The 114,279-nt window shown below is 71.2% G+C and carries 97 protein-coding genes and 6 pseudogenes (2 of these 103 only partly in view); 47 read left to right on the top strand and 56 right to left on the bottom strand.

Annotation, left to right across the window (positions count from 1 at the left end; all coding sequences use genetic code 11):
* Positions 1–621, top strand: the 3' end of a protein-coding gene (locus ACZ6TU_RS14995) for a cellulose binding domain-containing protein (protein WP_467669637.1). The gene continues 867 nt to the left of window position 1, outside the view; only the last 621 of its 1,488 coding nucleotides appear in the window; its start codon lies off the left edge, out of view; it ends in the stop codon at positions 619–621.
* Between the two features lie 161 nt (positions 622–782).
* Here ACZ6TU_RS14995 and ACZ6TU_RS15000 read toward each other — a convergent pair whose 3' ends face one another.
* The 11 genes from ACZ6TU_RS15000 to ACZ6TU_RS15050 form a co-directional block, all read right to left on the bottom strand.
* Positions 783–1,493: a phytanoyl-CoA dioxygenase family protein gene (locus ACZ6TU_RS15000; RefSeq protein ID WP_467669639.1), complete on the bottom strand. Its 711-nt coding sequence runs from the start codon at positions 1,491–1,493 to the stop codon at positions 783–785.
* Between the two features lie 11 nt (positions 1,494–1,504).
* On the bottom strand, positions 1,505–2,311 hold the full coding sequence (locus ACZ6TU_RS15005; RefSeq protein ID WP_467669641.1) for an ABC transporter permease: 807 nt from the start codon (positions 2,309–2,311) through the stop codon (positions 1,505–1,507).
* Positions 2,304–3,071: a hypothetical protein gene (locus ACZ6TU_RS15010; protein ID WP_467669643.1), complete on the bottom strand. Its 768-nt coding sequence runs from the start codon at positions 3,069–3,071 to the stop codon at positions 2,304–2,306. The genes ACZ6TU_RS15005 and ACZ6TU_RS15010 overlap by 8 nt, the downstream gene beginning before the upstream one ends.
* 47 nt (positions 3,072–3,118) lie before the next feature.
* On the bottom strand, positions 3,119–4,093 hold the full coding sequence (locus tag ACZ6TU_RS15015; RefSeq protein ID WP_467669645.1) for an ATP-binding cassette domain-containing protein: 975 nt from the start codon (positions 4,091–4,093) through the stop codon (positions 3,119–3,121).
* Positions 4,090–4,875, bottom strand: coding sequence for an aldo/keto reductase (locus tag ACZ6TU_RS15020; protein ID WP_467669647.1), 786 nt, complete (start codon positions 4,873–4,875; stop codon positions 4,090–4,092). The genes ACZ6TU_RS15015 and ACZ6TU_RS15020 overlap by 4 nt, the downstream gene beginning before the upstream one ends.
* On the bottom strand, positions 4,872–5,648 hold the full coding sequence (locus ACZ6TU_RS15025; protein ID WP_467669649.1) for a transcription factor jumonji: 777 nt from the start codon (positions 5,646–5,648) through the stop codon (positions 4,872–4,874). Before ACZ6TU_RS15025 ends, ACZ6TU_RS15020 begins: the two co-directional genes overlap by 4 nt.
* Positions 5,641–7,362 (bottom strand): radical SAM protein, encoded by a 1,722-nt coding sequence (locus tag ACZ6TU_RS15030; RefSeq protein WP_469548618.1) that lies wholly within the window; start codon positions 7,360–7,362, stop codon positions 5,641–5,643. Before ACZ6TU_RS15030 ends, ACZ6TU_RS15025 begins: the two co-directional genes overlap by 8 nt.
* Positions 7,359–8,312 carry an arginase family protein gene (locus ACZ6TU_RS15035; protein ID WP_467669653.1) on the bottom strand — a complete coding sequence of 318 codons (954 nt, stop codon included), beginning with the start codon at positions 8,310–8,312 and terminating at the stop codon, positions 7,359–7,361. Before ACZ6TU_RS15035 ends, ACZ6TU_RS15030 begins: the two co-directional genes overlap by 4 nt.
* Entirely contained in the window at positions 8,309–9,436 is a 1,128-nt protein-coding gene (locus tag ACZ6TU_RS15040) for a JmjC domain-containing protein (protein WP_467669655.1), read from the bottom strand. The genes ACZ6TU_RS15035 and ACZ6TU_RS15040 overlap by 4 nt, the downstream gene beginning before the upstream one ends.
* A 195-nt stretch (positions 9,437–9,631) precedes the next feature.
* Entirely contained in the window at positions 9,632–9,793 is a 162-nt protein-coding gene (locus ACZ6TU_RS15045; RefSeq protein ID WP_467669657.1) for a hypothetical protein, read from the bottom strand.
* 135 nt (positions 9,794–9,928) lie between these two features.
* Complete coding sequence (locus ACZ6TU_RS15050) at positions 9,929–10,462, bottom strand: GNAT family N-acetyltransferase (RefSeq protein ID WP_467669659.1); 534 nt, start codon at positions 10,460–10,462, stop codon at positions 9,929–9,931.
* Positions 10,463–11,010: 548 nt separating this feature from the next.
* Here ACZ6TU_RS15050 and rsgA point away from each other — a divergent pair.
* The 3 genes from rsgA to ACZ6TU_RS15065 all read left to right on the top strand — a co-directional run bounded on the left by rsgA (position 11,011) and on the right by ACZ6TU_RS15065 (position 14,087).
* Entirely contained in the window at positions 11,011–12,117 is a 1,107-nt protein-coding gene (gene rsgA, locus ACZ6TU_RS15055; protein WP_469548623.1) for a ribosome small subunit-dependent GTPase A, read from the top strand.
* Between the two features lie 72 nt (positions 12,118–12,189).
* Positions 12,190–13,602, top strand: a complete 1,413-nt coding sequence (locus tag ACZ6TU_RS15060; protein ID WP_467669663.1) for a DNA-3-methyladenine glycosylase 2 family protein — start codon at positions 12,190–12,192, stop codon at positions 13,600–13,602.
* On the top strand, positions 13,602–14,087 hold the full coding sequence (locus ACZ6TU_RS15065) for a methylated-DNA--[protein]-cysteine S-methyltransferase (protein WP_469548626.1): 486 nt from the start codon (positions 13,602–13,604) through the stop codon (positions 14,085–14,087). The genes ACZ6TU_RS15060 and ACZ6TU_RS15065 overlap by 1 nt, the downstream gene beginning before the upstream one ends.
* Positions 14,088–14,126: 39 nt before the next feature.
* On the opposite strand, the gene ACZ6TU_RS15070 is transcribed toward ACZ6TU_RS15065, so the two are convergent.
* Positions 14,127–14,609 carry a DUF456 domain-containing protein gene (locus ACZ6TU_RS15070; protein WP_467669667.1) on the bottom strand — a complete coding sequence of 161 codons (483 nt, stop codon included), beginning with the start codon at positions 14,607–14,609 and terminating at the stop codon, positions 14,127–14,129.
* A gap of 211 nt (positions 14,610–14,820) precedes the next feature.
* On the opposite strand from ACZ6TU_RS15070, the gene ACZ6TU_RS15075 reads away from it, so the two are divergent.
* On the top strand, positions 14,821–16,596 hold the full coding sequence (locus tag ACZ6TU_RS15075; RefSeq protein ID WP_469548630.1) for a protein phosphatase 2C domain-containing protein: 1,776 nt from the start codon (positions 14,821–14,823) through the stop codon (positions 16,594–16,596).
* 66 nt (positions 16,597–16,662) lie between these two features.
* Positions 16,663–18,405 carry a pyruvate dehydrogenase gene (locus ACZ6TU_RS15080; protein WP_467669671.1) on the top strand — a complete coding sequence of 581 codons (1,743 nt, stop codon included), beginning with the start codon at positions 16,663–16,665 and terminating at the stop codon, positions 18,403–18,405.
* Positions 18,406–18,705: 300 nt separating this feature from the next.
* Here ACZ6TU_RS15080 and ACZ6TU_RS15085 read toward each other — a convergent pair whose 3' ends face one another.
* The gene (locus tag ACZ6TU_RS15085) at positions 18,706–19,506 is read right to left on the bottom strand and encodes a thioesterase family protein (RefSeq protein WP_467669673.1); all 801 of its coding nucleotides are present in this window, start codon (positions 19,504–19,506) and stop codon (positions 18,706–18,708) included.
* A gap of 278 nt (positions 19,507–19,784) precedes the next feature.
* On the opposite strand from ACZ6TU_RS15085, the gene ACZ6TU_RS15090 reads away from it, so the two are divergent.
* Positions 19,785–20,501, top strand: coding sequence for a hypothetical protein (locus tag ACZ6TU_RS15090; RefSeq protein ID WP_467669675.1), 717 nt, complete (start codon positions 19,785–19,787; stop codon positions 20,499–20,501).
* A gap of 98 nt (positions 20,502–20,599) precedes the next feature.
* Here ACZ6TU_RS15090 and ACZ6TU_RS15095 read toward each other — a convergent pair.
* Positions 20,600–20,905: pseudogene (locus ACZ6TU_RS15095) on the bottom strand (transposase); the annotation flags it as partial.
* 61 nt (positions 20,906–20,966) lie between these two features.
* Complete coding sequence (locus ACZ6TU_RS15100; RefSeq protein ID WP_467669677.1) at positions 20,967–21,767, bottom strand: inositol monophosphatase family protein; 801 nt, start codon at positions 21,765–21,767, stop codon at positions 20,967–20,969.
* A 40-nt stretch (positions 21,768–21,807) separates the two neighbouring features.
* Between ACZ6TU_RS15100 and ACZ6TU_RS15105 the strand changes: the two are divergent.
* Positions 21,808–22,007: pseudogene (locus ACZ6TU_RS15105) on the top strand (hypothetical protein); the annotation flags it as partial.
* A 433-nt stretch (positions 22,008–22,440) separates the two neighbouring features.
* Positions 22,441–22,923: an ATP-binding protein gene (locus ACZ6TU_RS15110; protein ID WP_467669679.1), complete on the top strand. Its 483-nt coding sequence runs from the start codon at positions 22,441–22,443 to the stop codon at positions 22,921–22,923.
* Positions 22,924–22,996: 73 nt separating this feature from the next.
* On the opposite strand, the gene ACZ6TU_RS15115 is transcribed toward ACZ6TU_RS15110, so the two are convergent.
* Together ACZ6TU_RS15115 and ACZ6TU_RS15120 are read right to left on the bottom strand one after the other, a co-directional pair.
* Entirely contained in the window at positions 22,997–24,037 is a 1,041-nt protein-coding gene (locus ACZ6TU_RS15115; RefSeq protein WP_467669681.1) for a DUF2637 domain-containing protein, read from the bottom strand.
* Between the two features lie 321 nt (positions 24,038–24,358).
* Positions 24,359–25,210: a (2Fe-2S)-binding protein gene (locus ACZ6TU_RS15120; protein ID WP_467669683.1), complete on the bottom strand. Its 852-nt coding sequence runs from the start codon at positions 25,208–25,210 to the stop codon at positions 24,359–24,361.
* Positions 25,211–25,380: 170 nt separating this feature from the next.
* On the opposite strand from ACZ6TU_RS15120, the gene ACZ6TU_RS15125 reads away from it, so the two are divergent.
* The gene (locus tag ACZ6TU_RS15125; RefSeq protein WP_469548637.1) at positions 25,381–26,193 is read left to right on the top strand and encodes a GntR family transcriptional regulator; all 813 of its coding nucleotides are present in this window, start codon (positions 25,381–25,383) and stop codon (positions 26,191–26,193) included.
* A gap of 400 nt (positions 26,194–26,593) precedes the next feature.
* Here ACZ6TU_RS15125 and ACZ6TU_RS15130 read toward each other — a convergent pair whose 3' ends face one another.
* Both ACZ6TU_RS15130 and ACZ6TU_RS15135 read right to left on the bottom strand, forming a co-directional pair.
* Positions 26,594–27,361: a hypothetical protein gene (locus ACZ6TU_RS15130; RefSeq protein ID WP_467669687.1), complete on the bottom strand. Its 768-nt coding sequence runs from the start codon at positions 27,359–27,361 to the stop codon at positions 26,594–26,596.
* 163 nt (positions 27,362–27,524) lie between these two features.
* The gene (locus tag ACZ6TU_RS15135) at positions 27,525–29,198 is read right to left on the bottom strand and encodes a PucR family transcriptional regulator (protein ID WP_467669689.1); all 1,674 of its coding nucleotides are present in this window, start codon (positions 29,196–29,198) and stop codon (positions 27,525–27,527) included.
* Between the two features lie 316 nt (positions 29,199–29,514).
* Here ACZ6TU_RS15135 and ACZ6TU_RS15140 point away from each other — a divergent pair, with 316 nt between their 5' ends.
* The 5 genes from ACZ6TU_RS15140 (at position 29,515) to ACZ6TU_RS15160 (ending at position 36,224) form a co-directional block, all read left to right on the top strand.
* On the top strand, positions 29,515–30,405 hold the full coding sequence (locus ACZ6TU_RS15140; protein ID WP_467669691.1) for an FAD binding domain-containing protein: 891 nt from the start codon (positions 29,515–29,517) through the stop codon (positions 30,403–30,405).
* Positions 30,405–31,013: a (2Fe-2S)-binding protein gene (locus tag ACZ6TU_RS15145; RefSeq protein WP_469548640.1), complete on the top strand. Its 609-nt coding sequence runs from the start codon at positions 30,405–30,407 to the stop codon at positions 31,011–31,013. The genes ACZ6TU_RS15140 and ACZ6TU_RS15145 overlap by 1 nt, the downstream gene beginning before the upstream one ends.
* A 2-nt stretch (positions 31,014–31,015) precedes the next feature.
* Complete coding sequence (locus tag ACZ6TU_RS15150) at positions 31,016–33,457, top strand: xanthine dehydrogenase family protein molybdopterin-binding subunit (protein ID WP_469548642.1); 2,442 nt, start codon at positions 31,016–31,018, stop codon at positions 33,455–33,457.
* 111 nt (positions 33,458–33,568) lie between these two features.
* Entirely contained in the window at positions 33,569–35,026 is a 1,458-nt protein-coding gene (locus ACZ6TU_RS15155) for an NCS2 family permease (RefSeq protein WP_467669697.1), read from the top strand.
* Between the two features lie 46 nt (positions 35,027–35,072).
* Positions 35,073–36,224, top strand: coding sequence for an XdhC family protein (locus tag ACZ6TU_RS15160; protein ID WP_467669699.1), 1,152 nt, complete (start codon positions 35,073–35,075; stop codon positions 36,222–36,224).
* A gap of 7 nt (positions 36,225–36,231) precedes the next feature.
* Here the strand turns inward: ACZ6TU_RS15160 and ACZ6TU_RS15165 are convergent, their stop codons facing one another.
* The 4 genes and pseudogenes from ACZ6TU_RS15165 to ACZ6TU_RS15180 form a co-directional block, all read right to left on the bottom strand.
* Positions 36,232–37,251 (bottom strand): methyltransferase, encoded by a 1,020-nt coding sequence (locus ACZ6TU_RS15165; protein ID WP_469549198.1) that lies wholly within the window; start codon positions 37,249–37,251, stop codon positions 36,232–36,234.
* A gap of 61 nt (positions 37,252–37,312) precedes the next feature.
* Positions 37,313–38,119, bottom strand: a complete 807-nt coding sequence (locus ACZ6TU_RS15170) for a helix-turn-helix domain-containing protein (RefSeq protein WP_469548646.1) — start codon at positions 38,117–38,119, stop codon at positions 37,313–37,315.
* Positions 38,120–38,187: 68 nt separating this feature from the next.
* Positions 38,188–38,628, bottom strand: a complete 441-nt coding sequence (locus ACZ6TU_RS15175) for an SRPBCC family protein (RefSeq protein WP_467669703.1) — start codon at positions 38,626–38,628, stop codon at positions 38,188–38,190.
* A 28-nt stretch (positions 38,629–38,656) separates the two neighbouring features.
* Positions 38,657–38,979, bottom strand: a pseudogene (locus ACZ6TU_RS15180) (polysaccharide deacetylase family protein); the annotation flags it as partial.
* Positions 38,980–39,169: 190 nt separating this feature from the next.
* Between ACZ6TU_RS15180 and ACZ6TU_RS15185 the strand changes: the two are divergent.
* From ACZ6TU_RS15185 to ACZ6TU_RS15195, 3 genes are all read left to right on the top strand, one after another.
* Positions 39,170–40,171 carry a glycosyltransferase gene (locus ACZ6TU_RS15185; RefSeq protein ID WP_469548649.1) on the top strand — a complete coding sequence of 334 codons (1,002 nt, stop codon included), beginning with the start codon at positions 39,170–39,172 and terminating at the stop codon, positions 40,169–40,171.
* A complete protein-coding gene (locus ACZ6TU_RS15190; protein WP_469548651.1) occupies positions 40,168–40,794 on the top strand; it encodes a D-glycero-alpha-D-manno-heptose-1,7-bisphosphate 7-phosphatase in 627 nt (208 codons plus the stop codon). The genes ACZ6TU_RS15185 and ACZ6TU_RS15190 overlap by 4 nt, the downstream gene beginning before the upstream one ends.
* A 148-nt stretch (positions 40,795–40,942) precedes the next feature.
* Entirely contained in the window at positions 40,943–41,974 is a 1,032-nt protein-coding gene (locus tag ACZ6TU_RS15195; RefSeq protein WP_469548653.1) for a glycosyltransferase family 9 protein, read from the top strand.
* Positions 41,975–42,076: 102 nt separating this feature from the next.
* Here ACZ6TU_RS15195 and ACZ6TU_RS15200 read toward each other — a convergent pair whose 3' ends face one another.
* The 4 genes from ACZ6TU_RS15200 to ACZ6TU_RS15215 all read right to left on the bottom strand — a co-directional run bounded on the left by ACZ6TU_RS15200 (position 42,077) and on the right by ACZ6TU_RS15215 (position 46,481).
* Positions 42,077–42,397, bottom strand: coding sequence for a DUF3040 domain-containing protein (locus ACZ6TU_RS15200; RefSeq protein WP_467669711.1), 321 nt, complete (start codon positions 42,395–42,397; stop codon positions 42,077–42,079).
* A gap of 107 nt (positions 42,398–42,504) precedes the next feature.
* Positions 42,505–43,413 carry a polysaccharide pyruvyl transferase family protein gene (locus tag ACZ6TU_RS15205; RefSeq protein WP_467669713.1) on the bottom strand — a complete coding sequence of 303 codons (909 nt, stop codon included), beginning with the start codon at positions 43,411–43,413 and terminating at the stop codon, positions 42,505–42,507.
* Positions 43,414–43,492: 79 nt separating this feature from the next.
* The gene (locus ACZ6TU_RS15210) at positions 43,493–44,914 is read right to left on the bottom strand and encodes a family 43 glycosylhydrolase (RefSeq protein ID WP_467670304.1); all 1,422 of its coding nucleotides are present in this window, start codon (positions 44,912–44,914) and stop codon (positions 43,493–43,495) included.
* 64 nt (positions 44,915–44,978) lie between these two features.
* Complete coding sequence (locus tag ACZ6TU_RS15215) at positions 44,979–46,481, bottom strand: family 43 glycosylhydrolase (protein WP_469548657.1); 1,503 nt, start codon at positions 46,479–46,481, stop codon at positions 44,979–44,981.
* A gap of 203 nt (positions 46,482–46,684) precedes the next feature.
* Between ACZ6TU_RS15215 and ACZ6TU_RS15220 the strand changes: the two genes are divergently transcribed.
* On the top strand, positions 46,685–47,272 hold the full coding sequence (locus tag ACZ6TU_RS15220; protein WP_469548659.1) for a Fur family transcriptional regulator: 588 nt from the start codon (positions 46,685–46,687) through the stop codon (positions 47,270–47,272).
* On the opposite strand, the gene ACZ6TU_RS15225 is transcribed toward ACZ6TU_RS15220, so the two are convergent.
* Positions 47,159–47,971 (bottom strand): class I SAM-dependent methyltransferase, encoded by an 813-nt coding sequence (locus ACZ6TU_RS15225; protein ID WP_469548661.1) that lies wholly within the window; start codon positions 47,969–47,971, stop codon positions 47,159–47,161. The genes ACZ6TU_RS15220 and ACZ6TU_RS15225 overlap by 114 nt on opposite strands.
* A 67-nt stretch (positions 47,972–48,038) precedes the next feature.
* Positions 48,039–49,106 (bottom strand): LacI family DNA-binding transcriptional regulator, encoded by a 1,068-nt coding sequence (locus tag ACZ6TU_RS15230; RefSeq protein ID WP_467669720.1) that lies wholly within the window; start codon positions 49,104–49,106, stop codon positions 48,039–48,041.
* A gap of 286 nt (positions 49,107–49,392) precedes the next feature.
* Between ACZ6TU_RS15230 and ACZ6TU_RS15235 the strand changes: the two genes are divergently transcribed.
* The 5 genes from ACZ6TU_RS15235 to ACZ6TU_RS15255 all read left to right on the top strand — a co-directional run bounded on the left by ACZ6TU_RS15235 (position 49,393) and on the right by ACZ6TU_RS15255 (position 58,109).
* Complete coding sequence (locus ACZ6TU_RS15235) at positions 49,393–50,697, top strand: ABC transporter substrate-binding protein (RefSeq protein ID WP_469548664.1); 1,305 nt, start codon at positions 49,393–49,395, stop codon at positions 50,695–50,697.
* 11 nt (positions 50,698–50,708) lie between these two features.
* Positions 50,709–51,776, top strand: coding sequence for a carbohydrate ABC transporter permease (locus ACZ6TU_RS15240; RefSeq protein WP_469548666.1), 1,068 nt, complete (start codon positions 50,709–50,711; stop codon positions 51,774–51,776).
* Positions 51,773–52,606, top strand: a complete 834-nt coding sequence (locus ACZ6TU_RS15245; RefSeq protein ID WP_469548669.1) for a carbohydrate ABC transporter permease — start codon at positions 51,773–51,775, stop codon at positions 52,604–52,606. The genes ACZ6TU_RS15240 and ACZ6TU_RS15245 overlap by 4 nt, the downstream gene beginning before the upstream one ends.
* Before the next feature lie 25 nt (positions 52,607–52,631).
* Complete coding sequence (locus ACZ6TU_RS15250) at positions 52,632–54,293, top strand: glycoside hydrolase family 13 protein (protein ID WP_467669728.1); 1,662 nt, start codon at positions 52,632–52,634, stop codon at positions 54,291–54,293.
* Positions 54,294–54,629: 336 nt separating this feature from the next.
* Positions 54,630–58,109: a SpoIIE family protein phosphatase gene (locus tag ACZ6TU_RS15255; RefSeq protein ID WP_469548671.1), complete on the top strand. Its 3,480-nt coding sequence runs from the start codon at positions 54,630–54,632 to the stop codon at positions 58,107–58,109.
* Positions 58,110–58,259: 150 nt separating this feature from the next.
* Here the strand turns inward: ACZ6TU_RS15255 and ACZ6TU_RS15260 are convergent, their stop codons facing one another.
* Positions 58,260–59,789 (bottom strand): MFS transporter, encoded by a 1,530-nt coding sequence (locus ACZ6TU_RS15260; RefSeq protein WP_469549201.1) that lies wholly within the window; start codon positions 59,787–59,789, stop codon positions 58,260–58,262.
* Between the two features lie 318 nt (positions 59,790–60,107).
* Between ACZ6TU_RS15260 and ACZ6TU_RS15265 the strand changes: the two genes are divergently transcribed.
* On the top strand, positions 60,108–61,667 hold the full coding sequence (locus ACZ6TU_RS15265) for a Re/Si-specific NAD(P)(+) transhydrogenase subunit alpha (RefSeq protein ID WP_467669732.1): 1,560 nt from the start codon (positions 60,108–60,110) through the stop codon (positions 61,665–61,667).
* 6 nt (positions 61,668–61,673) lie between these two features.
* Positions 61,674–63,125, top strand: a complete 1,452-nt coding sequence (gene pntB / locus ACZ6TU_RS15270) for a Re/Si-specific NAD(P)(+) transhydrogenase subunit beta (protein ID WP_467669734.1) — start codon at positions 61,674–61,676, stop codon at positions 63,123–63,125.
* A gap of 120 nt (positions 63,126–63,245) precedes the next feature.
* Here pntB and ACZ6TU_RS15275 read toward each other — a convergent pair whose 3' ends face one another.
* From ACZ6TU_RS15275 to ACZ6TU_RS15310, 8 genes and pseudogenes are all read right to left on the bottom strand, one after another.
* Positions 63,246–65,258 carry an FtsX-like permease family protein gene (locus ACZ6TU_RS15275; RefSeq protein WP_469548674.1) on the bottom strand — a complete coding sequence of 671 codons (2,013 nt, stop codon included), beginning with the start codon at positions 65,256–65,258 and terminating at the stop codon, positions 63,246–63,248.
* A 28-nt stretch (positions 65,259–65,286) separates the two neighbouring features.
* Positions 65,287–65,970, bottom strand: coding sequence for an ABC transporter ATP-binding protein (locus ACZ6TU_RS15280; RefSeq protein WP_467669738.1), 684 nt, complete (start codon positions 65,968–65,970; stop codon positions 65,287–65,289).
* A 25-nt stretch (positions 65,971–65,995) separates the two neighbouring features.
* Positions 65,996–66,409 carry a DUF4333 domain-containing protein gene (locus ACZ6TU_RS15285; RefSeq protein WP_467669740.1) on the bottom strand — a complete coding sequence of 138 codons (414 nt, stop codon included), beginning with the start codon at positions 66,407–66,409 and terminating at the stop codon, positions 65,996–65,998.
* A 256-nt stretch (positions 66,410–66,665) separates the two neighbouring features.
* The gene (gene argG / locus ACZ6TU_RS15290; protein ID WP_467669742.1) at positions 66,666–68,120 is read right to left on the bottom strand and encodes an argininosuccinate synthase; all 1,455 of its coding nucleotides are present in this window, start codon (positions 68,118–68,120) and stop codon (positions 66,666–66,668) included.
* Positions 68,121–68,200: 80 nt separating this feature from the next.
* A complete protein-coding gene (gene meaB / locus ACZ6TU_RS15295; protein ID WP_469548678.1) occupies positions 68,201–69,193 on the bottom strand; it encodes a methylmalonyl Co-A mutase-associated GTPase MeaB in 993 nt (330 codons plus the stop codon).
* Positions 69,190–71,391 (bottom strand): methylmalonyl-CoA mutase, encoded by a 2,202-nt coding sequence (gene scpA, locus ACZ6TU_RS15300; RefSeq protein WP_467669746.1) that lies wholly within the window; start codon positions 71,389–71,391, stop codon positions 69,190–69,192. The genes meaB and scpA overlap by 4 nt, the downstream gene beginning before the upstream one ends.
* Positions 71,391–73,199, bottom strand: a complete 1,809-nt coding sequence (locus tag ACZ6TU_RS15305; protein ID WP_467669748.1) for a methylmalonyl-CoA mutase family protein — start codon at positions 73,197–73,199, stop codon at positions 71,391–71,393. The genes scpA and ACZ6TU_RS15305 overlap by 1 nt, the downstream gene beginning before the upstream one ends.
* Positions 73,200–73,347: 148 nt before the next feature.
* Positions 73,348–74,092, bottom strand: a pseudogene (locus tag ACZ6TU_RS15310) (AI-2E family transporter).
* A gap of 145 nt (positions 74,093–74,237) precedes the next feature.
* Here ACZ6TU_RS15310 and ACZ6TU_RS15315 point away from each other — a divergent pair.
* Complete coding sequence (locus tag ACZ6TU_RS15315; protein ID WP_467669750.1) at positions 74,238–75,203, top strand: YihY/virulence factor BrkB family protein; 966 nt, start codon at positions 74,238–74,240, stop codon at positions 75,201–75,203.
* A gap of 34 nt (positions 75,204–75,237) precedes the next feature.
* On the opposite strand, the gene ACZ6TU_RS15320 is transcribed toward ACZ6TU_RS15315, so the two are convergent.
* On the bottom strand, positions 75,238–76,146 hold the full coding sequence (locus tag ACZ6TU_RS15320; RefSeq protein ID WP_469548683.1) for a helix-turn-helix transcriptional regulator: 909 nt from the start codon (positions 76,144–76,146) through the stop codon (positions 75,238–75,240).
* Positions 76,147–76,320: 174 nt separating this feature from the next.
* Between ACZ6TU_RS15320 and ACZ6TU_RS15325 the strand changes: the two genes are divergently transcribed.
* Positions 76,321–77,340 carry a zinc-binding dehydrogenase gene (locus ACZ6TU_RS15325; protein ID WP_469549204.1) on the top strand — a complete coding sequence of 340 codons (1,020 nt, stop codon included), beginning with the start codon at positions 76,321–76,323 and terminating at the stop codon, positions 77,338–77,340.
* Positions 77,341–77,393: 53 nt separating this feature from the next.
* On the top strand, positions 77,394–78,509 hold the full coding sequence (locus ACZ6TU_RS15330; RefSeq protein ID WP_469548685.1) for a winged helix DNA-binding domain-containing protein: 1,116 nt from the start codon (positions 77,394–77,396) through the stop codon (positions 78,507–78,509).
* A gap of 13 nt (positions 78,510–78,522) precedes the next feature.
* On the opposite strand, the pseudogene ACZ6TU_RS15335 reads toward ACZ6TU_RS15330, so the two are convergent.
* The 4 genes and pseudogenes from ACZ6TU_RS15335 to ACZ6TU_RS15350 form a co-directional block, all read right to left on the bottom strand.
* A pseudogene (locus ACZ6TU_RS15335) lies at positions 78,523–79,095 on the bottom strand (LysE family translocator); the annotation flags it as partial.
* 81 nt (positions 79,096–79,176) lie between these two features.
* Positions 79,177–79,968 carry a S1 family peptidase gene (locus ACZ6TU_RS15340; protein ID WP_467669756.1) on the bottom strand — a complete coding sequence of 264 codons (792 nt, stop codon included), beginning with the start codon at positions 79,966–79,968 and terminating at the stop codon, positions 79,177–79,179.
* 213 nt (positions 79,969–80,181) lie between these two features.
* Positions 80,182–83,034, bottom strand: coding sequence for a helix-turn-helix transcriptional regulator (locus ACZ6TU_RS15345; protein ID WP_469548688.1), 2,853 nt, complete (start codon positions 83,032–83,034; stop codon positions 80,182–80,184).
* A 204-nt stretch (positions 83,035–83,238) separates the two neighbouring features.
* Positions 83,239–84,048, bottom strand: a complete 810-nt coding sequence (locus ACZ6TU_RS15350) for a LuxR C-terminal-related transcriptional regulator (protein ID WP_469548691.1) — start codon at positions 84,046–84,048, stop codon at positions 83,239–83,241.
* Between the two features lie 127 nt (positions 84,049–84,175).
* Here ACZ6TU_RS15350 and ACZ6TU_RS15355 point away from each other — a divergent pair, with 127 nt between their 5' ends.
* Both ACZ6TU_RS15355 and ACZ6TU_RS15360 read left to right on the top strand, forming a co-directional pair.
* Positions 84,176–85,846 (top strand): AMP-binding protein, encoded by a 1,671-nt coding sequence (locus tag ACZ6TU_RS15355; RefSeq protein ID WP_467669762.1) that lies wholly within the window; start codon positions 84,176–84,178, stop codon positions 85,844–85,846.
* On the top strand, positions 85,843–87,441 hold the full coding sequence (locus ACZ6TU_RS15360; RefSeq protein WP_467669764.1) for an AMP-binding protein: 1,599 nt from the start codon (positions 85,843–85,845) through the stop codon (positions 87,439–87,441). Before ACZ6TU_RS15355 ends, ACZ6TU_RS15360 begins: the two co-directional genes overlap by 4 nt.
* On the opposite strand, the gene ACZ6TU_RS15365 is transcribed toward ACZ6TU_RS15360, so the two are convergent.
* Positions 87,354–87,866, bottom strand: coding sequence for a GNAT family N-acetyltransferase (locus tag ACZ6TU_RS15365; protein WP_467669766.1), 513 nt, complete (start codon positions 87,864–87,866; stop codon positions 87,354–87,356). The genes ACZ6TU_RS15360 and ACZ6TU_RS15365 overlap by 88 nt on opposite strands.
* A gap of 56 nt (positions 87,867–87,922) precedes the next feature.
* On the bottom strand, positions 87,923–88,429 hold the full coding sequence (locus tag ACZ6TU_RS15370; protein ID WP_469548695.1) for a GNAT family N-acetyltransferase: 507 nt from the start codon (positions 88,427–88,429) through the stop codon (positions 87,923–87,925).
* Between the two features lie 88 nt (positions 88,430–88,517).
* On the opposite strand from ACZ6TU_RS15370, the gene ACZ6TU_RS15375 reads away from it, so the two are divergent.
* Positions 88,518–89,306 (top strand): alpha/beta fold hydrolase, encoded by a 789-nt coding sequence (locus ACZ6TU_RS15375; protein WP_469548698.1) that lies wholly within the window; start codon positions 88,518–88,520, stop codon positions 89,304–89,306.
* A 285-nt stretch (positions 89,307–89,591) separates the two neighbouring features.
* On the opposite strand, the gene ACZ6TU_RS15380 is transcribed toward ACZ6TU_RS15375, so the two are convergent.
* Complete coding sequence (locus tag ACZ6TU_RS15380) at positions 89,592–89,999, bottom strand: MerR family transcriptional regulator (protein WP_467669772.1); 408 nt, start codon at positions 89,997–89,999, stop codon at positions 89,592–89,594.
* A gap of 49 nt (positions 90,000–90,048) precedes the next feature.
* Between ACZ6TU_RS15380 and ACZ6TU_RS15385 the strand changes: the two genes are divergently transcribed.
* Positions 90,049–90,936 (top strand): NAD(P)-dependent oxidoreductase, encoded by an 888-nt coding sequence (locus ACZ6TU_RS15385; RefSeq protein WP_469548702.1) that lies wholly within the window; start codon positions 90,049–90,051, stop codon positions 90,934–90,936.
* Between the two features lie 14 nt (positions 90,937–90,950).
* Here the strand turns inward: ACZ6TU_RS15385 and ACZ6TU_RS15390 are convergent, their stop codons facing one another.
* On the bottom strand, positions 90,951–91,820 hold the full coding sequence (locus ACZ6TU_RS15390) for a hypothetical protein (protein WP_469548706.1): 870 nt from the start codon (positions 91,818–91,820) through the stop codon (positions 90,951–90,953).
* A 210-nt stretch (positions 91,821–92,030) separates the two neighbouring features.
* On the opposite strand from ACZ6TU_RS15390, the gene gcl reads away from it, so the two are divergent.
* Positions 92,031–93,815, top strand: a complete 1,785-nt coding sequence (gcl, locus tag ACZ6TU_RS15395) for a glyoxylate carboligase (RefSeq protein WP_469548709.1) — start codon at positions 92,031–92,033, stop codon at positions 93,813–93,815.
* A gap of 77 nt (positions 93,816–93,892) precedes the next feature.
* On the opposite strand, the gene ACZ6TU_RS15400 is transcribed toward gcl, so the two are convergent.
* From ACZ6TU_RS15400 to ACZ6TU_RS15420, 5 genes are all read right to left on the bottom strand, one after another.
* The gene (locus ACZ6TU_RS15400; RefSeq protein ID WP_469548712.1) at positions 93,893–94,504 is read right to left on the bottom strand and encodes a DUF2207 domain-containing protein; all 612 of its coding nucleotides are present in this window, start codon (positions 94,502–94,504) and stop codon (positions 93,893–93,895) included.
* Between the two features lie 158 nt (positions 94,505–94,662).
* Positions 94,663–94,899 carry a hypothetical protein gene (locus ACZ6TU_RS15405; RefSeq protein WP_467669782.1) on the bottom strand — a complete coding sequence of 79 codons (237 nt, stop codon included), beginning with the start codon at positions 94,897–94,899 and terminating at the stop codon, positions 94,663–94,665.
* Between the two features lie 314 nt (positions 94,900–95,213).
* A complete protein-coding gene (locus ACZ6TU_RS15410) occupies positions 95,214–96,701 on the bottom strand; it encodes a catalase (RefSeq protein WP_469548716.1) in 1,488 nt (495 codons plus the stop codon).
* A gap of 207 nt (positions 96,702–96,908) precedes the next feature.
* Complete coding sequence (locus ACZ6TU_RS15415; RefSeq protein WP_467669783.1) at positions 96,909–97,802, bottom strand: 2-hydroxy-3-oxopropionate reductase; 894 nt, start codon at positions 97,800–97,802, stop codon at positions 96,909–96,911.
* Between the two features lie 25 nt (positions 97,803–97,827).
* Positions 97,828–98,649: a TIM barrel protein gene (locus ACZ6TU_RS15420; protein WP_469548720.1), complete on the bottom strand. Its 822-nt coding sequence runs from the start codon at positions 98,647–98,649 to the stop codon at positions 97,828–97,830.
* A 526-nt stretch (positions 98,650–99,175) separates the two neighbouring features.
* On the opposite strand from ACZ6TU_RS15420, the gene ACZ6TU_RS15425 reads away from it, so the two are divergent.
* From ACZ6TU_RS15425 to ACZ6TU_RS15480, 12 genes and pseudogenes are all read left to right on the top strand, one after another.
* On the top strand, positions 99,176–99,934 hold the full coding sequence (locus tag ACZ6TU_RS15425) for a LysE/ArgO family amino acid transporter (protein WP_467669787.1): 759 nt from the start codon (positions 99,176–99,178) through the stop codon (positions 99,932–99,934).
* A 345-nt stretch (positions 99,935–100,279) separates the two neighbouring features.
* A pseudogene (locus tag ACZ6TU_RS15430) lies at positions 100,280–101,056 on the top strand (transposase family protein).
* Positions 101,057–101,343: 287 nt separating this feature from the next.
* Positions 101,344–101,646, top strand: a complete 303-nt coding sequence (locus ACZ6TU_RS15435; protein ID WP_467669789.1) for a hypothetical protein — start codon at positions 101,344–101,346, stop codon at positions 101,644–101,646.
* A 69-nt stretch (positions 101,647–101,715) separates the two neighbouring features.
* On the top strand, positions 101,716–102,531 hold the full coding sequence (locus ACZ6TU_RS15440; protein WP_467669791.1) for an alpha/beta fold hydrolase: 816 nt from the start codon (positions 101,716–101,718) through the stop codon (positions 102,529–102,531).
* A gap of 512 nt (positions 102,532–103,043) precedes the next feature.
* Positions 103,044–103,295: a YkoF family thiamine-binding protein gene (locus ACZ6TU_RS15445; protein ID WP_467669793.1), complete on the top strand. Its 252-nt coding sequence runs from the start codon at positions 103,044–103,046 to the stop codon at positions 103,293–103,295.
* Positions 103,292–103,660: a helix-turn-helix domain-containing protein gene (locus ACZ6TU_RS15450; RefSeq protein ID WP_467669795.1), complete on the top strand. Its 369-nt coding sequence runs from the start codon at positions 103,292–103,294 to the stop codon at positions 103,658–103,660. Before ACZ6TU_RS15445 ends, ACZ6TU_RS15450 begins: the two co-directional genes overlap by 4 nt.
* 160 nt (positions 103,661–103,820) lie before the next feature.
* Entirely contained in the window at positions 103,821–104,330 is a 510-nt protein-coding gene (gene uraD / locus ACZ6TU_RS15455) for a 2-oxo-4-hydroxy-4-carboxy-5-ureidoimidazoline decarboxylase (RefSeq protein WP_469548727.1), read from the top strand.
* A 7-nt stretch (positions 104,331–104,337) separates the two neighbouring features.
* Positions 104,338–104,751 (top strand): hydroxyisourate hydrolase, encoded by a 414-nt coding sequence (gene uraH, locus ACZ6TU_RS15460; RefSeq protein ID WP_467669799.1) that lies wholly within the window; start codon positions 104,338–104,340, stop codon positions 104,749–104,751.
* 6 nt (positions 104,752–104,757) lie between these two features.
* On the top strand, positions 104,758–105,681 hold the full coding sequence (pucL, locus tag ACZ6TU_RS15465; protein ID WP_467669801.1) for a factor-independent urate hydroxylase: 924 nt from the start codon (positions 104,758–104,760) through the stop codon (positions 105,679–105,681).
* A 123-nt stretch (positions 105,682–105,804) separates the two neighbouring features.
* Positions 105,805–107,184, top strand: coding sequence for an 8-oxoguanine deaminase (locus ACZ6TU_RS15470; RefSeq protein ID WP_467669803.1), 1,380 nt, complete (start codon positions 105,805–105,807; stop codon positions 107,182–107,184).
* 221 nt (positions 107,185–107,405) lie between these two features.
* Positions 107,406–108,797, top strand: coding sequence for a nucleobase:cation symporter-2 family protein (locus ACZ6TU_RS15475; RefSeq protein ID WP_467669805.1), 1,392 nt, complete (start codon positions 107,406–107,408; stop codon positions 108,795–108,797).
* A 59-nt stretch (positions 108,798–108,856) separates the two neighbouring features.
* A complete protein-coding gene (locus ACZ6TU_RS15480; protein ID WP_469548734.1) occupies positions 108,857–110,527 on the top strand; it encodes a serine/threonine-protein kinase in 1,671 nt (556 codons plus the stop codon).
* Here the strand turns inward: ACZ6TU_RS15480 and ACZ6TU_RS15485 are convergent.
* The 3 genes from ACZ6TU_RS15485 to ACZ6TU_RS15495 form a co-directional block, all read right to left on the bottom strand.
* Positions 110,524–110,946 (bottom strand): acyl-CoA thioesterase, encoded by a 423-nt coding sequence (locus ACZ6TU_RS15485; RefSeq protein WP_279544917.1) that lies wholly within the window; start codon positions 110,944–110,946, stop codon positions 110,524–110,526. The two genes, ACZ6TU_RS15480 and ACZ6TU_RS15485, sit on opposite strands and share 4 nt — an antisense overlap.
* 65 nt (positions 110,947–111,011) lie before the next feature.
* Complete coding sequence (locus ACZ6TU_RS15490) at positions 111,012–111,641, bottom strand: hypothetical protein (RefSeq protein WP_467669809.1); 630 nt, start codon at positions 111,639–111,641, stop codon at positions 111,012–111,014.
* 80 nt (positions 111,642–111,721) lie between these two features.
* On the bottom strand, positions 111,722–112,930 hold the full coding sequence (locus ACZ6TU_RS15495) for a pyridoxal phosphate-dependent aminotransferase (protein WP_467669811.1): 1,209 nt from the start codon (positions 112,928–112,930) through the stop codon (positions 111,722–111,724).
* An 86-nt stretch (positions 112,931–113,016) separates the two neighbouring features.
* On the opposite strand from ACZ6TU_RS15495, the gene ACZ6TU_RS15500 reads away from it, so the two are divergent.
* Positions 113,017–113,643 (top strand): winged helix-turn-helix transcriptional regulator, encoded by a 627-nt coding sequence (locus ACZ6TU_RS15500; RefSeq protein ID WP_467669813.1) that lies wholly within the window; start codon positions 113,017–113,019, stop codon positions 113,641–113,643.
* A gap of 93 nt (positions 113,644–113,736) precedes the next feature.
* Here ACZ6TU_RS15500 and ACZ6TU_RS15505 read toward each other — a convergent pair whose 3' ends face one another.
* Positions 113,737–114,279 carry the 3' portion of a hypothetical protein gene (locus ACZ6TU_RS15505; RefSeq protein ID WP_469548738.1) on the bottom strand. The gene runs 249 nt beyond the window's last position, so only the last 543 of its 792 coding nucleotides appear in the window; its start codon lies beyond the right edge, outside the window; it ends in the stop codon at positions 113,737–113,739.

A 114,279-nucleotide genomic window follows, 5' to 3' on the forward strand; every position in this document is an offset into this window, starting at 1 on the left:
AACGGCCTCCTCGTCGCCGCCGTCCTGGTCTCCGTCCTGGCGCTCGGCGTCTCGATGATGCCGTTCGGCGGCTCCGGCGACGACCTCGGGGCACGCGGCGACGTCGGCCGCCAGCCGGTGGCCGACCCCAACCCCGAGCCGCCCCTGCCGTCCGCCCCCGACCTGCCTCCCGCGACCTCGAGGCCGGCCGACAACGCCACCGAGAACACGGGCAAGTCGGAGAAGCCCGCCAAACCGGAAGGCAGAAACGGCCACACCGAACCGCAGGGCACCTCCTCTCCCACGGAAGACGGCGAGAGCGAGAGCCCCACCTGCCGGGTCGAGTACGACCTGGTCAACCAGTGGCCCGACGGCTTCCAAGCCACCGTCACCGTCACCAGCAGCAAGTCCCTCGACTCCTGGCGCGTGTCCTGGTCCTTCCGCGACGGCCAGCAGGTCGGCCAGATGTGGGACGCCTCCGTCTCCCAGGACGGCTCCCGCGTCACCGCCACCGCCGCCGACTACAACAAGTCGGTCCCCGCGGGCGGCGACCTGGCCTTCGGCTTCCTCGCCTCCTGGCACGGCAAGAACTCCCCGCCGTACGACTTCACGCTGAACGGCCAGGACTGCGCGAAGGCCTGACTCCCGGGCGGGGCACGTCCTCGAACCGCGGGGCTCGCCGGAACGTACGGACGCTCGTGGCCAGAGACCCGAAAGGGGCGGGGAGGGGCGGACGGACGGGCCGAGCCGCCACGCAGGGCGATCGCCGGGATGGGTGGTGCACAGCGAGGACCGGAAAGCCATCAGAAGGTGGACAGGGTTCGTCCTCCTCTGCGCAGCGGAAGATCGCCGAATGCGGCGTCGTTGGGGGTGAGCTCAGTCGTCCCCGCGCTCTTGTATTCGTGGATGAGGATGGAGCGGTGGCGCTCCGTCATATTGGTGCTGGCGCGATGAGCGGTGAGGGAGTGCAGGAAGAGAACCGTCCCGGGACGTGCCTGGACCGGTACGACCTCGTGCTCCTCGGGGTCGTGCTCGCGGTGTAGGTGGCTGCCCGGCCAGACGAGCGTCGCCCCGGAATCGGCGGCCATGTCGTCGAGGTAGGTCAGTGCCGTGACCAGCTCGGGGCGGGTGTGCTGATCGGTGTCGAAGTCGCGGTGCCAGCCCTCTTCGGCCTTCAGTCCGGTAGGGCGCAGACGGGCGAAACCCATGTGGAAGTTGATGTCGGGGCCCAGCAGCTCACCGACGACGTCGAGGATCCGCTCGTCGTGGAGCAGCGCGTACCAGTTGTCTCCGGCGAGCGGAGTGTTCACGATCTTCCAGACCGCGTACGGGTTGTAGGGGTCGAGGCGCGCCATCGGTCTGTCGAAGGCGGCGTGGATGTGCAGGCGGGGATGCTCGGCGACCGGGGGGTCGATGAGGCCGGAGAGCATCTTCTTCATCTCCGCCACTTCTTCCTCGGAGAAGATGTCCTCTACGAGATATCCGTCGCGTTCGAAGGCGGTGAGTCTGTTCACTGCGAGGCTCCTCACGAACCGGTGCTGGCGTAGCGGTTGACCCCTCGTCGCCACAGGAAGACAGCCAGGAGGAACACCAGGGGCCCTGCCAGGGGAAGTCCCCAGACGAAGGGCGAGTCGGTCTTGCCGAGGATGTAGAGGCAGGGGTAGTAGCCGACGAAAGCGAACGGGATGACGCTCGAGAACAGCGTCATCAGCCACTTCGGATAAAAACTCATCGGTAGCTGAGCGAAGCTGTCCAGGCGCCAGATGAGCATGCTCAGCATCGCGTCCTGCCGCAGCCAGAAGGACAGCGCCGTCACGGCCAGGTGCATGGCTGCGAAGACGAGCGCCGCGCTCATCAGAGCAAGCGGTATGAAGACCAGGACCGGCCCGGAAACGTCTGTTCCGCTGACGTGGAGGGCAGTCCCCAGCATGCCGGCGCCGATGACGATTTCGATCCACACGTCCGTGTCGACCTTCGAGAAGAGGATCAGTACCAGCGGGCTGACCGGACGCACCAGATAGTGGTCGAGTTCGCCGCTGCGCACCATGTCCGGGATGTCGAGCGTGCCGTAGAAAACGGTGTTCCACAGGGCGCGGGCCATCACCGTGAATCCGGTCAGGACCGCCCACTGGCTGAGGGTCCAGCCGTGGATTCCTCCCGACGCGGAGAGGGCGAGCATGAACACCGCAGTGCCGGAGACGGCCTGGACCAGTGCTCCGAAGTTCGCGAGCAGGACTTCACCGGGGTGTACCAGATGACTGCGGAAATTCATGCGGGTGGCGAGTAGCGCGATTCCCGCGGACTTCCTCATCTCCATCAGACGATCAGCCACCGGCGATCACCAGCTTCCGCAGCGCGGTGCGTGTGGCGAGCACACTCGCCAGAGTCAGCAGGGCGGCCCAGACGACCCCGGCGACCAGGAGGCGGCCGTCCACGAAGGGGTCGCGCACGAGTGTGCCGAGTGGGGTGTAGAAGCCGTGCACGAACGGCGCCCACAACACGGCGTCGCGCAGCGCGTCGGGGTAGAGGGAGATGGGCATCATCGAGCCGCCGAGCAGGAGCAGGAGTGCCTCCTGTACCTCGTTCAGGCCGTCGACACGGCGGATGAAGAACGCGGACAAACCGATCAGGTAGCTGAAATTGAAGAGGACGACGAAGGCCACGGCGGTGGTCAGCACCAGCCGCCCGGCGTAGGCGAGGTCGAGGGAGAAGGGATACAGCAGCACTCCGCCGGCGAGAACAGCGGGCATTCCGACCAGAACGGTGATGCCGAGCGATCGTCCGAGAGCGGTGGAGAACCACTGGGGCAGGAACCCGGTCGGCAGCAGCAGTTCGGTGACGATGCGTCCGTCCCTGATTTTCCTCTCGAGTTGTCGCGCCAGCGTGAGGCCCGGAAGGCAGAGCACCCAGATGGTTCCGGCTGCCGCGTATACCAAGGTCTGCTGGAGAGTGAGCCAGCCGGCCCGGGCGGAAGTGTCGTCGTTCGCGTAGACGGCGATCCACAGGGCCGCCTGGAGGCCGATCAGGAGGAGGGCGCCGACGCCCTGTGCGAACGCTCTGGTCCGGTAGTGGAAGGCCAGCTTGATCTGCATCGTGACGATGGCCAGGTGGGTTTGCCGAAGTCGGCGCAGGCTCGGCCTCAAGCGTCTCTCCGATAGAGGTCCTTGATGAGGTCTTCCAGGCTCGGGGCCTCGATCTGCACGTCGTCGATCTGCGGGTCGGAAAAGAGCGTCCCGAGCAGTTCCCCCGGCAGATCTCCCTGTGTGAACTCGAATGTGGTGGCCGTCAGGGTCCGGGCCTCGGTCCGTGTCAGGCCGGGAACGGTGGGCAACTGATGGCCCGGAGCATGCTGGATCACGAGTCTGCGCCGGCCTGCGCCGAGCGTGCGCAGTTCGTCGATCTTGCCGTCGTGTATCAGCCGACCGTTGTCGATCAGGACGATCCTGTCGCAGATGGCCTCCACGTCGCGCAGGTCGTGACTGGCCATGATGATGGTCGGCGCGAGTTCCTGCCGGGTGTCGCGCAGGATGTCGCAGATGGCCTCCCGGGCGAAGACGTCGAGACCGATGGTCGGCTCGTCGAGCAGGAGCAGGCGCGGTGCGTGCAGCAGGGTGCCCACGAGTTCCGCGCGGGTGCGGTTGCCGAGCGAGAGTTCGCGTACGGGTGTGTCGAGGTGCCGTCCGATGTCGAGGCGCGAGACGAGGTGGTCCTGCCGGCGGCGGAAGACAGCAGGCTCGATGTCGTAGACTCGCCCGATCAGTTCATAGGAGTCCTTGACCGGAAGGTCCCACCAGAGGCTGGCGCGCTGCGCCGCGAGATAGCCGAGTTCGGTGGCGAGGCGTCGGCGGTCGCGGTGCGGATCCCGGCCGTCGACCGTGACCCGGCCTGCCGTCGGTGTGAGGATTCCGGAGATGAGCTTCATGGTGGTGGACTTGCCGGCCCCGTTGAGCCCGATGTAGCCGACCGTCTCGCCGGCGTCGATCCGGAGGTCGATCCCGTGCAGTGCCGGCACCTCGCTGCTGACTCTGCGTACGAGCCGGGTGAGGCGTCCGCCCTCGGCCGGTGGCCGCCGCACACGGTAGGAGCGGTGTACGGATTCCAGCTGGACTTTCACGGGGCTGTCCTTCCCCACGTCCCGGAGCCGATGCGGTCGATCGCCGCGACCGTGTCGGAGGCAAGAGAGAAGTCAGTCGCCGCCAGGTTCGCTGTGAGATGTGCGGGTGAGGCCGACTTGGCCACTACGGGAATGCCGTGTTCGAGATGCCAGCGCAGCAGGATCTGGTGGACGCTGCGACCGTGGCGTTGGGCCGTGGCTCGCAGAACGGGGTGCTCCAGGTCGTTCTCACTGAACGGGCTGTGGCCCTGCGTCACGATCCCGAGACCGGCGTGGTGTGCGGCGAGGGCCGGGGTGAAGAGGCGTGGCCCGAAGGCGATCTGGTTCACCGCGGGAACGATGCCGGAGCGCGCGACGAGGTCGTCCACCTGGTGCGGCAGAAAGTTGCTCACACCGATGGCCCGGACAAGACCCTCCTCCCGGGCCTCGGCGAACCGCTTCCATATGGCCAGGGACCCTTCGGCATCGAGCGGCGCATGGACAAGCCAGAGGTCCAGGTACTCCACGCCGAGCAGGTCCAGGCTGCGCAGCAGGGTCTCTCGCTCGCGCCCGGCGTCTTCTTCGGGGAATTTCGTGACGACCAGGACATCACTGCGGTCGATACCGCTGGCGCGGATTCCGGCGCCCACCGCTGCTTCGTTGTCGTATCCGGTTGCCGTGTCGATGCAGCGGTACCCGGCTTCGATGGCTCCCTGGACACCGCGGCTCGCCGCCGGGCCCCGCATCTGCCAGGTGCCCAGGCTCACCGGAGGGAGCGTGAACGGCAGTGGGTCCCGGCTCACCGGCCTCCGCCCCCTGCCGACACGCTCGCGGTCCCGTTGCCCAGCCGCTCGAACGACGTGCCGACCACCTTGAGTACTTCGTGACTGGCGGTGTCCCCGAGCACCTCGAAATATCTCTTGGCGAAGTCCAGGTTCGTGTCATTGATGAAGTTGGCGGTGAAGGAGACGGTGCCGGTGATGTTGTGCACCTCATGGGCCCACCCGCTGGGCGTCACCACAATGTCCCCCGGTTCTTGCACCAGCTCGATGCTGTCCTCTCCGTACGTCCCGGCGACGCAGCAGCCCGGAGGCAGCAGCTGCCACTCCTCGGCGCGTTCGGGCGAGTGGAAGATCCACTTCTTGCGTCCTGAGCAGAGCAGGTTCCACGCCGCGCTCGCCATCGTGTCGACGTGCAGGGGGGAGCTCGTACCGGGCCCGCCGATCAGCAGCCACACCCAGTCCGGGCGGACGTCGGCAGGGAGCGCCAGCAGCCAGTTCAGCCGGCGTACCTCGCGTGGGACGAGGTTCCAGAGATCTGGTTCGAACTGCGAGACGAGCTGGTGACGCAGGTACAGTCCCCGCGGACGCTCGGCCCGCAGCTCGTCGAGGACCTCTGCGAACCGTACGGTCACCGGTCGGCGGTCGGGGGACTCCGCTTCCACGGGGCGGTCGCGGAGCTCCCGCAGTCGTGTCTCCTGCAGTGCCGCGTACACCGGCCATTCCAGGCCGGTACCGCGCAGGACGGCAGGACGGTCGCCGCGCAACCGCTCGATTGCGTCGGACACGTCAGGCATGGAAGTAGTCAACACGCCCGCCCTCCTGCGACTGCTGGGCCCAGGCCTCGCGGTGGCCCCGCAACGCGTCCGGACCGAAGGCGTGCGTGATGTCGGCCCGCGCCCGCAGCCCCTGTTCCAGGTTCTCCCGCTCGGACATGCACCGCGCCCGCTTCGCTGTCGCCTTGTCCCGGACGGCCTCGGCCGAGTCCGCGCTGCGGAAGGGCGCCTCCGGCACGGTCACCGTGCACAGGGGAGCCGCCCAACAGGTCCGGCAGGAGCTCGCCTGCACGGCGTCGCGGAACATGCCGAGCTGCTCGACCCCGGCCCGCGGGTCCACACCCCGGTCCGTGTGGCCGACGGTGAAGTCCGGGGACTGGTATTCGTACGAGGAGTACAGCGTGCCGTCGGAGCCGAGAACCAGGTACTCGTTTCCCGGGATGACCTGGACACCCAGCAGGTGCCCCAGCCGGGAACTGCCGTCCCGTTCCGGTTGGTTGAGAGCCCGGTGGAAGGAGCGGTGGAGGAAACCGTGGCTGAAGGCGAAGCGATAGCGGCCGGACTGTTCGCGTTCGCCCTCGGGCAGTCCGTGGGCGGCCACGAAGAGGTCCCAGACCCGGAGTTGCTGGTCGAAAAGCTGCCGGAAGTCGTCGTACGACTTCTCACCACCCGGCAACAGCAGGTCGAAGTCCCAGGCCAGGGCCCGGAGTGCGGTGGGCCAGCCGGCAAAGTACCGGTACAGGGCGGCCTCGTCGAGCGGCGCCGACAGGACACAGATGATGGCAACACGTGAGGCGAAGTAGTCCGGCCAGCCCTCGGCCAACCAGTCGGCGCGTTCCCGCACCCGGTCGTGCGTACCCTTGCCGCGCCGGTCGATCCGGTAGCGGTCGTGGTTGGGACCGTCGACGGAGATGTTGAGGTAGATGTCGTGCTCGACCAGGAAGTCGACGATCTTCGGGGTCAGCAGCATGCCGTTGGAGTTGACCTGGATGATCAGGTTCTCCAGCCGTGAGCCGACCTCCTTCTTCCGTTCCTCCAGAGCGAGCACGGCCTCCTTCAGCTGGTCGAACGCCAGCAGCGGCTCGCCACCGAAGAAGTAGACGGCTCGTTGCGCGGACTCCAGCTTTTCCTCGCCCGTGACGAAGAGGTCGATCGCCGCCTTCACCATGTGCGCCTGCGGGGATGCCGTCTGGTGCGGGCGGGTGCCCGGGTAAGCGCCGCCGTAGTAGCAGTAAGTGCAGCGGATGTTGCACTGTTCCGTGGGGTTGAGCATCAGGACCCGCACCCGTGGCTTGTCGATGTGCGCGTCCACGGGCAACCGGGGGAACTCCCAGCCGGGCTCGTCGAAGGGCCGGATCAACTCGGTGAGTGCGGAGAGCTCGGCGGCGGTGGGCAGCGCCGGTGCATCGTCCCCTTCGCCCTCCACCGGGCCGGACGCCTCCCAGGACGCAGCCCTGAGCAACTCCGCCTGCCGCGCACTGATCGTGTGGACTTTCCCGGTAGTGGGCGCGTAGAGGTGGAATCGGCCCTCGTGCCGGTTGCTCTCCCACATCTTGTAGATCCAGGTGAGGCCCTGGTGCCTGCGTATCGTGACGTCCTGTTCCCCGACGTTGACTCCGGTGGCGGACGACCCGTTCACGTGGTATGCGGGCTGGTCCGTCTGTCCGATCAAGTCGGTCTGCCACGCGTGCAGGCCGAGGAGATCTGTCTGTTGTGCGCCCGCGTGGATGCTCACTTCTCCCTCACCTGTCCCTGGTGATCGTCCAGCAGCGTTCGCAAGCAGCTCATGACGAGTGCCGAGATCGTCGCGCTGGTCGCACGGTTCTCCCGGTCGTCCTGAAGCGCCTCCACGATGTCCACGGCGACGACGCGCCGTGTGCGGCAGACGTGCTCCACGGCGGCGAGCAGTTCCCGCAGCCGGTACCCACCTGCCTCCGGGTGCCCGGTCGCCGGGAACTCCGTGGGATCGAGCACGTCGAGATCGATGGAGAGATACGTCGGGTTGTCGTCCACCGGTTCTGTGAAGCCGTACTCGTAGGCGCACCGCAGGGTCTCGGGCAACGGGCCGCAGGAAGCCGGCAGGTACGTCCGTACGCCGTACAGCTCGCACGCCGTGGCCGCCCCGGTCTGCAGCAGGTGCCCGAGGAAGTCGGCGTGGGTGATGTCGGCGAGGTCGGGCATCGGCCGGCTGCTGAAGTCGCAGTGGGCGTCGAAGCAGACGATGCTCACCGGTCCGTGCTCCGCTGCCAGCCCCACTCCGACCGGGGCGGAGAGGCTGTGGTCCCCTCCGATGAACACGGTGATCGCTCCGGTCCTGGTGAGCCGGCGCGTCAGGCCGGTCAGCGTCCGGTAGTACGCGCTTCTGTCCACGCGCGGGTCGATCGGCACCCCTCCGAGGTCGCCGAGGTCGAACACCCGGCGGCCGGCCAGCACGGGGCCGTTGGTCAGGGGGTCGAGCAGCCCACCCAGAGCACCGTCGTCGTCCACCTCCCAGTCATGTCCCGGAGAGAGTTTGCGGAAGATCTCCGGGCCATGACGCTGACCAGGCACCCCCGGCACTCCGGCGTCGAAGGGCAGCCCCAGGATCACAGCGTCGGCGGCCAGCGCTTCCGAGGCCACGACGTCGACGTCGACAGCAGGCAGCCCCAGGGCTCCTGCGCCGGACCGGATGACGACGTCCGTCATGAGGTCCGCCACCCGTCGGCCTGCTGTGCCGGGCGGTCGGTGACAGTGACCAGGCGAGCTCTCAGCAGTGCGGAGACGAGAGCCGACACAGCCGCCACGGGAGTGCTCGAGCGATCGGCCAGTTCTCCGACGCTGATCCGGCGTTCCCGCACGAGCACTTCGCACGCCGCGTGGTGAGCGACGGGGAGCGCAAACTCCTGGTTGCGGGCAGTGAGCACCGTCTGTTCCTCATGGATGTCGAGCAAAGGGGGCAGAACCGTGGCGAGTTCGACGATCGAGTCGGTGGACGGCCGCGCGTTCAGCACGTCCCAGGGCAAGCCGGCGCCGTCGCGGCCGCCGGCCCGTCGCCGCTCGGCGTCGAAGAAGTCCTGCACGGTGAGGTTCTTCGCCTCGCTCACGAACGCCGCGACGAGCTGCTCGGCCTGAGCCCGCTGCTCCTCTGCCGTTCCTGCCCTGGCCAGGTTCTCCCGTACCTCGACGCGGTGCAGGGTTCGGTGGGCCACCCACCTCAGCCAGTCGTAGCCGGTGGGTCGGGCGAGCGCGAAGGTCAGGTGGAGGCTCGACGCGCCGCCGCCGCGCACGGTGTGCCACCAGCCGCGTGGCACATGGATCACATCCCCCGGCTCCAGCGTCTTCTCGAACAGCACGGCTTTCGGGCAATGGCGCGGATCGCTGTCACCGTACTCCGGCAGCGGATGTTCCTCCGACGGCCCGTGCACCTGCCAGCTCTTGGTGCCGATGACCTGGACGATGAAGGTGTCCACCTCGTCGTAGTGGCTGTCGAATGCCCGGGAGTCGTCGAAGGTGACGAACATGTTGCAGGAGGTGCTCTCGCCGACGATGCGCATGACGTCGTCGGTTACGGACCGGACAGCGGGGTGGATCCGGTCCAGTGAGTCGATGATGAGGCTGGCACCGGACCGCATGAGAGCGAAGACCTGCGTCAGATCCACCACCCGGTGGCCCGCCCGGGTCACCATGTACTCGTGCTCGGGGAGATGCTTGCCCTCGGCGTACAAGGTCATTTCCGCCGGCTCCACACGGCCGCGGGTGAGGATCTCGTTCAGTTCCGCCCAGGAGAAGTGCCGCTGCACCAGCTCCGGGTCCAGGTGCTTGAATACCACCTCGGTTCCGAGCTGTTTCGCCGAAAAGTCAGGGCCGAGTTCATCTGCCAGCGCTCGACCGAGTTCCGAAGCATGTCGCGCCACTTCCTCCAAGACCCCCTACTTTCGGCGAGCGAGAAACTCACGGGCAGAGAAGCGCACACCACATCTGCGCGCATCGAAGCAGTCGGCCCCGATGCGCGCAGAATGCGGAAGTTACTTCTCGGAGTCGGCGAACATCTGGCTGAAGTCCGGCACCGACGGGCGGTGATGCGTCTTGGCGAAGGTCGCGCGAGCCCTGTCGGTCACCGAGGAAACCCGTACCTCAATCTCGGGAAATTCCTGCTCCGAAGCGCTCTCTGTGAGTTTTTCGGCCATGCCAACCTCCAGAGTGATGGCGTGAGTGGTCGCGGAGACGGTAGAACAGGATTTATGGAAGCAGCAAGGGTGTCCGTTCCCCGGAATTGGTAATTCCGAATTCCGGGCACCCTCTTCACGCCAAATCCAAGTGAACTACTCGTCGTTCCAGTGGACAGGGGTTACACTCCCGGTCTGCCAGTCGCGACGCAGGATCGCGTATCCGACGGCGTCATGGGACGCCCCGTCCTGGGTCGGCCAGGCGTCCCGGTAGTGCGCTTCCTTGGCATAGCCGCACCGTAGGAAGACCCGCTGCATCGGCTGGTTGTCATGCCGGGTGGTGCCTTCGATGCGGCGCGCCTCCGGGAATTCCTCGAACAGGTAGCGCGTCAGCCAGGTCACCGCGTGGGATCCGATGCCGTGCCCCCGATCTTCGGCTCGGAGCCGCAGATCGAACATGGGAGTGTCGTCCCCCAGGTCCATGAGTCGGAGCAGACCAGTAGTTTTCTCGTCGGCGACGATCCAGAAGCTCCTGTTCTCGTCGCTGTCGAAACGCCTCTCGGCGATCCACTGGCGTGCCGTTTCGTGGTCCACGTGGCTGATGCCGTGGAACGGCCAGATCTCGCCGGTGAGAAAACCGACCAAAGACTCGTTATCGGTGGCATGGAGGCGCCGGAAGGTGATGTCCATGCCGGTCACCTTACGGAGAACGCCCACCGTGAACCGGCCCGATCGAGCGATTGGTTGAGGGAGTTGGTGTCATCGGGTGCGAAGTGATCGAAGTGATCGAGGTGATCGCTTTCCCTGGCCCAAGTGCTCTGACGTGATCACATTCCACGACCACTGGGCGCCTTTGTGATCGCGGCAGAACGAGCGGCCTGCTCGGCGGTGCGGCTCTCCACGTTCCATGACGGTCCTCTCCTCGCCACCCGCGATCGGCAGGCCGGCGTCGCGTCGTGCAGTCGGCGCAGCACACCACTCCAGCGGACGTGCCCCGCGGTGTGGGCGAGGGCCTCCATATTCCGTGGCGCCCGAGGGCGTACGCCTCTAAGGTGGGTGCGAATCGAGCGGTGGCCGGTGGCTGCCGCCGTCGGCCGAGTGAAGAGCAGGAGGTGTGACCGATGGCTGTCGTTGAGATGGGCGCTGCCCGCATCCGGAAGTTCATCAAGTCCACCTCCGTGGCCGCCGGCTGATCCGACCGACTGTCGGGCCGGGGCCGACCTTGGAAAGGGTCACCCTTGACTTTCAGCTCTGCCGCATCCGCTTCCTCTGCGCTCGCTCCCTACGGCTGGGACGACGCGTGGGCGGATGCATTCGCCCCCTACGACACCGAAGGACTGCTGCCCGGACGCGTGATCCGGGTCGACCGCGGGCAGTGCGACGTCGTCACCGCCGACGGGGTGCTGCGGGCCGACACCGCGTTCGTCACGCCGCACGACCCGCTGCGGGTTGTCTGCACCGGCGACTGGGTCGCCGTCGAACCCGGCGGAAACCCGCGCTACGTCCGCGCGTACCTGCCGCGTCGCACCGCGTTCGTCCGCTCCACCTCCTCCAAGAGGTCCGAGGGGCAGATCCTCGCGGCCAACGTCGACCACGCCATCGTCGCCGTGCCCCTCTCCGTCGAGCTCGACCTCGGCCGTATCGAACGGTTCCTCGCGCTCGCCTGGGAGTCCGGGGCACAGCCCGTCGTCGTCCTCACCAAGGCCGACCTCGTGCCGGACGCCGGCACCGTCGCCCACCTCGTCCAGGACGTGGAGACCAGCGCGCCCGGCGTGCCGGTGGTGCCGGTCAGCGCCGTCGACGGGGACAGGCTGGACGTGGTCGCGGCCATCGTCGGCGGTGGTACGTCCGTGCTCCTCGGGCAGTCCGGCGCGGGCAAGTCGACCCTCGCCAACGCGTTGCTCGGCGAGGACGTCATGACCGTCCAGGCCACCCGTGACGTCGACGGCAAGGGCCGGCACACCACGACCACCCGCAATCTGCTCGCGCTGCCCGGCGGGGGCGTCCTGATCGACACGCCCGGACTGCGGGGCGTCGGGCTGTGGGACGCCGAGAGCGGCGTCGGGCAGGTGTTCTCCGAGATCGAGGAACTGGCCGAGCGGTGCCGTTTCCACGACTGTGCCCACGAGGCCGAGCCGGGGTGTGCCGTGCTGGCCGCCGTCGAGGACGGTGACCTGCCGGAACGGCGGCTGCACAGCTACCGCAAGCTCCTGCGGGAGAACCAGCGCATCGTCGCCAAGACGGACGCCCGGCTCCGGGCGGAGATCCGCAAGGACTGGAAGCGGAAGGGCGCGATCGGAAGGGCCGCGATGGAGGCGAAGCGCGGACCGCACTGGCGTTCGTAACCGCCCGGCGTCCGAAGCGCCGTGTCCGATTTCCGCCAGCGGCATCCCCGCCCACGGCGGAGACTGGACAGCGTGAGGGACGAAGACACGAGGGAAGACCCCAGGTACGAAGCCGTACGCAGTCGTGACGGGCGCTTCGACGGCGCCTTCTTCTTCGCCGTCGAGACGACCGGCATCTACTGTCGGCCGAGCTGCCCCGCGGTCACCCCGAAGCGGGCCAATGTGCGGTTCTTCGCCACGGCCGCCGCCGCGCAGGGCTCGGGCTTCCGGGCCTGCCGGCGGTGCCGCCCGGACGCCGTGCCCGGCTCCGCCGAGTGGAACGTCCGCGCGGACGTGGTGGGCCGGGCCATGCGGCTGATCGCCGACGGCGTGGTCGACCGGGAGGGCGTCGCCGGTCTGGCCGGACGGCTCGGCTACAGCGCGCGGCAGGTGCAGCGGCAGCTCACCGCGGAGCTCGGCGCCGGACCCGTCGCCCTCGCCCGGGCCCAGCGGGCCCACACCGCGCGCGTCCTGGTGCAGACCACCGGCCTGCCGATCACCGAGATCGCGTTCGCGTCGGGCTTCGCCAGCGTGCGGCAGTTCAACGACACCATCCGGGCCGTGTACGCGTCGACCCCGAGCGAGCTGCGCGCCGCCGCACCGAAGAACGGCCGGTCCCGTCGTGCGGCCACCCCGAACGCCGGGATCCCGCTACGGCTCGCCCACCGCGGCCCGTACCAGGCCGGCCCCGTCTTCGACCTGCTGGAACGCGAGGCCGTGCCCGGCATCGAAGAGGTCGGCGGCCCGCCCGGCGCGCGCACCTACCGGCGCACGCTCCGCCTCCCGTACGGCACCGGCATCGTCGCCGTCGATGAACGCCCCGGCACCGCACGGACCGGGTCCGGCGCCCACCCGGGCGGCTGGCTCGACGCCCGGCTGCACCTCACCGACCCCCGCGACCTCACCACCGCCGTGCAGCGGCTGCGGCGGCACTTCGACCTCGACGCCGACCCCTACGCCGTCGACGAACGCCTCGGCGCCGACCCGGCACTCGCCCCCCTGGTCGCCGCCCGGCCAGGCATGCGCTCGCCGGGCACCACCGACCCGGAGGAGCTCGCGGTACGCGCGCTGGTCGGCAGGGCGGAGGCGGAACGGCTCGTACGGCGGTACGGCAAGGCCCTCGACGCGCCCTGCGGCAGCCTCACCCACCTCTTCCCCGAGCCTGCCGTCCTCGCCGGCGCCGAACCCGGCGGCACCCTCGGCGCGCTCACCGCCGCCCTCGCCGACCACGCCGTACGCCTGGACCCCGGCGCCGACCGGGACGACGCACAGGACGCCCTGCGTGCCGTGCCCGGCCTGGACACTCGCACGATCGCCGAGATCCGCACCCGCGCCCTCGGCGACCCGGACGTGGCCCCACCCGGCGCCCACGTCCCCGACGGCTGGCGCCCCTGGCGCTCGTACGCCCTGAATCACCTGCGCGCGGCAGGGAAATGGGAGTTGTGATGACCTCGACATACTGGATGAACGTGGCCTCCCCGCTCGGGCCGCTGCTCCTCACCGCCGCCCCGGACGGTGCGCTGACCTCGCTGTCCGTGCCCGGGCAGAAGGGCGGACGTGTGGTGCGGGACGACTGGCGGCAGGACCGGGGGCCCTTTCACGAGGCCGAGGAGCAGCTCGCCGCCTACTTCGCCGGGGAACTGAAGGAGTTCCGGCTGACGTGGCGCACCGACGGCTCCGTCTTCCGGGAGAAGGTGTGGGCCGCGCTGGACGACATCCCGTACGGCTCGACCGTGACCTACGGCGAGATCGCGGCGCGCATCGGAGCGTCCAGGGCGGCCGTACGGGCCGTCGGTGGGGCGATCGGCGCCAATCCGCTGCTGGTCGTCCGTCCGTGCCACCGGGTGATCGGGGCCGACGGGACCCTGACCGGCTATGCGGGCGGCCTGGAGAGCAAGGTACGGCTGCTGACGCACGAACGGGTGCTGTAGGCCCCGAGATGCGCTGGGGCCGTTTGTCAGGGTGTGTTCTCACGACCCGAAAACGGCCCCCACCCATGCCGCCGCGATCAGCTGGCAGGTGAACAGTTCCGCCAGCACGCTGGAGCCGCCCGAGCGCATCGCCGTGCGCAGGGCGGCGACGGCGTCGGCGTGGCGGCCGAGGCGCAGGCGTTCGGCGAGGTAGATACCGGCCAGGAAGCCGGGGATCGCGCCGAGTACAGGGAGCAGGACGAAGCCGAGGGTGGATCCCGCTCCGGCGTAGGCCAGCATGCGGTGGTTGGCGCCGCTGGCACGCAGCCGCCGGGGTGGCAGTGCCCAGCGCACGCCCTGGGAGACGAACATCAGGACCGTGGCTCCCACCAGGACCCACCATGCGACGGGCTGCGGATCCTTCAGGGCCCACCACATGACCGCGGCCCACACCAGCAACGACCCGGGCACCGCGGGCAGCAGCACTCCGTACAGACCGAGCAGGATGACCAGCCCGACCAGCAGGAGGTCCCACACTCCCATCTGACCAGCCTGCCGGAACATGGGAGAAGGCGCAGGTCAGAAGCGTGGTCGTGGTCCAGACCCGCAGGTCAGCCGGTCGCGGCGGCCGCTGCGCCCCCATATCGCATGACCGTTCCACGGCTCACTCGACGTGCCGTTCGCGGGGCCGCGGAAGGCCGGTTTTTCCACAAGTCCCGTTTTCATCCGGCCCGGGCGGTGGACAATCAGGGGCATGAGCCAGCAGGGGGGAAGGCCCACCGGTCCCGAGGACGACTGGTGGGGACGGTTGTACGACGACTCCACCGGCGACACGGGCCCCGCACCCGCACCCGATTCCCTCGACGACCGCTTCGCCTCTGCGGCGGGGGCGGTGGGTGACCGGGGCGTTTCCGTCTCCGAGCCAGTGGTTCCGGCGCCTCGGGCCGGGGCCGACGACGTCATGGACAGCCCACGCGCCTCCAGCCCGGCACCGCGGCGCGCCCCCTGGGAACCACCGCCCGCGCGACCCACGGGCCCGGTGACCTTCCCGGCCGCGGCGAAACGGCAGGGACGGGAGCGGACACCCGGGGACGACGAGCGGACATCCGGGGACGACGAGCGGGCACAGACGGGCGAGCTGACGCCCGCGGGCGGTGCTGCCGGGTCGTCCGGGTCGTCCGGGTCGTCCGGGTCGTCCGGGTCCCGCAGTTCCTCGGACGGCCCGGGGGAGTCCCCCGCGACGACGATCCCCGCCTCGGGGACGCCCCCCGCCCCACCGACGGTCCCCCCGCCACCCCCGGCCCCTCCCTTCTGGCCGAGCCCCGAGACGACCCGTTCCACCGCGGCGGGCGCCCCGCCCAGGGGTCCCACAGCCCCGACAGCCGAGCCCCAGACCGACGGGACCGCACCCCCCGCCCCAGCCGATCCGCCGCCCCCACCCCCACGCCCCGCCGCCCCTCCGCCCACGCCACCACCGCCCGCCGGCCCGCCCACCCCACCACCGCCCGCCGGCCCCCGGCTCGACCAACCCGAACCCGGGTTCGAGCGCCCCGCGTCCTCGCCCCGGCCCAGTGGCTACGTCGGCTCGCGGCCTCCCACCTACGACGCCGAACCCACCGCCCTTCCGCTCGCCGACCCCGATGATCTGGACGACCTCGTCGCGGACACCGTGCTCGACGGGGCCCGCTACGGGGCCTGCACGTTGCGGGCCGTGTCCGTGCGGGGGGACTCCGCGCGGTATCGGGGGGAGCCGCGGCGGGACTCGCTGCTGACCGCGCGGTTCGGCACCGGCGAGCAGGCGTTGCTGCTGGTGGCGATGGCGACCGGGGCCCGGGCCACGCGAGGGGCGCACCGGGCCGCCGCCGAGGCCTGTCACTGGATCGGGCGGGCCGTCGGACGCAGTCACACGCGGCTCGTGGAGGACATAAGGGCGGGGCGGCGCGGCGACCTGAAGTCCGGACTGCACCGCCTCACCGACCGCAGCCTCGGCAAGCTCCGCGCCAGCGCCGCCGAACAGGGCGTCGATCCGGAGGAGTACGCGGCCGGCCTGCGCTGTCTGCTGCTGCCCGCCGACCCCGAGTGCCGCACGCGCGTCTTCTTCGGCGTCGGGCCCGGCGGGCTGTTCCGGTTGCGGGACGGCGAGTGGCAGGACATCGAACCGCAGGTCGCCGAGATCAAGGGCGAACCGGTCGTGGGGTTCGGATCGCCGCCCTCCGAGACGCCCCAGGGCGACCGGCTCACCATGGACCTCGGCATCCCGACCCCGCCCAGCCCCTACGAACCGGCCCCGGAACCACCCCGCGAGCCCTTCCGCTTCCGTACCTCCGTCGCCCGCCCGGGTGACACGCTCCTCGTGTGCAGCGGCGGCCTCGCCGACCCGTTGCGCGGCGAACCCGAACTGGGCGACTACCTCGCAGAGCGGTGGTCCCGCACCGAGCCGCCCGGCCTCGCCGCGTTCCTCGCGGACTCCCAAGTACGGGTCAAGGGTTACGCGGACGACCGTACGGCCGCGGCCGTTTGGGAGGCGTGACGGCGTCTCGTGTGACTTGATGGAACCCGGAGGGATCTCAGGAGACCGAAGGGGCAGACGAGAACCATGGCCAAACAGAACGTCGCGGAACAGTTCGTCGACATCCTGACCCGCGCCGGAGTCAAACGCCTCTACGGTGTCGTCGGCGACAGCCTCAACCCGGTCGTCGACGCCGTCCGCCGCAACTCCGCCATCGACTGGATCCACGTCCGGCACGAGGAGACCGCCGCCTTCGCCGCCGGGGCGGAAGCCCAGATCACCGGCAAGCTCGCCGCCTGCGCCGGCTCCTGCGGGCCCGGCAACCTCCACCTCATCAACGGCCTCTACGACGCCCACCGCTCCATGGCTCCGGTCCTCGCCCTCGCCTCGCACATCCCGTCCAGCGAGATCGGCCTCGGCTACTTCCAGGAGACCCACCCCGACCGGCTGTTCACCGAGTGCAGCCACTACAGCGAGCTGATCTCCAGCCCGAAGCAGATGCCCCGGCTGCTCCAGACCGCCATCCAGAACGCCGTCGGCCGCAGCGGCGTCAGCGTGGTCTCCCTGCCCGGCGACATCGCCGCCGAGCCCGCCCCGGAGCAGGCCGCCGAGACCGCCCTCGTCACATCCCGGCCGACGGTCCGCCCCGGCGACGCCGAGATCGACCGGCTCGTCGAGATGATCGACGACGCCGACAAGGTCACCCTGTTCTGCGGCAGCGGCACGGCGGGCGCGCACGCCGAGGTCATGGAGTTCGCAGGAAAGATCAAGTCACCGGTGGGGCACGCGCTGCGCGGCAAGGAGTGGATCCAGTACGACAATCCCTTCGACGTCGGCATGAGCGGACTCCTCGGGTACGGCGCCGCCTACGAGGCCACCCACGAGTGCGACCTGCTGATCCTGCTCGGCACCGACTTCCCGTACAACGCCTTCCTCCCCGACGACGTGAAGATCGCCCAGGTCGACGTCCGGCCCGAACACCTCGGCCGCCGCTCGAAACTGGACCTCGCGGTGTGGGGCGACGTACGGGAGACGCTGCGCTGCCTCATCCCGCGGGTGCAGGAGAAGAAGAACCGCCGCTTCCTCGAACGGATGCTGAAGAAGCACGCGGACGCGCTGGAGGGGGTGGTGAAGGCGTACACCCGCAAGGTCGAGAAGCACACGCCGATCCACCCCGAGTACGTGGCGTCCGTACTCGACGAAGTCGCCTCCGACGACGCCGTGTTCACCGTCGACACCGGCATGTGCAACGTCTGGGCCGCCCGCTACATCTCACCCAACGGCCGCCGCCGCGTCATCGGTTCCTTCTCGCACGGCTCGATGGCCAACGCGCTGCCCATGGCGATCGGCGCGCAGTTCACCGACCGCAAGCGGCAGGTCGTGTCGATGTCCGGCGACGGTGGGTTCTCCATGCTGATGGGCGACTTCCTGACGCTGGTGCAGTACGACCTCCCGGTCAAGGTCGTCCTCTTCAACAACTCCTCCCTCGGCATGGTCGAGTTGGAGATGCTGGTCGCCGGACTCCCGTCCTACGGCACCACCAACAAGAACCCCGACTTCGCCGCCGTCGCCCAGGCCTGCGGTGCCTACGGCGTACGCGTCGAGAAGCCGAAGGACCTCACCGGGGCCCTGAAGGACGCCTTCAAATACAAGGGCCCGGCCCTCGTCGACGTCGTCACCGACCCCAACGCCCTGTCCATCCCGCCGAAGATCAAGGCGGAGATGGTGACCGGGTTCGCCCTGTCCGCCTCCAAGATGGTGCTGGACGGCGGGGTCGGCCGGATGCTCCAGATGGCCCGCTCCAACCTGCGCAACGTGCCCCGGCTCTAGGCCGTGTTTCGAAAGTGCTGGTCACAGCTCCTCATTGATGGCCGTGACCAGCACGGTCGCTCAGTAGCGGACGGCATGCTTGTCGCATTTCGTGGCGACCGCGCGGTGGCGTTTGAGGCGATTGATCCCGCACTCCACCGCGTGGCGCTCTTCGTGGTCGGCTGGGTCGAGCTTCGGCGGACGGCCACCGGGAGAGCCGCGTTTGTTGCATCCGCCGTTGATCAGACGGTTCCGCACGGCGGCAGCCCTAGTCATCTGGCTCCGCACCTGATCGGCCGAACAAGTCCACCCCACACAGACTCAAGGAAGGAGAGCGAGTTGGCGTGATTGGGCGACAAGGACGCCTCGCGAGTCCCAGATGTCGCAATCCTCTTCATGAAAGCCGCCAGCGACGTGACGGGTGTTGACCTGGCAGGCGAGCCAGCCCGGGGCGGGCCGATCCCGCATGTGGATGGTCAGCTCAAGAGTGGCCGAGGGCATCTCTCCTAGCTCCATGATCGCGGGATATGCCGCGTCGGCCAGGAACGGCAGACTTACAAGGTCGGGCTGGCGGCCGTCGGCGAACCGCATCCAGAATGTCATGCTGGGGTCACCGCTGGGCTGTCCATGCAGCCAACCGGGCGGTTGAGCAGTCCGGTATTCGACCCGGTCTGCGACGGTGATGCCGGGCAGTTCGATCCCGGCAAGTGGATCGGAGAGGTCGTCCGGCGATGGCAGGTCCGGCATCTCCGCCAGCGACAGACTGCGACCGTCCGCCTGGTCGAAGTCGGTGAACGTCGCCACGATCCGCAGGATCTCCCGGCCGCCCTGGCACATCCGTGCCTCGCGAGTGGAGGTTCGGCGCCCTTCCCTGGCTGACTCCACCTGGATTTCGGCCGATCCCGATGAGCCCGGACGGAGGAAGAACGCCGAAGCCACCAGCGGATCCGGATGGGCAGAACGCTCTTGCAGGGCGCGAACCCCAGCGGCCATGAGATAGCCACCGTTGGGGTTACCGCTGACGGTGTTCCAGCGATCGGTGAGCTGAGCCGTGCAGCTCGTCTCACCGGCCCAGTTGAGCCGGGTGTCCTGGTCGAAATCGTGCTCGATGGTTTGCCGCATGGGACAGAAGCTACTCAACAAGCGAAACGGCTCACCAGGCAGCCAGTCTCAGGCCAAGCACATGGTGACGGTCTTGTCCTGTCGCGTGGCCAGGCCGCGCCACTGCTTGTCGCCCGGCGGAAATGCAGGAACGCCCGCAACGGCCGGCGCTCCGTGCCGAAAGGTGGCAGGTCAATACGTTCGACGGTCATGGTTGGCTCCGCTCGGGGGCGGCTGGGGCGTCGGACCTGCCCCGCCTCTCCGGCCGCCGGGAACGGGGGTGTGGTGGAGTGGGCGCCATGACCGACATCGAGATGATCACGGTGCCCCACCATCTGCGGGGGTATCCCGGTGTGGCGTTCGGCGGATACGTAGCGGGGGTGCTCGCCGGGCGGGCGGCGGCCGAGACCGTACGGGTGGACTTCCGGCGGCCGACTCCGGTGGAGGTCCCGGTGGGGCTCACGGGGGCCGCCGACGGCGGGGCCGTGCTGACCGGTGCGGACGGGGTGCTCGCGGTGGCCACGCCCGACGAGCTGGATCTCGACGTCCCCGAACCGCCCTCTTGGGACGAGGCATCGGCGGCGGCCGAGGCGTACCGTGCGGCTCCGCCGGAGGGGACTGTGGACTGCTTCGGGTGTGGACTTGACCGCACGCCCGACACCGGGCTGCGCCAGCACTGCGGAGTCGTGCCGGGACGGGATCTGGTGGCCGCGGCGTGGACGGCCGGGCCCGCGCTCGCCGACACGGAGGGGAAGCTGCGGGCGGAGCTGGTGTGGGGGGCACTCGACTGCCCCGGGAACGCGGCGGGCCGGCTGCGGGGGAGTTTGCGGGAGGGGGCGGTGACAGCCTCGCTCGCGGCACGGCTGCTCCGGCCAGTGCCGGTTTCCTCGCGGCTGGTGTCTTATGCGTGGGTCCTCTCGGAGGAAGGACGGAAGCACCGGATGGGTGTTGCCCTGGCCACGGCGGGGGGCGACCTTTGCGCGGTCGCCTCGGCGCTGTGGGTGGACCTTCGATAACACCCACGGCGTTGGCTGGGGGGTCGCGAACTGGCAGCTCAGCCACACGGGTCCGGCGGACTCGGCCGGACGCCGTGCGTGAACAGCAGACCCTCATGCCTGGGCCGGCCAGGCCCGGGCCGGGGCACGCGGATGCGGCCGAGGACAACCTGGAAATGCGGGGATTCTCCGCGCTGCTCCGCGTGATCACCAGCGACAGCGGCTTCTGGGCCTGTTCGGCCGCCAAGTGCAGCTTGGTGGTCAGCCCGCCCAGGGAGCGTCCGAGCCCGTGGTCGTCGGGCTCGGCGCCAGGTGCCGTCACGCTGCCAGCGGCGGAACAGTCCGTACACCGTCTCCCACGGCCCGTACCGTTCGGGCAGGTCCCGCCACGGTATGCCGGTCCGGGCGCGGAACCCTATCCCGTGGTTCTCCTCGAGCCGCGAGACGTGATCATCGCACGGCCTTGATCCACTTCTGCAACACGCCCTAGCTTCGGCTGCGGATCATCGACATCAGCAGCCCGTGGGTCTCGTCGTCGGCGGCGACCACAAGCCCGCGGCCTGTCTCACCGATCGGGGCGCCGTCGATCCCGGTGACAATGCAGCCGGCAGCCCGGCACAAAGCGATGCCAGCGGCGAAGTGCACACTCCTGGAGAGGTCGCGGCCATCGGTGACATACGCGGCGCGCTTGCCGGCAGCGACCCAGGCCAGCGCCAGGGTCGTGGACACGACCCGCGGCCGGAAACGCTCGACGAACTCAGGGTGGGCCAGCAGATCCACGGCCCGGAATCCCGGCGCACTCGGGAACGGCGGATCCAGGTTGACGTCCACCAGTCGGGTGGCCGGCGTGGGCGACAGCAGTGCGTCGTCGGCCCCGTCAGGCCGCACCCAGGCGGTCTCCCCGTCGGTGAAGAAGACCTCGCCGTTGAACGGATCGGCCACCGCTGCCGCCCCATCGCTCAGCGCCACGTTGACGGCCACCAGCATGTTGCCGACGGCGTAGTTCAGCGTGCCGCACAGGGGGTCCACCAGCCACTGGCGCACAGCGTCGGCGGCGCCCTGTTGCCCGCCTTCCTCGCCGAGCACCGCGTCATCGGGCCGTGCGGCACGGATGACGTCGAGGATCGTCTGCTCGGCCTCCACATCGGCGGCGGTGGCGAAGTCCCCGGCAGCTTTGTCGATGCGGGTGAGCCACTGGCCGTACATGTTGCGGACCACGTCCGCGCCGGCACGCGCCCCGGCTATCGCGACTTCAGCATCGTCGGACCTCATGTATGAGTTGATCACGTCGTGCAGACTATCGAGGCGTAGCTACCGCCCCGGCGAATCGCTGCCGATCGAGGAGAGCGCCCGCGTCCGCGGACTGCACACCGAGACGTACTGGGGGCCACGGACATCACGCTGCTGTCCGTCGGGCGGGACGGCAGGACCGTCACCGTCGTGGAGTGGGGACAGATGGGTGACTTCGGTGACGCGCCCGTGGCCGCCTTCAAGAAGACGACGACCACCGCCGTCAACAAGCTGTACCGACCGGGCGGCCACCGGAGAAGGACCGGGGCCGTCCTCCCGCCACGGGGGTCGGGAGGACGGCCCCGTACCGGCCGGGAACCCGGGGGAGACCGTCGCTCTTCGGCCAACTTCGCGGGACCGCCGCGCACCGGGGCCGACCGCCCCACCCCTTCGCCGCGTACGGAAGGATCGGCAGCCGGCCATCGGCAGTTCGTCCGATCTCCGGCGGTCAGGATCGGCCGCGGGACGTCTTCCGGCTACCCTCTTGTCCCCCTGCTCTCCGCCGCCGTACTGCTCAGGGCCCCTCTGCCCGGCCCGCCGGGCCCGGCCATGTGGCCGAACAACCGGTCGTTGACGATTCGACATGACTGCCGCGTGCCCGACGGGGCATGGATCCCCGTGAACGTGTTCGAGCAGGAGGGGAACCGACATCGGCGCGCGGGCGGGGGTCATGGAGAGGCAGGTACGAGGAGGCGGTCCCATAACGATCGGGGCCTTCTCGGCGAAAACGGTGGAGGACAAGGCCGAAGACGTCACGGAGCAGGCGCCGGCGCCTCAGTTGAGGCGCAGACTCGGGCGGGCGGACCTGCGGGCCGTGCCGGAGGCCCGCAGGGCCCTGCGGGAGCTGCTCGGGCAGTGGGGGAGGACCGCACGATCGGACGTGGCGGAACTGCTCACCAGCGAACTCGTCACCAACGCGATCGTCCACACCGACCACGACGCGGTCCTGACGGCCACCGTCGGACCCCGTGGACTACGGGTGGAGGTACGGGACTTCGTGGCCCGCAGGCCCCGGCTGCGCGTACCGGTCGCCGACGACGGTACGAACGGCAGGGGCCTGTTCCTGGTGCAGTCCCTCTCGGACGCCTGGGGAATCAGGGCGCACGGAGTGGGCAAGGCCGTCTGGTTCGAGCTGGAGGCCGAGGCGGCCTGAGCGGAGAAGAACGGAGAAAGGGGCGCGGCCCGCAGGCCACGCCCCTTCCCGGCTCTGTCTCTGTGCGGCTCGGTCAGCCGAACTGCTGCTCCAGGTCCTTGAGCTTGCGCTCCAGGGAATCGAGGCGCGGCAGCGCCATGGTGTCGTCCTCCGCGGTGAGGTCGACGGTCACCGGGTCAGCCCCTTTGCGGACCGGCTGAAGGGAGGGACGCGAGCGGACGGGCAGTTGCTCCGGTCCGGATATGGCAGGCTCCGCGGAGACCTGCGAGGAGCCGCGCTCCACCTGCACCTCCAGCTGCCGGCCGCCACCGCGGCCGAAGTGGCCTCGGTGACCGCGGCTGATCGCCTTGAGCTGGGCGCGCTCCACGCGCTGCTGGTCGCGCCGGCGCTGGCGCGCCTCGTCCTTCTTGCGCTTGTCGTCGCGCACCTCGTCGACCGCCTCGTCGAGGCTGCGCACGCCCTCCAGCAGCATCAGCGACCAGGCCCGGTACGTCTCCCGCGGGGCGCGCAGCCAGCGCACGATACGGATCTGCGGCAGCGGGCGCGGCACCAGGCCCTGCTCGCGCAGGGCGGCCCGGCGGGTCTGCTTCAGCGCGCGGTCGAAGAGGACCGCCGCCGAGAGGGACATGCCGGCGAAGAAGTGGGGGGCGCCGTCGTGGCCGACGCCCCTGGGCGCGTGCACCCAGTTGAACCAGGCCGCGGCGAGGGCGAACGTCCAGACCAGTATCCGGGAGCCGAGCGCCGCGTCACCGTGGCTGGCCTCGCGCACCGCGAGGACGGAGCAGAACATCGCCGCGCCGTCCAGGCCGAACGGGACGAGGTACTGCCAGCCGTCGGAGAGCCCGAGGTTCTGCTCGCCGAAGCCGACCAGGCCGTGGAAGGAAAGCGCGGCGGCGACGGCCGCGCAGCAGAACAGGAGGACGTAGGAGACGGTGCCGTAGAGGGCCTCCTTGCGTCTGCGACGTTCCTCGCTGCGCTCCCAGGAATCGTCCGCGCTCGTGTCCTTGACCGAGGAGCGCTTGCCGCGCGCGAGCACCGCCACCGCCGCCAGCATGCCCAGGAGAAGCACGGCGCCCGGAAGCAGCCAGTTCAGCGATATGTCGGTCAGTCTCATCTGGGTGGTCCTTGCATTGGGATAGGGCGTAACGCCCGCCATAGTGGCCCAATCCCACCGGCCCTCAGAGGGTTTCGGGGCAAGAGGCCGCCAAGGAAGTGCAAGGGAATTACCCAGGGCGGCATTCTGCTCGAACTGCCGCTTGAGGGGCGAGAGTTGAGTTCGACGAAGACTACCCGTACGGGTGGTTCACCGGAAACTTCCCGTGACCCGTGCGGAAGCTGTGAATCGGCTGCGGGCATGTGGATGCCCGGTTCTGTGATGATCTTACCGGGGAGGGGGAGGCCGGCGTCTGCTCTGCCCGTGCCCGCCCGTGGTGCCTCAACTGGCCGTGGCCAGCAGCTTGGTGACCCGGTCGGCGTCGCAGGTGCGCGGGCAGGTGGCGCAGGTGTCCTCGGGGCGCAGGGTGTAGAACATGCAGCAGCTCGCGCGGTCCCGGGTGCGCAGCGGCTCGCCGCCGGGGCCGGTCAGCTCGCGGAAGGCCGCCGTGCCCACGTACGGCTTGGTCGCGCCCGGCAGGAGCAGTTCCAGCTCGCGCATCGCGCGCCGCTCCTCGATCTCGCCGAGCGACTGGGCGACGTACCAGAGCCCCTCGACGATCTCGTCCGTCGCCATGCCCCACAGGGCCCGGCCGCGGCGCCGCATCCTGGGGCCGAAACCGGCCAGGACCGGCTCCATGTGCTCCGCGACCGCCGACCGCACCTCGGCCCGCAGCGCCTCCTCGTCCGGGACGACCCGGGCGCCGGGCAGCCCGGCGGCCTCGTCGCCGGGCAGGCAGGCGAAGCCGGCCGGACGGACGGCCATGTGGCCGACGGGGTGGCCGGGGGCGGTGCGGTCGTACGAGACGTGCGTCACGGGGTAGTGGGGCACGCGGCGGTGCAGGAACCAGGGGACGGTGATCAGGAGGCAGGCGGGCCAGGCGTATCGGTGCAGGCCGAAGCTGGCGATCACGTCGGGGCGTGCCTGCCGGCCGTAGTCCCGGCGGATCTGGGTGTCGTCCCAGGACAGGAAGGTGTCGAGCCCGGGGCCGGCTTTCGCCAGCGCGGCGGCTGTGGTCCAGTTGCCGCCCTGGGGGGCCTCGTCCTCGGCGGTCAGTTCGGTGATGGCCAGCCCCGGGAGGACCTCGGTCAGACGGGCGTACGCGCCGGAGAGGGCCGAAGGGGGCAGGGGCATGTGATCACCGGTCCGCGTCTGTTGAACGGGTCGCTTGAAGGTAAGCCTAACCTTACCCAAGATCGCTGGGATTTGAACTGGCGGCCGGTGCGCTTATGGTGCTTGACGGACGAGTAACAACCCGCCGTAATGACCCCAAGTACCGATACGTCCGGAGGAGGAGCCGAGCCGTGAAGGAGGGCGCGCAGGGCTCCGCCGGGGCGGGGGTGCCGGGTGGGCAGGTCCGGGTGCCGCAGCAGGCTGGGGTGGCGGATGCGGGTCGGGTGAGGCCTGGGACTGGTGGGGCTGCCGAGGTGGTGCGGGGGGAGCACACGCACAGCGAGCCGGACCTGCCGTCCGCTCCGCGGGGTCGGTCCGTCGTTCAGCGTTCCTCGGTGCGCGGGCAGATCGTGGACGCGCTGCGGGCCGCGCTCGTGGCCGGGGACCTCAGGCCCGGTGAGGTGTATTCGGCGCCGGTGCTGGGCGAGCGGTTCGGCGTCTCCGCGACGCCGGTGCGGGAAGCCATGCAACAGCTGGCCATCGAGGGTGCCGTCGAGGTCGTGCCGAACCGTGGGTTCCGGGTGGTCGAGCGGGGGGCTCGGGAGCTGGCTGAGCTGGCCGAGGTGCGAGCGCTGATCGAGGTGCCGGTGATGCTGCGGCTGGCCCGGACGGTGCCGGCGGAGCGCTGGGCCGAGCTGCGTCCCCTCGCCGAGGCGACGGTTCGCGCGGCGTCCTCCGGCTGCCGCGCGACCTACGCGGAGTCCGACCGGGGGTTCCACCGGGCCGTGCTGTCCCTCTCCGGGAACGAGCAGCTGGTCCAGATCGCGGAGGACCTGCACCGGCGGGCGCAGTGGCCGCTGGTGGGGAGCGGGCCGGGGATGCGGGGCCGGGCTGACCTGGTGGCGGACGCGCATGAACACACGGCGTTGCTGGACGCGCTGATCGCCGGGGATCTGGACGTGGTGCGGGCGCTGGTGGGGGAGCACTTCGCGGGTGCGGCCTGAGTGGGGGTGCGGGTCGCTTGCGCCTACGCGGTGGTGGTGGGTCGGGGCCGCGCCGGGGGGTGTCCGTCCTCGGAACGGCGCGATGGGGCCGGACGCCGACTGACGGTCCGTTGACGCGCCAACCGCTGCGGGCGGGCCCCCGACACGTCCCCTTCCCGCCGTAGGCGGGTGCGGGCACGTCGTGGCTCAGCTGCCGCAGGCCGCCGCTGCCGGCCATCGTGCCGCTAAGGGCGGCACGGGTGGGCGCTGGGGGTACCCCCTGCTCGAAGAGCTTGGGGGAGGCACCCCATGCCGTCGGGTCGCGGACCCACCCCGCCCCAGCAGCCACCGGCGGCACCTCGTCACGCCGAGCTGCGCACCCACCCGGCCCCGGCAACAACGCCGGGCACCTTCAGCGCCGTCAAGCCGTGGCCGCCCCCGCCGCCGGCGGAGCCAACTGCCGTGCCAGCCACGTCGGCACACCCCCGAGCAACCGGAACAACCGCCGGGCCTCCTCCCGCAGCCGGGACGCCTCCGGCTCGGTCTCCGTGTCGGCGAGCGACACCAGCGCCGGTGCCGTACCGACGAGATAGCCCAGCTCCTCACGGATCCGCAGCGACTCCGCGAACCCGTGCCGGGCCTCCGCCAACTCCCCCTCCCGCAACGCGAGTCCGGCCAGATGCCGCCAGGTGAAGGACAGCAGCAACGGGTCCGACTGCGCCGTCGCCCCCGCGTGCGCACGGCGATACGCGGCACGCGCCGCCTGCGGGGAACGCGTCAGGTTCTCCGCGAGCAACCCGCGACGGAAGTCCAGCAGGGCCCGCTGCGGAGCCCCCGGAGGGATCAGGGCCGCCGCACGCCCCAGCGCCGCCCGCGCCTCGTCGGCCCGGTCGCGCACCGCGAGCAGCGTCGCGGCGTAGGCCAAGTACCCGCGTTCACAAGCGGCCGCGCCCCGCTCGTCGTCGCTGTGGGCCAGGGCCTCGGCGGTGCGCAGGGCGTCCTCGGCCTCCTCCCAGCCCTGCTCCGTGTACAGACACCGTTCCACCAGCAGCGATGCGCGTTGCAGCGCCGCCGCGGGGGTGGCCGGTAGCAGCAGGGCGGCCGCGTCGGCCCAGCATGCGCGTGAGCGCAGCCGCCATACCGCGGTCTGGAGGGGATCGTCGCCGGCGGTCGTTCCGTTACCAGACATGGCGGTATGCGCCACGTTGCCCTCCCCGAGCACGCCATCGAGCTGTTGAGTGGTGGCGGCATCTCAGCACGAATCGCGGCGCCGGGCCAAGAGGGTGGGTGAAGGATTTCACAAAGTCGTGGGACTCCGGGGCGCCCCGTGTTCGGCCGGGACACCCCGCGCCTCAGCTCATCCGCAGCGCCAGGAAGAAGTCGAGCTTGTCCTCCAGGCGCGACAGATCACGGCTCGTCAACTGCTCGATGCGGCCCACCCGGTAGCGCAGCGTGTTGACGTGGAGGTGGAGTCGGGTGGCGCAGCGGGTCCAGGAGCCGTCGCAGTCCAGGAAGGCCTCCAGGGTGGGGATCAGTTCGGCTCTGTGGCGGCGGTCGTAGTCCCGGAGGGGGTCCAGGAGGCGGGCCGTGAAGGCGCGGCGGACGTCGTCCGGGACGAAGGGCAGGAGGAGGACGTGGGAGGCCAGTTCCTGGTGGCCCGCCGCGCAGACCCGGCCCGGGCGGGCCGCCGCCACCCGGCGGGCGTGGCGGGCCTCCTCCAGGGCGCCGCGCAGGCCCTCCGCCGAGTGCACGGCCGCGCTGACGCCCAGCGTGAGGCGGCCGTCGTCGTTCAGGCCGGCCGTCAGGGGGTCCCGTACGGACTCCAGGAGCGCGTCGGCGAGGACGCCGGTCTCGGAGCCGTCGTGCTCCGTCGAGACGGCGGGGAGCGGGACGAGGGCGATGGCCTCGTCGCCCGTGTGGGCCACGGCGATGCGGTCGGAGGGCTCCGGGCCCGCCGACAGGGGGTCGACGAGGATCTCCTCCAGCAGCGCCTGGGCGGCCGGGCCGCCCTCGATCTCGGCGCCGTCCCAGTCGACGCGGGCCACGACCACCTGCCAGTGCGGCGCGGCGCCGAGGCCGGGCAGCAGGACCGGGGCGGCCACCCGGAGGCGGGCGGCGATCTCGGCGGGGGCCGCGCCCGTCTGGACGAGCTCCAGGACCTCCTGGGCGAGGCGGCGGCGGACCGTACGGGCGGCGTCGCGGCGGTCCCGCTCGACCGCGATCAGCTGCGTGACGCCGTACAGCAGGTCGAGGCGCTCCTCCGCCCAGTCCCCGGCGTCCGCCTCGACGGCCAGCAGCCAGTCGGACAGTACGGTCTCGCGGGCGTCCCGGGCGGTCTGCGGGGAGCGGCCCGTCGAGCGGATCGGGAAGAGGGAGTAGGTGGTGCCGCCCAGGAGGACGCGGTGCGGGGCGCGGCGGCCCGTGCGGGTGGCGGTCAGGTGTTCCGCCGCCAGCCGGCCGCAGGCCTCGGCGGGGAGGGCGGGGCCCGACGTCTTCGGGCCCGCGATCAGGCGGCCGGTGGGGGAGAGGACCCAGGCGCGCAGGTCCAGGTCCGAGCCCAGGAGGTCCAGGACCACGTCGGGGCCGCCGCCCGCCGGGCCCGAGGTCATCATCCGGCGGTGCCGGTCGACCACGGCCGCGAGGTCTCCGGCGCGCTCACCGGAGACCTGCCGTACGACGTGCTCGGTGATCGTCGCGAACGCCACCGACTCGTGCACCGCGAAGAGCGGGAGACGGTGACGGGCGCAGGCCGCGACCAGGTCGTCCGGTACGTCTCCGAGTTCGGCCTCGCCCGCGGCGAGGGCCGTGACTCCCTCCTGCACCAGGATCCGGACGAACGGCTCCGAGTCCGTGGCGTCCCGGCGCCACGCCAGGCCGGTGAGCACCAGCTCGCCGCCCGAGAGGTAGCGGCTGGGGTCGCGCAGATCGGTGGTCATCACACCGCGCACGGTGCGGTCCAGCTCGTCCTCACCGCCGAGCAGCTTGAGGCCCAGCGCGTCGGTGTCCAGCAGTGCGCGCAGCCGCATTCTCGTCGCCGCCGTTCTTTGTCTCGAAATCCATGGTGGATCTTGCCGGTCCTGGCTGTGTCCCAGGTCACGCGGCTGTGTCGCGCGTTTCCACAGGAAAACGAGGAGGTTTCTGATGGCCTCCGTTCATACGAATCTACAAGATGCCTGTCCTGGCCAGCCAACTCCTTCATGGTTTCCGTGACTGACCCCGCCGGAGCACCGGCCTGTGTACTGACTCCACTACACGTTGACAGCACATGAACGAGCCGGGACCGCCGCACACGGATTGGCTCAATCTGAACGCCCCACAAGAAGACGAAGAAGAGAGCCGGTCATGGACTTCCTTCGCCCCGCCAGCTGGGAGGAGGCGCTCGCCGCGAAAGCCGAGCACCCCACCGCTGTGCCGATCGCGGGTGGCACCGACGTGATGGTCGAGATCAACTTCGACCACCGCCGGCCCGAGTACCTCATGGACCTGAACCGCGTCGGCGACCTCTCCGAGTGGGAGGTCGGCGAGGAGAGCGTGCGGCTGGGTGCCTCCGTGCCGTACACGACGATCATGGAGAACCTGCGCGCCGAGCTGCCGGGGCTCGCCCTGGCCTCGCACACGGTCGCCTCCCCGCAGATCCGCAACCGCGGCGGCGTCGGCGGCAACCTCGGCACCGCCTCCCCGGCCGGCGACGCCCACCCCGCCCTGCTCGCCGCGGGTGCCGAGGTCGAGGTCGAGTCGGTGCGCGGATCGCGTCGTATCCCCATCGACGAGTTCTACACGGGCGTCAAGCGCAACGCGCTGGCCCCCGACGAGCTGATCCGGGCCGTGCACGTGAAGAAGGCCGACGGGCCGCAGCAGTTCTCCAAGGTGGGGACCAGGAACGCGATGGTCATCGCCGTGTGCGCCTTCGGGCTCGCGCTGCACCCCGAGACGCGAACCGTGCGGACCGGCATCGGTTCGGCGGCTCCGACCCCCGTTCGGGCCAAGGCCGCCGAGGAGTTCCTGAACGCCGCTCTCGAGGAGGGCGGCTTCTGGGACAACGGGAAGATCATCGCCCCGTCCGTCGCCAAGCAGTTCGCGGACCTGTGCTCCGCCGCATGCAACCCGATCGACGACGTCCGGGGCACCGCGAGCTACCGCCGCCACGCGGTCGGCGTCATGGCCCGCCGCACGCTGACCTGGACCTGGGAGTCCTACCGCGGCGCCCGCCGCACCACCGAGGGAGCTGCGTAATGCGCGTCAACTTCACGGTCAACGGCCGTCCGCAGGAAGCCGACGACGTGTGGGAGGGCGAGTCCCTGCTGTACGTGCTGAGGGAACGGCTCGGCCTGCCGGGTTCGAAGAATGCCTGTGAGCAGGGCGAGTGCGGGTCGTGCACGGTCCGGCTGGACGGTGTGCCGGTGTGCTCGTGCCTGGTCGCCGCCGGGCAGGTGGAGGGCCGTGAGGTCGTCACCGTCGAGGGGCTCGCGGACTACGCCAAGCAGCGCGCCGAGGGCGGCTGCGCGACCGGCGCTTGCGGTACACCGCTCCAGAACGCCCAGCTGGGGGTCCCCCCGGGCGAAGCCTGGGGGAGAGAGGCGAAGGGCACCGACTCGCAGACCGGCGAGGGCACCGAGCTCTCCCCGATCCAGCAGGCGTTCATCGACGCCGGCGCCGTCCAGTGCGGCTTCTGCACGCCCGGTCTCCTGGTCGCAGCAGACGAGATGCTGGAGCGCAACCCGACCCCGACCGACGCGGACATCCGCGAGGCCCTGTCGGGCAACCTGTGCCGCTGCACCGGCTACGAGAAGATCATGGACGCGGTCCGCCTGGCGGCCGCCCGGCAGGGAGAGGCGGTCTGATCATGTCTTCCCCCAACGGAACGCCCACCAAGATCACCCAGGGGTCGCACACCAAGGGCGGCATCGGCGAGTCCACGCTCCGCCCGGACGGCACCCTCAAGGTCACCGGAGAGTTCGCGTACTCGTCCGACATGTGGCACGAGGACATGCTCTGGGGCCAGATCCTCCGGTCGACCGTCGCCCACGCCGAGATCGTGTCCATCGACACGAGCGAGGCCCTGGCCCTGCCGGGCGTCTACGCGGTGCTGACGTACGACGACCTGCCCACGGACGTGAAGAACTACGGGCTGGAGATCCAGGACACCCCGGTCCTCGCCCACGGCAAGGTCCGCCACCACGGCGAGCCGGTCGCGATCGTCGCCGCCGACCACCCGGAGACCGCGCGCCGCGCCGCCGCGAAGATCAGGGTCGACTACCGCGAACTGCCCGTCATCACCGACGAGGCCTCCGCGACCGCGCCGGACGCGATCCTCGTCCACGAGGGCCGCGACGACCTCCCCCAAGGACCTCCGGCAGGCTCCGGTCCAGGGGGGACCCCCATCGCCGGCCACGTCCCGCACCCCAACATCGTCCACCGCCAGCCGATCGTCCGCGGGGACGTGGAGGCGGCCCGCAAGCGGGCGGACGTGATCGTCGAGGGCGAGTACACCTTCGGCATGCAGGACCAGGCCTTCCTCGGCCCCGAGTCCGGCCTCGCCGTGCCCGAGGAGGACGGCGGCGTCCACCTCTACATCGCCACCCAGTGGCTGCACAGCGACCTGCGCCAGATCGCGCCCGTGCTCGGCCTGCCCGAGGACAAGGTGCGGATGACGCTGTCCGGCGTCGGCGGCGCGTTCGGCGGTCGCGAGGACCTGTCGATGCAGATCCACGCCTGCCTGCTGGCCCTGCGCACGGGCAAGCCGGTCAAGATCGTCTACAACCGGTTCGAGTCCTTCTTCGGGCACGTCCACCGCCACCCCGCGAAGCTCTACTACGAGCACGGCGCCACCAAGGACGGCAAGCTCACGCACATGAAGTGCCGGATCGTCCTGGACGGCGGCGCCTACGCCTCCGCCTCCCCGGCCGTCGTCGGCAACGCCTCCTCCCTGTCCGTCGGCCCGTACGTGATCGACGACGTGGACATCGAGGCCATCGCCCTCTACACCAACAACCCGCCCTGCGGCGCCATGCGCGGCTTCGGCGCGGTCCAGGCGTGCTTCGCCTACGAGGCGCAGATGGACAAGCTGGCGAAGAAGCTCGGCATGGACCCGGTGGAGTTCCGGCAGCTCAACGCCATGGAGCAGGGCACGCTCATGCCGACCGGGCAGCCGGTCGACTCGCCGGCCCCGGTCGCCGAACTCCTGCGCCGCGTCAAGGCGATGCCGATGCCGCCGGAGCGCCAGTGGGAGAGCAGCGAGGGCGCCGACCTACGGGAGCTGCCGGGCGGCCTGTCCAACACCACGCACGGCGAAGGCGTCGTCCGCGGTGTCGGCTACGCGGTCGGCATCAAGAACGTGGGCTTCTCCGAGGGGTTCGACGACTACTCGACCGCGAAGGTCCGGATGGAGGTCGTGGGCGGAGAGCCCGTCGTCACCGTCCACACGGCCATGGCCGAGGTCGGGCAGGGCGGTGTGACGGTCCACGCGCAGATCGCCCGCACCGAGCTGGGCGTCACGCAGGTGACCATCAACCCGGCCGACACGCAGGTGGGCAGCGCCGGTTCGACGTCGGCCTCCCGGCAGACGTACGTCACCGGTGGCGCCGTGAAGAACGCCTGTGAGCTGGTCCGCGAGAAGGTGCTGGAGATCGGCCGCCGCAAGTTCGGGTCGTACCACCCGGCCTGGGCCACGGCCGAACTGCTCCTGGAGGGCGGCAAGGTCGTCACCGACGGTGGCGAGGTGCTGGCCGACCTGGCGGACGTCCTCGGCGAGGACGCCGTCGAGGTCGAGGAGGAGTGGCGGCACCGCCCGACCGAGCCCTTCGACCTGCGCACCGGCCAGGGCAACGGGCACGTCCAGTACTCCTTCGCCGCGCACCGCGCCGTCGTCGAGGTCGACACCGAGCTCGGCCTGGTGAAGGTCATCGAGCTGGCCTGCGCCCAGGACGTCGGCAAGGCGCTCAACCCGCTGTCCGTGCTCGGCCAGATCCAGGGCGGCACCACGCAGGGCCTGGGCATGGCGGTCATGGAGGAGATCATCGTCGACCCCAAGACGGCGAAGGTGAAGAACCCCTCCTTCACGGACTACCTGATCCCGACCATCCTCGACACGCCGACCATCCCGGTCGACGTCCTCGAACTCGCCGACGAGCACGCCCCGTACGGGCTGCGCGGCATCGGCGAGGCACCCACCCTGTCGTCGACCCCGGCCGTCCTCGCGGCCATCCGGAACGCGACCGGGCTCGAGCTGAACCGGACTCCGGTACGGCCCGAGCACCTGACGGGTACGTCACTCTCCGAGGCCTGAGCAGGAGAGCTCCGTCCGGGGGACCGCGTCCCCCGGACCCCCTTCGTTCGTCTCGGGCCGTCCCCCGGGTCGTGCATCCCAACCCCCTATGAAACTTGGGAGTAGGCCCACATGACCCAGCAGTCACTGGAGCCGAGGACCACAGCCGAAGACGCGGGCGAAGGCACCCGCGTCCCGGCCGGACGGTCCTGGCTCGACCGGTACTTCCACATATCCCACAGAGGGTCCACGGTCGCGCGCGAAGTGCGCGGCGGCGTCACCACCTTCATGGCGATGGCGTACATCCTCCTGCTCAACCCCCTGATCCTGTCCGGCAAGGACGCGGCGGGGAACACCCTCGCGCAGCAGGGCCTGATCACCGCGACCGCGTTCGCGGCGGCCCTCACCACCCTGCTGATGGGTCTCGTCGGCAAGGTGCCGCTCGCCCTCGCCGCGGGTCTGTCCGTCTCCGGAGTCCTCGCCTCCCAGGTCGCGCCCGAGATGACCTGGCCGCAGGCGATGGGCATGTGCGTGATGTACGGCGTGATCATCATGCTGCTGGTCGTCACCGGCCTGCGCGAGATGATCATGAACGCGATCCCGCTCGCGCTCAAGCACGGCATCACCATGGGCATCGGCCTGTTCATCGCCCTCATCGGCTTCTACAAGTCCGGCTTCGTGCACCAGGGGAAGGCCACTCCCGTCACGCTCGGCCCGGCGGGCGAACTGGCCGGCTGGCCGGTGCTGCTCTTCGCCGGCACCCTGCTGCTGATCTTCATGCTCCAGGCCCGGAACATCCCCGGCGCCATCCTCATCGGCATCGTCAGCGGCACGGTCGTCGCCGCGATCCTGAACGCCGCCGGCGTCATCGCCCCCAAGCAGTGGGCCGCCGGGGCCCCCGAGCTGCACGGCGGCGCGGTGTCCATGCCCGACTTCTCGCTCTTCGGGGACGTGGAGTTCGGCGGCTGGGGCGAGGTCGGCGCGATGACCGTCGGCATGATCGTCTTCACTCTGGTGCTGGCCGGGTTCTTCGACGCGATGGCGACCATCATCGGCGTCGGCACCGAGGCGAAGCTCGCCGACGACAAGGGCCGGATGCCGGGCCTGTCGAAGGCGCTGTTCATCGACGGGGCCGGCGGCGCGATCGGCGGTGTGTCCGGCGGCTCGGGCCAGACGGTGTTCATCGAGTCGGCCACAGGCGTCGGCGAGGGCGCGCGCACCGGCCTCGCCTCGGTCGTCACCGGCCTGTTCTTCGCGGCCTGCCTGTTCTTCACGCCGCTCACGGCGATCGTGCCGCAGGAGGTCGCGTCCGCCGCCCTCGTCGTCATCGGCGCGATGATGCTGATGAACGCCCGGCACGTGGACTGGGCCGACCGGGCCACCGCCGTCCCGGTGTTCCTGACGGTCGTCCTGATGCCGTTCACGTACACCATCACCACCGGTGTCGCCGCGGGCGTCATCTCCTACGTCGCCATCAAGACCGCCCAGGGCAAGGTGCGCGAGATCGGCGCCTTCATGTGGATCCTGACGGCGGTGTTCCTCGTCTACTTCGCCCTCAACCCGATCGAGAGCTGGCTGGACGTCCACTGACGCCCCTCGCAGCCTTTTCGCCGCAACCCCAAGGAGACCGAGACAGATGCTGGACATCGCCGAGGAGCTGAACCGGTGGGTCGAGCAGGGCCGTGACTTCGCCGTGGCCACCGTGGTGGCCGTCGGCGGCAGCGCGCCCAGGCAGCCCGGTGCCGCGCTCGCGGTGGACGCCGAGGGCACGGCGATCGGCTCGGTCTCCGGCGGCTGCGTGGAGGGCGCGGTCTACGAACTGTGCGAGCAGGCGCTGCGGGACGGCGAAACCGTCCTGGAGCGCTTCGGCTACAGCGACGACGACGCCTTCGCCGTGGGCCTGACCTGCGGCGGCGTCATCGACATCCTGGTCGCCCCGGTCCGGGCCGGCGATCCGGTCCGCCCGGTGGTCGCGTCCGCGCTCACCGCCGCCGCGCATGGGGAGGCGGCGGCGGTGGCGCGGATCGTGTCGGGCCCGCGCGAACTGACGGGCCGGGCCCTGCTGGTCCGTCCCGACGGCTCCTGCGACGGCGGCTTCGGCGGCCACCCGGAACTGGACCGCACGGTCGCCGCCGAGGCGGGCGCCTTCCTGGACGCCGGCCGCACCGGCACCCTGGAGATCGGAGAGCAGGGCTCACGCTGCGGAGCACCGCTCACGCTCCTGGTCGAGTCATCCGTCCCCCCTCCCCGGATGATCGTCTTCGGCGCGATCGACTTCGCCTCGGCCCTGGTCCGCGTCGGCAAGTTCCTCGGCTACCACGTCACGGTGTGCGACGCGCGCCCCGTCTTCGCGACCCGGGCGCGCTTCCCGGAGGCCGACGAGATCGTCGTCGACTGGCCCCACCGCTACCTGGAGCGCACGGACGTCGACGCCCGCACGGTCCTGTGCGTGCTGACCCACGACGCCAAGTTCGACGTGCCCCTGCTGCAGCTGGCGCTGCGCCTGCCGGTGGCGTACGTCGGTGCCATGGGCTCCCGGCGCACCCACCTGGACCGCAACGCCCGCCTGCGTGAAGTCGGCGTCACGGAGCTGGAACTGAGCCGGCTGCGCTCCCCGATCGGCCTGGACCTCGGGGCCCGTACGCCCGAGGAGACGGCCCTGTCGATCGCGTCGGAGATCGTCGCCGCCCGGCGCGGCGGCAGCGGGGTCTCGCTGACCGGGGCCCACACGCCGATCCACCACGAGCCGGAGTCGAAGGCGGTGGGGCGGATCGGGTCGGTTGCCTGACACTGCGTCAGCCAGCCGCCGCGGCCTCCAGGAGGGAGAACGGCTCGGCCTCCGGGAGCGGGGTGACGGAGGTGAGGGAGAGGCCGGCGGCCTCGCACAGGTCCTCGAAGTCCTTGCGGGTGCGCTCCCTGCCGCCCACGTTCACCAGCATGTTGAGGTCGCTGAGATACGTGCTCCCGTCACCGTCGGCCCCGGCGACCTCGGGCAGCACCGGTTCCAGGATCAGGACTCGTCCGCCGGGCGGCAGTACGGCGCGGCAGTGGCGCAGGATCGTGACCGCCCGGTCGTCCGGCCAGTCGTGCAGGATGCTCTTCATCAGGTAGAGGTCCGAACCCTCGGGCACCGACCGGAAGAAGTCCCCGGCGACCAGGGAGCAGCGGTCCGTGAGCCCGTGCCGCCGCAGGTTCTCCGGCGCCTGGGCGAGCCCCTCGCTCGTGTCGTGGACGACGCCGGTGAGGCCGGGGAAGGCGGCGAGTACGGCGGCCAGGAGCGTGCCGTCTCCGCCGCCGACGTCCGTGACCGTGCCGAACCGGCCGAAGTCGAAGGAGTGCGGCAGCGCGGCGGCAGTCTCCGCGGTGGCCTGGCTCATCGCCGCGTTGAACTCCGCGGAGAGCTCCGGTTGCCGGGCGAGGTGGCTGAAGAAGTCCGTGTCGAAGAAGGTGTCGAACGCGATGTCGCCGGTGCGGACGCTGTCGTCCAGGTGCTCCCAGGCGCGGATGATCGCCGGGTCGGTGAACATCCGCACGAAGGAGGTGAGTGAGCCGGGGCGGCCCGGGTCGAGAAGTAAGCCCGCGGGGGCCACCGAGAAGGTGCCGAAGCTGTGTTCCCGCAGCAGGCCGAGGCCCGCCAGGGCGCGCAGCAGCCGGGTCATGGGCTGGGGTTCGGCCCCGGCGTCGACGGCGACGTCGGCTGCCGGGCGTGGTGTGTCGCCGATCAGCTCGACGATCCTCAGCCGGACGGCCGCGCGCACGGTCTGCGCGGCCATGCCGCCGAAGACGAGCCGTACGAGCAGGTCGCGGTCGGCCATGTCCGGTGCCAGGGCATGGGTGTTCGCCACAGGTCTTCCTCTCCTACGTGGTTTCGTCCGGTCAGCCGGCGGAAGTAGCCCTGCCGGCCAGGGCGGTGGGCGTGCAGCCCGCGAACGCCAGTACGTCGCGATGGAGATGGGGCTGGTCGACGTAGCCGCAGGCAAGTGCGACGTCGGCGGCGTTCCCGCCCGCGGTGAGTGCGCGGGCGGCGTGGTCGAAGCGGACCAGCATGGCGGCGCGTTTCGGGGTGAGGCCGATCTGGTCGCTGAACCGGGACCACAGCCGCTTGCGGCTCCAGCCGCAGGCGTCGGCCAGTTCGCCGACCCGTACCCGGCCCCGGCGGGCCACGATGGTGTCCCAGACGGCGGCGACCTCGGGCGTCATCGCCGGTGCCCGCGCGGCCCGTTCCGCGAGGAACTCGTCGACCAGCGTGAGCCGTTCCTGCCAGGTCGGGGCGTCGGTCAGCCGCTCCCGCAGCTGTCGCTCGTCCCGACCCCAGAGGCCCTCCAGGCCGGTGACGGACCCGTCCAGCTCACGCGGGGAGACGCCCAGCAGCGCATAGGCGGCCCGGGGCGACAGGCGCATCTCGACGCACTCGACGCCCTCGGCGCGGACCCGGGCCGGGCCGGGCGACAGCGCGGCGGCGAAGCTCGACAAGTCATGGCGCCCGTGGGCACTTTCCACCGAGAACGGGCTCTCCCCGAGCCCGATGACGACGACCACCGCCGGCTGCGGGAGCACTCGCAAGTCCAGCCCGGCGGCGGCCCGTTCACGGAAACCGGCCATCCGGACACCGTCGAGTGACATGCCGTCGCGGGGGAGGACGACGTCCCAGCCGGGCTCGCGCTCCGCTTCGTAACTGCGCATGCCTCCACGGTCGCCGACTCGGCCGCTCCTGTCTTGGACAAAAGTTCCACCCGGCGGCCGCCGGGGTGTCACGGACGTCTGAGCAAACGGTTCAGCGCGCGGCCGAACACGTACCGCGCCGAGGGCCGCAGTACGCCGTCGAAGAGCGACGGCAGCAGCCGGACCCGGATCTCCTCCCGCCAGACCACACGGGTACGCCCCCCGGGCCCCGGCCGCACTTCCAGCTCCGCCCAGCCCAGCACCACCCGGCCCCGCTTCTCCAGACGGCACATCCCCGGCGCCCCGTCCTGAGGCGGCTGCCACACCGTGACCTCCATCGGGTCGTCGAAGGACAGCGGCCCGACACCCGAGCGGGCCATGATCACCGTGCCCACGCGGGTCGGCCCGGGCGGATCCACCCTGACCGCCGTCAGCGGCACAACCTCACCGTGCCGCGGCCACAGCGTGATCCGCCGCCACGCCTCGTCGAGGGGAAGCGGGACCGTGCGTTCGAGCAGGATGTTCACCACGACACGATCGTAGGGAACCGACGGCGAGTTATCGGTACACCTTCCCCGGCTCCGCCTTCCCGGGTGCCAGTGACTGCGGCACCGTCACGAACACATAGCCCCTTCGTTCAGCGCGTCGGTGATCCCCGGCACGGCCGGCACCGTGCCGTCGTGGATGTCGTGCAGCAGGATGATCCCGTCCCGGGAGGCCTGGGCCAGGACGCGGCGGGTGATCAGGGCCGAGTCGGTCGTCTTGTAGTCCTTCGCCGTCACGGTCCACAGCACCTCGGCGAGGCCCAGCTCGCGGCAGATCTCGTGGACGGTGTCGTCGGTGCGGCCCTGCGGCGGGCGCATCAGCGGTTTTCGGACTCCTTACCCGGGACCCGCTGGGCAGTGAGTCGTCTCCAAGTGTTTGAGACAGCCGCACCACGGCACCCGCGAGAAGCCGGAGGTACGCCACACAGCTCGGGACGGAGGACATGCGCTTCCCTGGTATCGACGCCCTGTTCCACGACCCGGCCGCAGCACTCGCCGCACAGGCGCTGCCAGAAAGGGCAGCAGCATGACCTCGTACGCAGTCGTCATCCCCACCCTCGTACGGGACACCCTCGCCGACTGTCTCGCCGCGCTCGCCGCCGCGACCGGGCCGCGCCCCGAGGAGATCGTCCTCGTCGACGACCGGCCCGACCCCGAACCGGGAAAGCTGGAGCACCCGTTGAGCGTCCTCGGCGACCTGCGGGAGCGCACCACCGTGCTCACCGGGGGCGGACGCGGGCCCGCCGCCGCCCGCAACACCGGGCTGCGGGCCGTGACCGCGCCATGGACCGTGTTCCTCGACGACGACGTCCAGATCGGGCCACACTGGTGCGACCAACTGACCCAGGACCTCGCCGAGGCGTCCCCCGACATCGCGGGCGTCCAGGGCGTCATCGCCGTCCCGCTGCCCGGCGAACGCCGCCCCACCGACTGGGAACGCGGCACCGCGGGACTCGCCCGCGCCCACTGGATCACCGCCGACATGGCCTACCGCACCGAGGCGCTCAAGCAGGTCGGCGGCTTCGACGAACGCTTCCAACGCGCCTTCCGCGAGGATGCCGACCTCGCGCTGCGCGTTCTCGACTCGGGCTGGCGCATCCGGCAGGGCCGCCGCACCACCCGCCACCCCGTGCGCCCCGCCTCCCGCTGGGTGTCCGTGCGCCAGCAGCGCGGCAACGCCGACGACGCCCTCATGCGGCATCTGCACGGGCCCGACTGGTGGGACAAGGCGGTCGCGCCGCGCGGCCGGATCCGCAAGCACGCGGCGATCACCACCGCGGGCGTCGCCGCGTGCGCCCTCGCCGCCGCCGGACACGGCCGGGCCGCCGCGGCCTGCGCGCTCGGCTGGGCGGCCGGCACGGCGGAGTTCGCCCGGGCCCGCATCGCGCCCGGCCCGCGCACCCGCGACGAGGTGACGACGATGCTGGCGACCAGCGTGCTCATCCCGCCCGCCGCGACCTGGCACCGGCTGACCGGCGCCTTGCGCTACCGCCATGCCCGCGCCTGGCAGGAGGAGGTGGCCCAGTGAACCCCACGAGTCCCCCGGACCCGGCGAACCCGGTGAAGGCCGTGCTGTCCGACCGCGACGGCATCCTCGTCGAGGACGTCCCCTACAACGCCGACCCCGACCGCGTACGCCCCGTCGAGGGCGCCCGTGAGGCGCTCGACCTGCTGCGCGCACGCGGCATCCGCACCGGCGTCGTCACCGACCAGTCCGGTGTCGCGCGTGGACTGCTCACCGACGCCGACGTCCGCCGCGTCAACCACCGCGTCGACGAACTCCTCGGCCCCTTCGAGGTGTTCGCCGTCTGCCCGCACGGCCCCGACGACGGCTGCCACTGCCGCAAGCCCCAGCCCGGCATGGTGCTGTGGGCGGCAGGCCGGATCTGCACCCACCCCGCCGACCTCGTCGTCATCGGCGACACCGGCGCCGACGTGGAGGCCGCCCGCCGCGCCGGCGCCCACGGCATCCTCGTCCCCACCGCGCAGACCCGCCCCGAGGAGACCGCGGACGCCGACCACGTCGCCCCGGACCTGCTGACCGCCGTCCGGGCCGTACTGGACGGACCGCCCAAGGGCCGCGTCCTCGCCGACGAACGCCCCATCCAGGAGGCCTACACGGCCGGTCCGGGGCAGGGGAGGGGCGCGTGACCTCCTCACGCGTCTCGACAGCTTCGGCGACGTGCGAGGCCGCCGACCTCCCGGCACGACGACCGTCCGTACGAGGTAGGTGCCGGCACGGCACCCGATGAGCGCGGCTGCGGGGGCGGAGGCAGGGGGAACGCGGCAGTCTGCTGGCATGGCACAGGACCGGACAGCGAAGACAGGGACGGATGCGGGCAGGACGGCGAAGGCAGCGGACAGGGCGCCCGGGGCACCGACGACACCCCGCCTCCTCGTCCTCCGCGCCCTGGGCCTGGGCGACCTCCTCGCCTGCGTCCCCGCCTTGCGCGCCCTGCGGCGGGCCTACCCCCGGCACGAGCTCGTACTGGCCGCGCCCGCCGAGCTGGAGCCCGTCGCGGAGGCGACGGGGGCGGTGGACCGGCTGCTGCCCGCCTCCGCGCCGGGGCGGGGCGTGCCGCGTGCGCTCGACTGGAGCGGTCCGCCGCCGGACGTCGCCGTCGACCTGCACGGCAACGGACCGCCCAGCCACCGGCTCCTCATGGGGCTGCGCCCGCTGAAGCTGCTCGCCTTCGCCCACCCGGACATGCCCGAGATCGACGGTCCGCCCTGGTGCTCGGAGGAACACGAACGAGACCGGTGGTGTCGGCTGCTCCAGGCGTACGGCATCGACGCCGACCCCGGCGACCTGTGCCTGCCCCGCCCGCGCACCGCCTCCCCGGCACCCGGCGCGGTCGTACTGCATCCCGGCGCCGGGTCACCCGCCCGCTGCTGGCCCGTCGAGCGGTACGCGGCCGTCGCCAACGGGCTGCGCGCCCGGGGCCTGCGGGTCGTCGTGACCGGCGGCGCGGGCGAGAGCGACCTCGTGGCCCGGCTCGCCAAGCAGGCAGGCCTGCCCGACACCGACGTGTTCGGCGGGGGCCTCCCGTTCGGCCGGCTGTCCGCCCTCGTCGCCGACGCGTACGCCGTGATCAGCGGTGACACCGGCATCGCCCACCTCGCGGCCGCCCACGCCACGCGCTCCGTCACCCTCTGCGGCCCGGTCGCACCGAGCCGCTGGGGCCCGCCGCCCCTCCCGCGCCACCGTGCCCTGTGGTACGGCCGGGAGGGCGACCCGCACGGCCGCCGCCCGGACCCCGCGCTGCTGCGCATCACCCCCGACGACGTCCTGCGCGCCGTCGACGAACTGCCCGGCACCCGACAGCTGTGAGGAGGGGTCCCGCACGATGACCATCCGAGCCCGGACGCCACGCCCGCCGGCATCGTCAGGCCCGGCAGATGCGGATCCGGTCGTCGGGTCAGCGGCGGACGCTCAGCCCCCGCACCACCGGCACATCAGCCGGAACACGGCGAACAGCGTCGGCGGCCATATGACGGCGAACGCCCAGATCACACCCGGCTCGGAGGTGGCGATCCCGGCCACCATCAGCCCGACCGACACCGCGAGCAGGACCGCCACGGTCCAGACGCGGGGGCGGTAGGAGCCGAGGCGGGCCAGCATCCGGCCCGGGTCGGGACGGCGGCTCAGTCGCAGGGTGCGCAGTCGGCGGTCGAGGCGGCGGTCGCGGCGCAGCGCGCGTTCCATCTCGTCGAGGATGCGCTGCTCGTTCTCGGGAAGTCGGCCGATGGACACGCGCTTTCTCCTTCCGGGCGGCCGGACCGTCTTGCGTCCCGAGGGGGACGTGCGGCGGAGGACTTACAGCGGGGATGTGGAAGCGGGTGCCCCGTGAGGTCCCGGAGTTAACCGGGGACCGGCCGCGCCAGCGCCTCGACGAGCCGGTCCGCGCTGTCCGGCACGGTGCCCTCACGGAACCCGTCCCGGATCTGCCGGGCGCTCACCCGGCCGCCGGTCAGACACCAGTCCCACCAGCGGTCCAACTGCTGCACGTCCAGCCGCTCGGCGGGCACCAGCGCGGGCCAGCCGCAGGCCCGGGCCTGTGCGGTCACCTTCGCGCCGCCGGTGACGGGGTCGACGGCCAGCACCGGGGTGCCGACCCGCAGCGCGATGACCAGCCCGTGCAGCCGGTCGGTGACGACGAGGTCCAGCCGGGCCAGCACGGACTGGAGCTGCGCGGGCGTGGCACTGAGATGCCAGTCGTGCGTGTCGAGCCGCGTCTCCAGCTCCAGCCGGCCGCAGTCCTTCCCGGCCAGCCAGCGCGTCACCTCCTCGGCGACCTGCCCGTGCCGCCGCAGCTCTCCGTACTCGTGCTGCCCGTGCGTGAGGATCACCCCCACGACCGGCCGGGCGGGCGCGTCCGGGGCGCGGGCCGCGAGGTCCTCCACCGGCTCGCTGTCCGGCCCGTCCCGGGGCAGCACCCGGTGGAAGCCGGTCACGGCCGCGCTGGCGGGGTCGATCACGGAGGTGCCGACGGCGATCCGCACACAGTGCGCGAACCGCCGGTGCAGCTCCTCGATCTGCGGTCCGTGCAGCGGGCCGCACACGAACACCAGGTGGGAGTAGTCCTCCGGCCACAGCCGGTCCAGATGCAGTGCCTCCGGACGGAAGCCGGGACTCCAGGCGACGTCGTAGGGGATGCCCGTGCCCAGCAGTACGTCCTCGACCCGGCGCAGGGCCAGCACGTCCCCGGCGGTGGCCTCCCCGTCCCGGAAGCTGAACCACCCGGTCAGCAGAACCCTGCGCGGTCGCATGCCGTCTTGTGTGTGCACATGCCCTGAGTGCCCGCCCACCGGGAAGGCAATCAGGGCATTACGGGCAAACGCGACATGGTCACTGGGCGTAGAAGGTGGCGTCCGCACGGTCGGCCGCCGTGCTCACCGCCTGCACGTTCAGCAGGTACTCCCAGTGGCGGACGTATCGCCCGGGGTAGTTGTACGACTCGTACGAGACGCCCGCCGGGTCGGCCAGCCCGGCGCGCCGGTGGAAGGCGGCGTCGGACGCGAACTGCGCGCTGCCGTCGTTCTTCTCCAGCCACACCTCGAAGTTCTTGTGCCGCAGGTAGTAACCGGGGAAGTTCGCCGACTCCAGCGAGACGGTGCCGCTGCCGGCGAGGCCGGGCACGACCCGGAACTGCGAGTCGGCGAGCTTGGTGACGTTCGCCTCGATCCGGGCCCGGTAGTCGTAGTGGCGTATGAACCGGTCCGGGAAGTTGTACGAGGAGAAGCGCTGCGGGGTGACGCCGTCGGCCACGGGGATGCCGAAGTTCGGGGTGCCGTCGGCGTTCCAGTAGACCTTCTGCACACGGGTGCGGCGGTTGGGATCGTTGAGCGGGTCGCCGCTGATGTCCTTGTAGCCGCGGTCGTGGTAGACGAGGATGTCGCTCTTGCCGTCCTCTGACACGGTGAAGGAGTTGTGACCCGGACCGTACTGGCTGGTCGCGGCGCTGCTGGCGAACACCGGCGTGGGGCTCTTGCTCCAGGACGCCTGGCTGAGCAGGTTCGCGCTCGCGGAGGCGGTGAGCATGCCCAGGCAGTAGTTGCTGTCGGTGGCGCTGGCGGAGTACGTCATGAACACCTTGCCGCCGCGCTGGATGACCGCCGGACCCTCGTTGACCTTGAAGCCGACGGTCTCCCAGGAGTAGGTGGGCCGCGACAGCATCACCGGAGTGCCGGTGATCGTCCAGGGGTTCGCCATCCTCGCGAGGTAGATGTCCGTGTTGTTGTTCACGGACGGGTCGCGCTGCGCCCAGGCCAGGTAGCGCACGCCGTTCACGACGAAGGTGGTGGCGTCCAGGGAGAAGCTCTCCCACTGGGTCTTGATCTGCCCCTTCTCGGTCCAGGCGGCGGTGAGCGGGTTGGCGCCCGTGCCCTCCAGGACGTACATGCGGATCGCCCAGATGTCGTTCGTGGCGCCCGCCGCGAAGTACACGTACCACTTGCCGTCGATGAAGTGGATCTCCGGCGCCCAGATGTGGGCCCCCATCACGCCACTGGCGTGCTTGGTCCAGATGGTCGTCTCGGGGGCCGACTTGAGCCCCTGGATGGTGGTCGCCCGGCGCAGCACGATGCGGTCGTACTCGGGGACGGTAGCGGTGAAGTAGTAGTAGCCGTCGGTGTGCTTGAAGATGTGCGGGTCGGCCCGCTTCTCGGCGATCGGGTTGGTGTACGTGACACCGGGGGAGTCGGGCACGGCGGCCTGCGCGGGCGCGCCGGTTCCGACGAGGCAGGCGGCGAGGGCGACGAGGAGGGCCAGGAGCAGCCGCGGTGCATTGCGTCTCTTGCGTCTCAAGGGAGTTCTCCGGATGAGGGGGGAGCGATCAGGTGGTGGGGACGAGCTTCCACTGCTGGCAGTTGTTGTTCAGCCAGGTCCACTGCCGTACGTCGGCCCCGTTGGCCGTGCCGCAGTCGGTCACGTTGGCGACCTTGCCGGTGGACTCGTTGACGATCCGGACGTAGTCGTCGCTCGCCGTGTACACCAGCCGGTAGCGCTGGCACTTGTTGTTCAGCCAGGACCACTGCCGCAGGTCGGCGCCGTCCGCGGCGGAGCATTCGGCGGTGTCCAGCACCTTGCCGGTGGCCGCGTTGACCAGCCGGCTGGTGTCGTCGCCGAGGTCCTCGACCTTCCACCTCTGGTTGGCGCCGCCGTTGCAGCTCCACTGGTGGACGTTGGTGCCGTCGGCGCTGCTGCCGCCCGCCACGTCCAGGCACTTGCCGCTGTTGCGGTTGACGAGGGTGTACGCCGTCGGCGTCGCCGCCGTCTCGCCGGACGGACCGGGGAGCGTGCGGCCGAGGGGGACCGGGGCGCCGAAGTTCGGAGTGCCGTCGGCGTTCCAGGTGAACTTCTGGGCGCGGGTGGTGCGGGCGTTGCCGCAGCCGCCGTTCGCCGAGGAGTTGGCGTGGTAGACGATCCAGTTCTCGGTGCCGTCGGGCGAGGTGAAGAAGCCGTTGTGTCCGGGGCCGTACACGCCGGCCGCGTTGTCGCGCTGGAAGACCGGGGTCTGCTTCTTCGTCCAGGACGCCGGGTTCAGCGGGTCGGCGCCGGTGAGCTCCAGCAGCCCGAGCTTGTAGTCGGCCGTCTGGCACGAACTCGCGCTGTACGTCAGGAAGGTGCGGCCGTTCCGGTAGAGCGGCTCGGGCGCCTCGTTGACGGGGGACCCCGACCGCTCCCAGCTCAGCGTCGGGCTGGAGATGACGGTGAAGGTACTGCTCGCCAGGGTGTACGGATTGCTCATCGGCGCGATGACCAGGCTCTGTGTACCGCCGTTCACGAAACCGCTGCCGACGAGGTACAGCCGCCCGTTCGCCTGGAGCACGCTCGCGTCGATCAGCCAGCCGCCCGGCGTGAGGTTCGACCCGGTCAGCGACCCCTTGTAGGTGTAGGGACCCATCGGGTCGGAACCGGTGCTCTCCAGGACATGGGTGCGCTGCGAGTCGCAGCAGGCCACGCCGCTCCGGCCGGCGGAGTAGTAGAGGTACCAGCGGCCGTTCAGGAAGTGGATCTCCGGCGCCCAGATGTTGGTGTTGCGGGTCGCGGTGGTGTCCGACCACACCTGGACGCTGGGCGCGGTGGCGAGCCCGGCCAGGGTCGGCGACTTCCGCATCGCGAGGACGCCGGTGAACGTGGTGGTGATCAGGTAGTAGTCGCCGTCGTGGTACGTCAGCCAGGGGTCGGCGCCCTTGGCCGACTTGAGCGGGTTGGTGTAGGGGCGCCCGTCCGCCGCGGACGCCGGCTGCGTCGCCCCCGCGAGGGCGAGGAGCAGGGCGAGCACGCAGACGAGCAGGGGACCGCGGCGCCTGGCCGCAGGGGTGGTCCGGAGCATACGAGCCGCCTCTGTCCGAGTCTATGTCCGTTATTTCGAACGCAGTTCGTGAATTCGATCAGAAGATAAGTGGGCCTCTTACCTCCGTCAACGGTTTGCGCAGGCATGACGCCGGAGCCGGTCGGGTCGGTCATCGACGTGAAAACCATGTTCATCTAGCATGGGGGGCCGACGAACGCGCCGGTCGAGCAAGGAGTCCAGTGGTGGGCGAAGCGGAGGAGAGCCCGGCCGTGGAGCGCATCCGCACCCCGGGCCTGCGCAGTACGTGGCAGCGCCGGGCCGTGCTCGGCACGCTGGGCCGCTGCCGCGAGTTCGTCTCCGCGCAGGAACTGCACGCGCTGCTGGCCGACGCGGGCAGCACCGTCGGGCTCACCACCGTCTACCGCACCCTGCGCGAGCTGGACCGCGCAGGGTTGGTCGACGTCGTGCGCGACGAGGGCGGCGAGCGGCTCTACCTGGGGCGGCCGGCCGGCGAGCACCGCCACTACCTCATCTGCCGCCGCTGCGGCCGCAGCCGGCCCGTGGACGCGGAGGCCGTCGAGGAGTGGGCCGCCCGGCTCGCCGAGACCACGGGCTTCACGGAGCTGGAGCACACCCTCGAACTGAGCGGCGTCTGCGGCCCGTGCGGGCGCGGGCCGGGCACGGCGTCCTGCCCGCCGCCCCGCCCGGCCGGCCGGTCAGCCGGAGAAGCGGGCCGTACCCGTCAGGACGCGTACGTCGAGGTCGGTGACCACGTCCGCGGTGAGCCGGGCGGTGAACTCGGCGCGCACCCGCTCGACGGCGGCCGGTGACAGCCCGTCCAGCATCCGGCGCGCCCCGCTGCCGGTGGCCAGCTCCCAGCCCGTCTCCGGGGACAGCGGGGCGTCGAACCGCCGCTGTACGACCCGGGGTTCGCTCCCGCCCAGGTCCGTCAGCCAGGCCGCGAGGGTGCCGGCGGTGTCGATCCTGGCCAGCTGCTCCATCTGCGGCGGGCGGGGCAGATCGCGCTCCGTCAGGACCGCGCCCCGGAGTGCCGCTTGCCAGCCGCCGAGCGCGCCCTTCTCCCAGACCGTCACGACGAACCGGCCACCGGGACGCAGCAACCGCGTCAGCGCGGCGGAGTCCCGGTCCATGTCCGGGAAGAAGAACACCCCGAGACCGCACTGCACGACGTCGTATCCCGGGCTGGTCACGGGCCACGAGGTGACCTCGTGGTGGTGGAAGCGAATGTTCGCCAGGCCCTCCTCGCGTGCCCGGCGCTCCCCGATCGCCAGCAGTCCGTCCGCGAGGTCCACGGCGTCCACGCGGCCTGCCGCCCCTACGGCCCGCGCGGCCGGCAGCGCCGACGCCCCGGCTCCGCAGCAGGCGTCCAGCACCGACTCGCCGCCGGTCGGGGCGGCCACGTCCGCCGTCGCCTCGCCGACCGGATCCCACAGCACCCGGGACCAGCTGTGGAACTCCGCCGCTCCCGCGCTGAAGACGTCTCCGACGGTGTTCCGTCCGGTGGTCATACGCAACCGCCCCTCGTTTTCGGCCGAGTCTAGGCTCGGGGCGTCCGGGGCCGCGCGGCGATTTCCGTCAGTCCGAGGGCAGTTGGGGCAACTCCTCAGGTGCGCTCCGTGGGGCGGGAGGCGGGGCCGTGGTGGCCCGGGGGATCACATGGGTGGGCAGCACGACGTGCCGTTCGCGGTCGCCGCCGGGGTCGTTGACGAGCGCCAGCGCGAGCGCGCCGGCCTCCCGGCCGATGGCCGAAGGCGACTGGGCCACGCTGGTCAGATCGAACCACTGGGCCACCGGCTGGTCGTCGAAGCCGACGACGGACACCTGCCCGGGCACCTCGATGCGCGTCGCGCGCAGCGTCCAGATCACGGCGACGGCCACCTCGTCCTGCTCGGCGAAGACCGCCGTGGGCGGCTCCCGCAGCCCCAGCAGTCTGCCGACCGCCTCGGCGGCGCCCCGCTTGTCGCCCGGTGGGGTGGCGACCACGAGATCGTCGTCCAGGGGCAGGCCGGCCTCGGCCAGCGCCTGCCGGTAACCGACCAGCCGCTCCTGCGAGCTGAAGGCGAAGCCACCGGTGCCCACCGTCCGTACGTAGGCGATCCGGCGGTGGCCGAGGTTGAGCAGATGCCGGGTGCCGCGCAGGGCGCCGGCCACGTCGTCGACGTAGACGCTGGGCCGTCCCTCGACGTGCTGGCTGACGTACACGACCGGCATGCCGAGGCTGTCCAGCCGGGCGGTCTCCTCCTCGGTGAGGTCGAAGGAGAACACCAGCAGCGCGTCCGCGTTGCGCCGCGCGGGGAGATGCTCGAAGAACGCCGTGCGCTCGGCCATGCCGGGGATCGCATAGACCGTCAGTTCCATGCCGGCTGCCCGCAGGACGAGAGCGAGTCCCGACAGGGCCGCGCCCACGAACCACGAACTGAGCGTGGGCACGAGCACCGCGACGCTGCACGTCCTGCCCGTCACGAGGCTGGCGGCATGGCGCGAGACGGCGAAGTTCAGTTCCCGGGCGGCCTGTTCGACACGGGCGCGGACCTCCGGCGAGACCGTGGACAGGCCGCGCAGGGTGCGCGAGACCGTGGAGATGGAGACCCCGGCCCGTTCGGCGACGTCAGCCATCGTGGGGTGCCGCTGACCTGGTGGCATGCGCCGGACGCTAGCACGGGAACACTGCCGTGCACGGCACTCGGTGACAGCGCTGTCTCACCTGATTCTTGCCTTCTTACCACGGCGCGACGCATTGACTTCCCGGCTGGGCACTCCTAACGTGCAAACGTTGTCTCGACAGGTTCGAAGTCGCCCCGGAGGGACGCCTCTCATCCGCTGTGAACTGCGGTTTTTATCAGCGGAATGCCGTGGCAACGCAATCTCATGACCAAAGCCATTCCGGGGGAACAGACACGACTTCGGTATGTCACGACCAGGAGAGACAGTGAAGACCAGTACCGCCAGAGCGATTCAGTGTTCCGCAGCGCTCGCCGCCGCCGGACTCCTCCTCACCGCCTGCGGCTCGTCCGGCGGCAGCGGCTCCGGACAGTCCGCGCAGGCCGCACCGGCGTCGTTCAAGGGCCGCGGCCCCATCACATACGTCGCCGGCAAGGACACCACCGGCACCGTCCAGACGATCATCGCCCGCTGGAACAAGGCACACCCCAAGGAGAAGGTCACCTTCATCCAGCTGCCCACGGACGCCGACTCGCAGCGCCAGCAGATGATCCAGAACGCGGAGACGAAGTCCGACGCCTACACGGTGCTCGCCACCGACGTCGTGTGGACGTCGGAGTTCGCCGCCCACCAGTGGATCGAGCCGCTGCCCGCGAACCAGTTCCCGCTCGGCAAGATGCTCAAGCCGGTGGTGGAAACGGGCAAGTACCGCGGCAAGCTCTACGCCGTCCCCGGCAGCTCCAACGGCGGCCTGCTGTTCTACCGCACCGACCTGCTGAAGAAGGCCGGCGTCAGCCAACCCCCCACCACCTGGGCCCAGATGACCGCCGACTGCGCCAAGGTGAAGAAGCTCCCCGAGGCGAAGAACATGTCCTGTTACGCCGGGCAGTTCCAGAAGTACGAGGGCCTCACGGTGAACTTCGCCGAGGCCGTGAACTCCGCCGGCGGCCAGATCGTCGACGCAGGCGGCAAGCCGGACGTCGACACCCCGCAGGCGAAGAAGGGCCTGGACTTCCTCGTCCACTCCTTCAAGGACAAGACCATCCCCAAGGAGGCCATCACCTACCAGGAGGAGGACGGCCGCCAGGCGTTCCAGGCAGGCAAGCTGATCTTCCTGAACAACTGGCCGTACGTGTACTCCCTGGCCCAGAAGAGCGCCATCAAGGGCAAGTTCGCCGTCGCGCCCCTGCCTGGCCTGAACGGCCCCGGCGCCTCCAGCCTCGGCGGCTCCAACCTGGCCCTGTCGTCCTTCGCCAAGAACAAGGCCACGGCGCTGGACTTCATGAAGTTCTTCACCAGCGAGGAGAGCGCGACCTACTTCCTCAAGAACGCCTCTCTCGCCCCGCCCTACGCCGACCTCTACGACAACGCGTCCCTGGACAAGCAGTATCCGTACCTGCCCGACCTCAAGCAGTCGATCACGAAGGCCGTGCCGCGCCCGCGGGTCGTGCAGTACGGCGACGTGACCGCCGCGATCCAGAACGAGGTCTACGCCGCGCTCACCGGTAAGAAGAGCAGCGCACAGGCGCTGAAGGACCTCCAGGGGGACCTCCAGAAGCTGACGGCACAGTGAGGCCGCGGGTCATGGCCGACACCGCGATCCCGCCCGACACCGCCCCGCAGGAGCCCGGGACGGCGGCCACCCGCCGCCCCGGGCGGCCCCCGGCACCCGACGGCCCCCGGCGTCGTCCACGCTCCCGGGCCACCGCGGGCACCGGCCGCCTGGCCGCGCTCCTGGTCTCCCCGACGCTCCTGGTGCTGACGGTCGTCGTGCTCTACCCGACGCTCATGGCCCTCGACGAGTCCCTGTACGGGCCGAAGGGCCTGGACCCGAAGACCGGGTTCATCAGCAACACCGAGCCGTTCGTCGGGCTGAAGAACTACACCGACATCTTCACCCAGGCCGGCGACCGCTTCTGGAACGCCTTCTGGAACACCACCTTCTTCACCGTCGTCACGGTGTCGCTGGAGACCGTGATCGGCGTCGCCATGGCGCTGATCATGCACCGGGCCTTCCGCGGCCGGTCCCTGGTGCGGGCCGGCATCCTCGTCCCCTGGGCGATCCCCACGGCCATCTCCGGACTGCTCTGGAAGTGGATCTTCAACGCCGACGGGATCGCCAACGTCCTCCTCGGCCACCAGGTCCTGTGGACCGCCGACGGCTTCTCCGCCAAGATCGCGGTCGTCATCGCCGACGTGTGGAAGACCGCCCCCTTCATCGGGCTGCTCGTCCTGGCCGGCCTCCAGGTGATCCCGAAGGAGATCTACGAGGCGGCCCGGCTCGACGGGGCGAGCGCCCTCCAGCAGTTCTGGCGCATCACCCTCCCCTTGGTGAAGCCCGCGCTGATGGTGGCGGTGCTGTTCCGCTGCCTGGACGCGCTGCGGATGTTCGACCTGCCCTACATCCTCATCGGCGCCCAGAAGGGCTCCGTCGAGACGCTGTCGATGCTCGCGCAGAACGAGGCGTCCAACGTCCGCTTCGGACCGGCCTCCGCGTACGCGGTCCTCCTCTTCCTCTACGTCTTCCTCATCGCGCTCGCCTTCGTCCGGCTGCTCGGCGCCGACCTCATCGGGGGCGCCGGCGGGACGAAGAAGCGCAGGAGCCACGCGGTCAGGGTGCCGCGCCGCCGCGTCCGGGAGGTGACGGCATGACCCTCACGGCCAAGTGGCGGCAGTGGCTGCCCTATCTGGGCGTCGCCGTGGTGGTGGCCTACTGCCTGGCCCCGTTCTACTGGATGCTGGTCTCCAGCCTCCGCAGCACCGGCGACATCTTCAGCACCTCGCTGTTCCCCTCCACGCTGTCGTTCGAGAACTACCGGTCGGTGTTCAGCCCGGCCCAGGGCTTCACCAGGGCGCTGCTCAACAGCCTGATCGTCGCCGGCATCACGACCGCGATGTCGCTCCTGCTGGCCACGTTCACCGCGTACGCGATGGCCCGGCTGGAGTTCCGCTTCAAGCGGCTGATCCTCACGCTGATCATCGCCACCTCGATGTTCCCGGTGGTCTCGATCGTCGTCCCGCTGCTGAAGCTGTTCACCGACATCGGCTGGATCAACACCTACCAGTCCATGATCGTGCCCAGCATGTCCTTCACGCTGCCGCTGGCGGTGTGGAACCTGACCACCTTCTTCCGGCAGATGCCGGACGAGCTGGAACACGCCGCCATGGTCGACGGCTGCACCCGCGGCCAGGCCTTCCGCAAGGTCATCGTTCCGCTCGCCGCGCCGGGCATCTTCACCACCGCGATCATCACCTTCATCGCCGCCTGGAACGAGTTCCTCATCGCCCTGTCGATGACCAACAAGCCCGGCATGCAGACCGCGACCGTCGCCATCTCCAAGTTCTCGGGAGCGACGACGTACCAGACGCCGTTCGGCAGCCAGATGGCCGCGGGCGTCGTGGTGACCATTCCGCTGGTCGTGATGGTGCTGCTGTTCCAGCGCCGTATCGTCGCCGGGCTCACGGCCGGCGCGGCGAAGTAACCACCCGTCTTCCACAAGGAGCCACGTGTCCCCCACCGCACCCTGGTGGCGCAGTGCCGTCATCTACCAGGTCTACATCCGCAGCTTCGCCGACGGAAACGGCGACGGCATCGGCGACATCGCCGGCATCCGCTCCCGACTGCCGTATCTGAAGTCCCTCGGCGTGGACGCCATCTGGATCAACCCCTGGTACAAGTCGCCCATGGCCGACCACGGCTACGACGTCGCCGACTTCCGCGCCATCGATCCGCGCTTCGGCACCCTGGCCGACGCCGAGCAGCTCATCATCGAAGCCCACGAGCACGGGATCCGCGTCATCCCCGACATCGTGCCCAACCACACCTCCGACCAGCACGCCTGGTTCCAGGCGGCGTTGGCCGCCGGGCCCGGCAGCCCGGAACGCGAGCGCTACGTCTTCCGCCCCGGCCGCGGACCCGACGGCACGGAACCACCGAACGACTGGGTCTCCTGCTTCGGCGGCCCGGCCTGGACCCGGCTGCCCGACGGCGACTGGTACCTCCACCTGTTCGCACCCCAGCAGCCCGACCTCAACTGGCAACACCCCGAGGTCCGGGCCGAGTTCGAGTCGATCCTGCGGTTCTGGTTCAGCCGGGGCGTCGACGGCTTCCGCATCGACGTCGCCCACGGCCTGATCAAGCACCCGGAGCTGCCCGACCTGCCGCCCCGCGCCGAACCCGCGGTGACGGGCCCGCTCACCCGCCGCGACGAGATCCGGCAGCACCTCGACCACCCGCACTGGGACCGGGACGAGGTGCACGAGATATACCGGGCCTGGCGCAAGGTCGCCGACGAGTTCCCCGGCGACCGTTCCTTCGTCGCCGAGGCATGGGCCGACACACCGGAACGGCTCGCCGCCTACGTCCGCCGGGACGGCCTCCACACCGCCTTCAACTTCGACTTCCTCATGTGCGGTTGGGACGCCAAGGACCTGCGCGCCGTCATCGACGACTCCCTCACCATGCTCGGCGCGGTCGGCGCACCCGCCACCTGGGTCCTGTCCAACCACGACGTGATGCGCCACCCCAGCCGCTACGGCCGTACCGCCGCGCGGAGCTGGATGGCCAACGCGCGGTACGAACCCGACGGCGCCCTGGACCTCGATCTGGGCACCCGGCGTGCCCGGGCCGCCGCCCTGCTGATGCTGGCCCTGCCCGGCGGCGCCTACGTCTACCAGGGCGAGGAACTCGGCCTCCCCGAGGTCGAGGACCTGCCCGAGTCCGCCCTCCAGGACCCGATCTGGGAGCGCTCGGGCCACACCGACCGCGGCCGCGACGGCTGCCGTGTGCCCATCCCCTGGTCGGGCCAGGCAGCCCCCTACGGCTTCAGCCCCGACGGTGCGACCGCTGACCCCTGGCTGCCGCAGTCGGCCGACTGGGCAGGACTGAGCGTCGAGGCCCAGACCGGCGACCCGGCCTCCATGCTGGAGCTCTACCGCACAGCACTACGCATCCGCCGCGACCACCCCGCCCTCGGCGACGGCACCATGACGTGGCTGGACGCTCCGGAGGGCGTGTTGTCCTTCAGCCGCGAGCCCGGCTTCGTGTGCGTGGTCAACCTCTCCACCGAGCCGTACGAACTGCCCGCACACTCCGAGCTCCTCCTGGCCGGCGGCCCGCTCGAGGGGGGCGTGCTGGGGCCCGACCAGGCGGTGTGGCTGGCGGTGTAGCGGGGATCCTGGTGCCGGGTCAGGCAACGTTTGCCCTGTTGGCGACGGCGCGTAGGCGCCGGTCGTCGGCACCGGCATTGTCGGCCGCCCGCAGGGACCGCGAGTCGGCGATCGCGGCCGTCGGCGTGCGGCGGCGGGCGTACACTGCTGAGCAAATCACCATTTAATCGGTTTAACCTTGTAATCCGGGCAGGAGCGTAGCCAGAGCCGTCGGATCCGGATGTTCGGTGTGCCGGGAGGCCGGCGGCACGCTTCGCAGCGTGGTGACCCGTCACCCGTCGGCGCTCTGGGGCGACGCGGGCGGATCACACAGGCGCCAGGAGGAAGATTTTCTCGATGACCCGGCCCGATGACCCGCGCACCGCGGCGGCCCGAATGTTCGCCGAGGCCGGCGCGTTCGGCGAGCTTCTGGCCGGGATCGACTGGGCGGCGACGCCGCTCGGGCCCCCCGAGTTCTGGCCGGGGCCCCTGGTGGACACCCTGCGCCTCATGCTCACCTCCGAGCAGGGGATGGCGCTGTACTGGGGCGCTGAATTCACCACGCTGTACAACCGGGGCGCCGCACCCATTCCCGGCGCCAAACACCCCTGGGCGCTCGGCAAGCCCTATAAGGAGGTGTTCCCCGAGGTCTGGGCCCACCCCGTGAGCTCCCACTTCCACTACGTGACCGACAGCCGCAAGCCCCTGCTGATCCCGGATGAGCCGCTCATCATGGAGCGCCACGGTTTTTTGGAGCAGTGCTACTTCGACTCCGCCTTTCAGCCCGTGCTGCTGGACGACGGCACCGCCGGCGGCGTGCTGCAGATCCTCACCGAGACCACAGGCCGGGTGCTGGGCGAGCGCCGGCTGCGGCTGCTGAGCGAGACCGGCGCGCGCACCGCCGGGCTGCCCACCCCGGGCGAGGTCGCCCGCGTGGTCGCCGAGGTGGCGGGCGGCTACCCGGAGGAGATCCCGTTCCTGGGCCTGTACCTGGCCGCCGAGCCGGGGATGCTGCGGCCGGCGCCCGGGACCGACTTGCTGAGCGAGGCCGGCGGGCCGGATGTGGCGGCCTGGCTGGCGCGGGTGGCCGCCGACGGGGCCGCGGCCACGCTGCCGGCCGCGGCGTTCGGCAGCGGCAGCACGGCCGGGCAGCACGCCGCGGCTTCCCGGCTTCCGGTCGAGGAGGTGCTGGCCCTGCCACTGAACTGCGCGGGCCGAGTGGAGGGCGTGCTGGTGGTGGGCGTCAACCCCTGCTTCCCGCCGGCCGGGGCCTACCGGGACTTCCTGGAGGTGCTCGCCTCCGCCGTGGCCGGGGCGCTGTCGGCCGCGCTCGCCCACGACGAGCAGCGCCGACGGGCGGAGGCGCTGGTGGAGCTCGACCGGGCCAAGACCGCGTTCTTCGCCAACGTCAGCCATGAGTTCCGCACCCCGCTCACGCTGCTGCTGGGTCCGCTCCAGCAAGCCCTCGCCGACGAGGACCGGCCCCAGCGGCGCGAGCAGCTGGAGCTGGCCGAGCGGGGCGCCCTGCGGCTGCTGAAACAGGTCAACACCCTCCTGGACGTGGCCAGGGCCGAGGCCGGGCAGGTGCGGGGGATCTTCGAGCCGGTCGACCTGGCCGGTGCCACGGCCGAGCTGGCCGGGGTGTTCCGCTCCGCCTTCGAGGTGGCCGGGTTGAAGCTGGAGGTGGACTGCCCGCCGCTGCCCAAGCCGGTCTCCCTGGACCTGGAAATGTGGGAGAAGATCATCCTCAACCTGCTGAGCAACGCCCTGAAGTTCACCTTCACCGGCGGCGCCCGGGTGCGGGTGGCCGCGGCCGGCGACCGGGCCCGGCTGACCGTGACCGACACCGGCACCGGCATCCCCGAAGATGAGCTGCCGCGCCTGTTCGAGCGGTTCCACCAGGTCCGCGGCGCCCGCTCCCGCTCCCACGAGGGCAGCGGCCTCGGCTTGGTGCTGGTGAAAGACCTGGTGGAAGCGCACAGCGGCACCGTCACCGTGGACAGCCGGCTCGGCCAGGGCACCACCGTCACCGTGGACCTCCCCTTCACCTCCGCTTACCGGCCCCGCCGAGACCAGCCCGTCCCCAGCGCGGCGCCCCCCGGGGAAAGCGGAGGCGGCGGGCCCGGCCGCGCCGGGGCCTATGTCAACGAAGCGCTGGGCTGGCTGGAGGCCGACACCGTCCCCGCCGCGGCCACCCCCGCGGCACGCACCCCGCACGCCACCGCGACCCACGATGTCCCCCACGGCCCCGGCCCGCACGCAACCGGCCGGGCCCGCCTGCTCGTCGTCGACGACAACGCCGACATGCGCGCCTACCTCACCCGGCTGCTGCAGCCCGACTACGACCTCCTGCTCGCCGCCGACGGCCGGGCCGCCCTGGAGATGGCCCTGGCGCAGCCGGTGGAGCTGGTGCTCAGCGACGTGATGATGCCCCGCATGGACGGCTTCGAGCTGGTCCGGGCGCTGCGCGCGGACCCGCGCACCGCCCGCCTGCCCATCGTCCTGCTCACCGCCCGCGCCGGCGAGGAGGAATCCGTGCAGGGCCGGCACGCCGGCGCCGACGACTACCTGGCCAAGCCCTTCTCCGCGCGCCAGCTGCTGGCGCGGGTCCGCACCGGGTTGGAACAGTCCCGGCTGCGCGAACAGGTCCTGACCGAGACCCGCAACCAGCTGGCCATGCTGGCCTCCCTCGCCGACGCGGGCCTGCGGCTGTCCGCCACCCTCGAGCCCGGCCAGGTGCTGCAGAACGCCGGGGAGGTGCTGGTGCCCGACCTGGCCGACCAGATCAGCATCCACCTCACCGACACCGACCCCGCCGCGGCACTCGCCCCGGCGCAGTCGCCCCCGGCATACACCGCTGGTGCCCCCCTTCTTGCCCGCGAGGTACTCGCCACCGCAGCCGCCCACGCGATGCGCGGCACGCCTGCCCCCCAAGACCCGGCGCCCGCCACCGTGCTGGCCCTGCCGCTGCACTCCCACGACCAGGTCCTGGGGGCCCTCGTCCTCGCCCGGCACACCGGCGGCTACTCCGCGGTCGAACGCAAATATCTGGAAAACCTCGCCCACCGCCTGGCCCTGGCCTACGACAACGCCACCCGCTACCACACCGAGCGCCGCCTCGCCCTGACCCTGCAGCGCGCCCTGCTGCCCCACCGCCTGCCCCAGGTCCCCGGGATACGGCTGGCCACCCACTACCGGGCCAGCAACCGCGGCGCCGAGATCGGCGGCGACTGGTACGACGTGCTCGCCCTGCCCGACGGCACCATCGGCCTGGCCATCGGCGACGTCATGGGCCACGACGTGGACGCCGCCACCGTGATGGGCCAACTCCGCTCCGCCCTGCACATCCTCGCACTGGAGGGCGCCGGGCCGGCCCAGGTGCTGGCCAGGCTCGACGTCTACCTGCAGTCGCTCGCCACCGACCGCTTCGCCACCTGCCTGTACGCGGTCTACGACCCCCACCGCCACCGCCTGCGCTACGCCGCCAGCGGCCACCTGCCGCCCTTGCTGGTGGCGGGCGGGCGAACCGCCTACCTGGAGGTGGACCCCACCCCGCCGCTGGGACTGGGCAGCACCCCGGTCGACCGCGAGGTGGCGTTCCCGCCCGGCACCAGCCTGCTGCTGTACACCGACGGCCTGGTAGAGAACCGGGCGCTGTCCCTCGACGCCGGCCTGGCTGCCCTGCACGAGGCCTGCGCCACGCTGCCCACTGCCGCCCGCACCGACCCCCAGCGGATCACCGAACGGGCCCTGGCCCTGCTGAACACCCCCGGCCGGGTCGACGACGACACCGCCCTGCTCGCCGCCACCGCCGAACCATCGCGTCACCCCGCCTGATCGCGCCGGCTGACGGAAGCGCCGTACAACCGACCGCTACTGCTCGTAGTCATTGCCACAGAAACCTGGTGCGGTTCTTCCTTGGTTTGACCGACCTGTTCACCTGACGAGTTCAGCTGGTGAATTCGCCGTACGGTCGCCGGGCGGCCGTCAGCGCGCCTGCGCGGCCGGTTCCTCCGCCGCCGCGGTCGTGGTCGCCCGGCCGCCCGGGTGGCGCAGGGCGCACAGGAACCCGATGCCCAGAGCGATGGCCATGCCGTAGAACACCCACTGGTTGGCCTCGGCGAAGTCCATGCGGACGGCGCTCATGGCGTCCCGTGTCGCCTCGGCGGCGGGGCCGGTGCCGGCGGGCGGACGGGAGTCGCCGTTGCCCGTGACCGACTCGGTGATGTCGCGGGCCACGGCGTCCGCGTCGCCAGCGGGCATGCCGCGCGATCGAAGGGTCGTCACGACGTTGTCGGTCGTGACGTGTGTCAGGACGGTGCCGTAGACGGCCAGGCCCACGCTCGCCGCGAAGTTGCGCACGGTCTGGGTGATGCCGGTGACCTCGCCGTACGAGGCGCCGATGGCCCGGTTGACGGCGTCCGTCGAGGCGGGCGCGAGGACGAAGCCGATACCCGCCCCGGCGAGGGCCGCGTAGGGCCACTGGTCGTGCATGGACAGGTCGGTGAGCTTGTTCGCCCACAGGGCGAAGCCGAGGCAGCCCACCGCGGTGCCCAGCTTCAGGGCCGGGCGGGCGCCCTGCTTGTCGAGGATCCGGCCGCCCCACTGCGAGGCGATCGCGAAGCCCGCGAAGAAGTACAGCAGGAACAGGGCCGCCTGGTTCGGCGAGGCGCTCAGGGACACCTGGGCGTAGACCGAGGCGAAGAAGAACAGCGGCACGAAGGCGAGCATCGCGAAGAACAGCACCGCCGCGTCCACGGTGAACGCCTTGTCCCGGAAGACCCGCAGGTCGATCAGCGGATGCCGCACCTGGCGTTCGAAGCGGACGAACCCGAAGAGCACCGCGAGGCCGCCCGCGATGCACACCCAGGTAGCCCAGCTGTCCCAGCCCCAGGACCAGGCCTGCTGGAAGCCGAGCACGCTCAGGCCCATGCCGGCCGCGATCAGGGCGGCGCCACGGACGTCCAGGGTGCCGGACCGCCGCCGGTCGGAGAGGTGCGCCAGAGCCGTGAGGACCAGCGCCACGATCGCCACGGGCACGTTGACCCAGAAGACGGCTCGCCAGGTCCAGCCGGTGAGCCAGCCGCCCAGCAGCGGGCCGAGGGCGGTCAGGGCGCCGGAGACGCCGAAGAACAGGGCGAGGGCGCGTCCGCGTCGCTCGACCGGGAACACCGCCACCACCACGGCGAGTGCCGCGGGGAAGAGCAGGGCCGCGCCGAGACCCTGGGTGGCGCGGAACACGATCAGCCAGGTCTGCGCGGCGCCGCCCGCCGGCACGCAGCCGCACAGCACCGACGACACGACGAACACCAGCGTGCCGATCACGACGATCCGGCGAGGCCCGTAGAGGTCGGCGAGACGCCCGCCGAGAGCGAAGAACGCCGCGAGGGACAGCAGGTAGGCGTTCACCACCCACTGCATGCCGGACGACGACAGATCCAGTTCGCGGACGATGTCCGGTGCCGCGATGGACACGATGGTCTGGTCGATGAAGGTCATGGCGACGGCGAACATCATCGCCGCCAGCGCCACAGTCTGCTGCGGCACCGTTCGGGAGGGGGACGCGGGCCCGCCGCGCCCCGGGCGCGTGCTGCTCACGCACTCAGTCTGCGCCCGGCCGTGACATGACGCATCAGAAGAGTCCTCGCGCCCCAGGAGACTCTTCCCGCCTCGGGTGGCACACCGATACCCCCGAACGCGCCCCACGGCAACCCCTCGGCGCTGTGAGGACGGCCTCCTCGGCCATGTGACCACGGCCCGCCGCCGATGCCGCGTCGAAGGTGCAGGATGCGGGCACCAAGGAGGACAGGCACCCGAACGACGGAGAGGCAGACGATGGTCCCAGCGGAACCGGAACCCCAGCGGATCGGCATACCCGCCGAGTCCACTGCGGGCGAGACCAGGGTGGCGGCGACGCCGGCCACCGTGGGGAGACTTGCCGCACTCGGATACGAAGTGGTGGTCGAACCGGGGGCGGGAGCATCGTCCCGCTTCTCCGACGCGGCGTACGAGGAGGCGGGAGCCAGGCTCGGCGACCCGTGGCAGGCGGAGATCGTGCTCAAGGTGAACGGCCCCTCCAGCGAGGAGATCGGCCGGCTGCGGGACGGGGCGACGCTGATCGCACTCGTCGGCCCCGCGCTGCACCCGGAGCTGGTCGACGAGCTGGCGCGGCGGCCGATCACCGTCCTCGCGATGGACGCCGTGCCGCGTATCTCGCGCGCCCAGTCCCTGGACGTGCTCAGCTCGATGGCCAACATCGCCGGATACCGGGCCGTCGTCGAGGCCGCGCACGCCTTCGGCCGTTTCTTCACCGGCCAGGTGACCGCCGCCGGCAAGGTGCCGCCCGCCAAGGTGCTGGTGGCCGGTGCAGGGGTGGCCGGACTCGCCGCGATCGGCGCCGCCCGCAGCCTCGGTGCCGTGGTCCGCGCCACCGATCCCCGGCCCGAGGTCGCCGAGCAGGTGCGCTCGCTGGGCGGGGAGTTCCTGACGGTGGGCGTCGAGCAGGAGGTCAGCACCGACGGCTACGCGCGGGCCACCTCCGAGGACTACGACAGGCTCGCCGCGCAGCTGTACGCCGAGCAGGCCGCCGACGTCGACATCGTCATCACCACCGCCCTCATCCCGGGCCGCCCGGCGCCGAGGCTGATCACCGCCGAGGACGTCGCGCGGATGAAGCCCGGCAGCGTGATCGTCGACATGGCGGCGGGCCAGGGCGGCAACGTCGAGGGCACGGTCGCCGGGAAGGCGGTCGTCACCGACAACGACGTGACGATCATCGGTTACACCGACCTGCCCGGCAGGCTCCCGGCCCAGGCCTCGCAGCTCTACGGCACCAACGTCGTCAACCTGATGAAGCTGCTCACCCCCGGCAAGGACGGCCGGCTGGTCCTGGACTTCGACGACGTGGTGCAGCGGTCGATGACCGTGGTCCGCGACGGCGAGAAGACCTGGCCGCCGCCCCCCGTCCAGGTGTCCGCCGCTCCCGCACCCGCCCCGGCCGGCGGCACGGAACCGGCCGCGCCCTCCGCGGCACCGGCGAAGCCCGCCCGCCCCGCGTGGTCCTCGTACGCCCTCGTCGGCGCCGGAGCGCTCGCGCTGTTCCTGGTGACGGCCTTCTCGCCGAGCGAACTCATCGGCCACTTCACGGTGTTCGTGCTGGCGATCGTCATCGGCTTCTACGTCATCGGCAACGTGCACCACGCGCTGCACACCCCGCTGATGTCGGTCACCAACGCCATCTCCGGGATCGTCGTGGTCGGCGCGCTGCTCCAGATCGGGCACGGGAACACCGCCGTCACCGTGCTGTCGTTCGCCGCGATCCTGCTGGCGAGCATCAACATCTTCGGCGGATTCGCCGTCACCCGCCGCATGCTCGGCATGTTCTCGAAGGGCTGATCAGGGATGACCACAGTCACGGCCTCAGAAGCCGCCTACGTCGTCGCCGCGCTGCTGTTCATCCTCAGCCTCGCCGGGCTCTCGCAGCACCGGACCTCCCGTTCGGGAGTCGTCTGGGGCATCGCGGGCATGGTCGTCGCCCTGGCCGCCACAGTCGGTCTCGCGTCGAAGAGCATCACCGCCACCGGTCTCGTGCTGATCGTCGTCGCCACCGCCGTCGGAGGGGGCATCGGACTGTGGCGGGCCCGGGTGGTCGAGATGACCGGCATGCCGGAGCTGATCGCCATCATGCACAGTCTCGTCGGTCTCGCCGCCGCGTTCGTCGGCTGGAACGGCTACCTCGACGTCGACGCCGGCAGCCACGGCGGTGAAGAGCTCACCGGTTCGCTGCTCGGCATCCACCACGCCGAGGTGTTCATCGGGGTGTTCATCGGCGCCGTCACCTTCACGGGCTCCGTCGTCGCGTACCTGAAGCTCTCGGCACGCATCAACTCCCGCCCGCTCACGCTGCCCGGCAAGCACGTCCTCAACGTGGGCGCCCTGGTCGCGTTCGTCGCGCTCACCGTCGCGTTCGTGGCACGCCCCCACATCGGCCTGCTCATCGCGGTCACCGTCATCGCCCTCGCCCTGGGCGCGCACCTGGTCGCCTCCATCGGCGGCGGTGACATGCCGGTGGTCGTCTCCATGCTCAACAGCTACTCCGGCTGGGCCGCTGCCGCCTCGGGCTTCCTGCTCGCCAACAACCTGCTGATCGTCACCGGCGCGCTGGTCGGCTCCTCCGGTGCCTACCTGTCCTACATCATGTGCAAGGCGATGAACCGCTCCTTCATCTCGGTGATCGCGGGCGGCTTCGGGACGCCGGCGGCGGCCTCCGACGACGGCGAACACGGGGAGCACCGGGAGATCGGCGCGGAGGAGACCGCGGAACTCCTGCGCGACGCCTCCTCGGTGATCATCACGCCGGGCTACGGCATGGCGGTCGCCCAGGCCCAGTACCCGGTCGCCGAGCTGGCGCGCAAGCTGCGCGAGCGGGGCGTCGAGGTGCGCTTCGGCATCCACCCGGTCGCCGGCCGGCTGCCCGGGCACATGAACGTGCTGCTCGCCGAGGCGAACGTGCCGTACGACATCGTCCTGGAAATGGACGAGATCAACGACGACTTCGCCGCCACCTCGGTCGTCCTGGTCATCGGCGCCAACGACACCGTCAACCCGGCCGCCACCGACAACCCGGCCAGCCCCATCGCCGGGATGCCGGTGCTGCACGTGTGGGAGGCGGCCAACGTGGTCGTCTTCAAGCGGTCGATGGCCGCCGGGTACGCCGGTGTGCAGAACCCGCTGTTCTTCCGGGAGAACAGCCAGATGCTCTTCGGCGACGCCAAGCAGCGTGTGGAGGACATCCTGCGCAGCCTGGACGCCCTCGACACGCCCGTGCCGGAGATGGCCGGCACCACGCGCTGAAGGGCGACACCTGCTGCTGACCGAGCAACGGCCGCAGATGAGGCACCACCTGTGCTGTTCGAACACGGGAGGTGCCTCATCGGCGCGCCGGGACTCCGCCCGGGTCGGTGCCTCGTCGCGTCAGTCCGCGGTCTGCGCCGGGTCGGCCGTCACCCTGCGCAGCAGCGGCCTGCTGCCGCCGATCGCGGCGAGAATCGCGAGCGCGCCGACGGTCACGCAGACGGCGAGCTGGAGCGCGCCGGCGACGTCGACGGTGGCGCCGGCCGCCTCGTTGAGCTGGTAGCCGCCGAAGACGCCCATGGCGGTCGTGCCCCCGGCCAGGACGAGCAGGGGCAGGACCGTCTCGCGGACCCGTGCCCGGTCCAGCACCTTCAGCGGGGCGCCGGACAGCCGCAGCAGCCCGTAGACGCGGCGCCGGTCCAGGACGCTCGCGGCCGCGGTCAGTCCCGCGGAGGCCGTCGCCACGAGGAAGCTCAGGATCAGCGTGGCGGTGCTGACCGTGGTGATGCGGTCGGTGATGGTGGCGTCGGGGGCGGACACGTAGTCCTGCGAGACCGGGAACCGGCCCTCCCCGAGAGGCGTCAGGGCGGTGGTGGCGGCGTCGATCCGTTCGGTGCCGCCGGAGACCCGGGCGACCACGCCGGATCGGCCGAGCAGCACGCTGCCGTCGAAGTCGTCCTCGCCCACGGTGTTCACGGTCGCCTCGACGCCCGCCCGGTCCAGCAGCGCACGGGCCTCGGTGGCCGTGTGCCGGGCGTCGGCGCCGCCGTCGGTCACGACGGCGACCTGGTCGGGGTGCTGGGTGAAGCCGATGTCCAGCTGGCTGACGGAGAAGAACCCGGCGACGAAGCCCGCGAGGACCAGGCCGCTGACGGTGCGCCAGGCGCCTCGCGGGTCGTCGCTGAGCCTGCGGGCCGCCAGCAGGGTGGCCGGGCGGCGGGCGAAACGGCCCGCGATCCGGCCCAGCCGGTCCACGACCCACGGGCCGAACAGCCAGAACGCCCCGTAGAACAGCACCAGCAGCGCGATCATCTGGCGGTTCGTCATGGTTCCGCCCGCGCTCTGCATGATGTAGACGAGGGCCGCGGCGAACAGCACGAGCCGGATCATGCGCGTGCGCCGTGGGTTGGCCTGCTGGGCCACGCCGAGGGGTGACGTCGCCACCTGGCGCAGCATCGTCACCGCGCTGACCGTGAGGAGGACGGTGACGCCCAGCACCACCGCCGCGAGCCACGGCAGACCGACCCACAACTGGCCGGTGTACCAGGCGCCGACGCCGTAGGGGATCGCGGCGAGGGCGGGCAGCAGCGCCACATAGGCGAGGGCGCCCGTGAGGGCACCGGCGGCGCCCACGGCCGCCGCCTCGGCGGCGGTCATGGCGAGGATCTGCCGCGGGGTGGCCCCGGCCAGCCGCAGCGCGGCGAGCCGCTGTTCGCGCCGGGCAGCCCCGAGCCGTCCGGCCGCGGCGGCCAGCACCACGACGGGCACCACCAGCAGTACCGCGCCGAGGAGCGCCGTCTGCTGGTCGCCGACCGTGAACATGCTCGGCTTGGAGCCGGCGAAGCCGGTGATCCCGGCTCGGGCGGTCTGGCCTTCGTCGTACCAGCCGTCGCCCCCGGCCGCCTTGGAGACCGCGGGGTCGCCGGGCGCGCGTCCGACGACGGCGACCAGTTCGTCGGGGGAGGCGAGCCCCGCGGCGCCGATCGTGCCGTACCGCGCCGGTTCGGGGAGGCGGTCGGCGAGTTGCTTCGCGGGCAGTTCGCGGATCAGCTCGGCCAGGGCGGGGGAGACGTACACCTCGCCCTTCTTCGGGAAGGCGCTCAGGCCGGGCGGCGCGGGTGTGGGTCGGCGGTCCGGGAGCTGGGCGAGACTGACGACGGTGACGGGCTGGTGGCGTACATAGGTCGTGGTCATGGTCTGGACGGCGGTCGCCGACCTGGCGGATGCCGCGTCGGGGACGCGCCAGGTGGTGCGGTCGGCTCGGGCGCCGGAGCCGAGGCAGGCGGCGATCATCACCAGCAGCACGAAGGCGCCGACGGCGGCGGCACCGGCGGCGAGCAACTGGCTCTGGAGGCCGCGGCGGCCGGCGGACCGGGTGAGGTGCCAGGTCAGGGGAAGGACAGGGGAAGGCATCGAGGTCTCCGGTGGCGTGCGCGCGGGGTCAGACGACCGTGTACTGGTTGTGGCTGCTGATCCGGCCGTCACGGACCTGGAGGATCCGGCCGCAGTGGGCGGCGACGTCGGCGTCGTGGGTGACCATGACCAGGGCGGCGCCCTGCTCGCGGGTGACGGAGGTGAGGAGCCGTACGACCTCCTCGCTGGTGTTCTGGTCCAGGGCGCCGGTGGGTTCGTCGGCGAAGACGACGTCCGGTTCGATCACCAGGGCGCGGGCGATGGCGACTCGCTGGGCCTGTCCGCCGGAGAGCTGTCCGGGCCGGCGCTTCTCCAGGCCGTCCAGGCCGAGCGGCGCGAACCAGCGCTGGGCGCGGGTGACGGCCTGCCTGCGCGGGACGCCCTCCAGCATCAGCGGCAGGGCGACGTTCTCCTCGGCGGGCAGTTCCGGCAGCAGCTGGCCGAACTGGAAGACGAACCCGAACCGCTTGCGGCGCAGCGCGCTCAGCCGGTTCTCGCCGAGTTTGTCGATGCGATCGCCGCGCAGCAGCACCTGGCCGCCGTCGGGCCGGATGATCCCGGCCAGGGTGTGCAGGAGGGTGGACTTGCCGGAGCCGGACGGGCCCATGATGGCCAGCGAGTCCCGCTCGCCGACCTCGACGTCCACGCCGTCCAGCGCGGTGGTGGAGCCGTACTTCTTCGTGAGGCCGTGGCCGGCCAGGACGGTGCTCATGACTCGGTGTGCTCCCGGGTACGTGTCAGCGCTCGAACTTCCAGGTCACCCGCGGTGTCGCGGGGTCTCCCTCGACCCTGATCACGCGGACGGGAATCGAGACCCGCTCGCCCCCGGCCCGCGCCGTGCACGTCCCGGTCGCACCGGCCACCGCTTTGAGATGCGCCGGGCAGGACACCTCGCCGATGTCCTTCCCGACCCACGGCAGCGGGTGGTACCAGCCCTCGATACGGGACTGAAGGATCGTCCTCTCCACTGCCGGGTGGCCGTCCACCTTCACGTGGGGCTGCCCGGGGTAGGGGTCGACCGTGGTGTACTGCACGTCCTTGTCGGCCAGGAGGTAGGTGAGGACCCCGCCCACGGCGGCCATGGCGGCTACGCCGCCGACGGCACCGACGAGGAAACCGCGCTGCATCTCGTGCTCCTGGGGGATCGGCACATGACTCGTATCGATGATCGAGGCGATCGAGGTGATCGAGTAGAGGAAGTGATCCCACTCTCACCCGGGTACGCGGGCCCGCGCCTCGGCCATTCGGCCAGAGCACCGGGACCGCCGCCGCACCGGCCCTCGGCCGTTCGGCCGATCATCCGCCTGCGGCCGGGAGTCCCTGGGCACGCAAAAGGGCCGGCCCGGCACTGTGGGTGCCGGGCCGGCCTTCTCTCTGATGCCCCGTCTCACGGGGCACACGAACCGATCAGTCCGTGCCGGAGTCCATCGCGGCGCGGTCCAGCCACGCGTCCTCCTCGGAGACCTCGCCACGGGAGGCGATGGCCTCGGCGCCGCCCTGCGGCAGCTCAGGCATGGTTCCGATCAGCCCGGTCGCGGCTGCCTGGGAGGCGCCGATGGTCGGGCTGCCGGTGCCGATCAGACCGATGCCAGCGTACTGCTCCAGCTTGGCGCGGGAGTCGGCGATGTCCAGGTTGCGCATGGTGAGCTGGCCGATCCGGTCCACCGGGCCGAACGCGGAGTCCTCCGTGCGCTCCATGGACAGCTTGTCGGGGTGGTAGCTGAACGCCGGGCCGGTCGTGTCGAGGATCGAGTAGTCCTCACCGCGCCGCAGCCGCAGCGTCACCTCGCCGGTGACGGCCGCGCCGACCCACCGCTGGAGCGACTCGCGGATCATCAGCGCCTGCGGGTCCAGCCAGCGGCCCTCGTACATCAGCCGGCCGAGCCGCCGTCCCTCGGTGTGGTACTGGGCGAGGGTGTCCTCGTTGTGGATCGCGTTGACCAGACGCTCGTACGCGGCGTGCAGCAGGGCCATGCCCGGGGCCTCGTAGATGCCGCGGCTCTTGGCCTCGATGATCCGGTTCTCGATCTGGTCCGACATGCCCAGGCCGTGCCGGCCGCCGATGGCGTTGGCCTCCATGACCAGGTCGACAGGGGAGGAGAACTCCTTGCCGTTGATCGTCACGGGGCGGCCCTGCTCGAAGCCGATCGTCACGTCCTCGGTGGCGATGTCGACCTCGGGGTCCCAGAACTTCACGCCCATGATCGGCTCGACGGTCTCGACGCCGGTGTCCAGGTGCTCCAGGGTCTTCGCCTCGTGCGTGGCGCCCCAGATGTTGGCGTCCGTGGAGTACGCCTTCTCCGTGCTGTCGCGGTAGGGCAGCCCGTGGGCGAGCAGCCACTCCGACATCTCCTTGCGGCCGCCGAGCTCGGTCACGAAGGCCGCGTCCAGCCAGGGCTTGTAGATCCGCAGGTGCGGGTTGGCGAGCAGGCCGTAGCGGTAGAACCGCTCGATGTCGTTGCCCTTGAAGGTCGAGCCGTCGCCCCAGATCTGGACGTCGTCCTCGAGCATCGCCCGGACCAGCAGCGTGCCCGTGACGGCACGGCCGAGCGGAGTGGTGTTGAAGTACGCCCGCCCGCCCGAGCGGATGTGGAACGCGCCGCAGGTCAGCGCGGCCAGGCCCTCCTCGACCAGCGCGGCACGGCAGTCGACCAGACGCGCGATCTCGGCACCGTAGGTGTTCGCGCGGCCGGGCACCGACGCGATGTCGGGCTCGTCGTACTGGCCGATGTCGGCGGTGTAGGTGCACGGGACGGCGCCCTTGTCGCGCATCCACGCGACCGCGACGGAGGTGTCGAGACCGCCCGAGAAGGCGATGCCGACGCGCTCGCCGGCGGGCAGGGAGGTGAGGACCTTGGACATAGAAAGAGTATGTATCACTTTGCATAGTCATGCAAGCCGGGTATGCGGAATCGCGGAATCCTCGTCCTTGCCGATCCTGCTCAGGAACTCTCCGAGCCGGCCCCTCCGAACGCCCCCAGGATCCGCTCCGCCGCCAGGGTCGGCGTCAGCTCACCCTCCCGGACCCGCTGTTCCAGAACCGGCGCCAGCGCCCGCACCGCCGGGTCGGCGTGCAGGCGGCCGAGGAGTTCGTCGCGGACCATGGTCCAGGTCCAGTCGACCTGCTGGTCACGCCGCTTGGCGGCGAGGCGGCCGGTCGAGTCCAGCAGCGTGCGGTGCTGTTCGAGACGCTCCCACACCGTTTCCAGGCCGCTCGACTCGCGCGCGCTGCAGCTGAGCACGGGCGGGGTCCAGAACGCGTCCTTGCCGTGCATCAGCCGCAGCGCGCCCGCCAGTTCCCGCGCGGCGGCACGGGCGTCACGCTCGTGCGGCCCGTCCGCCTTGTTCACGGCGATCACGTCGGCCAGTTCCAGGACGCCCTTCTTGATGCCCTGGAGCTGGTCGCCCGTGCGGGCGAGGGTGAGCAGCAGGAAGGAGTCGACCATGTTCGCGACCGCGGTCTCGGACTGGCCGACACCGACCGTCTCCACCAGGATCACGTCGTAGCCCGCCGCCTCCATCACCACGATCGACTCACGCGTCGCCTTGGCGACCCCGCCCAGGGTGCCCGCGGTGGGGGAGGGGCGTACGAAGGCCGCCGGGTCCACGGCCAGCCGTTCCATGCGCGTCTTGTCGCCGAGGATCGAGCCGCCGGTACGGCTGGAGGACGGGTCGACGGCGAGCACCGCCACCCGGTGCCCGAGCCGCGTCAGCATCGAGCCGAACGCGTCGATGAACGTCGACTTGCCCACGCCCGGCACCCCGCTGACCCCGATCCGCCGGGCCCGCCCGCTGTGCGGCAGCAGCTCGGTCAGCAACTCCTGGGCCAGGGCCCGGTGCTGAGGGCGGGTCGACTCGACGAGCGTGATGGCCCGGGCGATGATCGCCCGCTTCCCGTCGAGTACGCCCTTCACATACGCGTCGACATCGATCACAGGTCGTGCCCGAGTCCGTCCGACAGTCGCTTCACCAGGTCGTACGCCGCGTCCGGGATCACCGTCCCGGGCGGGAAGACCGCCGCCGCGCCCATCTCCAGCAGCGTCGGCACGTCCTGCGGCGGGATCACCCCGCCGACCACGATCATGATGTCCTCGCGCCCCTCCTCGGCGAGCTGCTCACGCAACGCCGGGACGAGGGTGAGGTGACCGGCCGCCAGCGAGGAGACTCCGACGATGTGCACGTCCGCCTCGACGGCCTGCCGGGCCACCTCGGCCGGGGTCTGGAACAGCGGGCCGACGTCCACGTCGAAACCGAGGTCGGCGAAGGCGGTCGCGATCACCTTCTGACCGCGGTCGTGGCCGTCCTGGCCCATCTTCGCGACCAGGATGCGCGGGCGGCGGCCCTCGGCCTCCTCGAAGTCGGAGACCAGGGCTCGGGTGCGGTCCACGGACGGGGACTCCCCTGCTTCGTTGCGGTATACGCCGGAGATCGTACGGATCTGGCCCGCGTGCCGGCCGTAGGCCTTCTCCAGGGCGTCGGAGATCTCCCCGACGGTCGCCTTCGCGCGGGCCGCGTGCACCGCCAGCTCCAGCAGGTTGCCCTCGCCCGCGGCGGCCCGGGTCAGCGCGTCCAGCGCGTCCCGGCAGGCCGTCTCGTCCCGCTCCGCCCGCAACCGCCGCAGCTTCTCGATCTGCTGGGCGCGCACGGAGGAGTTGTCGACCTTCAGGACATCGATCTGCTCGTCGCTGTCCACCCGGTACTTGTTGACGCCGATGACCGGCTGCCGCCCCGAGTCGATCCGGGCCTGCGTGCGGGCCGCGGCCTCCTCGATGCGCAGCTTGGGGATGCCCGCGTCGATGGCCTTGGCCATGCCGCCCGCGGCCTCGACCTCCTGGATGTGCTGCCAGGCCCGCCGGGCGAGGTCGTACGTCAGCCGCTCGACGTAGGCGCTGCCGCCCCAGGGGTCGATGACGCGGGTCGTGCCGGACTCCTGCTGGAGCAGCAACTGCGTGTTGCGGGCGATGCGCGCCGAGAAGTCGGTGGGCAGGGCCAGCGCCTCGTCCAGGGCGTTGGTGTGCAGCGACTGCGTGTGCCCCTGCGTCGCGGCCATCGCCTCGACGCACGTGCGCGTCACGTTGTTGAACACGTCCTGCGCGGTCAGCGACCAGCCGGAGGTCTGTGAATGGGTGCGCAGCGACAGGGACTTGGCGTTCTTCGGGTCGAACTGCCGCACCAGCTTCGCCCACAGCAGGCGTGCCGCCCGCAGCTTGGCGACCTCCATGAAGAAGTTCATGCCGATCGCCCAGAAGAACGACAGCCGGGGCGCGAACGCGTCCACGTCCAGACCGGCTTCACGGCCCGCCCGGAGGTACTCCACGCCGTCCGCGAGCGTGTACGCCAGCTCCAGGTCCGCCGTCGCGCCCGCCTCCTGGATGTGATAGCCGGAGATGGAGATGGAGTTGTAGCGCGGCATCCGCTGCGAGGTGAAGGCGAAGATGTCGGAGATGATCCGCATCGACGGCTTCGGCGGATAGATGTAGGTGTTGCGGACCATGAACTCCTTGAGGATGTCGTTCTGAATGGTCCCCGCCAGCTTCTCCGGCGGTACGCCCTGCTCCTCCGCGGCGACGATGTACAGCGCCAGCACCGGCAGCACGGCGCCGTTCATCGTCATCGACACGGTCATCTCGTCCAGCGGGATGCCGTCGAACAGCTGCCGCATGTCGTAGATCGAGTCGATGGCCACGCCCGCCATGCCGACGTCACCGGTCACCCGCGGGTGGTCGCTGTCGTAGCCCCGGTGCGTGGGCAGGTCGAAGGCGACCGACAGGCCCTTCTGCCCGGCCGCGAGGTTGCGCCGGTAGAAGGCGTTGGACTCCTCGGCCGTGGAGAAACCGGCGTACTGGCGGATCGTCCAGGGCTGGTTGACGTACATCGTCGGGTACGGGCCCCGCAGATACGGCGCCGTGCCCGGGTACGTGTCCAGGAAGTCCAGGCCCTCCAGGTCACGCCCGGTGTACAGCGGCTTGACCGCGATGCCCTCCGGGGTCTCCCAGAGCAGGTCGTCACCGCCGGAGGCGTTCTTGACCGCCGTACGCCACTCGTCGGGGCCGCCGTCGGAGGCCGGGGTACCCAGCTCGATCCCGGCGAAGTCGGGGATGGAGGGGTCGGAGGGGTCGGAGGGGGCGGTCATCAGGACACTCCCATGCGGTCGAGGGTCGCGGACAGCACGGCCACGGCGTCGCAGCCCGCGAAGACGTACGCGTCGACACCGGGGTACTCCCCGGGCCGCCCGGCGAGGAAAACGTGCGAGGCACCGGCCGACCGCAGTCCGGCGGCCGCCTCCGCCGCCTGCTCCTCGTACAGGGCGTCACTGGAGCACAGCACGGCCTCCGTCGCGCCGCTCTCCTCGAAGGCGCCCTCGGTGACCGGCTCGATGCCGCCCGCCTGGAAGAGGTTCGAGGCGAAGGTGAGGCGCGCCGTGTGGGCGGCGGCCGGGCCGATCGCGGCCAGGAAGATCCGGGGCCGGGAGCCGGTCGCGGCGAGGTGGGCGTCGGAACGGGCGCGCAGCGCCTCGTACGCCTCGTCGCGGCGTACGCGCGGCAGCCCGCCGGAGGGTGCCTCGGGCGCGCTCTCGCGGACCACCGGCTTCTCCGCGAGGTACGGGAACTCGCTGACGCCGGTGATGGGTTCGCGCCGCTTGGCGAGCTTGCCGCTGCGCGCCTGCCAGGTGTCGGCCAGGTCCTGCGCGAGGTCCCCCGACCGCAGGGCCGCCGCCTGGCCGCCGAGCCGCTCGATCCGCTGGAAGAACTCCCAGCCCGCATGGGCGAGTTCGTCGGTGAGCCGCTCCACGTACCAGGAGCCGCCCGCCGGGTCGATCACCCGGGACAGATGCGACTCCTCGATGAGGATCGTGGAGGTGTTACGGGCGATACGGCGTGCGAACGCGTCCGGCAGGCCGAGGGCGTGGTCGAAGGGCAGCACGGTGACCGAGTCGGCCCCGCCCGCCCCGGCGGCCAGCGTGGCGATGGTCGTGCGCAGCATGTTCACCCACGGGTCGCGGCGCGTCATCATCACCGGAGACGTCACGACGTGCTGGAGCTGCGCCCCCGCACGCGGCGCCCCGCAGACCTCGGCCACCCGCGCCCACAGCCGGCGCGCGGCCCGCAGCTTGGCGATCGTCAGGAACTGGTCGGCGGTCGCCGCGTACCGGAACTCCAGCTGCCCACAGGCCTGTTGGACGCTCAGCCCGGCCCCGGTGAGGTGCCGCAGATACGCCACTCCCGTGGCCAGCGAACAGCCCAGCTCCTGGGCCGCCGAGCCGCCGGCCTCGTGGTACGGCAGCGCGTCCACGGTCAGCGCCCGCAGCCCCGGGTACCCCTCGGCACACAGCCGCGCGAGCTCCGCCGCCGGAGCGAAGTCGCCCTCCTGCCCGCTCCGGGCCTCATGGCCCAGCGGGTCCGCGCCCAGATTGCCGCGCGCCGCCTCCCGGGCGACACCGCGCTCCTCGTACAGCCGCAGCAACTCCCGCGCGGTGGGCCCGGGGTCACGCCCCGCGTCGAGGACGACGGGAGCGAGGTCGAGATAGACGCTGTCGAGGACCCGGCCGAGCTCCGGCACCGGAATGCCGCCTTCTCCCACTGCCAGCCACAGGGAGGTGACGCCGTTCTCCAGATCCGCGAGTACCGCGCCGCTGTCGGCCACCGTGTGCCGCTGCCGTACGTCCCAGCCGCCGAGCGTGTTCCCCTCGGCCCGGCCGCCCCGCACGAAGGGTGCGAATCCGGGCAGGCCCGGCTCGGGCGCGGTGTCGTACGCGGTGTAGAGAGGCCGGGTGCGCAGCCCGTCCTCCAGCGCGGTGGACAGGGCTTCCTCGGCCTCGGCGCCCTCCACTTCCTTGCCCGACTTGCGCAGCACACCCGCCACAAGGCGCTGCCACTGCTCATGGGGCACATCAGGGAACTCGCCGGCCAGCTCAAGCCCGTCGTCAGGCAGGACCGTCATGCTCGGATGCTAGGACACGGACACAGAGGAGCAGCAGTGGGCGAGGCTGTGACCTTTCCCTCCCCGTTTCTGTGATCTCGATCTCCTGTCCGCACGCCTCCGCCCGGGATCGTCGCCCGTGCCGACGCCGGGCGTCAATGACCCGCCGTCACAGGGCCGTTGTCCCCGTGAGCCGCCCGGCCCGTTCACGACCCCGTAGCGCCTGGAACACGGACCACACCATCGCCACCAGCGGTACCGCCACCACGGCACCGATCACCCCCGCCGCGACCGCCCCGCCGACGACCGCCAGAGCGACCACACCGGGTGCAGCCGGACGGCCCAGCTCATCACGACCGGGTGCAGGACGTGGCCCTCGATCTGTCCGATGACCACGATCAGGGCCACGACCACCAGGGCGGTGAGCGGCCCCTTCGACGCCAGTGCGACCAGCAGAATCCCGTGCGTGTCACCGGTGAAGGTCCGCCAGGCGGCCCTGGCCGCGACCCTGACCTGCTGCCGCCCCCCTCCGGGAGCTGGTCGCAGAGCCAGCGCCACTGCCGGTCGCCGGAATGGGTGAAGAAGACCGCGCGGAACAGGGCCGGGGCCAGCGCGCCGAGGACGAGGACGATGCCGCCGATGAGCGCGGCGGCGACCGCGAGCGGCCGGGGCATGAACCGGGCGAGGAGGCCGGCCACGGGGCGGAGCACGGCGGTGACGACGAGAGCGAGGAAGGCAGCGACGGCGATCCGGTGGGACTGCCCGAGCACGGAGAAGGCGACGCGGACGACGACGCCGACGGCGATGAGCCGCCAGGCGTAGGCGGCCGAGGTCCGCAGCAGGCCCGGCACGCGCGGCTCCTCCCTGATCGGGCGGCCGAGCGGTGAGGCGGGCGGTTCGGCAGGCGGGGACATCTCATGCCCGCACCACCCGCCGACCGCCGGATGGCGGAGCCGGCCCGGAATTCCCCCGAAGGCCGGTACCGGCCGGACGCGAGAGGGGAGAGGTACACGGGGCAACCGGACAAGAAGCAGCCCTACAGCAAGGAGCGTCCACACCATGGGTACCGCCGTCCACGTCCCGCAGACCCGGGACATGATCGGAGAAGAGCTCTCCGGAGACGAGGCGTTCACCGCCCTGCGCCATTACGGCGGGCTGCGGCTGCTGGCCGATTCCTTCGCACGGTTCCGTTACGCGGACGGCTTCACCAACGCGCGGGCCCTCGCCTTCCAGGTGGTGCTCGGGCTGGTCCCGTGCACCCTGGCGCTCGTCGGGCTGGCCACGTCGGTGCACACGGAGGGCGTGGGCCGGGTCATCGAGCTCACGCTCGGCCGGATCGTGCCGGGTGCCGGCGCGGAGATCGTCGAGGACGCCTTCGAAGGGACGCGGCGCACCGCGCACGGCGATGTCTGGAGCACGCTCGCCCTGTGGCTCGGTCTGGGCTTCGCGCTGCTGAACCTCGCCTCGGCCATGGGCCAGATCGAGCGCGGCGCCAACCGCATCTACGGCATCGAGCGCGACCGTCCCTTCCCGCACAAGTACGCGCGGTCGATCGTTCTCGCGCTCGCCGCCGGTCTGCCCCTGGTGCTGGGGTTCGTCGTACTCGTCGCCGGCGAGGCCGTGGCCGACGCGGTGGCGGACTCGGCCGGCTGGCAGAACAGCGGGTCGCGGTGGTGGGGTGTGCTCGACATCCCCGTGGGGCTCGCGCTGGCCTGGGTGGCCTCCGCCGTGATCTTCCGCTGGTCGCCCCGCCGCGTCCAGCCCGGCTACACCTGGCTGGCCTTCGGCTCGGCCGTGCATCTGCTGCTGTGGGTGTCGGCCACCTGGCTGCTCGCGCTGTACGTCGAGGAGAGCGGTGCCTTCGGCGCCGTGTACGGGCCGCTCACCGCCTTCATCGCCCTGCTGCTGTGGGCCAACCTCACCGCCGTCGCGCTCTTCCTCGGCATCGCGTTCGCCGCCCAGCTCGAAGCGGCCCGCGCCGGAATCAAGTCAGCCGTCCGGCCGGACCCGGGACCCGGCGCGTGAGCCCGGACGGCAGACAGCGGGCAGGGGCTTCGGGTCAGGACTGCGCGGGGCGCGGCCGGCCGGTCTTCGCCTCCGCGTGCCGGGCGGGCTCGGGTGCGGTCATGTCGAGCAGGAGCATCGCGTCGTGGTCGGGGCTGCCGGGTTCGGCGGTGTAGACGCAGAGGCGCCGGCCGGGCGTGCCTTCGAGATGCATGTTCTGACCCCTGAGGGTCAGGACGCCGACCTCCGGGTGGTGGAAGGTCTTCCGCGTCTTCTTGCGGCCGATGACCTCGTAGCGTTCCCACAGCTTGGCGAAGTCGGGGCTCTTGAGCACGAGTTCGCCGACGAGGCCGGCCAGGTCGGGGGCGTCGGGACTGGTGCCGGCCTGGGCGCGCAGCCGGGCGACGCACGCGCGCACCAGGGGCTCCCAGTCGGGGAACAGCTCGCGGGCCGTGGGGTGCAGGAAGAGGTAGCGGGCGAGGTTGCGCTGCTTGGCTGGCCAGTCGGCCATACCGGCGTACAGGGCGAGGCCGCCCGGGTTCCAGGCGAGCAGGTCCATGCTGCGGCTGACGATGTAGGCGGGGTGGGGCCGCATCGTCTCCAGGAGCAGCTTCAGGTGCGGCCGGACGGTTCGGCTCGGCGGGGGAGGCGGCTCGGGAGCGTAGTTGGCGGCCCGGGCGGCGAGTTCGCGCAGATGGTGGTGTTCCTCGTCGTCGAGGCGGAGCGCACGGGCGAGGGAGTCGACGACGCCGGGGCTCGGCCGGGTCTCCTTGCCGCGTTCCAGACGGATGTAGTAGTCGATGCTGACCCCGGCGAGGGCGGCCAGTTCCTCGCGGCGCAGGCCGGGCGTGCGGCGTACGCCCGCGCCCGGGGTGAACCCGACGCTCTCGGGGCTGGTCTGGGTGCGGCGGGCGCGCAGGAAGCGCCCCAGTTCGTCGCCGCTGGTGTGCTGCTCCGATGCCATGGACCCAGTGTCGCAACGCCGCCACCAGGGCGGTATCCGAGAGGGGGGCCCTGTCATACCCACCGCTGTTCACCCCCCGGAAGCGCCCGGTCTCCCTGGCGGGCGTGCGGGGGCGCACGGTGGGTGACGTCAAGGAACCCGCGAGAAGAGGAGAACTCCGTGCGCGCAGCCATGATGTACGGCGCCGGCGACGTCCGGACGGAGCACCGGCCCGACCCGAAGATCCAGCAGCCCACGGACGCCGTCGTGCGCACCGTCCTGTCGTGCGTGTGCGGCAGTGACCTGTGGCCCTACAAGTCCCTGCCCGCCACCGGCACCGGCCGCCCGATGGGACACGAGTTCCTCGGCGTGGTCGAGGAGACCGGCTCCGAGGTGTCCGGCATCAAGACCGGTGACCTGGTCGTGGCGCCGTTCACGTACTGCGACAACACCTGCGACTACTGCGCCAAGGGCCTGCACTTCTCGTGCCGGCGGGGCGGCCGGTACGGCTTCGACGGCGTGGACGGCGGCCAGGGCGAGGCGGTGCGCGTCCCCCAGGCCGACGGCACCCTGGTCAAGCTGCCCGTCGACGCCGACTCCGCGCTGCTGCCCTCGCTGCTGACGCTCTCGGACGTGATGGGCACCGGTCATCACGGCGCCGTCACCGCGGGCGTCGGCGACGGCGACTCCGTCCTGGTCGTCGGGGACGGCGCGGTGGGCCTGTGCGCGGTCATCGCCGCCAGGCGGCTGGGCGCGGAACGGATCGTCCTGATGGGCCGGCACGAGGCCCGCACCGAGCTGGGCCGCGAGTTCGGCGCCACCGACGTGGTCGCCGAGCGGGGTGAGGAGGGCGTGGCCCGCGTCCGCGAGCTGACCCGCGGCGACGGTGTGGACAAGGTCATCGAGGCCGTCGGCACCCTCCAGACGCTCCAGACCGCCCTGGCGGCGGTCGGGGACGGCGGCACCATCAGCCGGCTGGGCGTCCCGCAGTACGAGGAAGGCCCCCTCGGCCCGTCCACGATCATGCGGAACCTCACCCTCACCGGCGGCGCGAGCCCGGCCCGCGCCTACATCGAGGAGCTGATGCCGGACGTCCTGGACGGCACCATCGAACCGGGCCGCGTCTTCGACCGGAGTTTCACCGTCGACCAGACCGCGGACGCCTACCGGGCGATGGCGGACCGCCGCGTCCTCAAGGCGCTCATCACGTTCTGACCCATTCCCCGTTGCGGCCAGAACCTGTCCGCGACTCTCGCTACCGTGCCCACATGACGAACACCAAGCGGAGCGTCGTCGGCACGGCACCCCACCTCGGTACCCGGGCCCTCAACCGCGCCACCCTCGACCGCCAGTTGCTCCTGCGGCCGGCCCGGATCTCCGCCGCCGCGGCCGTCGAGCACCTGGTCGGTCTCCAGGCGCAGAACGTCAAGCCTCCGTACTACGCGCTCGCCGCCCGCCTCGACGGCTTCACTCCCGAGGCGCTGTCCCGGCTGATGGCCGACCGCGAGGCCGTCCGGATCGTCACGATGCGCTCCACCATCCACACCCACACCGCGGACGACTGCCTCACGCTGCGTCCGCTGGTGCAGCCCGCCCGGGACCGGGAGCTGACGAACTTCCGCAAGGGACTCGCCGGTGTCGACCTGGACCGGCTCACCGCCCTCGCCCGCGACCTCGTCGAGACCGAGCCCCGCACCATGAAGCAGTTGCGCGAGGCCCTGATCCAGGAGTGGCCCGACGCCGACCCGCAGGCCCTGTCCGTCGCCGCCCGGTGCCGGCTGCCGCTCGTGCAGGTGACCCCGCGCGGCCTGTGGGGCCGGAGCGGGCAGGTCAGTCTGACCACCGCCGAGCACTGGCTGGGCCGTCCGGCCGGACCGGCCGCCGCGCCCGACGCGGTCGTGCTGCGCTACCTCGCCGCCTTCGGCCCGGCCTCCGTGCGGGACATGCAGACCTGGGCCGGACTGACCCGCCTGCGCGACGCCTTCGAACGTCTCCGCCCGCGACTGGTGACCTTCCGGGACGAGGGCGGCGTCGAGCTCTTCGACCTGCCGGACGCTCCCCGCCCCGACCCGGACACTCAGGCCCCGTCGCGCTTCCTGCCCGAGTTCGACAACCTGCTGCTCTCCCACGCCGACCGCACCCGTGTCGTCCCGCCCGAGTACCGGGGCCGCGCCTGGCAGGGCAACATCGCCCACCGCACCCTCCTCGTCGACGGGTTCCTCGCGGGTCTGTGGCGACTGGAGGAGCAGGCGCTCGTCATCGAGCCCTTCGGCCGCCTCACCGGGGCCCAGCGGGAGGAGGTCACCGCCGAGGGGGAGCGGATGCTGCAGGTGATGCACCCGGAGACGTCGTACGACATCCGCTTCGGCGTCGTACGCAGCTGACCGGAGCAGTGCCTCAGTCCGCCCGGCCCGTCACCGCCACCGTCAGACCCAGGCCGATCATCGTGCAGCCGCCCGCCCCGCCGATCAGGGAGAGGCGGCGGTCCGAGCGGGCGAACCAGGTGCGGGCCGCCGACGCGGTCAGGCCCCACAGTGTGTCCGTGACGAGGCCGATCGAGATCGGTACGAGGCCCAACAGCAGCATCTGCAAGGGCACATGGCCCGCCGAGTGGTCCACGAACTGCGGCAGGACGGCGGCGAAGAACACCACGCCCTTCGGGTTGGTGACGCCGACGAGGACCCCGTCCAGGAGCGTCCGGAGATCGCCGCGGGCCGGTCCCGCCGTCTGTGTGCTGATCTGTGACGCCTTGAGTTCCTTGCGATGGCGGAACGCCTGCACCCCCAGGAACACCAGATACGCGGCACCCGCCAGCTTCACCGTCAGGTACACCGTCACCGATCGCTCGACCAGCGAGCCGATCCCGACCGCGACCGCCACGACCAGCAGGTAGGAACCGACCACGTTGCCGAGGGCCGTCGCCACGGCGGTGCGGCGGCCGTGGGCGAGGGCCCGGCCGGTGACATGGAGAGGGGGCGTTGCGGGCCGCTCGTGGAGGCCCGCAACGCCCCCCGGTCTTTCACCTGAGGGGTGCTCAGGAGCTTTGCCCGGTTACGAGTTGATCTGCGTCGTGACCAGGTTGGAGAAGGTGGTCAGCCGGGTGTAGATACCCGGGTAACCGGCCTGGGCGCAGCCCTCGCCCCAGGAAGTGATGCCTGCCAGGACGCCCCCGATGAGCAGGGGACCGCCGCTGTCGCCCTGGCAGGTGTCCACGCCGCCGGAGGTCTTTCCGGCGCACACCATGTCGCTCTTCACGAAGTCGGAGCCGTAGGAGTTCGCGCAGCTGGAGTCGGACACGGTCGGAACGGTCGCGGTGCGCAGCTGGTTGGAGGCGCTGCCGTTCGAGGAGGTGTCGCCCCAGCCGAGGATGCGGGCGGTGGTGCCGGCCGCGTACACCGAAGTCTGGGAGGAGGAGACGTACTTCGCCGGGGTGTACGGCATCGACGTCGACAGCGTCAGCACGGCCACGTCGTCGCCCTTGGTGACGTCGGTGTAGCTCGGGTGCATCCAGATCTTGCTGACTCTGCTGACCGTGCCGTTGGTGCCGTTGCGGTAGGTGCGGCCGCCGACGACGCGCACGCTGCTGGTCGTCTCACCGACCATGCAGTGGGCGGCGGTGACGACCTTGGTGGGCGAGACCAGCGTGCCGCCGCAGAACTGGGTCTGCGAGGCGTCCGTGATCTGCATGACGAACGGGTACGCGGTCGTCGTGGTCGTGGTACCGCCGACGATCGGCTGGGGCGCGGCGACGGCGGCGGGAGCGGCGAGCAGCGCGGTCGCGGCGGCGGCAGCGGTCGCCGTGGCGACGGCAGCGGCCTTCTTGGCACGGTCGAACCCGAACATGGGTCTCCTCGGGGAGTTGCCGGTGGGGGTCGCGCGGGTGGGTGGTGCACGGTGACCCTGACTCCGTTGTTCGGATCTCCGTGTGCCCGGCGAGCGGCACGCGACAAAGCTAGAGCCCGGAAGGGCGGCCTCCCAATGAGGGAACCCCCTAAGGGAGTTGGGCAGGGATAACCCTCGGTCGGGCCTCGTAAACCCTGGGGGACGCGGGTGGGGTCAGGTCGGGCGGCGGCCCGCCGCCAGCCGGACGATGTCCACCCGCGAACGGATCCCCAGCTTCCGGTAGACCCGGGTCAGGGTCGCCTCGACGGTCTTGACGCTGATGAACAGACGGGCCGCGATCTCCCGGTTCGTCGCGCCCTCCATCACCAGTGAGGCGACCTGACGCTCCATCGCCGCGAGGCCCTCCAGCGCGTCGAGCGCGACGGGCGGGGCGACGGAGGCCAGCTCCACCGCAGCGGGACCGGCCGCGGCGGCCGCGTCGACCTGCCGCAGCCAGGGCAGCGCCCGGCAGCGCCGGAACAGCCGGGCGGCCTCGTCGTACGACGCCGGTCCCGGCAGGGGAGTTGCGCCGCTGCGGGGGAAAGCGGCGGCCTGGGTGCGCAGACGGGCCAGCGCGAAGGCGGCCCGCGCCTCCTCGAGGCCGTAGCCCAGCCTGCCGAGCCGGTCCTGAACGGACGTCAGCCGGACCAGGGCGGCCTCGTGTTCGCCGCGGGCCGCCCGCGCCAGCGCCTCGGCCCGGTCGAGGACGGCCAGCACACTCTCCCGGCCCAGCCGCAGCGCGTGCACCCGTGCCGTGTCGATCACGTCCTGCGCCTCGCCCGGTTCGCCGATGCGGACCAGGGCCTCGGCGAGGTCGCCGTGCCAGCGGCCGCGCGCCGGGTCGTTGATGCCGAGGCCCTGCTCCAGCTCCCGCACCCGGCGCAGCGAACGGACCGCGGCCGCCGGGTCCCCGGCCACCAACTGGGCGTAGCCCAGGGCCGCCAGCGCGCGGGACAGGTACATCTGGTCGCCGTCGACCTCGGCGTGGTCGGCAGCCTCACGGGCGAGGGCCAGCGCCCGGTCGACGTCCCCGGCGGAGGCCTCCGCGAGGGAGGTGAGCATGGCCGAGGCGCCCTCGCCGATCCCGGAGTCCCGGGCGAGCCGCAGGCTCTCGCGGGCCAGGTCCAGGGCCCGGCCGCAGTGCCCGGAGCGCAGTTCCGTGTCGGCGAGGAAGCGCAGGAAGTGCACCTCGCTCTCGACCATGCCGCGCCTGCGCACCTCGCGCAGCAGCGCGGTGATGGTCGCCCGCGCCTCGGGCAGCTGGTCGCTCATGATCAGCCAGCGGAACCGGGCCGAGCCGGCGCCGTTGTGATGGCAGGCCACATACGGGTCCTGGGGTTCCTTCAGCGCCCGTTGGACGGTCTCGGGGGCACCCGGGTGGCCCATCAGGGTCTCGGTGGAGGCCTGGAAGGACAGCGCCATCAGCTCGGTGCGCCGGTCCTCGCCGCGGGCGGCCAGCTCCGCCGCGTGCGCGGCCTCCTGCCGGGCCTCGGCGAAGTCGCCCTCCACCACCAGGCCGCGCCAGGCCAGTTGGTAGTGGACCAGGGCGAGCAGCCGCGGGTCGTCGCCCGCGTCGGCCAGGACCTGCGGGAAGACGGCGTCGACCTCGCCGAGAGCCTGCCCGGCCGCCTCGATGACCACCATCCAGGCCCGCACCCGCTCCGCGGGCACGCTGGCACGCGTCAGTACGTCGCGGGCGATGTCCCGGGCGAGATCGGCCTCGCCGGCGGTGATCGCGTCCTCCGCGGCCTGGAGCCGCCGCTCGTCCGGGCCGGGCGTACTGTCCGCCGGGGTGTGCCGGGCCGCGAGCAGCCCGAGCGAGGCGGCCACGGACGGCGCCCCGCGGTCCCGGGCCAGCGCACCGGCCTCCGCGAGCCGGGCCGCCACCTCCGGGTCGGTGCCGGTGGTCGCCAGGGCGAGGTGCCGGGCCCGCTCGATCGGGTCGGAGGCCGCCGTGGACAGCGCGGCGTGCACGGCCCGCCGCTCCCGCGCCGGGGCCTCCGCGTACAGCGCGGCAGAGATCAGCGGATGCGCGAACCGTACGGCGGGACTCTCCCCCTCGGTCGCCAGCAGCCCCAGCGCCGCCGCCTGCGCGGTCTCGGCCTCGGCGTGCTCCCGGCCGGCCGCGTGCAGCAGCGCCAGCGTGGGACGGGCACCGGCACTGGCCACGAGCAGGGTGCGGCGCGCCTCGTCGGACAGCATCTCCAGCCGGCTCAGCACCAGCGCCCGCAGCGAGGTGGGCACGGGCAGCGGCTCACCGGGCCGCGGCCGGGTGGGGCTCTCCGCCAGGGCACGGCCCAGCTCCAGGGCGAAGAGCGGGTTGCCGCCGCTGGTGCGGTGGATATCGCGGATCGTGGAGCGGGACAGGGGGGTGTAGCCGCGGTGGTCGAGCAGTGCGGAGACCTGCGTACGGGACAGCGGGCCCAGCCGGACGGCGAGCGTGTCGGGCGGAGACGCGCGTAGATGGCGGTCGTACTCCTGGCCCTCGGTCCGCACCGCGCACAGCATCTGCACGGGCGTGTCGCCCAGCCGGCGGGCGGCGAAACCGAGCAGCTCGGCGCTGGCCGCGTCCAGCCACTGGAGGTCGTCGGCGACGATCAGCACCGGGCCCTTGGCGGCGAGGGTACGCAGCGCCGACAGCACGGCGAGGCGCAGCGCGAGCCCGTCGCTCTGGAGGGTGGACTCGCCGCGCCCGGTGAGCGCGGACTCCAGGGCGGTGCGCTGGGCGGCGGGCAGGGCACCGGAGACCTCGTCCAGGACCAGGCCGAACAGGTCGGCCAGCGCCAGGAAGGGCAAGTGGGATTCGGACTCGGTGGCCGAGCAGCGCAACACGGTCCGGGGCGCACCGGAGTAATCCGCGGCCAGCGCCCGCAGGACCGTCGACTTTCCAATTCCCGCGGGGCCGTGGAGCAGCACACTGCCGCCTCGGCCGAGCTGTTCACGCGCCGACGTGAACAGGTCCTCCCGGCCGATGACCACGTCGGGGCGGCTCCTGGGAGGTTCCTGGAAGTCCCGTGGCACGGTCACCGCTCCCCTCCGTGTGTCGTGTCCTGGCCAATATTAGGCAACAGCTCTTTGAAATTCGGACGGACGGCGTGGTGAGGGAAATAACAACGGAGGTTCGGGCGCGAATTCATTGGGCTCCCGAATGCGACGGAACACGACGGTGGCGCCCGGTCGGGATCCCGTCGGTATATCGAACGAGCAGGGGTAACGGAAAACATCACAAACCTACGGCAACCATCCTGCCCGGCGCGCGGCGACCACGGCCTCGCCCCGGGTACGGGCCCGCAGCTTCCGCATGGCGGACCGCAGATACCCCTTGACGGTCTCGGGCGTCACCCCCAGCCGCTCGGCCGCGACCGCGTTCGTGGCCCCCGCGGCCACGCACGCCAGCACGTCCACCTCGCGCGGCGTGAGCCGGACCCGGCCCGACGGGGTGGAATCGGCCGTCAGCAGGGCACACGCGTCGAGCAGCTCGGCCCGCAGCTTTGGATCCGCGATCTTCGGCGCCAGCGCCCGCAGGGCCGCGTGCGCCTCCCGCACCTGCTCCCGACCCGCGCCGGCCGCGCCCTCGGCGGCGAGCGTGCGGGCCTCCTCCCGCACGACCAGCGCCCGCTCCACGTCCCGCGCCGCCTCGACGGCCTCGTCCAGCATGCGCTCGCCCAGCGGCAGGGCCGTCCGCAGCGCCCCGTACAGCACCCCACACACCGAGTGCCGTACGACCACCGGCACGGCCAGCACCGAGCGCAGTCCCTCCACCGCCACCGGGGCGTCGTACTCGTGGCTGATCTGCCGCGACGCCGAGTAGTCCGTCACCACGCACGGCCGGGCGAGCACCACCGTCTTGCCGCCCAGCCCGTTCCCGGACGTCACCACCAGCGAACGCAGGGCGTGCGTCGCCGTGCCGCTCAGTTCGCTGATGCGCATCTGCCGCCCGGCCTCCATCAGGCCGCCGAAAGCGACCGGAAGGCCGGTGGCGCGCCGCAGACGGAGCAGCGCGTTCCGTATCTCGACCGCGTCGGACGCGTCTGTTGTCACCTGCTCGCCCCTTCACTGCGGCTCCTGTGCGGGCGCACCCCCCCCGTTCGGGGGTAGTGAGACCTGCATCACGGATTACACGATGGCTCAGAGCCGCCCGGCAATGGTCCGGTACCAAGGAGGACACATGACATCGGCGACGGAGGCGTTCCGCGGCGCGCGGGACTTCCTGCTGGAACACCGCGAGGACTACGGCGCGGCCTACGAGGGCTTCCGCTGGCCCCGTCCCGACTACTTCAACTGGGCGCTCGACTGGTTCGACGAGATCGCGCACGGCAACGCCCGCACCGCGCTGCACATCGTCGAGGAGGACGGCAGCGAGACCCGGCTGTCCTTCGGGGAGATGTCCGTACGCTCCGACCGGTTCGCCAACTGGCTGCGCGCCCGGGGCGTGCGCCCCGAGGACCGGATCCTCGTGATGCTCGGAAACCAGGCCGAACTGTGGATCACCGCGCTCGCGGCGATGAAACTGCGCGCGGTGGTCATCCCGGCCACCCCGCTGCTCGGCCCCGCCGACCTGCGCGACCGCGTCGACCGCGGCCGGGTCCGGCACGTCATCGCGCGTTCCGAGGACACCGGCAAGTTCACCGAGGTCCCCGGCCGCTACACGCGCATCGCCGCGGGCGGCGCCCCCGAGGGCTGGCTGCCGCTGGAGGACGCCCACGGCGCCCCGGCCGACTTCACGCCGGACGCCCCGACCCGGGCCGACGATCCGCTGATGCTGTACTTCACCTCGGGCACCACCGCCCGGCCCAAACTCGTCGAGCACACCCACACCTCGTATCCGATCGGGCACCTGTCGACCATGTACTGGATCGGCCTCAAACCCGGCGACGTGCATCTGAACATCTCCTCACCCGGCTGGGCCAAGCACGCCTGGTCCAACCTCTTCGCTCCCTGGAACGCCGAAGCGACCGTCTTCCTGTACAACTACACGCGCTTCGACGCGGCCCGGCTCATGGCCGAGATGGACCGGGCCGGGGTCAGCACCTTCTGCGCCCCGCCCACCGTCTGGCGCATGCTCATCCAGGCAGACCTGACGCAGCTGCGCACCCCGCCGCGCGAGGTCGTCGCCGCCGGTGAGCCGCTCAACCCGGAGGTCATCGAGCAGGTCCGCCGGTCCTGGGGCGTCACCATCCGGGACGGCTTCGGCCAGACCGAGACGGCCGTGCAGGTCGCCAACAGCCCGGGCCAGCCGCTCAAGACCGGCTCCATGGGCCGGCCGAGTCCCGGCTACCGCGTCGAGCTGCTGGACCCCGTCTCGGGCGCGCCGGGCGCGAGCGAAGGGGAGATCGCGCTCGACCTGTCGGACCGCCCCGTCGGCCTGATGACCGGCTACCACGGCGACGCGGACCGCACGGCGGAGGCGATGGCCGGCGGCTACTACCGTACGGGCGACATCGGCGCGCGGGACGCGGACGGCTACATCACCTACGTCGGCCGCGCGGACGACGTCTTCAAGGCGTCCGACTACAAGATCAGCCCCTTCGAGCTGGAGAGCGCGCTGCTGGAGCACGAGGCGGTGGCCGAGGCGGCCGTCGTGCCGGCGCCGGACGAGTTGCGGCTCGCGGTGCCGAAGGCGTACGTCGTCCTGGCGGCGGGCTGGGAGCCCGGCCCCGACACCGCGAAGGTGCTGTTCGAGCACTCCCGTGAGGCCCTGGCCCCCTACAAGCGCATCCGCCGCCTGGAGTTCGGCGACCTGCCCAAGACCGTCTCGGGCAAGATCCGCCGCATCGAGCTGCGTGAGGCCACGGCGGCCGGGTCGGACGCCGAGTACCGCGAGGAGGACTTCCGGTGACCTCGTACAGTCATGGGACCAGCGAGACGGCTCTGCTCGGCGACACCATCGGGGCCAACCTGGACCGGGCGGTGGCCGCCTGGCCGGACCGTGAGGCGCTGGTCGACGTGCCGTCCGGGCGGCGCTGGACGTACGCGCAGTTCGGCGCGGCCGTCGACGAACTGGCCTCCGCGCTGCTCGCCTCCGGGGTCGCCAAGGGCGACCGGGTGGGTATCTGGGCGGTCAACTGTGCCGAGTGGGTCCTGGTCCAGTACGCCACCGCCCGCATCGGCGCGATCATGGTGAACATCAACCCGGCCTACCGCACCCACGAGGTCGAGTACGTCCTCAACCAGGCCGGGATCTCCCTCCTTTTCGCCTCCCTCGGCCACAAGGGAAGCGACTACCGGGCGATGGTCGAGCAAGTGCGGGGCGAATGCGCCGAGTTGCGCGAGGTCGTGTACTTCGGCGACCCGAGCTGGGACGCGTTGCTCGGGCGGGGGACCCCCGGCGCCCGGTTCGAGGACGACGGCTTGTCCTGCGACGACCCGATCAACATCCAGTACACGTCGGGCACGACGGGCTTCCCCAAGGGGGCCACCCTCTCCCACCACAACATCCTCAACAACGGCTACTTCGTGGGCGAGTTGATCGCCTACACCGAGCAGGACCGGATCTGCATCCCGGTGCCCTACTACCACTGCTTCGGCATGGTCATGGGCAACCTCGCCGCCACGTCACACGGCGCCTGCATGGTGATCCCGGCCCCGTCCTTCGACCCGAAGGCCACGCTGGAGGCGGTCCAGCAGGAGCGCTGCACCTCGCTCTACGGCGTCCCGACCATGTTCATCGCGGAGCTGAACCTCCCCGGCTTCGCCTCGTACGACCTCTCCTCCCTGCGCACCGGCATCATGGCGGGCTCGCCCTGCCCGGTGGAGGTGATGAAACGGGTGGTCAACGAGATGAACATGGCCGAGGTGTCCATCTGCTACGGCATGACGGAGACCTCACCCGTCTCCACGCAGACGCGGCGCGACGACGACCTGGAACACCGCACCGGCACGGTCGGCCGCGTGCTGCCGCACATCGAGGTGAAGATCGTCGACCCGGCGACGGGGGTGACCCGACCGCGCGGCACGGCGGGCGAGTTGTGCACCCGCGGTTACAGCGTCATGCTCGGCTACTGGAACGAGCCGGAGAAGACCGCCGAGGCCATCGACGCGGGCCGCTGGATGCACACCGGCGACCTCGCGGTGATGCGCGAGGACGGCTACGTCGAGGTCGTCGGCCGCATCAAGGACATGATCATCCGGGGCGGGGAGAACATCTACCCCCGTGAGATCGAGGAGTTCCTCTACGCCCACCCCAAGATCCAGGACGTCCAGGTCGTGGGCGTCCCGCACGACCGCTACGGCGAGGAGGTCCTCGCCTGCGTCATCCCCCACGACCCCGCCGACCCGCTCACCCTGGAGGAACTCCAGACCTTCTGCCAGGGCCGCCTGGCCCACTACAAGATCCCGAGCAGGCTTCAGCTCCTCGACTCCTTCCCGATGACGGTGTCCGGGAAGGTACGCAAGGTGGAACTGCGGGAGAAGTTCGCGGACGGGCAGAGATAGAAGAGCTCGGGGTCGCCGTCGTCGAGACCGTGGACCAGACCGGCGGGTTGCCAGCCGGCCCTCAGGAGCAGTTGCTGCATGGGCTGGTTGGAGACGTTGGTCGAGGTGAACAGCTTGGGCGTGGTGCACGCGGCCTCGACGGCCGTGAGAAGCCGCGTGGCCACACCCTGCCGGCGTGCGGCGGGCGCGACCGTCAGCAGGGTGAGGAAGCCCTGCTCGAAGAAGGTGTACTCCAGCACGGCGTAGCCCACGGGGCCGCGCGCGTCTTCGGCCAGCAGCGCGCGGCCCTGCTCGCACCAGCGCCGGATGCCGGCGCGGCGCGCCCGGTCTCCCGCCGCCGCGATCGGGTCGGTCCCGGTCAGCGCCGTGTGGTCCGACGGCTCGGCGCGGCGCACGACGAGCGTGCCGGGTTCGATGTCGCCCATGGGGCGCATCGTGGCAGCAGTGCGGGCCGGACCGCGCGCGGATTACCGCGCTTCGGTCACAGTGGTGCGCGCATGCACACGCGGGGCCAGCGGTCCAGGCCGTGTTCGGCCTCCGTCGCGCGGATCTCGCGCAGGCCGGGGGTGAGGTCCGCCTCCGCGAGGGCGTGGAAGCCGAGGCGGGCGTAGTAGGGGGCGTTCCACGGGATCTCCGTGAAGGTGGTCAGGGTCAGGGCGGTCAGGCCCTCCTCGCGGGCGCGGTCGGCGGCGTACGCGAGGAGTTCCCGGCCCACGCCCCGGCGCGCGGCGCGCGGGTGGACCGAGAGCTGCTCGATGTGCAGGGCGCCGTCCACGGGTTCGGCGAGGAGGTAGGCGGCCGGGCGGTCCCGTTCGTCGGCCGCGCCCCAGCAGCGGCCCGCCCGGCGGTAGCGCTCCAGTACGTCGAGCGGGGGCGGTTCGTCGTCGGCGATCTCCGGCATGCCGAGGTCCCGGAAGGGAGCACCGGCGGCACGTTCGATGGCCTGGAGGGCGGGGAGTTCGGCGGCGGTCGCGGGGCGGATGCGCATGTAGTGAGTATGCGGCGCGGTGCGGAGCGGGGCCCTGTGGCTACTCTCTTCCCTCCACACCTACTTGAACCGCGAGGGGGAGCAGACTGTGCGCGACGCCGCCGTGACGCCCGAGGGCGACCGGATCCGCTGGGTCGAACTGCCGGGACAGGAACCGCCACGCGTCTACGTGCACGGCCTGGGCGCCACGTCGCCCGCCTACTTCACGGAGATCGCGGCCCACCCCCTGCTGGCCGGTCACCGCTCGCTGCTGATCGACCTGCTGGGGCACGGCATCAGCGACCGGCCGACGAGCTTCGACTACACCCTGGAATCACACGCCGACGCGCTCGCCGCGGCGCTCACCACGGCGGGCGTCACCGGGGCGGAGCTGATCGCGCACAGCATGGGCGGCTCGGTGGCCATCGTCCTGGCCGCCCGGCATCCCCACCTGGTCTCCCGCCTGGTCCTGGTCGACGCCAACCTCGACCCGATACCGCGTGCCCCCGGATCGTCGGGCAGCAGCGGGATCGCCGCCCACACCGAGCAGGAGTTCCTGGCGGGAGGGTGGGAAGAGGTCCGCGACCGGGTCGGCCCGCACTGGTGGTCCACGATGCGTCTGGCCGGCCGGGAAGCCCTGCACCGCAGCGCGGTCCACCTCGTCCGCGGCACCGTCCCCACCATGCGGGAACTCCTGCTGGACCTGAAGATCCCCCGGACCTTCCTGCTGCCCGAGGCCGACGGCCCGCTCCCGGGCACCGACGCACTCACCGCGTCCGGGGTGTCCGTCGTCGCGGTCCCGGACTGCGGCCACAACATCATGCTGGACAACCCGGAGGCCTTCGCCCGCGCCACCGCGGCGGCACTCACGGACCAGGCCCGGCCGGGCCACGCCTAGGGCCTGTCGTTTCGATCACGCCGCAGACGCGGGGTCTGGCACGCGCATCTGCGGCGTTGTCGTCGGTTGCCGACTCCCCCACGCTCGGCTTCGCTCGCGCGGGCGGTGCCCCCATCGCGTCGACGCCCTCCTCCGCCTTGCAGCCGCACGCACCAGACCCCGCTCACCGGCGCTGATCAGCGCTGTCGGTTCCCTGCGACCTGATCCAAACGACAGGCCCTAGCGGAGCGTCAGCCCGGCGCCGAGGGCCGCACGCCCGTCCCGTCACGGACCGCGTCGAGCTCGTCAGGCGGGCAGGCGCTCCGGGTCGGCGTCCTCGAAGGGCGGGTAGGTCCGGTCGCTCATGCGCTCGGCCGCGTCGATGTAGTCGGCGAGGGCGTCCCGGGACCGGGCGAGCGCGGCCATCTGGTCGTCCAGCCGGCGCAGCCGCGACCGCATCGCCGCCAGCAGTTCGGGACACCCGAGCAGCTCCGGAGCCTCTCCGACCGCGCAGGGCAGCAGATACGCGATGTCCTCCGACGATAAGCCGGCGCCGAGCAGGTGGCGGATCTGTCTCACCCGCAGTACCGCGTTCTCGTCGTACTCGCGGTAGCCGTTCGTGCCGCGGTCCGCCTCCAACAGGCCCTGGGCCTCGTAGTAGCGCAACTGATGGGCGTGGACGCCCGTCCGGCGACTCAGTTCCCCGATACGCATCGAAACCTCGCTTGACCTTCACACCGGTATCAACGTTGACGATGCTGCCATGAACAGAACCGACACACCCGTGACAGTCATCGGACTCGGACTGATGGGCCAGGCACTCGCCGGCGCCTTCCTGAAAGCCGGGCATCCCACAACCGTGTGGAACCGTACGACCTCCAAGGCCGACGGGCTGGTGGCCCGAGGCGCACGGCTCGCGCCGACAGTCGGCGACGCGGTCGCGGCAGGCTCCCTGACGATCGTCTGCGTCACCGACTACCAGGCCGTGCGGGAGTTGTTCGGCACGAGCGATGTCGAACTCGACGGCACGACGCTGGTCAATCTGACCTCGGGCGACTCGGCCCAGGCCCGGGAGACCGCCCGATGGGCCGAACAGCGCGGCGCCCGCTACCTGGACGGCGCCGTCATGGCCGTCCCGCCGGCCATCGGCACGTCCGAGGCGGTGATTCTGCACAGCGGGCCGCAGGAGGACTTCGACGCGCACAAGGCGACCCTCGACGCGCTCGGCACCGTCACCCACCTCGGTGCGGACCACGGCCTGGCGTCCCTGTACGACGTGGCCGGACTGGCCATGATGTGGAGCGTCCTGAACGCCTGGCTCCAGGGCACCGCGCTGCTCAGGACGGCCGGTGTCGGCGCCGCGACGTACGCGCCGTTCGCGCGGCGGATCGCCGCCGGTGTGGCCGAATGGCTGCCCGGATACGCCGAGCAGATCGACAGCGGCTCCTTCCCGGCCGAGGTGTCGGCCCTGAAGACCGACGCGCGGGCCATGGCACACCTGATCGAGGAGAGCGAGGCGGTGGGTGTCAACGCCGAACTGCCGAAGCTGTTCAAGGCGATGGCCGACCGCTCGATCGCCGCGGGACACGGCGGTGAGCAGTATCCCGTGCTGATCGAGGAGTTCAGCAGACCCGGGCCCGCCGACGACTGACCGGTGCGGGCCTGTCAGGGTGCCCGGTTCTCCGTGCCGGTGGCGTCCAGTGCGTCGGCCGGGGCGTTCACCGGCCGCGGTGTGCCGGTGAGGTCGAGGACGAACAGCGGGATGCCGAGGGCGTCGGCGCGGGCCCGGGCGTCGTCCGCGTACCCGGCGAGGGAGAAGTACAGACAGTCCGCCGACTCCGTCATGGCCGTCAGCCACAGGCACTCCACGTCCCGCAAGGCCGCCGGGCGCACGGCCGGATCGACCAGCGCGACGACGCCGCGTGCGGCGAGGCCGATCCCGGACGGCGGCCGCTGGTCCGCTCGCCGGACGCGCCGGTAGCCGAGCCGGCGCAGATACAGCGCGGCGGCCGTGACGGCGTCGAGCGCGGTACGGATCGTGACGGAGCGGAAGGGAGGCCCGCCGGCAGCGGCACCGTCGGCGGCCTCGGTAGAGGCAGGGGCACACTCGGCGGCGGCTGCGGCATCGCGCGGACCGGTCGCACCGCCCGTGCCCGGCGTGGCGTCCCGGTCGGCCTCCGTGTCGGCGTCGACCGCGGTGCCCCGGTCAGACCTGAGGCCGCCGTCGGCTGCAGTGTCCTGGCCCGTGCCGCTGTCCCGGCCGACCCCACCCCGCCCCTGCGCCATCGGCACCCGCAGCACCACCCCGCACGGGCACCCCACCTCCGGCCGCGGCCACTCCCCGCGTCGGCCGCAGGATGCGCACCGCACCGTCACCCAGTCGTCCTGCCAGACGCGATGGGCGACGGGCGTCACCGTCCCGTCCCGGTCGAGCCCGGGGGCGACGGGCGCTCCGCACACGCACGGGTACGACGGGGCCGTGAAGCGGTGCTCCCGTCGGCAGGACGGACAGCGCACCGGCACGCTCTCGGCCATGACCACTCCCGTACGGCGTCACATCGGGACAGCGCGTCCATCGTGCGCCGGCGGACCCCTGCCTGTCCGCCGCTTGCCGGTCTCTTGACGCCCTTCGCCCGCCCCACCTACATTCATTCCAGATAGTAGAAGTTACTTTCCGCAATACGGAAGAGCTCACCGCGGGGCGCGACGGGAGTGCGAATCCGACAGCCGAAGCAGGAGTACTCGATGGCTCGAATGACCGCTGCCCGCGCGGCAGTTGAGATCCTCAAGCGTGAGGGCGTCACCGACGCGTTCGGTGTCCCGGGCGCGGCGATCAACCCCTTCTACGCGGCGCTCAAGGCCTCCGGCGGCATCGCTCACACCCTCGCCCGGCACGTCGAGGGCGCCTCGCACATGGCCGAGGGCTACACCCGTACCCACCCGGGCAACATCGGCGTCTGTATCGGCACGTCCGGCCCGGCCGGCACCGACATGATCACGGGTCTGTACTCCGCGACCGGCGACTCCATCCCGATCCTGTGCATCACCGGCCAGGCTCCGACCGCCGTGATCCACAAAGAGGACTTCCAGGCCGTCGACATCGCCTCGATCGCCAAGCCGGTCACCAAGATGGCCGTGACCGTGCTGGAGGCCGCACAGGTCCCCGGCGTCTTCCAGCAGGCCTTCCACCTGATGCGCTCCGCCCGGCCCGGGCCAGTCCTCATCGACCTGCCGATCGACGTCCAGCTCACGGAGATCGAGTTCGACCCGGAGACGTACGAGCCGCTCCCGGTCTACAAGCCCGCGGCGACCCGCGCGCAGATCGAGAAGGCGATCGGGATGCTGAACGCCTCCGAGCGGCCGCTGATCGTCGCGGGCGGCGGCATCATCAACGCCGACGCCGCCGAATTGCTCGTCGAGTTCGCCGAGTTGACCGGCACTCCGGTCGTCCCCACGCTCATGGGCTGGGGCATCCTCCCCGACGACCACGAGCTGAACGCCGGCATGGTGGGCCTCCAGACCTCGCACCGCTACGGCAACGCGACCTTCCTGGAGTCCGACTTCGTCCTCGGCATCGGCAACCGCTGGGCCAACCGCCACACCGGCAGACTCGACGTCTACACGGCCGGACGGAAGTTCGTCCACGTCGACATCGAGCCCACCCAGATCGGCAAGATCTTCGCCCCCGACTACGGCATCGCCTCGGATGCCAAGGCCGCGCTGGAGCTGTTCGTCGAGGTGGCGCGCGAGCTGAAGGCGGCCGGCGAGCTGCCCGACCGCTCCGCGTGGGCGGCCTCCGCGCAGGAGCGGAAGGCCACCCTTCAGCGCCGTACGCACTTCGACGACATCCCGATCAAGCCGCAGCGCGTCTACGAGGAGATGAACAAGGCCTTCGGCCCGGAGACCCGGTACGTCTCCACCATCGGCCTCTCGCAGATCGCCGGCGCCCAGATGCTGCACGTCTACCGGCCCCGCCACTGGATCAACTGCGGCCAGGCCGGCCCGCTCGGCTGGACCATCCCGGCCGCGCTCGGCGTCGCCAAGGCCGACCCGGAGGCGTCCGTCGTCGCGCTCTCCGGCGACTACGACTTCCAGTTCATGATCGAGGAACTGGCGGTCGGCGCGCAGCACAAGATCCCGTACGTCCACGTCCTCGTCAACAACTCCTACCTGGGCCTGATCCGCCAGGCGCAGCGGGCGTTCGACATCGACTTCCAGGTCAACCTGGAGTTCGAGAACATCAACGCGCCCGAACTCGGCGTCTACGGAGTCGATCACGTCAGGGTCGCCGAGGGCCTCGGCTGCAAGGCGATCCGCGTCACCGACCCCGCCGAACTCGGTGCCGCCTTCGAGCAGGCCAAGAAGCTCGCCGCCGAGTACCGGGTCCCGGTCGTCGTCGAGGCGATCCTGGAGCGCGTCACCAACATCGCCATGTCGACGACCAACGACATCGGCAACGTCGTGGAGTTCGAGGAGATCGCCACCGAGCTCGGCCACGCGCCGACCTCGATCAAGCCGCTGAAGGTCTGACACGCACGAGGAGAGGGGCGGTCCGTCCATGGACGGACCGCCCCTCACGCATGGCCCAGGCGTGCTCGGACCCTCAATCAGTCCCCGCCGCCTCCGCCGCCGCCCCCGCCGCAGTAGGAGTAACCCCCGCCGCCTCCGCCCGTACCGCGCGGCGAGTGCTTGAGGAGTCCCTTGCCGCCCACCTCGACCCGGCGGATCAGGCCCGCCCGCAGGGCGAAGCGCGGCACCAGCAGCCGCAGGGCCGCCTCTCCGTGCAGCGCGACGGCGAGCAGCCGGTCGTGGTCGGTCAGGTCGCGCCTGCTCGCGGGCAGCGGGTGAAGCTGCCGAAGGTCGCGCACATCGCGGCGGGCGCCGCGCGTCGGGCCGAGCAGCGGGTAGCGCAGCAGGCCCGCCTCCGCGAGCGGGACGCGCATGAGAGCCACCGCGAGCCGGATGTCCGGGTCCTTCACCAGCGTCCGGAGTCCGGCGGGCTCGCGCAGGGACGTGTGCACCGCCTTCGCCAAGGGGGACGGCGGCCGTCCCCCGGCCGTGGCGTCCGCGATGCATTGCCGCATCGTCCCCGGCCGGTCGGCCTCCACCAGATTCCGCAGATACAGGTCCACCACGGCGACGGTGACGGCGGCCCGCGGACCGTCCCCCAGCAGTGCGATCTCGTGCGGCTCCAGCCGGACCGCCGTACCGTCGCTCATGGCCTCACCCCCGTGCCGGGGCCCGCCGCCCCCGTGCCGACGGGCCCCGTGTGTCGATAATGTGCCCGGCCCCGGGGGCAGTTGAAGCCCCCGGGGCCGGGTTCAGAGGTTCATTTGAGGGTTCCGTACGGGACGTACGACCGGTGCCGTAGGCGTGTTCACGCCTCGTGGTGCTCCGACAGCCCCGGCCAGTCGTCCGGGCCGCCGCCCTGCCACTCGACGAGGTCGTTCTCGGCGACGTCGGTGACGTACAGGTCCGCCAGCCGCAGGATCTCGGCGACGTCGTCGGCGTGCGTGGCGACGCCCAGGGGCTCCTCGCCCAGGGTGACCCGGCGGGATCCGTCCAGGGCGGGGGGATGGACCACGACATGCGGGTGCTCGGTTGGATGTGCCATGCCTTCAGGCTGCTGCGGCCTGGTCGGTTCCGCACCTTGAGACGGGCTGGCCGTCCGACGGCGCGAGGCTGGGCGCGACAGGACGTTCGCGCCGCCGGACGGGATCTGCGGGGTGGGGCTGGTACTGGTACTGGGACCGCGGCGGGTGCGACGGAGTCCGGAACGGTCTTCCCTCAGGTCGAGAAGCCCGTCCGGGTCCTTCACCACCGCACTGGCTCACACTCCGCCGCGGTCCGCGCCCTGCCCGCGTCCGTGCCCGGGGGCGACCACCCCTCATCCGGGGCGCCCCGGGCGGTCGGACGCGGTCAGGGAGTTCAGTCCTCGCGCAGGGCGCGGACCGCGTCCTCCACGCGCCGCCCGTACTCGGGGTCGGCGGCGTGGAAGTGCGCGAGGTTCTTCTCGATCACGTCGTCACGGGAGACCTGGGAGAGGCCGCCGGCGATGTTGGCGACCAGGCGGGACTTCTCCTCGCCGGACATCAGCCGGTAGAGCTCCCCGGCCTGGAAGAAGTCGTCGTCCTTGGTGTGGAGAGGGGCCTCGTGGGTGCCTGTGTGGCCGGTCACCGCCAGCGGGGCCGACAGCGGGCGGCCGGTCTCCACCGGGCCGTCGTAGGAGTTCGGCTCGTAGTTCTTCGCGTGCCGGCCCTGGAGGTTGGACGCCATGAGGCCGTCCCGGCCGTAGTTCTGGGCGGTCGTGGCCTTGGGCGCGTTGACGGCCAGCTGCGTGTGGTTGACGCCCAGGCGGTAGCGGTGGGCGTCCGCGTAGGCGAACAGGCGGCCCTGGAGCATCTTGTCGGGGGAGGGGCCGATGCCCGGCACGAAGTTGTTCGGGGAGAACGCGGCCTGCTCGACCTCGGCGAAGACGTTGTCCGGGTTGCGGTCCAGCACCAGCCGGCCCACGCGACGCAGCGGGTAGTCCTGGTGGGGCCAGACCTTGGTCAGGTCGAACGGGTTGAAGCGGTAGTCGGCCGTTTCGGCCGCCGGCATGATCTGGACGTAGAGGGTCCAGGACGGGTGCACGCCCCGCTCGATGGCCTGGAGCAGGTCCGTCTGGTGCGAGTTCGGGTCCTTGCCCGCGAGCTCGGCGGCCTGCTCGCTGCTCAGGCAGCGGATGCCCTGGTTGGTCTTGAAGTGGTACTTGACGAAGAAGGCCTCGCCCTGGCTGTTCGTCCACTGGTAGGTGTGCGAGCCGTAGCCGTTCATGTGCCGGTACGAGGCCGGGACGCCCCGGTCGCCCATCAGCCAGGTCACCTGGTGCGTGGCCTCGGGGGAGTGCGCCCAGAAGTCCCAGACGCTGTCCGGCTCCTGACGGCCCGATGGGGGTCCCCCCGCGCCCTTAAGGCGTGGGGGAGGGTCGCGCTTCTGCGAGTGGATGAAGTCCGGGAACTTGACCGGGTCCTTGATGAAGAACACCGGGGTGTTGTTGCCGACGAGGTCGTAATTGCCCTCGGCCGTACAGAACTTGACCGCGAAACCGCGCGGGTCGCGCACCGCGTCCGCGCCGCCGAGGCTGTCGGCCACGGTCGAGAAGCGCAGGAAGACCTCGGTCCGCTTGCCGGTCTCGCTGAGGAAGTCGGCGTGGGTGAAGCCGGTGACGTCATCGGTCACCTCGAAATGGCCGTAGGCGCCGGAGCCCCGGGCGTGCACCACCCGCTCCGGGATGCGCTCGCGGTTGAAGCGCGCGAGCTTCTCCAGCAGATGCTGGTCCTGGAGCAGGATCGGGCCGCCGACGCCGGCGGTGGCGGAGTTCTGGTTGTCGGCGACGGGGGCGCCGGACTCGGTGGTGAGCACGCGCTGCGACATCGTGACCTTCCGTACGAGAGGCAGCGGAAAAATGTTTCCGCTTTGTGGAGCCTAGGGTCGGGGCGATCGAGGCGTCAACAGTTTGTTGAAGCGGTGGGCATGGGTGGGTCCGGGCGGCGCCGCCCCTTTGGGCGCGACAGGACAGATGTCAGCGGCGGCACCGCCCGGGGTACGGGGGACCCTCGGGGTCATGAGGGTCTGCGAGGGTCAGATCCGGGCGCCGGAGAGTCGCTCCACGGCCCGTAGCAGCGCCGAGTGGTCCAGGCCGCCGTCGCCCTGCGCGCGCAGGCTCGCTACCAGCTGGGCGACCACGGCGCCGACGGGCAGGGCCGCGCCGACGTTGCGGGCGGCGTCCGTGACGATGCCCATGTCCTTGTGGTGCAGGTCGATCCGGAAGCCCGGCTTGAAGTCCCGGCCGAGGAAGTTGTCCTTCTTGCGGGTCAGCACGGTCGAGCCGGCAAGCCCGCCGTTGAGGACGTCCAGGGCCGCCTTCAGGTCCACGCCGGACTTCTCCAGGAAGACCACGGCTTCGGCGCACGCCTGGATGTTCACGGCAACGATCAGCTGGTTGGCGGCCTTCACGGTCTGGCCGGAGCCGTGCGGACCGCACAGCACGATGGTCTTGCCGAGTGCCTCGAAGATCGGCTTGGCCTGGTCGAAGTCGGCCTGCTCGCCGCCGACCATGATGGACAGCACGGCCTCGACGGCCCCGGCCTCGCCGCCGGACACGGGGGCGTCCAGGACGCGGATGCCCTTGTCCTCGGCCGCCTTCGCCAGGTCGACCGAGGTCTGCGGGGTGATCGAGGACATGTCGATCAGCAGGGCGCCGGACTTCGCGTTCTCCAGGATGCCGTCCGGGCCGTAGGCGATGGCCTCGACCTGCGGGGAGGCCGGCACCATCGTGATGACGACGTCGGCGTCCTTCACCGCCTCGGCGATCGAGGCGGCGGCGGTGCCACCGGCGGCGGCGAGGCGGTCCAGCTTCTCCCGCTCCAGGGTGAATCCGGTGACGTCGTAGCCCGCCTTGATCAGGTTCTCGGACATGGGGGAGCCCATGATGCCGAGGCCGATCCAGGCGACCTTGGGAAGTGCGTTGCTCATGATGAGGTGCCTTTCGGTACGGGGGTCAGCGGGGCAGCCAGCCGAAGGCCTCGGTGCTCGGGCGGTCACCCGGCTTGTACTCGAGGCCGACCCAGCCGTCGTAACCCGCCTTGTCGAGCTGGTCGAGGAGGTCTTCGAGGGGCAGCGAGCCCGTCCCGGGGGCGCCGCGGCCGGGGTTGTCGGCGATCTGTACGTGGCCGGTCTTCGCGGCGTACCGGTCGATCGCCCGCGGCAGGTCCTCGCCGTTCATGGACAGGTGGTAGAGGTCCATGAGGAAGCGGGCGTTGTCCAGCCTCGTCGCCTCGTTGACCTTGTCGACGACGTCCACGGCCGCCGGGGCGGACACCAGCGGGTACAGCGGTGACTCGGGCTGGTTGAGCGCCTCGATCAGCAGGATCGCGCCGATCCGGTCGGCGGCCCGGGCCGCGAGCACCAGGTTCTCCAGCGCGAGCGCGTCCTGCTCGGCCGGGTCCACGCCCTCGACGCGGTTGCCGTACAGAGCGTTGAGCGCCGTGCAGCCCAGGGAGGCGGCGAAGTCGGCCGCCACGTCTATGTTGGCGCGGAACCTCTCCGACTCCTCGCCGGGGATCGACAGGGCGCCGCGGTCCGGTCCCGGGAGCTGCCCGGCGTAGAAGTTCAGGCCCGTGAGCTGGACGCCGGCGTCCTCGACGGCCTTCTTCAGCGCGTCGAGCTCCGACTGCTCAGGGGTGGGCGAGTCGACCCAGGGCCACCACAGCTCGACCGCCGCGAAGCCGGCCGCGGCGGCGGCCGCGGGACGCTCCAGGAGCGGGAGTTCCGTGAAGAGGATCGACAGGTTGACGTTGAAGCGCTGGTCTGCGAATCCCATCGGGCCGCGCTCCCTTCCGTTTTATTTCGCATTGTGGAAGTTGCTTTCTGCTTAACGGAAGACTGCCGTCGGGGGTCGTGGCTTGTCAAGAGGGCGGGAGGCGAGCCTCGCGAGGCCGGTGGGTGGGGTGGGTCGCGCCGCGCGGCGACCTGACCAGCGTCTGCTTCCGCTACGTGTGGCCGGGCGCCCGACGGCACGTCCCCGTACGCCGGCGCCGGCACCCTGGGCCCGTTCCTCGCCTGGTGCACGGCGCTGGCCGTGCTGGGATCGTGGTGTGCCACTGGTTCTGGAACATCGCGTCGAAACGCCTCCCTGCCACGGTCATGGGCCCGGTCATCGGGATGGAGGCGGTGTTCGGAGCCTTCTTCTACTGATCTGGGAACAGCGCCTCCCCACCGCCCAGGAACTATGGGGCGGCCTGCTGGTCATCGGCGGCGTCTTCCTCAGCTTCCACGTCTTCGAACGCGCGGTAGCGAAGCGCGGGTCGGGGCATGCCGGTGGGATGCCTGCGGGGCATGGCCTGAAAATGTGCCTGGAACAGCTTCTCGACAAGGGCCGGCTGGAAAAGCAGGGGGACGACGTGTATTCCTCTACCCGGGCCGGCCAACTGCTGTCCACGAATGCCTACGAGATGTTCTACAGCGGGGAGCGCACGGTGAGCGTGATTCCGGCCTGGAGTGCGGGTCTCGGACTCGGTTTCCTCGTCGCCCTGCCGCTCGGTCCCATCGGACTGCTGTGCGTACGCAGTGTTCTGCGCAACGGCTTTCTGTGCGGATTCGCCATCGGCCTCGGCGCGGCGGCCATCGACGTGCTGTACGCCGGCCTGGGCCTGGCGGGTGTCGGCAAGCTGCTGGACATCCCGGTGCTGCGGACCGCTCTCGGGCTCGCCGGCGCCGTGGTCATGGCGTATCTGGGTTTCCGCTCGGTGCGTTCGGCCTTCCGGGCCAGGAGTGCGGTCGTCGACACCGAGGGCGAGACGGTGTTGCCGTGGGAGGCCTTCCGTACGGCTCTCACGGCGACGGCGGCCAACCCGGCGACGATCGGCTACTGGGCGGCGGCCTTCGCCGCCGCCACGGCGGCGAACGTCACCGGCACCCTCGCGGACTCGCTGGCCATGCTCGTCGGCGTCGGCTCCGGCACGCTGCTGTGGTTCACCACCCTCAGCATCGGGGCCGTGCTGTTCCGCCGCTACTTCACCTCCCGGATGCTCCGGGGCGTGGACCTCCTGGCAGGCGTGGGTGTCATCTTCTTCGGCGGCGTCCTCGCGTACCAGGCCATCGGCTGACCGAGCGGCGAGACCGTGTCGTGTACGGCGGTCCAGCGCGGCTCGGTCCCGTCCGCGCCGGGCCGATCGAGGTCTACGACGCGGCGGGCGCCGCCTCGCCGCTTCACCTCGGCGCCCTCGCGGCTCCACCGTGGACGCCCGGTGGCCGATGAGCATCGTTCCCACCGCACCGCGGCCTTCGGCTCCTCGCGGCGATATCGGCGCTACAGCAAGATCGACCGGTCATCTCAGCCCGCCATTCGGATCGGCTTGCGGTGCCACTCTCTCTAACCTCAAGTCCGGGCAGACGTAAGGCTCCTGTTAGGGACGAGCTTGCGACAGAAAGATCCGACCGAGGGGCCTCACGTGTCGACCAGCGTCACATACACCGCCGTGCTCGATGCGCAGCGGTCCACCGCCGAGCATCTGGCCGGCTGCTGCGAGACCGTCGGGCCGAGATCGGCACCCGCAGGGGACGACGTGCGCTGGGCTGCTTTCGGCAGGCCGTATTCGTCCTGCGCTGGTTCATCGACGGCACGCGTATGGCCCAACTCGCCCGTGACAACGGCCTGTCAACATCCACCGCCTACCAGTACCTGCACGAAGGACTCACCGTTCTGGTGGTCGGCGCACCAGATCTCGACACCGCGCTGCGACGCGCGAAAGAGGCCGGGCTGACCCATCTGAACCTGGACGGCACCGTGGTCCGCACCGACCGCGTCGCCGCCATCGGCCCCAACGGCGCGGACCTGTGGTGGTCCGGGAAACACCGGCATCACGGCGGGGACGTGCAGGTCATCTCCACCCCCGACGGCTGGCCGATCTGGGTCTCCTCGGTCCGCCCGGGCCGCGAGCACGACACCACCTGCGCCCGCCACCACGGCCTGATCGACGCCCTGAACACCCTCGCCGCTGAGCTGGGCGTCCCGACTGGTCGACCTCGGCTACGAGAACGCCGGCCGCGGCTTCCGCCACCCGGTGAAGAAGCCCGCAGGCGGCAAGCCGACCGAGGCGCAGCAGACCTGCAACAAGGTCATCCGGGGTGTCCACGGCGTGTGCGAGCGCGCCGACCCCAGCAGGATCACCGAGATCGCCGCAGCCGCCCTTGTTCTTCTGCAACTGGAGTGCGGCCGCACCATCTGACGGAGATCACGGAAGCTGGGACTTGAAAAGGGACAGCCGGCGACCGCCGTTTGGCCGCTCGACGCGCCCACCCGCAGGCGACGCCGCGCGCCGCGTCCGACGCGCAGGTGGCAGGACCAGCAGTATCTCGCAGAGGCGTGAAGGCCCTCGTCTAAGGGCTGTCCCGGAGCGGTCCGCGCGGTGGCTGAACTCTCGCACGCTTTGCATGCCCTGGGCTGCGGGGAGACCCTGGAAATGGCGAGGCTGCCGCCTGGCAGCCATGGCTCGCAGCCGTTATGGGAGGTCTCATGGCTGTCCTGGTGGAGGTCGAGTTTTCGGGAGTGACAGCGCAGCAGTACGACACTGTGGATCAGCGTGTGGGCGCGCGAGCGGAGCAGCCTCCTGAAGGGCTGCTGTTCCACACGGCGATCATCACGGACACAGGTTTGCGGGTCGTTGACCTGTGGGAGTCGACCGAGGCGTGTGATGCGTTCATCGCGAACCGGCTCCGGCCGGTCATCAGGGAGGTGGGCTACCCCGAGCCGTCGTCGGGGCCGAAGTTCTCGAATGTGCACTACCACTTCGAGCGGCGGCAGCCGGTCGGCGCCTGAGGTTCCTGAAGCGACAGGTTCCAGGGGACGGCCCCGTCGCACCGCCTCTTCACGGTTACGGGACAGCCCTTGGCTGAGGAAGTCGCTATGCCGTCGATTGCCGTGAACGGGACAGAGATCTACTACGAGCTTCGGGGCAATGGCCCATCGGTGCTGTTCATCTCCGGCGCGACCGGCGATGCCGGACACTTCGACCGAGTCGCGGACTTGCTCGCCGACGAATTCACCGTGGTCACCTACGACCGGCGTGGCAACTCCCGCAGCCCCCGCCCCAGCGGGTGGGAGGCCACCTCTGTAGCTGAGCAGGCCGACGACGCCGCAGCACTTCTCACCGCGCTCGCGCTCGCTCCCGCAGTCGTGTTCGGCAACAGCTATGGGGCGATCACCGCCCTCGACCTGCTCATCCGCCACGCCGGCGTCGTCCGCGGCGCCCTCCTGCACGAGATCACGCTCTTCTCAGTCCTGGAGAACCCGGGCGAGGCCCAGGCCGCCGTGGGGCCGGTCGTCGAAGCAGGGATGGCCGCCGGGGGGCCTCAGGCAGCCGTAGAGCACTTCATCCGATTTGCTGCGGGCGACGAGACCTGGGATCGCCTGGACCCGGACCTGCGTCACAGGATGGCCTCGAACGGGGAGACCCTTTTCGGCGTCGAGATGGGGACGTTCGAGTCCTATCATCCTGACGACGCGACGCTCACCGGCATCACCGCCCCCGCCCAGGTCTTGGTCGGCCGGGAATCACCGGATTTCTTCCACGAAGCCGCCGCCTGGCTCGCCGCCCGACTCGGGGTCGAGGTAGTGCAGACCCCGGGCGCACACACGCCGCAGTGGGATCGACCCGAGGAACTCGTCCGCACCGTCAGGCCGCTCCTGCGCGCACTCTCGTAGCTGGCCGATCGCAGAGCCCGGACACCCCGCCCGCCCTTGGAGCACGCCGGCAATCCGACCGTCGTCACACAGAGCAATCGGAGGCTACCGAGAAAGGCTCAATGTCACGAATGCCGTGGCCAACCGGGCGGGATTCGCGGGCAGGTCTACGGTTTCGCGCCGGAGCTGAAGTTCGGAGCGCCTGCACCGCCTCAACGCGCTCAAGGCGGCATTCTCCCTGGTCAACTCCACTGTCACCCTGCTGATCTTCGCCCTCATCGGCGTCAGGGTCTCAGCCCTCCTCCTCAGCACCTGACCGTCCCTGCCGCATTCCGGCGGTGGAGGACGATCGGGAACATGGAGAACGACGGAGAACAGCGGAGAGCGAGGGCGTGAACGCGAATGTGCGGGAAACGTGTCCGCGTGTCGAGGGAAACGTGTCCGCGCGCGGAACGCGCGGTGCGTGCGCAGGCGGTCCGGTCCGCCCCCGCGTCGGCTAGGGTCGCACAGGTCACGACGGTTCTGGGGGCAGTATGCGACTGAGAGTGGAGTTCACGACCGAGCCCTTCGACCTCGACGAGGCACCCGCGCACGCGCTGGTCGCCCGCGAGGTCGTGGAGGCCGCCGAACTCGACGCCGTGGACGTCGGCCCGTTCGGCAACACCGCCGAGGGCGGCGCCGACGCGGTGCTCACAGCCGTGGACGCCCTGCTCCGCAAGACCCTGCAGGCGGGCGCCACCCGGGTCTCGCTCCAGGTCAACGTGATCGAGGAGGACGAGGTATGAGCGGCGCCGGGGACGAGCCGTTCATCGCGGCCGTGAAGCCCCTGGTCGACGCCATGGGCGGCGAGATGATCCCGCCGGACGAGGCCGGCCCCGACGACGTCGTGCTGTCCTGGGAGGGCGCCGACGCCGTCGCCGTACGGCTGCCGCAGCTCGCCGACTCCCTCGATCACATCCTCGCCGCCATGGAGCGCCGCAAGGGCATGCCGCTGGCCGACCTGGACCGCAAGGCCAAGCAGGAGGTCGTACGGATACTCGAGGCGCGCGGCGCCTTCTCCGTACGGCACGGGGTGGAGACCGTGGCGAGCGCCCTGGGCGTCAGCCGCTTCACCGTCTACAACTACCTCAACCGCGAGAAGGGGGCCTGACCCGGCTCATGCCCTGACCGGGCTCGCGCCCGGTTTCGCCGCCTCGCCGGGTTTCGTCACACGGAATTTTCAACAAACTGTTGACGTGCTGTCGGAGGAGGGCGTTAGCTATCGGCACGCCCGTTCAGCACGAAGGCCGTACCCGGCCACGGAGGCTCCCGTGACTTCCACTTCCACGCCGCCGGGCCTGGCCCGGTTCAACGCCCTCGAGGAGCACGCGGCCTTCACCGCGCTCCACGAGGCGTGCGCCTCCACGGCGTGGGCGAAGCGGTTGCTCGCCGCCCGCCCCTACGCCGGCCCCGAGGCCCTGTACGCAGCGAGCGACGCCGCCATGGCGGAGCTGACGGCAGAGGACCTGGCGGAGGCGATGGCCGGCCACCCGCCCATCGGACGCCCGAAACCCGGCGACCCCACCTCGGCCCGGGAGCAGCGCGGCATGGCCGGCGCCTCCGACGCACTCAGGGCGGAGATGCTGGAGCTGAACCTCGCCTACCAGGAGAAGTTCGGCCACGTCTTCCTGATCTGCGCCACCGGCCGGACCGGCGAGCAGATGCGCGACGCGGTCAGGGAACGGATCGGCAACACGCCGGAGCGGGAGCGGGAGATCGTCCGCACCGAACTGGGGAAGATCAACCGCATCCGCCTGGCCCGACTCGTCGAAGAGGACTGACAGCAGCATGAGCACCTCCGCCACCGCATCCGTGTCCACACACATCCTGGACACCAGCGTCGGCCGCCCCGCCGAGGGCGTCGCCGTCCAGCTCTCCGCCCGCAGTGGGCGTGCGGCGGACTGGCAGGCGCTCGGCGGCTCCGCGACCGACGCGGACGGCCGGTGCAAGGACCTCCCGGCCCTGCCGGAGGGGACCACCCACGTACGGCTCGACTTCGCCGTCGAGGCGTACTTCGAAGAGAACGCGAAGGTCGCGAAGAAGCAAGCCGATGCGCAGCAGGACGCCCCCGCGAATCGGGACAGCGGCGCCGGTGTGTTCTTCCCGGAGGTGGCGATCACGTTCGCCGTCGTACCGGGCGAGCACTACCACGTACCGCTGCTGCTCAACCCGTTCGGCTACTCCGTATACCGAGGGAGCTAGCTACTCATGCCCACCATTCTGGGACAGAACCAGTACGGCAAGGCCGAGAACCGAGTCGTCAAGATCACGCGGGACGGCGCCACCCACCACATCAAGGACCTGAACGTCTCCGTGTCGCTGAGCGGCGACATGGAAGAGGTCCACTACTCCGGCTCGAACGCCAACGTCCTCCCCACCGACACCACCAAGAACACGGTGTACGCGTTCGCCAAGGAGCACGGCATCGAGTCCGCCGAGCAGTTCGGCATCCACCTCGCCCGCCACTTCGTCACCAGCCAGGAGCCGATCCACCGGGCCCGGATCCGCATCGAGGAGTACGCCTGGGAGCGGATCGAGGCCTCCGACGCCAACTCGCGGTTCATCGGCGCCGACGAGGTCAAGCACTCCTTCGTCCGCAAGGGCCAGGAGGTCCGGCTGACCCAGATCACCTACGACGGCACGTCGTGGGAGGTGGTCTCGGGCCTGAAGGACCTCGTCGTGATGAACTCGACCAACTCCGAGTTCTGGGGCTACGTCAAGGACAAGTACACGACGCTGAAGGAGGCCTACGACCGCATCCTGGCCACCCAGGTCTCCGCCCGCTGGCGGTTCAACTGGACCGACGACGACCAGCGCATGCCCAACTGGGAGCAGTCCTACGAGCAGACGAAGAAGCACATGCTCCAGGCCTTCGCCGAGACGTACTCGCTCTCGCTCCAGCAGACGCTGTACCAGATGGGCGCGCGGATCATCGACAACCGCAGCGAGATCGACGAGGTCCGCTTCTCCCTCCCGAACAAGCACCACTTCCTGGTCGACCTGGAGCCGTTCGGGCTGAAGAACGACAACGAGGTGTACTTCGCCGCCGACCGGCCCTACGGCCTGATCGAGGCGACGATCCTGCGGGACGGCTGCGAGGCGAAGATCCCGGTGGACCTCACCAACCTCTGAGGTCCCTTCCGACGTTCCCTCTTTCGGCACCCGTGGCCGGGGAACCCCTCCTCCTCGGCCACGGCACTCAAACTCCCAGGGTCCTGCCGTGCCCCCCCTCAACCTCAGCGCAAAGGACGAACCATGGCAGCAGCCCAGCGCATCGTCATCGAGAACTGTGCGATCGCGACCGTCGACGCCGACGACACCGAGTACGCCTCCGGGCACGTCGTCCTGGCCGGCAACCGCATCGAGTCGCTCGGCGCGGGCAAGGCCCCCGAGGGCATGGAGAACGTCGTCCGCCGTATCGACGCCTCCGGTCACCTCGTCACCCCCGGACTGATCAACACCCACCACCACTTCTACCAGTGGATCACCCGGGGTCTGGCCACGGACCACAACCTCTTCAACTGGCTGGTCGCGCTGTACCCGGTCTGGGCGCGCATCGACGAGCCGATGGTGCGCGCGGCGGCCCAGGGCTCGCTGGCGATGATGGCCCGCGGCGGCGTCACCACCGCCATGGACCACCACTACGTCTTCCCGCAGGGTTCCGGCGACCTGTCCGGCGCGATCATCGGAGCCGCCCGCGACATGGGCGTCCGCTTCACCCTCGCCCGCGGCTCGATGGACCGCAGCGAGAAGGACGGCGGCCTGCCCCCGGACTTCGCCGTCGAGACGCTGGACGGAGCGCTGGCCGCCACCGAGGAGACGGTCCGGCAGCACCACGACTCCTCCTTCGACGCGATGACCCAGGTCGCCGTCGCGCCCTGCTCGCCCTTCTCCGTCTCCACCGAACTGCTGCGGGACGGCGCCCAGCTCGCCCGCCGCCTCGGCGTACGGCTCCACACCCACGGCTCGGAGACCGTGGAGGAGGAGAAGTTCTGCCACGAGCTGTTCGGCATGGGCCCGACCGACTACTTCGAGTCCACCGGCTGGCTCGGCGAGGACGTGTGGATGGCGCACTGCGTCCACATGAACGACTCCGACATCGCCGCCTTCGCCCGTACGAAGACCGGCGTCGCGCACTGCCCCTCGTCCAACGCCCGCCTCGCCGCCGGTATCGCCCGCGTCCCCGACATGCTGGCGGCCGGCGTCCCGGTCGGCCTCGGCGTCGACGGCACCGCCTCCAACGAGTCCGGCGAACTCCACACCGAGCTGCGCAACGCCCTTCTCATCAACCGCCTCGGCGCCCACCGCGAGGCCGCCCTGAACGCCCGTCAGGCCCTGCGCCTCGGCACGTACGGCGGCGCCCAGGTGCTGGGCCGGGCGGCGGAGACCGGTTCACTGGAGCCGGGCAAGCTCGCCGACCTGGTCCTGTGGAAGCTGGACACGCTCGCCCACGCCTCCATCGCCGACCCGGTGACCGCCCTGGTCTTCGGCGCGGCGGCCCCGGTCACCGCCTCCTTCGTGGACGGCCGGCAGATCGTCGAGGACGGGCGGCTGCTCACGGCCGACGAGGACGCCATCGCCCGCTCCACGCGGGACGAGGCCCGGCGGCTGGCGAGGATCGCCGCGCAGGGCTGACCACCCGGATGACTCCGGCCGGGAGGGACGGCTCCCGGCTGGTGGCCGCGGACCCGAGCGGGGTCCACGGCGGCCGTCTCCGGGGCGCGCGTACACGCGTGCGCCCCGGAACGGCCACCCCCGTCCCGCATGTCCGGTCCCGCACGACCACCTGCACCACCTCCTTGACACCCACGGCCGTCAATTGGCGAAGCCGTGTAACCGACCGGAGGGAAGCCGCCGTGGCCGACCACCCCGTTGACGAAAAACTCCCCGCGCTCAAGATGGCGACAACCGGCCTCCAGCATGTGGCCGCCATGTACGCGGGAGTCGTCGCCCCACCCCTGATCGTCGGCGCGGCCATCGGCCTGACCGCCACCGACCTGACCTTCCTCACCGGCGCCTGTCTTTTCACCGCGGGCCTCGCCACGCTCCTGCAGACCCTTGGCATCTGGAAGATCGGCGCCCGGCTGCCGTTCGTCAACGGCGTCACCTTCGCCGGTGTCGCCCCGATGACCGCGATCGTCGCCTCCACCGAGGACAAGTCCGACGCCCTGCCGGTCATCTTCGGCGCGGTCATCGTCGCCGGACTCCTCGGCTTCATAGCCGCCCCCGTCTTCTGCAAGGCGGTCCGCTTCTTCCCGCCGGTGGTGACGGGCACGGTCATCACCCTGATCGGCATCTCGCTGCTCCCGGTCGCCTTCGGCTGGGCACAGGGACCCGATCCGACGGCGCACGACTACGGTTCGGGGACCAACCTGGGGCTGGCCGCCGGCACCCTCGTCGTCGTCCTGCTGCTGCGGCGCTTCACCCGGGGCTTCGTCAAGCAGATCGCCGTGCTGCTCGGCCTGGTCGCGGGCACACTCGTCGCGATCCCGTTCGGCGCCACGGACTTCGGCCCGGTCGCGGACGCGGCGGTCATCGGCTTCCCCACGCCTTTCCACTTCGGCGCCCCGCAGTTCCAGCTCGCCGCGATCCTCTCCCTGTGCGTGGTGATGGTGGTGTCGATGACCGAGTCGACCGCCGACATGCTGGCGCTGGGTGAGATCGTCGACCGCCCGGCCGACGAGAAGACCATCGCGGCCGGCCTGCGCGCCGACACCCTCGGCTCGGCGATCAGCCCGCTCTTCAACGGCTTCATGTGCAGCGCCTTCGCACAGAACATCGGCCTGGTCGCGATGACGAGGATCCGCAGCCGGTACGTCGTCGCGGCCGGCGGCGGCTTCCTGGTGCTGATGGGTCTGTGCCCGATGGCCGCCTCGCTGATCGCCGTCGTACCGCGTCCGGTGCTCGGCGGGGCGGGCGTGGTCCTGTTCGGCTCGGTCGCCGCCAGCGGCATCCAGACCCTGGTCCGGGCCGGCCTGGACAAGGACAACAACGTCTTGATCGTGGCCGTCTCCCTGGCCGTCGGCATCATCCCCATCACGGCGCCGGAGTTCTACCACGCGTTCCCGGAAACGGCGAGGATCGTCCTGGACTCGGGCATCTCCACGGGCTGTGTGGCGGCGGTGCTGCTCAACCTGGTCTTCAACCACCTGGGCAAGGACGGCCGGGACGCCCACGACGTGACCCACCCGATGGAGGCGGGTGAGGAGATCACGGGCGTCCCCAAAACAGCTCCGAACTCCGCTTAGGCTTCTGCCTCGGTCAACTCACCGTTGACCGGGGGCAGGGACGAGGGGGAGACGGACCGATGAACCACGCGACCGAGATGTTCCAGCCGTTGCAGGCGGACGATCCGCCCATGGTGGCCGGATACCGCCTGGCCGCCCGGCTCGGCGCGGGGGGCATGGGCCGGGTCTACCTGTCGCACACGCGGGGCGGCCGGCCGGTGGCCCTCAAGGTGGTACGGCCGGAGCTGGCCGACGACCCTGCCTTCCGGCGGCGCTTCCGCCGGGAGGTGGAGGCGGCCCGGCGGGTCAGGGGCGCGTACACGGCCGAACTGATCGACGCGGACGCGGACGGCGTACCGCCCTGGGCGGCCACGGTGTACGTGCCCGGCCCGTCCCTGACGGAGGCCGTGGCCCGGCGCGGACCGCTGCCGGTGCCCGCGGTGCTGTGGCTGATGGCGGGGGTGGCCGAGGCGCTGCAGGCCATCCACGCCGCGGGCATCGTGCACCGGGACCTCAAGCCGTCGAACGTGCTGCTGGCCGCCGACGGGCCGCGTGTGATCGACTTCGGCATCTCCCTGGCCTCCGACCTCACCTCTCACACCGCCACGGGCGCCACCGTCGGGACTCCCCACTTCATGGCTCCCGAGCAGGCGTCCGGAGGTGAGGTCACGGCGGCGACCGACGTCTTCGCGCTGGGCCAGACAGCGGCGTTCGCGGCGCTCGGCCGGCCGCTGTACGGGGACGGCTCCGCGGTCGGTGTGCTGTACCGGATCGTGCACGACGAACCCGACCTGTCCGTGCTGCCCGAGCAGCTCCGTCCGCTGATCGCCCGGTGCCTGGCCGCCGATCCGCAGGAGCGGGCGGACTTGGCCGAGATCGTCGAGTGGTGCCGGCAGCGGCTGGGCGCGGACGCCGACGCGGGCGCGGGCCCGGCCGTCTGGCGGGACGTCATGGGGCCGGAGGTGACGGTTCCGTCCCCGGCGGCCTTCGACGCCACCCAGGTGTCCCCGGCGACCCTCGACCCGACGCGGGTGCAGAGGCAGCCGCTGGTCGTCACGCAGCCGCAGACGCAACCGCCGGGGCCGGAGGAGAGACGGGCGCGCAGACGGCGCAACGCACTGATCACGACCGCGGCTGTGACCGCGGGGGCGCTGGTGCTGACCGGCCTGGCGTGGACGGTCGCGGACGCGGGGAGCAGATTCCGCGACTGGGTGGCGGGCGCACCGTCGACGCGCGGCCCGGAGGAGTCCGGACGGTCGTCCGCGCCCGAGTCGTCGACGGGGGCGCGCTCGGGCTCCGGGCCCGCGTCGGGGGCGGAGGCGGGCGGCGGAACTCCGGAAGCGTCCCGTCCGTCCCCGGCCGCGTCCAAGTCACCGCAGGTCATCACGCAGGCGCCGCTGCTGCTGAACGCGAAGAGCTCGCTCAGCTTCGAGAAGCCGCTCTGGCGCGACGACCGCAAGGGAGACATCCGCTTCAACTGTGAGAACCCGAGTTGCGAGCTGGAGAGCGACACCAGCGTCTTCGTCCAGATGTTCACCGACGAGGCGGTTTCCCTCGACGAGTGCCGGCTCCTGCTCGGCGGTGCCGACCGCCACCGCTGGACGCTGGCCTCGGTGGCGGCAGGCAGTCAGATCTGCGTCAAGCACTCCTCCGGGGACATCGCCCTGCTCGTGGTCCAGACGAAGTCGACCGCGCTGCCGGAGCTCGGCTCCCTCATGGTGGACATGACCGTCTGGAAGAAGGCGGCCTAGAGGCCGAACAGTCCCGGGTCCGACGCCAGCTTCCTGAAGTACTCCTGGGGGCCCGGGACCAGCTTGCGGGCCTTCAGGTCCAGCAGGCCGCCGACCGCCGTGATCTCGGCCGCCACCGTGCCGTCGGTCTTGCGGACCGTCTGCTCGATGCGGAAGGTCTTGCCCTCTCCCCAGGCGAAGGCGCAGGTCACCTCGACCTCGTCGCCCGCGAGCAGCTCCCGCTTGTAGCGGATGGTGGTCTCCAGGGAGACCGGGCCCACGCCGCTGCCTATGAGGGCGGACTGGCTGATCCCCGCGGCCCGCAGTAACGACCAGCGGGCGTGTTCCGCGTAGTTCAGGTACACGCTCTGGTTGAGATGACCCTGCACGTCGGTCTCGTAACCGCGGACGGTCACCGGGACGGAAAACGGCTCGCTCATGGGCTTCCCTTCTCGCACCGGACACTCGTGGCGTACGCAACGATCCACTGATCTTGGCATGCCCATCACGCTCGGCGCGGCGAGGCCAGGAGGTAACGGGTCCCGGTGCGCGGCTCGCTGTGCTCGCTCACCTGCCAGCCTGCCCCTTCCAGGGTGGCCGCGCAGGTCCGCAGCGCCTCGCCGTCCGGCTCGTACACGGCGACGGCCTCCGGCTGCGGGGTCTCGCGCACCCGGTAGCCCCCGTCGGCCCGCCCGGCCGGGCGGTGTCCGGCCGCCTCCAGCGCCAGTGCGGCGGCCTGCACGAGATGCGTGCGCTCCCAGCCGCACGGCCTCTCCACGGCGCCGTCCGGGTTGGTCATCCGGCGCAGCTCCAACAGCCCCTGCCAGGCGCTGTGCACCTCACGGCGCCGGGCGGGCCCGGCCTGCGGCGCCGCCTCCTCGCCGCCGACGCGGGCGGCGAACACACCGGCGGTGGCGGGGGCCTCGGCGGCGGGCGCGGGCCCCTGCATGACGCCCTGCCGCACCCGGTGGCCTTCCGGCGTCAGGAAGTGGTCGTGCGGCGGCCGGGGGTGCCGGAAGGCGAGCCCCCGCTTCACCAGCGCCGCGAGCTGTGCCTCCGTACCCCGCAGCCGGCCGGTCACCGGATCGGCGGCGTCGATGACCCGCCGCTGCGCGGCGGTCGGAGGTCGGGTCACGGCGCGCTCCTCTCCGGCACAGGCCCCGGGGCACTCGCCCCACCTGCTGGAAGGCTACGACCCGCCACTGACAATCGCGCCTACTGCCGGTACCCGCCCAGGAACCGTCCGATCCGCCCGATCGCCGCCTCCAGGTCATCGGCGTAGGGGAGGGTCAGGATCCGGAAGTGATCCGGGGTCGGCCAGTTGAAGCCCGTGCCCTGCACCACCTGGATCTTCTCCCGCAGCAGCAGGTCCAGGACGAACTTCTCGTCGTCGTGGATCTTGTGCACCTTGGGGTCGAGGCGCGGGAAGGCGTACAGCGCCCCCTTCGGCTTCACGCAGGTCACGCCGGGAATCTCGTTCAGCTTCTCCCAGGCCACGTCGCGCTGTTCGCGCAGGCGGCCGCCCGGCACGGTGAGGTCCCGGATGGACTGCCGGCCGCCGAGCGCGGCCTGGATGGCGTACTGGGCGGGCGCGTTGGCGCACAGCCGCATGGAGGCCAGCATCGTGAGGCCCTCCAGGTAGTCCTTCGCGTGCTGCCTCGGTCCCGTCACCACCAGCCAGCCCGAGCGGAAGCCCGCCACGCGGTACGTCTTGGACAGGCCGCAGAAGGTGAGCACCACCAGGTCGGGAGCGAGCGCGGCGGCCGAGTGGTGCACGGCGTCGTCGTAGAGGATCTGGTCGTAGATCTCGTCGGCGAACACCATCAGGCCGTGCCGCCGGGCGAGGTCCAGGATGCCCTCGACGATCTCCTTCGGGTAGACCGCGCCGGTGGGGTTGTTGGGGTTGATGATGACCACGGCCTTCGTGCGGTCCGTGATCTTCGACGCCATGTCGTCCAGGTCCGGGTACCAGTCCGCCTGCTCGTCGCAGAGGTAGTGGACCGCCTTGCCGCCCGCGAGGGTCGTCACGGCCGTCCACAGGGGGAAGTCCGGGGCCGGGATGAGGATCTCGTCGCCGTCCTCGATCAGTGCCTGGACCGCCATCGACACCAGTTCGGACACGCCGTTGCCGAGGAAGACGTCGTCGACGCCGACCTCCAGGCCCAGGGTCTGGTAGCGCTGGGCGACCGCGCGGCGGGCGGGGAGGATGCCGCGCGAGTCGGTGTAGCCGTGTGCCTGCGGCAGCATCCGGATCATGTCCTGGAGGATCTCCTCCGGTGCCTCGAACCCGAAGAGCGCGGGGTTGCCGGTGTTCAGGCGCAGCACGCTGTGACCTGCCTCCTCCAGCGCGTTGGCGTGCTCTATCACCGGGCCGCGGATCTCGTAACAGACCTCGCTCAGTTTGCTCGACTGCCGGAACTCCATGCGCCGTTTCCCCTCGCTGACTGGTGTTGCTTGGTTTTACCAAGTAACCGCTTGGAAAGTCCAACAACTTGTCTAGACTGCGTCGCATGCCACCTCGCCGAAGCTACGACCAGTACTGTTCCGCCGCCCGCGCCCTCGACCTCGTCGGCGACCGCTGGACCCTGCTGATCGTCCGGGAGCTCCTCGCCGGTCCCCGCCGCTACACCGACCTGCACGCGGACCTGCCCGGCGTCAGCACGGACGTACTCGCCTCGCGGCTGAAGGACATGGAGCGCGACGGCCTCGCGACCCGCCGCCGGCTGCCGCCGCCCGGCGCGGCCTACGTGTACGAACTCACCGCCCGGGGACGTGGGTTGCTGCCCGTGCTCCAGGCGCTGGGGGAGTGGGGCCAGGCGGAACTCGGGGAGCGGCGGCCGACGGACGCGGTACGGGCGCACTGGTTCGCCCTGCCGCTGCTGCGCCTGCTGGACGGGGAGGGGCTCGTCGAAGTCCGCCTGGAGGAGGGGCTGTTCCACCTGCACGCCGGTGTCGAGGAGGGGCCCGTGTACGGCGACGGGCCCGCCCCCGGGGAGCCGGACGCCCGGCTGGTCCTGGACACCGGCACGTGTACGGCGCTCAGCCGGGGAGAGCTGAGCCTGGCCCGGGCCGTGCGGGAGGGCCGGATCGAGGTGAGCGGCGAGGGCACGCTCGCCAAGGCGCTCCGCGAGGCATGACCTCGACCAAGCGCTCCGCGAGGCATGACCTCGCCAAGGCACTCCGCGAGGCATGAAAGAAGGCCCGCACCAGGCGGGCCTTCTGATGTCGTGTCAGGCGTTCGGCGGCACCCGGGGCGGCCGTCCCGCGCCGCGTGTCAGCGTGTATCCGGCGACCCCCGCCAGCGCGGCCAGCACGCCACCCATCGCCGTCCACACCCACCGGTCCGACCACCGGCCGGACGCCCAGCCGCCCTCCGGTTCGAGGCCGGCCAGGACTGCCGCGTCCTCCTGCTGATCCTCGGACTTCGTCGCGATGCCCGGCACCAGCGGCTCGGCCAGTGAGCCGTCCACCGCTGCCGAGCCCCCGATGTCCATGGAGTCGGCGCGGACCTCGGTGCCGACCGGGAGGCCCAGGTCGGAGGTGGGGACACCGGTCGCCGTCAGGCGGATGTAGTAGGTGCCGGGCAGCGGGTCGTTCGCCCACGGCTCCGACCAGGCGCGGACCGTGCGCAGCACGCAGGCCAGCTCCACGGAGGGCGCGTCCGCCGCCGCGGTGCGGGTCTGTGCCCCGTACTGGCAGGCCTGGCGGCGGCGCAGGCCGTCGTACACGTCGATCTGCCAGGTCTGCGCGGCGTGGGTGTCCGGCAGCTCCAC

The organism is Streptomyces sp. NPDC052064 (genome assembly GCF_055585925.1).

Coding starts and splice junctions, on each gene's coding strand:
- ACZ6TU_RS15160 (WP_467669699.1), top strand. CDS start 35,073: ATGCTGGACATCGCCGAGGAGCTGAACCGGTGGGTCGAGCAGGGCCGT.
- ACZ6TU_RS15225 (WP_469548661.1), bottom strand. CDS start 47,971: ATGACCACCGGACGGAACACCGTCGGAGACGTCTTCAGCGCGGGAGCG.
- ACZ6TU_RS15085 (WP_467669673.1), bottom strand. CDS start 19,506: ATGCGGCAAACCATCGAGCACGATTTCGACCAGGACACCCGGCTCAAC.
- ACZ6TU_RS15470 (WP_467669803.1), top strand. CDS start 105,805: ATGGCAGCAGCCCAGCGCATCGTCATCGAGAACTGTGCGATCGCGACC.
- ACZ6TU_RS15480 (WP_469548734.1), top strand. CDS start 108,857: ATGAACCACGCGACCGAGATGTTCCAGCCGTTGCAGGCGGACGATCCG.
- uraH (WP_467669799.1), top strand. CDS start 104,338: ATGAGCACCTCCGCCACCGCATCCGTGTCCACACACATCCTGGACACC.
- ACZ6TU_RS15145 (WP_469548640.1), top strand. CDS start 30,405: ATGCGCGTCAACTTCACGGTCAACGGCCGTCCGCAGGAAGCCGACGAC.
- ACZ6TU_RS15385 (WP_469548702.1), top strand. CDS start 90,049: ATGAACAGAACCGACACACCCGTGACAGTCATCGGACTCGGACTGATG.
- ACZ6TU_RS15075 (WP_469548630.1), top strand. CDS start 14,821: ATGAGCCAGCAGGGGGGAAGGCCCACCGGTCCCGAGGACGACTGGTGG.
- ACZ6TU_RS15090 (WP_467669675.1), top strand. CDS start 19,785: ATGACCGACATCGAGATGATCACGGTGCCCCACCATCTGCGGGGGTAT.
- ACZ6TU_RS15415 (WP_467669783.1), bottom strand. CDS start 97,802: ATGAGCAACGCACTTCCCAAGGTCGCCTGGATCGGCCTCGGCATCATG.
- ACZ6TU_RS15420 (WP_469548720.1), bottom strand. CDS start 98,649: ATGGGATTCGCAGACCAGCGCTTCAACGTCAACCTGTCGATCCTCTTC.
- ACZ6TU_RS15150 (WP_469548642.1), top strand. CDS start 31,016: ATGTCTTCCCCCAACGGAACGCCCACCAAGATCACCCAGGGGTCGCAC.
- ACZ6TU_RS15410 (WP_469548716.1), bottom strand. CDS start 96,701: ATGTCGCAGCGCGTGCTCACCACCGAGTCCGGCGCCCCCGTCGCCGAC.
- ACZ6TU_RS15305 (WP_467669748.1), bottom strand. CDS start 73,199: ATGACGGTCCTGCCTGACGACGGGCTTGAGCTGGCCGGCGAGTTCCCT.
- ACZ6TU_RS15110 (WP_467669679.1), top strand. CDS start 22,441: ATGGAGAGGCAGGTACGAGGAGGCGGTCCCATAACGATCGGGGCCTTC.
- ACZ6TU_RS15320 (WP_469548683.1), bottom strand. CDS start 76,146: ATGGCATCGGAGCAGCACACCAGCGGCGACGAACTGGGGCGCTTCCTG.
- ACZ6TU_RS15135 (WP_467669689.1), bottom strand. CDS start 29,198: ATGCGGCTGCGCGCACTGCTGGACACCGACGCGCTGGGCCTCAAGCTG.
- ACZ6TU_RS15315 (WP_467669750.1), top strand. CDS start 74,238: ATGGGTACCGCCGTCCACGTCCCGCAGACCCGGGACATGATCGGAGAA.
- ACZ6TU_RS15380 (WP_467669772.1), bottom strand. CDS start 89,999: ATGCGTATCGGGGAACTGAGTCGCCGGACGGGCGTCCACGCCCATCAG.
- ACZ6TU_RS15115 (WP_467669681.1), bottom strand. CDS start 24,037: ATGAGACTGACCGACATATCGCTGAACTGGCTGCTTCCGGGCGCCGTG.
- ACZ6TU_RS15215 (WP_469548657.1), bottom strand. CDS start 46,481: ATGCTCCGGACCACCCCTGCGGCCAGGCGCCGCGGTCCCCTGCTCGTC.
- ACZ6TU_RS15025 (WP_467669649.1), bottom strand. CDS start 5,648: ATGCCTGACGTGTCCGACGCAATCGAGCGGTTGCGCGGCGACCGTCCT.
- ACZ6TU_RS15155 (WP_467669697.1), top strand. CDS start 33,569: ATGACCCAGCAGTCACTGGAGCCGAGGACCACAGCCGAAGACGCGGGC.
- scpA (WP_467669746.1), bottom strand. CDS start 71,391: ATGACCGCCCCCTCCGACCCCTCCGACCCCTCCATCCCCGACTTCGCC.
- ACZ6TU_RS15340 (WP_467669756.1), bottom strand. CDS start 79,968: ATGTTCGGGTTCGACCGTGCCAAGAAGGCCGCTGCCGTCGCCACGGCG.
- ACZ6TU_RS15425 (WP_467669787.1), top strand. CDS start 99,176: ATGTGCCTGGAACAGCTTCTCGACAAGGGCCGGCTGGAAAAGCAGGGG.
- ACZ6TU_RS15240 (WP_469548666.1), top strand. CDS start 50,709: ATGGCCGACACCGCGATCCCGCCCGACACCGCCCCGCAGGAGCCCGGG.
- ACZ6TU_RS15500 (WP_467669813.1), top strand. CDS start 113,017: ATGCCACCTCGCCGAAGCTACGACCAGTACTGTTCCGCCGCCCGCGCC.
- ACZ6TU_RS15405 (WP_467669782.1), bottom strand. CDS start 94,899: ATGGCACATCCAACCGAGCACCCGCATGTCGTGGTCCATCCCCCCGCC.
- pntB (WP_467669734.1), top strand. CDS start 61,674: ATGACCACAGTCACGGCCTCAGAAGCCGCCTACGTCGTCGCCGCGCTG.
- ACZ6TU_RS15325 (WP_469549204.1), top strand. CDS start 76,321: ATGTACGGCGCCGGCGACGTCCGGACGGAGCACCGGCCCGACCCGAAG.
- ACZ6TU_RS15400 (WP_469548712.1), bottom strand. CDS start 94,504: ATGAGCGACGGTACGGCGGTCCGGCTGGAGCCGCACGAGATCGCACTG.
- ACZ6TU_RS15435 (WP_467669789.1), top strand. CDS start 101,344: ATGGCTGTCCTGGTGGAGGTCGAGTTTTCGGGAGTGACAGCGCAGCAG.
- ACZ6TU_RS15445 (WP_467669793.1), top strand. CDS start 103,044: ATGCGACTGAGAGTGGAGTTCACGACCGAGCCCTTCGACCTCGACGAG.
- ACZ6TU_RS15495 (WP_467669811.1), bottom strand. CDS start 112,930: ATGGAGTTCCGGCAGTCGAGCAAACTGAGCGAGGTCTGTTACGAGATC.
- ACZ6TU_RS15230 (WP_467669720.1), bottom strand. CDS start 49,106: ATGCCACCAGGTCAGCGGCACCCCACGATGGCTGACGTCGCCGAACGG.
- ACZ6TU_RS15280 (WP_467669738.1), bottom strand. CDS start 65,970: ATGAGCACCGTCCTGGCCGGCCACGGCCTCACGAAGAAGTACGGCTCC.
- ACZ6TU_RS15355 (WP_467669762.1), top strand. CDS start 84,176: ATGACATCGGCGACGGAGGCGTTCCGCGGCGCGCGGGACTTCCTGCTG.
- argG (WP_467669742.1), bottom strand. CDS start 68,120: ATGTCCAAGGTCCTCACCTCCCTGCCCGCCGGCGAGCGCGTCGGCATC.
- ACZ6TU_RS15045 (WP_467669657.1), bottom strand. CDS start 9,793: ATGGCCGAAAAACTCACAGAGAGCGCTTCGGAGCAGGAATTTCCCGAG.
- ACZ6TU_RS15275 (WP_469548674.1), bottom strand. CDS start 65,258: ATGCCTTCCCCTGTCCTTCCCCTGACCTGGCACCTCACCCGGTCCGCC.
- ACZ6TU_RS15050 (WP_467669659.1), bottom strand. CDS start 10,462: ATGGACATCACCTTCCGGCGCCTCCATGCCACCGATAACGAGTCTTTG.
- ACZ6TU_RS15330 (WP_469548685.1), top strand. CDS start 77,394: ATGACGAACACCAAGCGGAGCGTCGTCGGCACGGCACCCCACCTCGGT.
- ACZ6TU_RS15260 (WP_469549201.1), bottom strand. CDS start 59,789: ATGATGTTCGCCGTCGCCATGACCTTCATCGACCAGACCATCGTGTCC.
- ACZ6TU_RS15365 (WP_467669766.1), bottom strand. CDS start 87,866: ATGGGCGACATCGAACCCGGCACGCTCGTCGTGCGCCGCGCCGAGCCG.
- ACZ6TU_RS15450 (WP_467669795.1), top strand. CDS start 103,292: ATGAGCGGCGCCGGGGACGAGCCGTTCATCGCGGCCGTGAAGCCCCTG.
- ACZ6TU_RS15265 (WP_467669732.1), top strand. CDS start 60,108: ATGGTCCCAGCGGAACCGGAACCCCAGCGGATCGGCATACCCGCCGAG.
- ACZ6TU_RS15195 (WP_469548653.1), top strand. CDS start 40,943: ATGGCACAGGACCGGACAGCGAAGACAGGGACGGATGCGGGCAGGACG.
- ACZ6TU_RS15010 (WP_467669643.1), bottom strand. CDS start 3,071: ATGCAGATCAAGCTGGCCTTCCACTACCGGACCAGAGCGTTCGCACAG.
- ACZ6TU_RS15390 (WP_469548706.1), bottom strand. CDS start 91,820: ATGGCCGAGAGCGTGCCGGTGCGCTGTCCGTCCTGCCGACGGGAGCAC.
- ACZ6TU_RS15185 (WP_469548649.1), top strand. CDS start 39,170: ATGACCTCGTACGCAGTCGTCATCCCCACCCTCGTACGGGACACCCTC.
- ACZ6TU_RS15120 (WP_467669683.1), bottom strand. CDS start 25,210: ATGCCCCTGCCCCCTTCGGCCCTCTCCGGCGCGTACGCCCGTCTGACC.
- ACZ6TU_RS15165 (WP_469549198.1), bottom strand. CDS start 37,251: ATGGCCGACCGCGACCTGCTCGTACGGCTCGTCTTCGGCGGCATGGCC.
- ACZ6TU_RS15170 (WP_469548646.1), bottom strand. CDS start 38,119: ATGCGCAGTTACGAAGCGGAGCGCGAGCCCGGCTGGGACGTCGTCCTC.
- ACZ6TU_RS15255 (WP_469548671.1), top strand. CDS start 54,630: ATGACCCGGCCCGATGACCCGCGCACCGCGGCGGCCCGAATGTTCGCC.
- pucL (WP_467669801.1), top strand. CDS start 104,758: ATGCCCACCATTCTGGGACAGAACCAGTACGGCAAGGCCGAGAACCGA.
- ACZ6TU_RS15070 (WP_467669667.1), bottom strand. CDS start 14,609: ATGGGAGTGTGGGACCTCCTGCTGGTCGGGCTGGTCATCCTGCTCGGT.
- ACZ6TU_RS15245 (WP_469548669.1), top strand. CDS start 51,773: ATGACCCTCACGGCCAAGTGGCGGCAGTGGCTGCCCTATCTGGGCGTC.
- ACZ6TU_RS15370 (WP_469548695.1), bottom strand. CDS start 88,429: ATGCGCATCCGCCCCGCGACCGCCGCCGAACTCCCCGCCCTCCAGGCC.
- ACZ6TU_RS15080 (WP_467669671.1), top strand. CDS start 16,663: ATGGCCAAACAGAACGTCGCGGAACAGTTCGTCGACATCCTGACCCGC.
- ACZ6TU_RS15035 (WP_467669653.1), bottom strand. CDS start 8,312: ATGACGGACGTCGTCATCCGGTCCGGCGCAGGAGCCCTGGGGCTGCCT.
- ACZ6TU_RS15485 (WP_279544917.1), bottom strand. CDS start 110,946: ATGAGCGAGCCGTTTTCCGTCCCGGTGACCGTCCGCGGTTACGAGACC.
- ACZ6TU_RS15065 (WP_469548626.1), top strand. CDS start 13,602: ATGACCTCGACATACTGGATGAACGTGGCCTCCCCGCTCGGGCCGCTG.
- gcl (WP_469548709.1), top strand. CDS start 92,031: ATGGCTCGAATGACCGCTGCCCGCGCGGCAGTTGAGATCCTCAAGCGT.
- ACZ6TU_RS15130 (WP_467669687.1), bottom strand. CDS start 27,361: ATGTCTGGTAACGGAACGACCGCCGGCGACGATCCCCTCCAGACCGCG.
- ACZ6TU_RS15140 (WP_467669691.1), top strand. CDS start 29,515: ATGGACTTCCTTCGCCCCGCCAGCTGGGAGGAGGCGCTCGCCGCGAAA.
- ACZ6TU_RS15205 (WP_467669713.1), bottom strand. CDS start 43,413: ATGCGACCGCGCAGGGTTCTGCTGACCGGGTGGTTCAGCTTCCGGGAC.